This window comes from Bradyrhizobium tropiciagri (assembly GCF_018130545.1).
Classification (GTDB): domain Bacteria; phylum Pseudomonadota; class Alphaproteobacteria; order Rhizobiales; family Xanthobacteraceae; genus Bradyrhizobium; species Bradyrhizobium tropiciagri_A.
Genome location: NZ_JAFCKF010000003.1, coordinates 1 through 113,833, shown reverse-complemented (window position 1 = coordinate 113,833; position 113,833 = coordinate 1). Strand labels below are relative to the sequence as shown.

At 64.3% G+C, this 113,833-nt stretch carries 107 protein-coding genes and 1 tRNA gene (1 of these 108 cut by a window edge); 79 read left to right on the top strand and 29 right to left on the bottom strand.

The window, feature by feature from the left end; all coding sequences use genetic code 11:
- Positions 1-444 carry the 5' portion of a phosphotransferase gene (locus tag JQ616_RS13095; protein ID WP_212014979.1) on the bottom strand. The gene continues 249 nt to the left of window position 1, outside the view, so only the first 444 of its 693 coding nucleotides appear in the window; its start codon is at positions 442-444; the stop codon falls past the left edge of the window.
- Positions 445-574: 130 nt separating this feature from the next.
- Here JQ616_RS13095 and JQ616_RS13090 point away from each other — a divergent pair, with 130 nt between their 5' ends.
- The 4 genes from JQ616_RS13090 to JQ616_RS13075 all read left to right on the top strand — a co-directional run bounded on the left by JQ616_RS13090 (position 575) and on the right by JQ616_RS13075 (position 4,233).
- Positions 575-1,060 carry a copper chaperone PCu(A)C gene (locus tag JQ616_RS13090; protein WP_249136746.1) on the top strand — a complete coding sequence of 162 codons (486 nt, stop codon included), beginning with the start codon at positions 575-577 and terminating at the stop codon, positions 1,058-1,060.
- Between the two features lie 160 nt (positions 1,061-1,220).
- Positions 1,221-2,993 carry a PQQ-dependent dehydrogenase, methanol/ethanol family gene (locus JQ616_RS13085; protein WP_249136745.1) on the top strand — a complete coding sequence of 591 codons (1,773 nt, stop codon included), beginning with the start codon at positions 1,221-1,223 and terminating at the stop codon, positions 2,991-2,993.
- 71 nt (positions 2,994-3,064) lie between these two features.
- On the top strand, positions 3,065-3,607 hold the full coding sequence (locus JQ616_RS13080) for a c-type cytochrome (protein WP_212014978.1): 543 nt from the start codon (positions 3,065-3,067) through the stop codon (positions 3,605-3,607).
- The gene (locus tag JQ616_RS13075) at positions 3,604-4,233 is read left to right on the top strand and encodes a hypothetical protein (RefSeq protein ID WP_249136744.1); all 630 of its coding nucleotides are present in this window, start codon (positions 3,604-3,606) and stop codon (positions 4,231-4,233) included. Before JQ616_RS13080 ends, JQ616_RS13075 begins: the two co-directional genes overlap by 4 nt.
- A gap of 25 nt (positions 4,234-4,258) precedes the next feature.
- On the opposite strand, the gene JQ616_RS13070 is transcribed toward JQ616_RS13075, so the two are convergent.
- On the bottom strand, positions 4,259-5,197 hold the full coding sequence (locus JQ616_RS13070; protein WP_212014977.1) for an IclR family transcriptional regulator: 939 nt from the start codon (positions 5,195-5,197) through the stop codon (positions 4,259-4,261).
- A gap of 316 nt (positions 5,198-5,513) precedes the next feature.
- On the opposite strand from JQ616_RS13070, the gene JQ616_RS13065 reads away from it, so the two are divergent.
- Positions 5,514-7,283, top strand: a complete 1,770-nt coding sequence (locus JQ616_RS13065) for an acyl-CoA dehydrogenase family protein (RefSeq protein WP_212016259.1) — start codon at positions 5,514-5,516, stop codon at positions 7,281-7,283.
- Between the two features lie 36 nt (positions 7,284-7,319).
- On the top strand, positions 7,320-8,543 hold the full coding sequence (locus JQ616_RS13060) for an ABC transporter substrate-binding protein (RefSeq protein ID WP_212014976.1): 1,224 nt from the start codon (positions 7,320-7,322) through the stop codon (positions 8,541-8,543).
- A 17-nt stretch (positions 8,544-8,560) separates the two neighbouring features.
- On the opposite strand, the gene JQ616_RS13055 is transcribed toward JQ616_RS13060, so the two are convergent.
- The 3 genes from JQ616_RS13055 to JQ616_RS13045 all read right to left on the bottom strand — a co-directional run bounded on the left by JQ616_RS13055 (position 8,561) and on the right by JQ616_RS13045 (position 12,080).
- Complete coding sequence (locus JQ616_RS13055; protein ID WP_212014975.1) at positions 8,561-10,264, bottom strand: protein kinase domain-containing protein; 1,704 nt, start codon at positions 10,262-10,264, stop codon at positions 8,561-8,563.
- A 33-nt stretch (positions 10,265-10,297) separates the two neighbouring features.
- Positions 10,298-11,557: an MFS transporter gene (locus JQ616_RS13050; protein WP_212014974.1), complete on the bottom strand. Its 1,260-nt coding sequence runs from the start codon at positions 11,555-11,557 to the stop codon at positions 10,298-10,300.
- Positions 11,558-11,888: 331 nt separating this feature from the next.
- On the bottom strand, positions 11,889-12,080 hold the full coding sequence (locus JQ616_RS13045) for a hypothetical protein (protein ID WP_212014973.1): 192 nt from the start codon (positions 12,078-12,080) through the stop codon (positions 11,889-11,891).
- Between the two features lie 114 nt (positions 12,081-12,194).
- Between JQ616_RS13045 and nirB the strand changes: the two genes are divergently transcribed.
- From nirB to JQ616_RS13030, 3 genes are read left to right on the top strand one after another with little or no spacing between them, the layout of a single operon-like run.
- On the top strand, positions 12,195-14,654 hold the full coding sequence (nirB, locus tag JQ616_RS13040; protein WP_212014971.1) for a nitrite reductase large subunit NirB: 2,460 nt from the start codon (positions 12,195-12,197) through the stop codon (positions 14,652-14,654).
- The gene (gene nirD / locus JQ616_RS13035) at positions 14,651-14,980 is read left to right on the top strand and encodes a nitrite reductase small subunit NirD (RefSeq protein ID WP_212014969.1); all 330 of its coding nucleotides are present in this window, start codon (positions 14,651-14,653) and stop codon (positions 14,978-14,980) included. The genes nirB and nirD overlap by 4 nt, the downstream gene beginning before the upstream one ends.
- A gap of 22 nt (positions 14,981-15,002) precedes the next feature.
- Positions 15,003-17,666, top strand: a complete 2,664-nt coding sequence (locus tag JQ616_RS13030; protein ID WP_212014967.1) for a nitrate reductase — start codon at positions 15,003-15,005, stop codon at positions 17,664-17,666.
- Here JQ616_RS13030 and JQ616_RS13025 read toward each other — a convergent pair.
- The gene (locus JQ616_RS13025; RefSeq protein WP_212014965.1) at positions 17,663-17,908 is read right to left on the bottom strand and encodes a hypothetical protein; all 246 of its coding nucleotides are present in this window, start codon (positions 17,906-17,908) and stop codon (positions 17,663-17,665) included. The genes JQ616_RS13030 and JQ616_RS13025 overlap by 4 nt on opposite strands.
- A gap of 268 nt (positions 17,909-18,176) precedes the next feature.
- Between JQ616_RS13025 and JQ616_RS13020 the strand changes: the two genes are divergently transcribed.
- Both JQ616_RS13020 and JQ616_RS13015 read left to right on the top strand, forming a co-directional pair.
- Complete coding sequence (locus JQ616_RS13020; protein ID WP_212014962.1) at positions 18,177-19,403, top strand: CaiB/BaiF CoA transferase family protein; 1,227 nt, start codon at positions 18,177-18,179, stop codon at positions 19,401-19,403.
- A 261-nt stretch (positions 19,404-19,664) separates the two neighbouring features.
- Entirely contained in the window at positions 19,665-20,060 is a 396-nt protein-coding gene (locus JQ616_RS13015; RefSeq protein WP_212014960.1) for a RidA family protein, read from the top strand.
- An 11-nt stretch (positions 20,061-20,071) separates the two neighbouring features.
- Here the strand turns inward: JQ616_RS13015 and JQ616_RS13010 are convergent, their stop codons facing one another.
- On the bottom strand, positions 20,072-20,761 hold the full coding sequence (locus JQ616_RS13010) for a TetR/AcrR family transcriptional regulator (protein ID WP_212014958.1): 690 nt from the start codon (positions 20,759-20,761) through the stop codon (positions 20,072-20,074).
- A 281-nt stretch (positions 20,762-21,042) separates the two neighbouring features.
- Here JQ616_RS13010 and JQ616_RS13005 point away from each other — a divergent pair, with 281 nt between their 5' ends.
- From JQ616_RS13005 to JQ616_RS12995, 3 genes are all read left to right on the top strand, one after another.
- A complete protein-coding gene (locus JQ616_RS13005; RefSeq protein ID WP_212014956.1) occupies positions 21,043-22,275 on the top strand; it encodes an acyl-CoA dehydrogenase family protein in 1,233 nt (410 codons plus the stop codon).
- A 133-nt stretch (positions 22,276-22,408) separates the two neighbouring features.
- Positions 22,409-23,467, top strand: coding sequence for a phosphotransferase family protein (locus tag JQ616_RS13000; protein ID WP_212014954.1), 1,059 nt, complete (start codon positions 22,409-22,411; stop codon positions 23,465-23,467).
- A gap of 156 nt (positions 23,468-23,623) precedes the next feature.
- Positions 23,624-24,538 carry a DMT family transporter gene (locus JQ616_RS12995; protein WP_212014952.1) on the top strand — a complete coding sequence of 305 codons (915 nt, stop codon included), beginning with the start codon at positions 23,624-23,626 and terminating at the stop codon, positions 24,536-24,538.
- Between the two features lie 100 nt (positions 24,539-24,638).
- On the opposite strand, the gene argE is transcribed toward JQ616_RS12995, so the two are convergent.
- Both argE and JQ616_RS12985 read right to left on the bottom strand, forming a co-directional pair.
- On the bottom strand, positions 24,639-25,808 hold the full coding sequence (argE, locus tag JQ616_RS12990) for an acetylornithine deacetylase (RefSeq protein ID WP_212014950.1): 1,170 nt from the start codon (positions 25,806-25,808) through the stop codon (positions 24,639-24,641).
- Between the two features lie 373 nt (positions 25,809-26,181).
- On the bottom strand, positions 26,182-26,967 hold the full coding sequence (locus tag JQ616_RS12985) for an SDR family NAD(P)-dependent oxidoreductase (RefSeq protein ID WP_212014949.1): 786 nt from the start codon (positions 26,965-26,967) through the stop codon (positions 26,182-26,184).
- A 139-nt stretch (positions 26,968-27,106) separates the two neighbouring features.
- On the opposite strand from JQ616_RS12985, the gene JQ616_RS12980 reads away from it, so the two are divergent.
- Positions 27,107-27,814, top strand: a complete 708-nt coding sequence (locus JQ616_RS12980; protein WP_212014947.1) for a histidine phosphatase family protein — start codon at positions 27,107-27,109, stop codon at positions 27,812-27,814.
- 74 nt (positions 27,815-27,888) lie between these two features.
- Positions 27,889-28,656 carry an SDR family NAD(P)-dependent oxidoreductase gene (locus JQ616_RS12975; RefSeq protein ID WP_212014945.1) on the top strand — a complete coding sequence of 256 codons (768 nt, stop codon included), beginning with the start codon at positions 27,889-27,891 and terminating at the stop codon, positions 28,654-28,656.
- A gap of 172 nt (positions 28,657-28,828) precedes the next feature.
- Here JQ616_RS12975 and JQ616_RS12970 read toward each other — a convergent pair whose 3' ends face one another.
- On the bottom strand, positions 28,829-30,052 hold the full coding sequence (locus tag JQ616_RS12970; RefSeq protein WP_212014943.1) for a serine hydrolase domain-containing protein: 1,224 nt from the start codon (positions 30,050-30,052) through the stop codon (positions 28,829-28,831).
- 181 nt (positions 30,053-30,233) lie between these two features.
- Between JQ616_RS12970 and JQ616_RS12965 the strand changes: the two genes are divergently transcribed.
- Positions 30,234-30,309, top strand: a tRNA-Trp gene (locus JQ616_RS12965).
- 64 nt (positions 30,310-30,373) lie between these two features.
- Here the strand turns inward: JQ616_RS12965 and JQ616_RS12960 are convergent.
- On the bottom strand, positions 30,374-31,579 hold the full coding sequence (locus JQ616_RS12960) for an ABC transporter substrate-binding protein (RefSeq protein WP_212014940.1): 1,206 nt from the start codon (positions 31,577-31,579) through the stop codon (positions 30,374-30,376).
- A gap of 174 nt (positions 31,580-31,753) precedes the next feature.
- Between JQ616_RS12960 and JQ616_RS12955 the strand changes: the two genes are divergently transcribed.
- The 7 genes from JQ616_RS12955 (at position 31,754) to JQ616_RS12925 (ending at position 37,590) form a co-directional block, all read left to right on the top strand.
- The gene (locus JQ616_RS12955) at positions 31,754-32,515 is read left to right on the top strand and encodes a FadR/GntR family transcriptional regulator (RefSeq protein WP_212014938.1); all 762 of its coding nucleotides are present in this window, start codon (positions 31,754-31,756) and stop codon (positions 32,513-32,515) included.
- Between the two features lie 63 nt (positions 32,516-32,578).
- Entirely contained in the window at positions 32,579-34,192 is a 1,614-nt protein-coding gene (locus JQ616_RS12950; protein WP_212014936.1) for an acyl-CoA synthetase, read from the top strand.
- Between the two features lie 330 nt (positions 34,193-34,522).
- Positions 34,523-34,714 carry a preprotein translocase subunit SecE gene (secE, locus tag JQ616_RS12945; protein ID WP_212014934.1) on the top strand — a complete coding sequence of 64 codons (192 nt, stop codon included), beginning with the start codon at positions 34,523-34,525 and terminating at the stop codon, positions 34,712-34,714.
- A gap of 20 nt (positions 34,715-34,734) precedes the next feature.
- On the top strand, positions 34,735-35,268 hold the full coding sequence (gene nusG / locus JQ616_RS12940; protein ID WP_021081670.1) for a transcription termination/antitermination protein NusG: 534 nt from the start codon (positions 34,735-34,737) through the stop codon (positions 35,266-35,268).
- A 129-nt stretch (positions 35,269-35,397) separates the two neighbouring features.
- Positions 35,398-35,826 carry a 50S ribosomal protein L11 gene (gene rplK / locus JQ616_RS12935; RefSeq protein ID WP_008136439.1) on the top strand — a complete coding sequence of 143 codons (429 nt, stop codon included), beginning with the start codon at positions 35,398-35,400 and terminating at the stop codon, positions 35,824-35,826.
- Between the two features lie 6 nt (positions 35,827-35,832).
- Entirely contained in the window at positions 35,833-36,525 is a 693-nt protein-coding gene (gene rplA / locus JQ616_RS12930; RefSeq protein WP_212014932.1) for a 50S ribosomal protein L1, read from the top strand.
- A gap of 111 nt (positions 36,526-36,636) precedes the next feature.
- Positions 36,637-37,590 carry a 2-hydroxyacid dehydrogenase gene (locus JQ616_RS12925; protein WP_212014930.1) on the top strand — a complete coding sequence of 318 codons (954 nt, stop codon included), beginning with the start codon at positions 36,637-36,639 and terminating at the stop codon, positions 37,588-37,590.
- On the opposite strand, the gene JQ616_RS12920 is transcribed toward JQ616_RS12925, so the two are convergent.
- Positions 37,587-39,242, bottom strand: a complete 1,656-nt coding sequence (locus tag JQ616_RS12920) for a hypothetical protein (protein WP_212014928.1) — start codon at positions 39,240-39,242, stop codon at positions 37,587-37,589. The genes JQ616_RS12925 and JQ616_RS12920 overlap by 4 nt on opposite strands.
- 708 nt (positions 39,243-39,950) lie before the next feature.
- Between JQ616_RS12920 and rplJ the strand changes: the two genes are divergently transcribed.
- From rplJ to JQ616_RS12890, 6 genes are all read left to right on the top strand, one after another.
- On the top strand, positions 39,951-40,469 hold the full coding sequence (rplJ, locus tag JQ616_RS12915; RefSeq protein WP_038383111.1) for a 50S ribosomal protein L10: 519 nt from the start codon (positions 39,951-39,953) through the stop codon (positions 40,467-40,469).
- Between the two features lie 54 nt (positions 40,470-40,523).
- On the top strand, positions 40,524-40,901 hold the full coding sequence (gene rplL, locus JQ616_RS12910) for a 50S ribosomal protein L7/L12 (RefSeq protein ID WP_212014926.1): 378 nt from the start codon (positions 40,524-40,526) through the stop codon (positions 40,899-40,901).
- 440 nt (positions 40,902-41,341) lie between these two features.
- Entirely contained in the window at positions 41,342-45,460 is a 4,119-nt protein-coding gene (gene rpoB, locus JQ616_RS12905; RefSeq protein ID WP_212014924.1) for a DNA-directed RNA polymerase subunit beta, read from the top strand.
- A gap of 124 nt (positions 45,461-45,584) precedes the next feature.
- Positions 45,585-49,787, top strand: a complete 4,203-nt coding sequence (gene rpoC / locus JQ616_RS12900) for a DNA-directed RNA polymerase subunit beta' (RefSeq protein WP_212014922.1) — start codon at positions 45,585-45,587, stop codon at positions 49,785-49,787.
- A gap of 180 nt (positions 49,788-49,967) precedes the next feature.
- Positions 49,968-52,028 (top strand): FAD-dependent oxidoreductase, encoded by a 2,061-nt coding sequence (locus tag JQ616_RS12895; protein ID WP_212014920.1) that lies wholly within the window; start codon positions 49,968-49,970, stop codon positions 52,026-52,028.
- A 220-nt stretch (positions 52,029-52,248) separates the two neighbouring features.
- Complete coding sequence (locus JQ616_RS12890) at positions 52,249-54,312, top strand: ABC transporter ATP-binding protein (protein WP_212014919.1); 2,064 nt, start codon at positions 52,249-52,251, stop codon at positions 54,310-54,312.
- 42 nt (positions 54,313-54,354) lie between these two features.
- Here JQ616_RS12890 and JQ616_RS12885 read toward each other — a convergent pair whose 3' ends face one another.
- Complete coding sequence (locus JQ616_RS12885) at positions 54,355-55,563, bottom strand: FAD-dependent oxidoreductase (RefSeq protein WP_212014918.1); 1,209 nt, start codon at positions 55,561-55,563, stop codon at positions 54,355-54,357.
- 697 nt (positions 55,564-56,260) lie between these two features.
- Between JQ616_RS12885 and rpsL the strand changes: the two genes are divergently transcribed.
- The 33 genes from rpsL to JQ616_RS12720 all read left to right on the top strand — a co-directional run bounded on the left by rpsL (position 56,261) and on the right by JQ616_RS12720 (position 76,696).
- The gene (gene rpsL, locus JQ616_RS12880; RefSeq protein ID WP_028168167.1) at positions 56,261-56,632 is read left to right on the top strand and encodes a 30S ribosomal protein S12; all 372 of its coding nucleotides are present in this window, start codon (positions 56,261-56,263) and stop codon (positions 56,630-56,632) included.
- Positions 56,633-56,647: 15 nt separating this feature from the next.
- Positions 56,648-57,118, top strand: a complete 471-nt coding sequence (gene rpsG / locus JQ616_RS12875) for a 30S ribosomal protein S7 (protein ID WP_021081660.1) — start codon at positions 56,648-56,650, stop codon at positions 57,116-57,118.
- A gap of 30 nt (positions 57,119-57,148) precedes the next feature.
- Positions 57,149-59,221: an elongation factor G gene (gene fusA / locus JQ616_RS12870; RefSeq protein WP_212014917.1), complete on the top strand. Its 2,073-nt coding sequence runs from the start codon at positions 57,149-57,151 to the stop codon at positions 59,219-59,221.
- Between the two features lie 40 nt (positions 59,222-59,261).
- Positions 59,262-60,452: an elongation factor Tu gene (gene tuf / locus JQ616_RS12865; RefSeq protein WP_212014916.1), complete on the top strand. Its 1,191-nt coding sequence runs from the start codon at positions 59,262-59,264 to the stop codon at positions 60,450-60,452.
- 83 nt (positions 60,453-60,535) lie between these two features.
- Entirely contained in the window at positions 60,536-60,844 is a 309-nt protein-coding gene (gene rpsJ, locus JQ616_RS12860) for a 30S ribosomal protein S10 (protein ID WP_002712302.1), read from the top strand.
- Between the two features lie 54 nt (positions 60,845-60,898).
- Positions 60,899-61,618, top strand: a complete 720-nt coding sequence (gene rplC, locus JQ616_RS12855; protein ID WP_212014914.1) for a 50S ribosomal protein L3 — start codon at positions 60,899-60,901, stop codon at positions 61,616-61,618.
- Between the two features lies 1 nt (position 61,619).
- Complete coding sequence (gene rplD, locus JQ616_RS12850) at positions 61,620-62,240, top strand: 50S ribosomal protein L4 (protein ID WP_163150593.1); 621 nt, start codon at positions 61,620-61,622, stop codon at positions 62,238-62,240.
- Entirely contained in the window at positions 62,237-62,536 is a 300-nt protein-coding gene (locus tag JQ616_RS12845; RefSeq protein ID WP_212014912.1) for a 50S ribosomal protein L23, read from the top strand. The genes rplD and JQ616_RS12845 overlap by 4 nt, the downstream gene beginning before the upstream one ends.
- A 12-nt stretch (positions 62,537-62,548) precedes the next feature.
- Positions 62,549-63,382 carry a 50S ribosomal protein L2 gene (rplB, locus tag JQ616_RS12840; protein ID WP_021081655.1) on the top strand — a complete coding sequence of 278 codons (834 nt, stop codon included), beginning with the start codon at positions 62,549-62,551 and terminating at the stop codon, positions 63,380-63,382.
- A gap of 12 nt (positions 63,383-63,394) precedes the next feature.
- Entirely contained in the window at positions 63,395-63,673 is a 279-nt protein-coding gene (gene rpsS, locus JQ616_RS12835; protein WP_018272137.1) for a 30S ribosomal protein S19, read from the top strand.
- Positions 63,674-63,683: 10 nt separating this feature from the next.
- The gene (gene rplV, locus JQ616_RS12830) at positions 63,684-64,070 is read left to right on the top strand and encodes a 50S ribosomal protein L22 (RefSeq protein ID WP_018272136.1); all 387 of its coding nucleotides are present in this window, start codon (positions 63,684-63,686) and stop codon (positions 64,068-64,070) included.
- Between the two features lie 20 nt (positions 64,071-64,090).
- Positions 64,091-64,792, top strand: a complete 702-nt coding sequence (gene rpsC / locus JQ616_RS12825) for a 30S ribosomal protein S3 (RefSeq protein ID WP_018272135.1) — start codon at positions 64,091-64,093, stop codon at positions 64,790-64,792.
- Positions 64,793-64,822: 30 nt separating this feature from the next.
- Positions 64,823-65,236 (top strand): 50S ribosomal protein L16, encoded by a 414-nt coding sequence (gene rplP, locus JQ616_RS12820; RefSeq protein WP_016843752.1) that lies wholly within the window; start codon positions 64,823-64,825, stop codon positions 65,234-65,236.
- 5 nt (positions 65,237-65,241) lie between these two features.
- Positions 65,242-65,448 carry a 50S ribosomal protein L29 gene (rpmC, locus tag JQ616_RS12815; RefSeq protein ID WP_024578576.1) on the top strand — a complete coding sequence of 69 codons (207 nt, stop codon included), beginning with the start codon at positions 65,242-65,244 and terminating at the stop codon, positions 65,446-65,448.
- Between the two features lie 10 nt (positions 65,449-65,458).
- Positions 65,459-65,707 carry a 30S ribosomal protein S17 gene (rpsQ, locus tag JQ616_RS12810; protein ID WP_016843754.1) on the top strand — a complete coding sequence of 83 codons (249 nt, stop codon included), beginning with the start codon at positions 65,459-65,461 and terminating at the stop codon, positions 65,705-65,707.
- Positions 65,708-65,782: 75 nt separating this feature from the next.
- Positions 65,783-66,151, top strand: a complete 369-nt coding sequence (gene rplN, locus JQ616_RS12805; protein ID WP_011473865.1) for a 50S ribosomal protein L14 — start codon at positions 65,783-65,785, stop codon at positions 66,149-66,151.
- A complete protein-coding gene (rplX, locus tag JQ616_RS12800) occupies positions 66,151-66,465 on the top strand; it encodes a 50S ribosomal protein L24 (protein WP_212014910.1) in 315 nt (104 codons plus the stop codon). The genes rplN and rplX overlap by 1 nt, the downstream gene beginning before the upstream one ends.
- Positions 66,458-67,015 (top strand): 50S ribosomal protein L5, encoded by a 558-nt coding sequence (gene rplE, locus JQ616_RS12795; RefSeq protein WP_029878722.1) that lies wholly within the window; start codon positions 66,458-66,460, stop codon positions 67,013-67,015. The genes rplX and rplE overlap by 8 nt, the downstream gene beginning before the upstream one ends.
- Positions 67,016-67,061: 46 nt before the next feature.
- The gene (gene rpsN, locus JQ616_RS12790) at positions 67,062-67,367 is read left to right on the top strand and encodes a 30S ribosomal protein S14 (RefSeq protein ID WP_016843757.1); all 306 of its coding nucleotides are present in this window, start codon (positions 67,062-67,064) and stop codon (positions 67,365-67,367) included.
- 16 nt (positions 67,368-67,383) lie between these two features.
- Positions 67,384-67,782 (top strand): 30S ribosomal protein S8, encoded by a 399-nt coding sequence (gene rpsH / locus JQ616_RS12785; RefSeq protein ID WP_021081651.1) that lies wholly within the window; start codon positions 67,384-67,386, stop codon positions 67,780-67,782.
- 14 nt (positions 67,783-67,796) lie between these two features.
- Positions 67,797-68,330 carry a 50S ribosomal protein L6 gene (gene rplF / locus JQ616_RS12780; protein WP_212014909.1) on the top strand — a complete coding sequence of 178 codons (534 nt, stop codon included), beginning with the start codon at positions 67,797-67,799 and terminating at the stop codon, positions 68,328-68,330.
- Between the two features lie 11 nt (positions 68,331-68,341).
- Positions 68,342-68,701 carry a 50S ribosomal protein L18 gene (rplR, locus tag JQ616_RS12775; RefSeq protein ID WP_016843760.1) on the top strand — a complete coding sequence of 120 codons (360 nt, stop codon included), beginning with the start codon at positions 68,342-68,344 and terminating at the stop codon, positions 68,699-68,701.
- Positions 68,702-68,759: 58 nt separating this feature from the next.
- Positions 68,760-69,335, top strand: a complete 576-nt coding sequence (gene rpsE, locus JQ616_RS12770; protein WP_074126937.1) for a 30S ribosomal protein S5 — start codon at positions 68,760-68,762, stop codon at positions 69,333-69,335.
- 35 nt (positions 69,336-69,370) lie between these two features.
- Positions 69,371-69,562 carry a 50S ribosomal protein L30 gene (rpmD, locus tag JQ616_RS12765; protein WP_024578582.1) on the top strand — a complete coding sequence of 64 codons (192 nt, stop codon included), beginning with the start codon at positions 69,371-69,373 and terminating at the stop codon, positions 69,560-69,562.
- Positions 69,563-69,583: 21 nt separating this feature from the next.
- Entirely contained in the window at positions 69,584-70,069 is a 486-nt protein-coding gene (gene rplO, locus JQ616_RS12760) for a 50S ribosomal protein L15 (protein ID WP_212014908.1), read from the top strand.
- A 159-nt stretch (positions 70,070-70,228) separates the two neighbouring features.
- On the top strand, positions 70,229-71,563 hold the full coding sequence (secY, locus tag JQ616_RS12755) for a preprotein translocase subunit SecY (protein ID WP_212014907.1): 1,335 nt from the start codon (positions 70,229-70,231) through the stop codon (positions 71,561-71,563).
- Positions 71,564-71,635: 72 nt separating this feature from the next.
- A complete protein-coding gene (locus tag JQ616_RS12750) occupies positions 71,636-72,547 on the top strand; it encodes an adenylate kinase (protein WP_212014906.1) in 912 nt (303 codons plus the stop codon).
- Positions 72,548-72,737: 190 nt separating this feature from the next.
- Entirely contained in the window at positions 72,738-73,106 is a 369-nt protein-coding gene (rpsM, locus tag JQ616_RS12745) for a 30S ribosomal protein S13 (RefSeq protein ID WP_050420404.1), read from the top strand.
- A gap of 114 nt (positions 73,107-73,220) precedes the next feature.
- Positions 73,221-73,610, top strand: a complete 390-nt coding sequence (gene rpsK / locus JQ616_RS12740) for a 30S ribosomal protein S11 (protein WP_006021048.1) — start codon at positions 73,221-73,223, stop codon at positions 73,608-73,610.
- Between the two features lie 130 nt (positions 73,611-73,740).
- Complete coding sequence (locus JQ616_RS12735) at positions 73,741-74,760, top strand: DNA-directed RNA polymerase subunit alpha (protein WP_212014905.1); 1,020 nt, start codon at positions 73,741-73,743, stop codon at positions 74,758-74,760.
- Between the two features lie 124 nt (positions 74,761-74,884).
- The gene (rplQ, locus tag JQ616_RS12730) at positions 74,885-75,301 is read left to right on the top strand and encodes a 50S ribosomal protein L17 (RefSeq protein ID WP_212014904.1); all 417 of its coding nucleotides are present in this window, start codon (positions 74,885-74,887) and stop codon (positions 75,299-75,301) included.
- Positions 75,302-75,598: 297 nt separating this feature from the next.
- Positions 75,599-76,393 carry an SDR family NAD(P)-dependent oxidoreductase gene (locus JQ616_RS12725; protein ID WP_212014902.1) on the top strand — a complete coding sequence of 265 codons (795 nt, stop codon included), beginning with the start codon at positions 75,599-75,601 and terminating at the stop codon, positions 76,391-76,393.
- 6 nt (positions 76,394-76,399) lie between these two features.
- Positions 76,400-76,696, top strand: a complete 297-nt coding sequence (locus JQ616_RS12720; protein ID WP_212014901.1) for a DUF1330 domain-containing protein — start codon at positions 76,400-76,402, stop codon at positions 76,694-76,696.
- Here the strand turns inward: JQ616_RS12720 and JQ616_RS12715 are convergent, their stop codons facing one another.
- The 3 genes from JQ616_RS12715 to JQ616_RS12705 all read right to left on the bottom strand — a co-directional run bounded on the left by JQ616_RS12715 (position 76,697) and on the right by JQ616_RS12705 (position 80,223).
- Positions 76,697-77,824: a hypothetical protein gene (locus JQ616_RS12715; protein ID WP_212014900.1), complete on the bottom strand. Its 1,128-nt coding sequence runs from the start codon at positions 77,822-77,824 to the stop codon at positions 76,697-76,699.
- Positions 77,825-77,907: 83 nt separating this feature from the next.
- On the bottom strand, positions 77,908-78,987 hold the full coding sequence (locus tag JQ616_RS12710) for a phosphotransferase (protein WP_212014899.1): 1,080 nt from the start codon (positions 78,985-78,987) through the stop codon (positions 77,908-77,910).
- Positions 78,988-79,209: 222 nt separating this feature from the next.
- Positions 79,210-80,223, bottom strand: a complete 1,014-nt coding sequence (locus JQ616_RS12705) for a zinc-binding alcohol dehydrogenase family protein (RefSeq protein WP_212014898.1) — start codon at positions 80,221-80,223, stop codon at positions 79,210-79,212.
- A 118-nt stretch (positions 80,224-80,341) separates the two neighbouring features.
- On the opposite strand from JQ616_RS12705, the gene JQ616_RS12700 reads away from it, so the two are divergent.
- Positions 80,342-80,716 carry a winged helix-turn-helix transcriptional regulator gene (locus JQ616_RS12700; RefSeq protein WP_212014897.1) on the top strand — a complete coding sequence of 125 codons (375 nt, stop codon included), beginning with the start codon at positions 80,342-80,344 and terminating at the stop codon, positions 80,714-80,716.
- Positions 80,717-80,783: 67 nt separating this feature from the next.
- Here JQ616_RS12700 and JQ616_RS12695 read toward each other — a convergent pair whose 3' ends face one another.
- A complete protein-coding gene (locus JQ616_RS12695) occupies positions 80,784-82,382 on the bottom strand; it encodes an OprO/OprP family phosphate-selective porin (RefSeq protein ID WP_212014896.1) in 1,599 nt (532 codons plus the stop codon).
- A gap of 347 nt (positions 82,383-82,729) precedes the next feature.
- On the opposite strand from JQ616_RS12695, the gene JQ616_RS12690 reads away from it, so the two are divergent.
- The 5 genes from JQ616_RS12690 to JQ616_RS12670 all read left to right on the top strand — a co-directional run bounded on the left by JQ616_RS12690 (position 82,730) and on the right by JQ616_RS12670 (position 87,813).
- Positions 82,730-84,088: a DegQ family serine endoprotease gene (locus JQ616_RS12690; protein ID WP_212014893.1), complete on the top strand. Its 1,359-nt coding sequence runs from the start codon at positions 82,730-82,732 to the stop codon at positions 84,086-84,088.
- A gap of 58 nt (positions 84,089-84,146) precedes the next feature.
- Positions 84,147-85,430, top strand: coding sequence for a replication-associated recombination protein A (locus JQ616_RS12685; RefSeq protein WP_249136847.1), 1,284 nt, complete (start codon positions 84,147-84,149; stop codon positions 85,428-85,430).
- A 161-nt stretch (positions 85,431-85,591) separates the two neighbouring features.
- Positions 85,592-86,500, top strand: a complete 909-nt coding sequence (locus tag JQ616_RS12680) for a LysR family transcriptional regulator (protein ID WP_212014891.1) — start codon at positions 85,592-85,594, stop codon at positions 86,498-86,500.
- Positions 86,501-86,601: 101 nt separating this feature from the next.
- Positions 86,602-87,492 (top strand): NAD-dependent epimerase/dehydratase family protein, encoded by an 891-nt coding sequence (locus JQ616_RS12675; protein ID WP_212014890.1) that lies wholly within the window; start codon positions 86,602-86,604, stop codon positions 87,490-87,492.
- Between the two features lie 9 nt (positions 87,493-87,501).
- Complete coding sequence (locus JQ616_RS12670; protein WP_349629988.1) at positions 87,502-87,813, top strand: DoxX family protein; 312 nt, start codon at positions 87,502-87,504, stop codon at positions 87,811-87,813.
- Between the two features lie 260 nt (positions 87,814-88,073).
- Here the strand turns inward: JQ616_RS12670 and JQ616_RS12665 are convergent, their stop codons facing one another.
- Entirely contained in the window at positions 88,074-89,012 is a 939-nt protein-coding gene (locus JQ616_RS12665) for an alpha/beta hydrolase (RefSeq protein ID WP_212014888.1), read from the bottom strand.
- 144 nt (positions 89,013-89,156) lie between these two features.
- Between JQ616_RS12665 and JQ616_RS12660 the strand changes: the two genes are divergently transcribed.
- Positions 89,157-90,455: an RluA family pseudouridine synthase gene (locus JQ616_RS12660; RefSeq protein WP_212014887.1), complete on the top strand. Its 1,299-nt coding sequence runs from the start codon at positions 89,157-89,159 to the stop codon at positions 90,453-90,455.
- A gap of 123 nt (positions 90,456-90,578) precedes the next feature.
- Positions 90,579-91,793, top strand: coding sequence for an amidohydrolase family protein (locus JQ616_RS12655; RefSeq protein WP_212014885.1), 1,215 nt, complete (start codon positions 90,579-90,581; stop codon positions 91,791-91,793).
- A gap of 38 nt (positions 91,794-91,831) precedes the next feature.
- Here JQ616_RS12655 and JQ616_RS12650 read toward each other — a convergent pair whose 3' ends face one another.
- The 7 genes from JQ616_RS12650 to JQ616_RS12620 form a co-directional block, all read right to left on the bottom strand.
- Positions 91,832-92,290, bottom strand: a complete 459-nt coding sequence (locus JQ616_RS12650; RefSeq protein WP_212014883.1) for a GNAT family N-acetyltransferase — start codon at positions 92,288-92,290, stop codon at positions 91,832-91,834.
- A gap of 139 nt (positions 92,291-92,429) precedes the next feature.
- Positions 92,430-94,616 carry an alkaline phosphatase family protein gene (locus tag JQ616_RS12645; RefSeq protein ID WP_212014880.1) on the bottom strand — a complete coding sequence of 729 codons (2,187 nt, stop codon included), beginning with the start codon at positions 94,614-94,616 and terminating at the stop codon, positions 92,430-92,432.
- Positions 94,616-96,319 carry a multicopper oxidase family protein gene (locus JQ616_RS12640; RefSeq protein WP_212014878.1) on the bottom strand — a complete coding sequence of 568 codons (1,704 nt, stop codon included), beginning with the start codon at positions 96,317-96,319 and terminating at the stop codon, positions 94,616-94,618. Before JQ616_RS12640 ends, JQ616_RS12645 begins: the two co-directional genes overlap by 1 nt.
- A 493-nt stretch (positions 96,320-96,812) precedes the next feature.
- Entirely contained in the window at positions 96,813-98,111 is a 1,299-nt protein-coding gene (locus tag JQ616_RS12635) for a dicarboxylate/amino acid:cation symporter (RefSeq protein WP_212014876.1), read from the bottom strand.
- Between the two features lie 97 nt (positions 98,112-98,208).
- The gene (locus tag JQ616_RS12630) at positions 98,209-99,390 is read right to left on the bottom strand and encodes an aminotransferase class V-fold PLP-dependent enzyme (RefSeq protein ID WP_212016258.1); all 1,182 of its coding nucleotides are present in this window, start codon (positions 99,388-99,390) and stop codon (positions 98,209-98,211) included.
- Between the two features lie 183 nt (positions 99,391-99,573).
- Positions 99,574-100,383, bottom strand: coding sequence for an IclR family transcriptional regulator (locus JQ616_RS12625; RefSeq protein ID WP_212014873.1), 810 nt, complete (start codon positions 100,381-100,383; stop codon positions 99,574-99,576).
- A 108-nt stretch (positions 100,384-100,491) separates the two neighbouring features.
- Positions 100,492-100,947 (bottom strand): hypothetical protein, encoded by a 456-nt coding sequence (locus tag JQ616_RS12620; RefSeq protein WP_212014872.1) that lies wholly within the window; start codon positions 100,945-100,947, stop codon positions 100,492-100,494.
- A 70-nt stretch (positions 100,948-101,017) separates the two neighbouring features.
- Here JQ616_RS12620 and JQ616_RS12615 point away from each other — a divergent pair, with 70 nt between their 5' ends.
- From JQ616_RS12615 to JQ616_RS12605, 3 genes are all read left to right on the top strand, one after another.
- Positions 101,018-101,803, top strand: a complete 786-nt coding sequence (locus JQ616_RS12615) for an ATP12 family chaperone protein (RefSeq protein ID WP_212014870.1) — start codon at positions 101,018-101,020, stop codon at positions 101,801-101,803.
- Between the two features lie 64 nt (positions 101,804-101,867).
- Positions 101,868-103,454 (top strand): flagellar hook-length control protein FliK, encoded by a 1,587-nt coding sequence (locus JQ616_RS12610; protein ID WP_212014868.1) that lies wholly within the window; start codon positions 101,868-101,870, stop codon positions 103,452-103,454.
- Positions 103,451-103,714 (top strand): EscU/YscU/HrcU family type III secretion system export apparatus switch protein, encoded by a 264-nt coding sequence (locus JQ616_RS12605; RefSeq protein WP_021081624.1) that lies wholly within the window; start codon positions 103,451-103,453, stop codon positions 103,712-103,714. Before JQ616_RS12610 ends, JQ616_RS12605 begins: the two co-directional genes overlap by 4 nt.
- Positions 103,715-103,727: 13 nt before the next feature.
- Here JQ616_RS12605 and JQ616_RS12600 read toward each other — a convergent pair whose 3' ends face one another.
- Complete coding sequence (locus tag JQ616_RS12600; protein ID WP_212014866.1) at positions 103,728-104,936, bottom strand: hypothetical protein; 1,209 nt, start codon at positions 104,934-104,936, stop codon at positions 103,728-103,730.
- 53 nt (positions 104,937-104,989) lie between these two features.
- Here JQ616_RS12600 and blaOXA point away from each other — a divergent pair, with 53 nt between their 5' ends.
- A complete protein-coding gene (gene blaOXA / locus JQ616_RS12595) occupies positions 104,990-105,802 on the top strand; it encodes a class D beta-lactamase (RefSeq protein ID WP_212014863.1) in 813 nt (270 codons plus the stop codon).
- Between the two features lie 83 nt (positions 105,803-105,885).
- The gene (locus JQ616_RS12590) at positions 105,886-106,542 is read left to right on the top strand and encodes a carboxymuconolactone decarboxylase family protein (RefSeq protein ID WP_212014861.1); all 657 of its coding nucleotides are present in this window, start codon (positions 105,886-105,888) and stop codon (positions 106,540-106,542) included.
- A gap of 27 nt (positions 106,543-106,569) precedes the next feature.
- Here the strand turns inward: JQ616_RS12590 and JQ616_RS12585 are convergent, their stop codons facing one another.
- Positions 106,570-107,925, bottom strand: a complete 1,356-nt coding sequence (locus tag JQ616_RS12585; RefSeq protein ID WP_212016257.1) for a PLP-dependent aminotransferase family protein — start codon at positions 107,923-107,925, stop codon at positions 106,570-106,572.
- Positions 107,926-108,094: 169 nt separating this feature from the next.
- Here JQ616_RS12585 and JQ616_RS12580 point away from each other — a divergent pair, with 169 nt between their 5' ends.
- Positions 108,095-109,021 carry a DMT family transporter gene (locus tag JQ616_RS12580; RefSeq protein WP_249136740.1) on the top strand — a complete coding sequence of 309 codons (927 nt, stop codon included), beginning with the start codon at positions 108,095-108,097 and terminating at the stop codon, positions 109,019-109,021.
- Here the strand turns inward: JQ616_RS12580 and JQ616_RS12575 are convergent.
- Both JQ616_RS12575 and JQ616_RS12570 read right to left on the bottom strand, forming a co-directional pair.
- Positions 109,018-110,019: a dienelactone hydrolase family protein gene (locus JQ616_RS12575; protein WP_212014859.1), complete on the bottom strand. Its 1,002-nt coding sequence runs from the start codon at positions 110,017-110,019 to the stop codon at positions 109,018-109,020. The genes JQ616_RS12580 and JQ616_RS12575 overlap by 4 nt on opposite strands.
- Before the next feature lie 102 nt (positions 110,020-110,121).
- Positions 110,122-110,526: a DUF4260 domain-containing protein gene (locus JQ616_RS12570; protein ID WP_212014857.1), complete on the bottom strand. Its 405-nt coding sequence runs from the start codon at positions 110,524-110,526 to the stop codon at positions 110,122-110,124.
- Positions 110,527-110,688: 162 nt separating this feature from the next.
- On the opposite strand from JQ616_RS12570, the gene JQ616_RS12565 reads away from it, so the two are divergent.
- Together JQ616_RS12565 and JQ616_RS12560 are read left to right on the top strand one after the other, a co-directional pair.
- Complete coding sequence (locus tag JQ616_RS12565; RefSeq protein ID WP_212014856.1) at positions 110,689-112,221, top strand: acyl-CoA carboxylase subunit beta; 1,533 nt, start codon at positions 110,689-110,691, stop codon at positions 112,219-112,221.
- A gap of 2 nt (positions 112,222-112,223) precedes the next feature.
- Positions 112,224-113,833, top strand: a 1,610-nt coding sequence (locus JQ616_RS12560; RefSeq protein ID WP_212016255.1) for an acetyl-CoA carboxylase biotin carboxylase subunit, incomplete at its 3' end; no start/stop codon positions are given.

The window sequence follows — 113,833 nt, the reverse complement described above, 5'->3', positions numbered from 1 at the left end:
ATGCGCCCAGAGCCGGGCCACGATATCCGGGTAGCGTACGAAAGCCGGAAAGGTCGGCGTCGCCTGCAGCCGCGCCAGCAATTCGCCGAGCGCCCTTGCCAGCGCCGGCAGCCCGCCGGGGTAAAGGCTGAGCGGCTGCCGCTGCACGAAATCCATCACCGCGACGCGCGACGTCTCGTTGGCATAATAGAGTCGCGGCGCGATGCCGGCTCGCGCGGCAATCCTCAGCGAAACATATTGATGCGGATTGCGCAGCGGGCTCGGCACCCCTTCGATTCGTAGCAAATAATTCTCATGGCCTGCATCGATTCTGAACAGCCGCGCCGATGTCGCGCCGCCAGAGACAAGTGTGACGGCGTCGATCGTTGCCGCGCCGATCACCTCACGCAGTGCAGTATGTGCTGCATCGCGCTCTGCCTGCGTTAGCGTATCGAGAACGCTCATGCGCAAAAATGTAGCATGACCGCTATGCGTGACGAAATCGCAATGAAACGCGGTTCCCGATCTTCATTCGCTGGCAGCGCGCGACGAAGCATGAAACAATGCCGCAAAAATCATGTCGGGAGAAAACTTGATGTCGTTCGAGCGGGGGTTGCATTGCGCCTTTGCGTGCAAGATCGTTAAGTGCAGATCATGGATTGCGTTGCCATTATTCTGCCTGATCAGCACGTTCGGAGTGATACCTGACGCCGCCGCGAACGAATCCTTGGCGATTGCGGATGCGCGCGTACCGGCGGTCGACAAAGCGGGCGGGGACCTTCCCTTGACGATGACGATCAAGAACGAGGCCGACAGCGCTGACGCGCTGCTCCGCGTCCGCTGCCCGGTCGCGAATTTCTCCGAGCGACACATCGTCGATCGCGGCGAAGGTGCACCGGCCATGCGCTCGATATCCAATATACCAGTCCCGGCCAAGGCAACGCTCGAACTGAAGCGCGACGGCTATCACGTCATGCTGCTGCAGTTGCGCCAGGCGCTGACGCCCGGCGAAACGTTCAAATGCGCGATCGTTTTTCAGAAAGCTGGAACCATCGAGACGGAGGTAACGGTCCAGAAGTGACCCAAGACACGTGACTCAAGACAAGTGACCCAAGACAAGTGACTGGGAATGCGGCGGGCGGCACAGCCGATCGCCGGGACTCAAGGCTTCTCGCGAGACTGTCCGTATGTGACGGGCGGTTCGATCAATGAAGAATGCTAGATCCGGAGGAAATGAATCTATGACAAGGTTGAATTGGGTAAAGTCTCATATGCTCGCGGCGGCCGTAGCATCCGTCGCGACCCTGGCGGGCCCTTTCGCGCTCGCCGAGGACGTCAACCAGGATCGCCTGCTCAACGCTGACAAGGAAGCGGGCAACTGGCTGCACCATCACAAGAACTATTCGGCGACCCGCTTCTCGTCGCTGGCCGACATCAACAAGGACAATGTCAAGAATCTGAAGGTCGCCTGGACCATGGCGCTCGGCGGTGTCGAGGGCGGCGGAATCTGGGCGCATGGCGGCCTGGAGGGGACGCCGATCGTCGAGAACGGGTTCATGTACGTTACCGACGGCTGGGGCTCGGTCTACAAGATCGATGCGCATGGCGGCAAAGGCGTGCTGCTCTGGAAGATGGATCCCAAGACCGACCACGACTGGGCCGGCGCGGTCGCCTGCTGCGGCGTCGACAACCGCGGCGTCGCGTTGTGGAACAACCTCGTCATCTCGCACACGCTCGACGGCCGCCTGATCGCGACCAACAAGGAAACCGGGCAGGTCGCCTGGCAGCGGCAGGTCGCCGATCCCGACAAGGGTGAGGTGATCACCGGTGCTCCGCTGATCGTCAAGGACAAGGCGATATCAGGTGTGGCCGGTGCGGAATACGGCATTCGCGGCTGGATCGCCGCGACCGACCTGAACAGCCAGAAGGAAGTCTGGCGCACCCACACCATCCCGGGCAAGGACGAACCGGGTGCGGAGACCTGGAAGGACGACAAGAACGCCAAGGCGAGCGGCGGCGGTTCGACCTGGGTCACCGGCAGTTACGACCCCTCGACCAACACCATCGTGTGGGGCGTCGGCAATCCCGGACCGGATTGGGACAACGAATATCGTCCCGGCGACAACCTCTACACCGACTCGTCGCTTGGTCTCGATGCCGACACCGGCAAGATCAAGTGGCACTACCAGCACACGCCGAACGATCCCTATGACTATGACAGCGTGGCGGAGAACGTGCTGGTCGACGTCCCCGGTCCGAACAACACGACGCTGAAGCTCGCGCTTGAGGCCGACCGCAACGGCTTTGCCTATGCGATCGATCGCAACAGCGGCAAGTTCGTCTGGGGTCTGCCCTTCGTCAAGAAGGTGACCTGGACGAAGGGTCTCGATCCCGAGTCCGGCAAGCCGGTGGAGTATGATCCGAAGCAGGGCGTGCAGAAGTACAATGCGTCGGTCACGCCGAGCCGCACCAACAAGGAAACGGATATCTGCCCCGGCAACATGGGCGGTAAGAACTGGCCGCCGACCGCGTATAATCCGAACCTGAAGCTCTGGTACATTCCCGTCATCGAGAGCTGCAACCACATCAAGGTCGAGGAGATGACGCCGGACAAGGTCAAGGCCCGCGAGTTCTTCACCGGCGGCGGACCGAGCCAGAACGTCAAGATCACCGGTAGCGTGACCGCGATCGACGTCACCACCGGCAAGGTGGCGGGGAAGGCGGAAACGCAATTCCCGAACCTCGGCGGCATCCTGGCGACGCCTGACCTGGTGTTCTCCGGGCAACCGTCCGGCGAGATGATCGCCTATGACGCGAAGTCGTTGCAGAAGCTGTGGGAGTTCAACACCGGTGGCGGCCTCAACGCGCCCCCGATGACGTTCTCGGTTGACGGCAAGCAGTATGTCGCGGTCCTAGTCGGCCTCGGCGGTGCCTGGGACAAGTGGTTCATCGATGCCACGCCCGAGCTCAAGCGGATGCAGCCGGGCTCGATGCTCTACGTGTTCGCGCTCTGACATCGCAAGCGCGGGAGGCTTCGAAACGGAGCCTCCCGCGTTCGATTTGGCCGAGAGAAGAAACAAGACAAATGAAACAAACATGGCTGATTGGCGCGTGGCTCGGCTGCGCGCTGGTGATGGGATTTGTGAGTACGGCGCAGGCGCAGTCGGCGAGTGATCCGACCGACGCGGGCAAGGCGGTGTTCAAGCGCGGCAATTGCATGGGCTGCCACAAATGGCACGGCAATGGCGGCGGCGGCTATGGCGGCGATGCGCTGTCGTTGCGCAAGACCGAGCTGACGCGCGAGCAGATCATCGAGACCGTGACGTGCGGGCGGCCAGGCACCGGCATGCCGTTCTTCGTGCGCGGCTCCTATGACACCACGAAATGTTACGAGATGAGCCGGCAGGATGTCGCCGACCGCATGCCGCCCGAGGCGAATGTGTTCCTGCGACCGAACGAGATCGAGGCCGTCGCCGATTACGTGCTCGCCCACGTCAAGGGCAAGGGCGAGCCGAACTATGATGAATGCATCGCTTTCTTCGGCGACGGCTCGCGCGTCTGCAATATCTACAAGGAGGCCGGCCACGCCGCCGCGCCATCCGACTCGAGCGAAAAGGCAAAGCCATGAGCAAACAGAGATCGGCAATTCGTGGTTTGGTTTTTGCTGCGTCCGTCACGGCCGCGGTGCCGGCGATGGCAACCGCGGGCGACCTGCGCGACATCAATGTCGGTATGGCGATATCAAGCGTGCCCGACGCCGGATACATCAACCTCACCTGCGCCGAAGAGAAGACCACCCACCGATTGGCGGAATGGGCGCAGTGGCCGAATTGCCCGGAGGGGCCGGACCACCTGCGCAGCATTCGCTTCGAATACGATCGTGAGACCGCGCGCGACGGCACCATGGTCGGCGGCCATCCGGCGATCCTGACTGTGATGATCGACAAGGACGCCAAGATCGCGGCGCTGACGATCGAGACCGATCCGAAGGCGCGGCTCTATCTGCGCAAGAAGGCATTCCTGCTCGGTTTGCAGGCGAAGTCGCGCTACGGCGAGGACGGCTGGAGCTGCGCCGAGGCGAAGCCGGGCGCCGACAAGCAGGAGGTCGGCGGGGTCTTCGTCGACGAGAAATGCAGCAAGACCACCGACGGCCGGACCGTCGAGATCGAGCGGCATCTCTATCGCGAGCCGAACAAGGAGCTCAAGGACATGACCGACGAGACCCGGATCACGATCCGCCGCGCCGGGTCTTGAGGTCGACCTGACGCGTTGCCCGATCTCAAGTCTCGATCGGTGGCGCGTCGACGTCGATCTGCGGCAGCAGGCCGGGCGATTGCCGTTCGACCAGCTCGCGCATCTTTCCGATGATCGCCTTTCCTTCTGCCGAGACGATCGAGCTCGGGCCCGCGACAGTGATGACAAGCGGAGGCGTCTGGTCGGCCTCGGTCAGCCGCATCGCTATCGCGCTCAGGCCGGGCGTTCCCATGTCGCGCGTGTAGGCAAATCCTTGGCGGCGGATGGTCGCCAGCGCATGCTGGATATCGCCGAAGCGGACGGCGGATGACGGTGCTTCCTCGGCGTTGATCCGCTGCACGATCCGACGCGCATCCTCGTCGTTCATCAGGCTGAGAAACACCCGGCCGGGGGTCGAGTGGGTCAACAGCCGCCGTGCGCCGGGCTCGAGATAATAGCGCACCGGCGTGGTACCCTGTAGTACGCGGATGTACTGGCTGTAGAGCTGGTTGCGTGCGACGACGAAGGTCGTCAACCTCGTCGCCTCATGCAGCTCGCGCGTGATGGTATCGAGCGTCGCTCCCGGCAATGTCTGGCTCCTAAGCCAGCCGCCGAGCAGGGCGATGCGGACCGTCGGCGCGTAGCTGCGTGCCTGCCGATCGTGATCGAGATAGCCGAGCTCGACGAGGCTCTTCAGCAGTGCCGACGTGCTCGACGGCGGATAGTTCAGCCGGCGCGCGATCTCGGTCATGGTCGCGGGCCGCTCGATCTCGGCAAAATACTCGAAGATACGGAGCACGCGGTGCGCCGATTTGACGACGGACGGATCGGGGCTGCCGTCGGCAGCGCGAAACAATTCGTCATGCCGGTTGGCCTCGATCACCATGGCCGCGGGATCGTCGGATTGCGTACGCACGCGGTCGGCGACGATGCGCCGGCGGCCCCGCCGGGCCGGGGGCTGGGTATCGGACCGTACACCCTTCATCTCTTGCCGTTCGTTTCCTTTGAACACCGCGCAAGTCTGGTGCGTTGCAACATTCGTTGTCGCCCTTCTGCTCTGAATGTGCAGCGAAACCAACGGAGGTCAAGAGTCCGCGGTGCAGCATGACTTGGCGTGCGGTCCGGCGCGCGGACCGCATTTCCTCCACGTATCTGAAATTATTCTCGTGCGGGCGTCCGCCGATGGACATCGCCGCGATCGTTCTCGATGTTGCCGGCGCAGTTTGAACGCTGAGCGATGGCGTCCCGCACACCTGCGAGGCCGCTGCGACGTCATCCGAACAAGGAGAGCCCCGATGCAGATGAGCGCGCGCGACCTTCGCAGCTCCAACGATGCCGCTGATCCGGCCCGCCACATCTCGCATGATTGCGGAGGCCTCAACTTCTATGATCTCGATCGAGGGCTTCGCGGCCTGCTCGGGCTCTATCTGCCGCGCGAGGACCGCGAGCGGCTGGAGCCGCACTTCAAGCGTCTTGGCGAACTGGCGGGCGGCAGGCTCGACCGGCTGGCCCGGATCGCCGACAAGCATGCGCCGGTGCTCAATCCGAGGGACGCCTACGGCCGCGATGAGGACTGGATCGACTATCATCCGGCCTATCGCGAGATGGAGGCGATCGCCTTCGGCGATTTTCAGTTCCATGCCATGAGTCATCGCGCCGGCGTGCTCGGCATGGACCGGCCGCTGCCGGCCGTGGCCAAATATGTGTTTCAGTACCTGTTCGTGCAGTCCGAGTTCGGACTGATGTGCCCGATCAGTGTCACCGACACCTCGACGCATCTGATCCGCAAGTTCGGCTCCGACGAGCTCAAGGCCTATCTGCTGCCGAAGATGCTGTCGGACGACATGGCGAGCCTGTGGAAGGGTACGCAGTTCATGACCGAGCGGGCAGGCGGCTCCGACGTCGGCGCCGTCGAGACCGTGGCGCGCCGCGATGGCGACGTCTGGCGACTGACCGGCGACAAATGGTTCTGCTCGCACGCCGATGCCGACGTCGCGCTGATGCTGGCGCGGCCCGAGGGTGCGCCCGCAGGCACTAGGGGTCTCGCGCTGTTCGCACTGCCGCGCCGCCTCAAGGACGGCCGACGCAACAGCTACCGCATTGTGCGCCTCAAGGACAAGCTGGGCACCAAATCCATGGCATCTGGCGAGATCCAGCTCGACAACGCGGTTGCCTATCTCGTCGGCGATCCGGCGCAGGGCCTCAAGCAGATGATGGAGCAGGTCAACCTCTCGCGCCTGTCGCACGGCGTGCGTGCCGCCGCGATGATGCGGCGCTGCGTCAACGAGGCTGTCGTCAGCGCCTCATCGCGCACGGCGTTTGGCCAGCGCGTGATGGATTTCCCGCTGCTGCGCCGGCAGCTGATGAAGCTGGTCGTGCCGACCGAGCAGGCGCTGTCGATGATGCTGGTGACCGCGCGCGCGATGGACGATGCCAATGCCGGCTCGGCGCAGGCGAAGGACCTGCTGCGCATCCTGACGCCATTGTTGAAGTACCGCGCCTGCCGCGACAACATTCCGGTCGCCACCGGCGCGATGGAGGTGCGCGGCGGCAACGGCTACATCGAGGAATGGGTGCAGCCGCGGCTGGTGCGCGACGCCCATGTCGGCGTGCTCTGGGAAGGCACCAGCAACATCAACGCGCTCGACATCATCTCGCGCGCCGTCGGCAAGAGCGGCGCGCACCGGGCTCTGGCGAAGGCCTTGCAGGCGCGCCTCGACGAGGCGTCGAGCCTGCCCGATCCGTACCGCACGCGGCTTCGCACCGCGCTCGACCGCTCGATCGCCTTTGCCGAGCAGGTCGCGGCCGATCCCGGCTCGGAGCACACGGCGCGGCTTGCCGCCAGCGCGCTCTACCATGCGGCATCGGCGATCACGCTCGCGTGGGAAGGATGCCAGGCTGAAGTCGATCTGCGGCGGCTGCTGCTGTCGCGGTTCGTGCTCGAGCATCGCCTGACCGCCAAGGATCCGCTGGCCCCGGCCGACGATGCTTGGGAGCGCGATGCCATCGCGCTGTTGCTCGGTGATGCGCCCGTCACATTCGCTGCAGCGGCCGGGCTCCTGACGGCCTGACCGCAACAGACCTAGAACGTCGAGGGGGAGGTTTCCATGCGATCGATTGCGGCCGTGCTTGCGGCAGTCCTTTGTCTCGCTGCGGTCGGGTCCGCGCGCGCACAAGTGTCCGGTGACGTGGTGCGCATCGGCGTCATCAACGATATGTCGGGCCTCTACTCCGACCTTGGGGGCGAGGGCTCGGTGGAAGCGGCCCGTCTCGCGATTGAGGATTTTGGCCCGACCGTGCTTGGAAAGAAGATCGAGCTGGTGTCGGCCGACCATCAGAACAAGCCCGATGTCGCCTCCGGCATCGTGCGTCGCTGGATCGACGAGAACGGTGTCGACATGATTGCCGACGGCGGCAATTCGGCGACCGCGCTGGCCATTCAGGGTATCACCCGCGACAAGAAGCGCATCTTTGTGATTTCCGGGCCCGGCAGTTCCGATCTGACCGGAAAGCAGTGCTCGCCATATGGGTTTCATTTCACCTACAGCACCTACGCCGAAGCCTCCGCCGTCACCAAGGCGATGCTGAAGCAGGGCGCGGACACGTGGTTCTTCCTGACCGCGGACTACGCCTTCGGTCATGCACTGGAGCGTGACGCATCAAGCTTCATCACGGCCGCGGGCAGCAAGGTCGTAGGCTCGGTTCGCCATCCGCTCGGCGCCTCGGACCTGTCGTCATTCCTGCTTCAGGCCCAGAATTCGAAGGCGAAGGTCATTGCATTGGCGAATGCGGGCGGCGATACCGTCAACAGCCTGAAGCAGGCTGCGGAGTTCGGCATCGGGAAATCCGCCAACCAGAGCATTGTCGCTCTTCTGATGTTGATCACGGACGTGCATTCGCTTGGCCTTCAGGCAGCGCAGGGCATCATCTACGCGACGTCGTTCTCATGGACCCAGAATGAGGCGACCCGCGCCTTCGGTCATCGCTTCATGGCGCGGCGACACGGGCAGGCGCCGACCATGATCCAGGCCGGCGTCTACAGCGGAGTGATGCATTATCTGAAGGCGGTGCAGGCGGCCGGGACCGACGATGCCGACGCCGTTGCCGCGGCGATGCGCAAGCTTCCGGTCAACGATTTCATGACGCAGAACGCGGGCATCCGCGAAGATGGGCAGGTCATGCGCTCCATGTATCTCGTTCAGGCCAAATCGCCATCCGAATCGCGCGAGCCGTGGGACTATGAAAAGGTAATCGCGACGATTTCGCCGGACGAAGCCTGGCGGCCGCTCGCCGAAGGCGGCTGTCCGCAGGTTCAGCAGAAAGCCCGGTGAGGTTTGCGGTCGCCGCCTTAATGCCGCGCCAGCAGCACCACGATGACTAGGGCCAGGATCGCGCACAACACCTTCCAGAAGGTCACGGGATCGCGGTCGTGCAGTGATTTGCGGGTGGTCACGGCGGGGCCGGCCCAGGTCGCGCCGTTCTCCAGCTCATGCGCGAACTCGATCGCGTCGCCGAAGCGTTGCGCGGGTTCGACGCTGAGCGCCTTGCCGATCACGGCATCGAGCCAGGCCGGCAGGTCCGGCCGATAACGTGACAGCGGCGTCGGCTTGCCAAAGCGCGGTCGCGAGAACGGCTCGATCTCGCCGAACGGATAGTTCGCGGTGAACATGCGGTAGACCGTGACGCCGAGCGCGAACAGGTCGGAGGCCTCGTCGCCGGCCTTGCCGCCGAACAGTTCGGGCGCCATGTAGCTCGCGGTACCCGGAATGTCCTCGGCGGGAAAATCTTCCAGCAGCGGGACGCGCGCGACGCCGAGGTCGACCAGGCGCAACCCGCCGTCCTTCAGGAGGATCACGTTGTCCGGCTTGATGTCGCGATGGATGATGCCGGCGCGGTGCAGCGCCGTCACCGCGCGCACCAGCTTGGTTGCAATCGCGATACCCTCGGTGAGCGACAGCCGCGGCGCGCGATTGAGCCGTTGCTCCAGCGTCTCGCCCTCATAGAGCGGCATCGCCGAATAAAGCCTGGTCTGCCGCTCCGCCGGCACCTCGATGATCTCGCCGATCCACAGGCTGCGCACGCGTGCGGCAACCCAGGCCTCGCGCACGAAGGCGAGGCGGTAGGAGCCCTCGCTGGCGACCCGCGGATGCGGAAATTTCAGCACCACCTCGCGGCCGGCGCGCGTGTCGGTGGCCTTGAACAGGCGGCTGTAGCGTCCGTCCGACAGCACGTCGCCGAGCGCGAAATCGTCGATCGTGTCGCCGCTGTCAGGCAGATCGAGGATCGGCAACGTTGCAATCGCAAGGGTGAGGTCATCGCGATCCGCCGGCGGCAGGTCGACGACGTCGAGCACCAGCGCTGACGTGTTGTCGCTGCTGCCGGCTGCGAGCGCGGCATCGACGATGCTGCGCGCCGATTCGTCCGGCGGCGTGCGTTCCTCCAGCAGCTGCTGGAGGCGGGAATCTCCGAGCGCGCCGTGCACCCCGTCGCTGCAAATCAGGAGACGGTCATGTTGCCGGAGCCCGACGGAGGTGTAGTCGAAGCGGGCGAACTCCTCGAAGCCGATGGCGCGGTTGAGCATATGGGCGAGGTCGCCGCGGCCGGCGATGTGATCCTGCGTTAGGCGTTCCAGCCGTCCCTCGCTGAGGCGATAGGCACGGGTGTCGCCGATATGGATCACATGGCATTGCCGCCGCGACAGGATGATCGAGGAGAATGCGCAGGCCATGCCGCTGCGCGCGGCATCGACCCGACCCTGGCCGTAGATCCAGCTGTTGGCGGCCTCCAGAGCTCGCGCGGCGCGGCGGCGGACGCCGAGCGTCTCGGGCAGTGAGTAATAGGCGTCGATGAAGCTGCGGACCGCGACCTCCGCCGCCTCGCGTCCGCCCTTGTGGCCGCCGACGCCGTCGGCGACCGCGGCGACGACGTCGCGGTGCAGCGTGCCCGGCTGGCCGAGGCAGGCCGCGACGTAGTCTTCATTGGCGGCACGCTTGCCGGTCTCGCTGGCGAAACCAACGCGAACGCCCAAGTCCGGTTGCGCGCCATTCGCCACGTCCGAGCTATCCTCTCCCGGGGGAGCGGGTCGTCAGACGCGCGCTCCCGACACCGCGCCCCAGGTGGTGCGCCAGCGGACCTTGACCATCGCAAGTCCGATGAAGCCAAGCAACGCCAGCGCGCCGAAGAACAGGAAGCCGGCGCCGAATCCGCCGGTCATGCCCTTGGCGTAGCCCAGCGTCTGCGCCAGGAAGAAGCCGCCGACGCCGCCGGCGCAGCCGACCAGGCCGGTCATCAGGCCGATCTCGTGGCGGAAGCGCAGCGGGATCAGCTGGAACACCGCGCCATTGCCCATGCCGAGCGCCAGCACGCCGATCGAGAACAGCAGCACCGAGACCCAGGCGATCCGCGGCAGCTCGGTCAATGCCCAGCCGCCTGCCGCCGGCGCAATCGGGCCCTCCGGCATGAAGGCGATCACGAGGTAGGCCGCGACCACGACCCCGAACAGGATCGACAGCGAACGAATGCCGCCGATACGGTCGGCGATCATGCCGCCGACGGGGCGGAAGCCCGAGCCGAACGCGACGATCAACGCCACCAGCATGCCGGCCGCGACGCCGGAGACGTGATACTGCACCGTGAAATAGAGCGGCAGCGCGTTGGCGAGGCCGACGAAGCCGCCGAAGGTGATGAAGTAGAAGAACATGAACCAGCGGCTGTCGGAATCCTTCAGCAGCGCGCCGTAGGCCTTCAGCGAGATATTCTTGCGCTCGCCCGGCGCGTCCTTGGCCGCGACGGCGTAATAGGCGAGCACCATCAGCATCGGAATCAGGAGGCAACCGAACACGGCCTGCCAGCCCCAATGTTCGGCGATGGTCGGCGCCAGCAGCGTGTCGAGCACGACACCCATATTGCCGGCACCGGCGATCCCCATCACCACGCCCTGATATTGTGGCGGGTACCAGCGGCTGGCCTGGGGCAGGGCGACGGCAAACGAGGCGCCACCGACGCCGAGCGCGACGCCGAACAGCTCGATCGCGAGCTTGCTGGTCAGCCCGAAGTGCCAGACCGAGGCGGTCGCTGCGATCACGACCAGTTGGGCGATGATGCCGGTGCGCTTGGCGCCGATGATATCGGCGAGAATGCCCATCGGCACCCGCAACAGCGCGCCGGCGAGCACGGGAATCGCGACCAGGGTGAACTTCTCGTTCACCGCCAGATTCATGTCGTGCGCGATGTAGACGATCAGCGGTCCGAGCGCGACCCACGCCATGAAGCTGATGTCGAAATACAGGAACGCAGCGAGCAGGGTCGGCCAGTGACCTGCCTTCTTGAATTCGGCTAGCTTCATCGCACACGTCTCGCGCTGATGCGGCGGAGGCAACCGCAAATCGCGGCTATCCCGGGCGCAGATAAAATCGAATGTGGGTGAATGCATGAGCGCGCTCGTCGTTGAGACGCACTCCGTCAGGAAGTGAGGTCAGCAATTACCGTGCCATCGAATCGATCGCGTCGCTTTGCCTTGCAGTCGCAAGACGTTGCCGCGAGATCGCGGAACGTGTTCGGCGCGTGCATTTGGCGTGGCTCGCAGCAAGCGCCGCCGCGTAAACGCGCACGTTGATGCTTTCTTGTGCGATGCGCCATGAGCGTGCGATGACGCATCAACAGCGCGTTCGCGATCATTATCGCCGCCGCTGATGCTGTGCTGCACAAGAGATCATCGGCGTGGCTAAAAAATCGGCCGGCTGTCGTCGCGTCGCGCTGCCCGGCTGATTCGGGGTCGTCGAAAACCCATTGATTTTGCTGTCAGATTCGTCCTGGCCAAATTGGCACGCGTTTTGAATATCAATCAATAACGGAACATCGATCGTCATTGAGGACGGTCTGCGCCCGCGGATGGGCTTCCTAACAACTCCAAACCTTATCGGTGTCGATCGACGACGCGCGCCGCGTCGCTGAGCACCGTCGTCGGAATTGAAAGGCAGACCATGCTCGACAAAGTGACCAAGCAGAAGCTGGTGGTGATCGGCAACGGGATGGCCGGCATCCGCACCGTGGAGGCGCTGCTCGAACGCGCGCCCGATCTCTACGACATCACCGTGTTCGGCTCCGAGCCCTACGGCAATTACAACCGCATCCTGCTGTCGCCGGTGCTCGCCGGCGAGAAGACCGTCGACGACATCATGCTCAACACCGTCGACTGGTACGAGGACAACAACATCACGCTGCGCAAGGGCGAGACGATCTCGATGATCGATCGTCGGACCTGCGAAGTCGTCACCGATGCCGGCGATCGCGTGCCTTATGATCGCCTGCTGATCGCGACCGGCTCGAATCCGATCATGCTGCCGCTGCCGGGCAAGGACCTCCAGGGCGTGATCGGCTTCCGCGACATCTATGACGTCGATCGCATGATCAAGGCCTCGACCGACTATCGCAATGCCGTCGTGATCGGCGGCGGCCTGCTCGGCCTCGAAGCCGCCAACGGGCTGATGAAGCGCGGCATGAACGTCACGGTCGTGCATCTGCTCGACACCCTGATGGAGCGCCAGCTCGATCCGGTGGCCGGCGGTCTCCTGCGCAAGTCGCTGGAAGAGCGCGGCATGGTGTTCAAGATGCCGGCACAGACCCAGGCGATCCTGGGCGAGGAGCGTGTCACCGGCGTGCGCTTCGGCGACGGCACCGAGCTGGCGGCCGATCTCGTGGTGATGGCGGTCGGTATCCGCCCGAACTTCGAGCTCGCCAAGAAGGCCGGGCTCTACTGCGAGCGCGGCATCGTCGTCTCCGACACCATGCAGACCTATGACGGCCGCATCTATGCGGTCGGCGAATGCGTGCAGCACCGCCGCCAGACCTATGGTCTCGTGGCGCCGTTGTTCGACCAGGCCAAGGTTTGCGCCAACCACCTCGCGATGAAGGGCTTTGCCACCTATGACGGCTCGGTCACCTCGACCAAGCTGAAGGTCACCGGCATCGACCTGTTTTCGGCCGGCGACTTCTCGCCGGGCCCGGACAAGGAGGAGATCGTGCTGCAGGACGCCAATCGCGGCGTCTACAAGCGCATCATCCTGAAGGACAAGAAGATCGTCGGTGCCGTGCTCTATGGCGACACCATCGACGGCCCCTGGTACTTCCAACATCTGCGCGACGGCACCGACGTCTCGCATATGCGCGAGCGCCTGGTGTTCGGCGCCGCCAATCTCGGCGAGGGCGGCGTCAGCGGCCAGAACTCGGTCGCCGCGATGAGCGACGAGACCGAGATCTGCGGCTGCAACGGCGTCTGCAAGGGCGCGATCGTCAAGGCGATCTCGGAGAAGAAGCTGTTCACCCTCGACGACGTCCGCGCCCATACCAAGGCGTCGTCGTCCTGCGGCTCCTGTACCGGCCTGGTCGAGCAGGTGCTGGCGTTCACGCTCGGTGGCGACTATTCGGCGGCGCCGAAGGTCAAGCCGCTGTGCAAATGCACCGATCACAGCCACGACGACGTCCGCCGCGTCATCGTCGAGCAGCAGCTCAAGACCATCCCGGCCGTGATGCGCTTCATGGAGTGGAAGACGCTCAACGGTTGCCATTCCTGCCGTCCGGCGCTGAACTACTATCTGCTCGCGACCTGGCCCGGTGAATATCGCGACGATCAGCAGTCGCGCTTCATCAATGAGCGCGTCCACGCCAACATCCAGAAGGACGGCACCTATTCGGTGGTGCCGCGGATGTGGGGTGGCGTCACCACGCCGAGCGAACTGCGCGCCATCGCCGACGTTGCCGAGAAGTTCAACATCCCGACGGTGAAGGTCACCGGCGGTCAGCGCATCGACCTGCTCGGCGTCAAGAAGGAGGACCTGCCGGCGGTGTGGGCCGACCTCAACGACGCCGGCATGGTGTCGGGCCATGCCTACGCCAAGGGCCTGCGCACGGTGAAGACCTGCGTCGGCTCGGAGTGGTGCCGCTTCGGCACCCAGGATTCCACCGGCCTCGGCGTCAGGCTCGAGAAGTTCATGTGGGGCTCCTGGACACCGGCCAAGGTCAAGCTCGGCGTCTCCGGCTGCCCGCGCAACTGCGCGGAAGCGACCTGCAAGGACGTCGGCGTGGTCTGTGTCGATTCCGGTTACGAGATCCACTTCGCCGGCGCCGCCGGCCTGCACATCAAGGGCACCGAGTTCCTGACCAAGGTCGAGACCGAGGACGAGACGCTCGAGGTGATCGTGGCGCTGACCCAGCTCTACCGCGAGGAGGGCTGGTATCTCGAGCGCATGTACAAATGGTGCGACCGTGTCGGTCTCGAGCAGATCAGGAAGCGGGTGGTCGACGACGTTGCGAACCGCAAGGCGCTGTTCGCCCGTTTCGCCTATTCGCAGCAGTTCGCGCAGACCGATCCGTGGGCCGAGCGCGCCAGCCACGGCGTCGACCGCAACGAGTTCGCGCCTCTCGCCGAATTGGAGCTCGCATGACCAACTGGATCGAAATCGGCGCGCTCGACGACATTCCGCGGCTCGGCTCGCGCGTGGTGCGCACGCCGGGCGGCAACATCGCGGTGTTCCGGACCGAGAGCGACGAGGTGTTCGCGCTCGACGACCGCTGTCCGCACAAGGGCGGGCCGCTGTCGCAGGGCATCGTGCACAACAAGCGCGTGACCTGTCCGCTGCATAATTTCGTCATCGAGCTGGCCAGTGGCCAGGCAGTCGCACCCGATGAAGGCTGCACGCATACCCATCCGGCCAAGGTCGAGAACGGCGTTGTCTGGCTGTCGGTGCGGCAGGCGGCTGCGGTGAGCTGAGCGGTCAGGGAACGATCCGGCAATGCCCGTCAAGACCACGTGTCCTTATTGCGGTGTCGGCTGTGGCGTCATCGCGTCCAAGGACGCGGCGGGCAACGTCCGGGTCGAGGGCGACAAGGAGCATCCGGCCAATTTCGGCCGGCTCTGCAGCAAGGGCTCGGCGCTCGCCGAAACCATCGATCTCGACGGGCGTCTGCTGGAGCCTCTTATCGATGGCGCGGTCGCCACGTGGGACGACGCGCTCGATCGCGTCGCCGACGGCTTTAGTCGCGTTGTTCGAGAGCACGGGCCCGACGCGGTGGCGTTCTACGTCTCGGGCCAGCTGCTGACCGAGGACTATTACGTCATCAACAAGCTCGCCAAGGGCTTCGTCGGCACCGCCAATATCGACACCAATTCGCGGCTCTGCATGGCCTCCAGCGTCGCCGGGCACAAGCGCGCCTTCGGCAGCGACACCGTGCCCGGTTGTTACGAGGATCTCGAGCAGGCGGATTTGCTGGTGCTGGTCGGCTCCAACGCCGCCTGGTGCCATCCGATCCTGCACCAGCGCATGCTGGCGGCCAAGGAGAAGAACCCGGCCTGCAAGATCGTGGTAATCGATCCGCGCCGCACCGCGACCTGCGAGGGCGCTGATCTGCATCTGCCGCTGCGCTCGGGCAGCGACTCCGTGCTGTTCAACGGGCTGTTCGCGTTCCTGGCCGGCAGCAATGCGGTCGATCGCGCTTTTGTCGGCGGTTGCACGACGGGGATCGTCGACGCGCTCAAGCAGGTCGGCGGCCAAACGCTGGCGCAGACCGCTGCGACTTGCGGCCTCACCGAAGGCGCAGTCGGATTGTTCTTCGACTGGTTTACGAAGACCGAGCGCGTCGTCACGCTGTATTCGCAGGGCATCAACCAGTCATCGAGCGGCGTCGACAAGGTCAACGCCATCATCAACTGCCATCTGCTGACCGGGCGCATCGGCCGTCCCGGAATGGGGCCGTTCTCGCTGACCGGACAGCCCAACGCGATGGGCGGCCGCGAGGTCGGCGGGCTTGCCAACCAGCTTGCCGCGCATATGGAGCTCGAGAATCCAGCGCATCGCGAACTGGTGCAGCGGTTCTGGCGCGCTCCCGTGATTGCGGAGAAGGGCGGACTGAAGGCGGTCGACATGTTCGACGCCATCGCTGATGGTCGCATCAAGGCGGTGTGGATCATCTCGACCAATCCGGTGGTGAGCCTGCCGGATGCCGATCGCGCCCGTGCCGCGCTCGAGGCCTGCGAGCTCGTCGTGGTGACGGATTGCATGCGCGACACCGACACGACGCGGCATGCCGACGTGCTGTTGCCGGCGCTGGCGTGGGGCGAGAAGGACGGCACCGTGACCAATTCCGAGCGCCGGATCTCGCGGCAGCGGCCGTTCCTGGCAGCACCGGGCGAAGCGCGCGCCGACTGGCGCATCATCTGCGACGTCGCGCAACGCATGGGATATTCCGGCTTCGACTACGCGTCAGCCGCCGAGGTATTCCGCGAGCACGCCGAACTGTCGGGCTTCGAGAACGACGGCAAGCGCGATTTCGACATCTCGGCGCTGGCTGGGCTCGACGACGGCAGCTATGACGCGTTGGCGCCGGTGCAGTGGCCGGTGACATCAGAGCATCCGGCCGGCACGCCGCGGATGTTCGAGAGCCAGCAATTCTTCACGCCTGACCGCAAGGCGCGTTTTGTGCCGATCGCACCGCGCGCGGCGCGCAACGCCACCAGCCGCGACTTTCCGCTGGTGCTCAACACCGGCCGCGTGCGCGATCAGTGGCACACCATGACCCGGACCGGGAAGACCGGACGGCTGCTGTCACATATCTTCGAGCCTTATGCTGAATTCCATCCTGAGGATGCGCGGCAGGCCGGCCTGCAAAACGAAGGGCTGGTGCGGCTGACCAGCAATTGGGGCGAGATGATCGCGCGCGTCGTGGTCAGCGCCGACCAGCGCCGCGGCTGCGTGTTCGTGCCGATGCACTGGAACGAGGAGTTCGCCGGCGAGGGCCGCGTCAACGCGCTGGTCAATCCGGAGGTCGATCCGCTGTCGGGCCAGCCGGAATCCAAGCACACGCCGGTCAAGGCCGATCCCTACGCGCCGAAATGGCACGCCTTCATCCTGAGCCGCGACGCGATCAAGCGTCCGGCTTCAGGCTATTGGGTCTACGGCAAGGCCGGCGATTGCACGCGGCTGGAGCTCGCGCTCGATGCTCGCCCGGAGAGCTGGCGCGACTGGGCAAGGACACAGCTCGGCCTCGACGGCGTCGAGATCGAATGGATCGCCTATCGCGATCCGGCCGCGGGCCGCTTCCGTTACGCGGCGGTGCGCGACGGCCGGCTCGAGGGCTGCGTGTTCATCGCGCCCGATCACGCGCTGCCGTCGCGGGCCTGGCTGACCGGGCTGTTTGCCGAACAGCAATTGTCGGCCAATGCGCGGATGGCGCTGCTGGCCGGACGGCCGTTCGGCGCGGGCGATGATATCGGCCCGATCGTCTGCTCCTGCTTCAGCGTCGGACGGCACCAGATCACCGCCGAGATCAAAAAGGGCGCCCATAGTGTTGAGGCGATCGGCCGCTGCCTGAAGGCCGGCACCAATTGCGGCGGCTGCAAGCCCGAGATCGGCAAGCTGATCGGCGCCACCGCGCAGCCGCGGCAGGCGATCGCGTCCTAGCAGCCGCGGCAGATGCTCTTCAGCTTGCTGTTGAGCAGGCGGTCCTCTTCGTCAGAGGCCGCCTTGGTGTAGGCGTCGTTGCCGTGGCGCGTGTCGCCGGCAGATCCGCCGCCGCGAATGGCGCCGCCGGCATGCATGCCGTGGCTGTGCCCGCCGCCATGGCCGTGGCCACTGCGCGCGTCGGCCGTCGGCATCGCGGCCGCAAGCAGCGTTAGCAGCCCAACCGTCATGATCGTCCGCATGGTGTCCTCCTCGTCGCGGCAGGATACCGCCGGCCTTGAGACAAATCGGTGTCGGCGATCTTCACAATTTCGCGTGGCGGCAGGACGAGGTAGGGCCGGTTCCGGCCGGTGCGCCGCACATAGGCCGTCCGGGGATGGCTTCATGCCGACAATGCAGTGCTCGCGACACCAAAATGGTGTATCGGCAAGCTCTGGCGGCCGCGAACACGGGCAGGGCCCAGTCCGGCGCCGGATAATCAAGATTAGCAAGATATCGGAGGAATGCTTCATGTCGGCTCTGCCACTCTCGGGCATCAAGATTCTCGACCTGACGCGGGTGCTCGCGGGCCCGCTGTCGGCCCAGATGCTGGCGGATCTCGGCGCCGAGGTGATCAAGATCGAGCGGCCCGGCGGCGGCGACGATGCTCGCGCCTTTGGCCCGCCCTATCTCAAAGATCCCGAAGGCAAGGCGAACAACAACAATTCGTTCTACCTCTGCGCCAACCGCAACAAGAAGTCCGTCACCGTCAACATCGCCAAGCCCGAAGGGCAGGCGATCATCCGCGAGCTCGCCAAGTCGGTCGACGTGATGATGGAGAACTACAAGGTCGGCGACCTCAAGCGCTACGGCCTCGATTACGAGACCATCAAGCAGATCAATCCCGGCATCATCTATTGCTCGGTCACCGGCTTCGGCCAGACCGGCCCCTACGCCACGCGCGCCGGCTACGACGCGATCCTGCAGGCGATGGGCGGGCTGATGAGCGTGACCGGCCATATCGACGGTGAACCCGGCGCGGGCCCGATGAAGGTCGGCCCCTCGATCGTCGACTACATGACCGGCATGAACACCTCGATCGGGATTCTGTCGGCGCTCTATCACCGCGACGCCAACAACGGCGAAGGGCAGCATGTCGACGTCTGCCTGTTCGATACGGTGATCGCCTCGCTGTCGCACTGGCTGCAGATCTACCTCGTCAACGGCAACATGCCGCCGCGCCGCGGCACCTGGGGCAATGGCGGCATGCCGGCCGGCGTGTTCCGCTGCACCGACGGCGAGCTGATGCTGGTGGTCGGCAATGACGGCCAGTTCCAGCGCACCTGCGCGGTGCTCGGCGAACCCGAGCTCGCGAATGACAAGCGCTTCGTCAAGAACAACGACCGCGTCGTGCACGGCAAGGAGATCATGGCGATCTTCGCCGGCCTGTTCCTGAAGCAGCCGGTGGCTTACTGGCTGGACAAGCTCGAGGAGGCCGGCGTGCCGTCGGGCCCGATCAACAATTTCGAGCAGGTGTTCAGCGATCCGCACGTGCAGTCGCGCGGCATGCGGGTGAAAGTCGACCATCCCTTCGAGCCGGATCTGTCGCTGATCCGCAACGCGCTGACCTTCTCTGGCACCCCGATCACCGAATATCGCGCCCCGCCGCTGCTCGGTGCCGACACCAAGGACGTGCTGGCGACCATCGGCTATGACGACGCCAAGGTCGAAGGCCTGAAGGCGCAGGGGATTCTGTAGGCGGGATTGAAGCCGGCCGGGCATCTATCTCCGTCATCCTGAGGTGCGAGCCTCTTCGGCGAGCCTCGAAGGATGAATCGGCCAGAGTGGGGCCGTCGATCCTTCGAGGTTCGCCCAGCGGCGCAATTGCGCCGCAAGGCTCGCACCTCAGGATGACGGTGATAGAGCAGTCGGCTTCATCAATACTTCGACTCGCATCGAAGCATCATTGACACCAGCCTGCTAGATTGGCGCCATCGATCCCCATCGAAGGTGCCAATCATGAAACGGGAAGTGATCCGCGTCGAACCGATCTCGAGCTGGCTGGAGCGTTGGAAGGCGCCGGCGTCGGCGGTCACCCGCGCCGGCAACATGGTGTTCGTCTCCGGTCTGCCGCCATTCGATCCGGCAACCGGCGAGATCGCCACCGGGGCCTCGATCGAGCGGCAGAGCGAGCTGGTGATGGAGCAGCTCAAGCAGTGTCTTGCGGCCGCCGGCGCCTCGTTCGACAACGTGATGAAGTGCAACATCTTCTGTACGTCGGCGAAACACTTCGCGACCTTCAACGCGGTCTACCGGACATACTTCGCGGATGATCTGCCGGCGCGGATCTTCGTCTGCATCCCGGAATGGACCGGGCCGTTCGACATCGAGATCGACTGCATCGCGATGGTGTAGGGCAGGGGCTTTCAGAGATCCTGCCGCGTCAGACGGCCGTGCACCAGCACCGGCCGTGCGGCCGGCTTGCTCGGCACGTCGCCGATCGTCAGCGCCATCACCGAGACGGTGACCACGCGGTCGATGATGGCGCGGACATCGTCGAGGTCGCATTTGCCTTCCGACAGCCGCAGCAGGCGTTCCTTCTCGCGAATGGTGTGGTGCGCCATCGCGAGCGCGAAGTGCAGGCCCCAATAGAGTTCGGTGTCGTTGCGGCCAGGCATCGCGCGGCGCATCGCGGCGGCGAATTTGCGCAAATGATCTACTTCGCGATTCTTGATGCGGCGGATCGGCGGCACCGATTCGATCGAGGCGCGGATCATGAAGCGCGCCGCGGTCGAGCCCTCGCGATCCGGGCCGAGGCAGCCGCGCAAAGTGGGGCCGACGAGGGCGCGCATGATGTCCTCGATCGAGGCGCGGCCGCCGCCGGCTTCTTCCGCCGCCTTCAGTTCATTGAGGCGTTCGCGGTTGGTCTGGATGCTGCGGGTGACGAACAGCTCCGCGATCAATTCATCTTTGGAGCCGAAATGGTAATTCACCGCCGCGAGGTTGACGTTCGCCTCCGCGACGATGTCGCGCAGCGTGACGTCGCCGAAGCCGCGGTCGGCATAGAGCCGTTCGGCGGCGGCGAGAATGGCGGATCGGGTGTGATCGCTGGCCATGGCTGAGAGCCTTTCCGTTATTCCGCGGCGCGATGCGCCGGAATGACGAAGACGATGGGGAGTTGCATTTCAAACATTTGTATGAAACTATCGTTTGAAGAGCCGGAAATGTCAATCCGCTGCGCGGGGACGTCATTCTGGCACACCACCGCCGTCCTTCCGCGAACGCCCTTGCGAGCCGCGGAGGCGGGGTGAACAATGTTGTTCAAAAGGCCAGGGTCCAAACGGCAGGGCCCAAAGCCGAAAGTCAAAGCCCAAGTCTAGGAAACGAGGAGCGTCCCATGGATTTCACGCTGTCGCCCAAGCAGAAGGAGTGGCTGGAGCGCGTTCAAGCTTTCATGAAAACGCATGTCCGCCCGGCGGTGCCGATCTATGAGAAGCAGGATGCCGAAGGTCCGCGCTGGAAGGTGATCCCGGTCCTCGAGGATCTGAAGAAGAAGGCGAAGGCCGAAGGCCTCTGGAACATGTTCATGCCGCCGTCCTCGCATGAGGACGATGAATTCCACGGCGCGGGACTGACCAATCTCGAATACGCGCTGCTGTCGGAAGAAATGGGCCACATCTCCTGGGCCTCGGAAGTGTTCAACTGCTCCGCTCCCGATACCGGCAACATGGAAGTGTTCATCCGCTACGGCACCAAGGAGCAGAAGCGCAAATGGCTGCGGCCGCTGATGGACGGCGAGATCCGCTCCGCCTTCCTGATGACCGAGCCGGCGGTGGCTTCCTCTGACGCCACCAACATCGAGACCCGCATCGAGAAGGACGGCGATCACTACGTCATCAACGGCCGCAAATGGTGGTCGTCGGGCGTCGGCGATCCCCGCTGCAAGATCGCGATCCTGATGGGCAAGACCGACTTCAACGCCGCCAAGCATCAGCAGCAGTCGCAGATCCTGGTGCCGCTCGACACCCCCGGCATCAAGGTCGAGAAGATGCTGCCGGTGTTCGGCTTCGACGATGCGCCGCACGGCCACGCCCAGGTGCTGCTCGAGAACGTTCGCGTGCCGAAGGAAAACATCCTGCTCGGCGAAGGCCGCGGCTTCGAAATCGCGCAGGGCCGTCTCGGCCCGGGCCGCATCCATCACTGCATGCGCACCATCGGCCAGGCCGAGGAAGCGCTGGAGAAGATGGTGAAGCGGCTCGCCTCGCGCACCGCGTTCGGCAAGAAGATCATCGAGCACTCGGTCTGGGAGCAGCGCATCGGCGAGGCCCGCACCGACATCGAGATGAACCGCCTGCTGTGCCTCAAGGCCGCCGACATGATGGACAAGGTCGGCAACAAGACCGCGCAGGCCGAGATCGCGATGATCAAGGTCGCTGCGCCCAACATGGCGCTGAAGATCATCGATCAGGCGATCCAGGCGTTTGGTGGCGGCGGTGTCTCCGACGATGCCGGGCTCGCGCGCGCCTATGCCCACATCCGCACGCTCCGTCTCGCCGACGGCCCGGACGAGGTGCATAATCGCGCCATTGCCAGGCTCGAAGTTCGGAAGTATGCAAACACGTCGCATTGAGCATGATGCGGAACGCATGGCGTTCGCGCGCACATCGTGCTCAGAATGAAAAGCGAGATCAGGCTGGCGTGCCAGCCTGATTGAGGGAGCGCCGCACGGCGCTCCATAAAAACTGAGTTGAGGGAGCGTCATCGTGGCGGACGGCGTCAGGAAAGACGAAGAATTTTCCGGAACACGGGAAGTCGAGGAGCGCCATCGCGTCAACGAGGCGAACCTCGATGCTTGGATGAAGGAACATGTCGAGGGCTTTCAGGGCCCGCTCAAGGTCCTGCAGTTCAAGGGTGGCCAGTCCAACCCGACCTACAAGCTCGAAACCCCCGGCCGCAACTATGTGATGCGCCGCCGGCCGTTCGGTAAATTGTTGCCGTCGGCGCATGCGGTGGATCGCGAGTTCCGCGTCATCGCGGCGCTCGGCAAGCAGAACTTTCCGGTCGCAAAAGCCTATGCGCTGTGCACCGACGATGCGGTGATCGGCTCGGCCTTCTACATCATGTCGATGGAGGAGGGGCGGGTGTTCTGGGACCCGACGCTGCCGAGCCAGGAGCCGGATGCGCGGCGGAAAATCTTCACCAGCAAGATCGAGACGCTGGCGAAGCTGCACATCCTCGATCCCGAGAAGATCGGCCTCGGCGATTTCGGCAAGCCTGGCAATTATTTCGCGCGCCAGGTCGACCGCTGGACCAAGCAGTATCGCGCCTCCGAGACGCAGCACATTCCCGAGTTCGAGAAGCTCGCCGAGTGGCTGCCGAAGACGGTGCCCGAGCAGACGCGCGTCTCGGTCGTGCACGGTGACTATCGCCTCGACAACATGATCTTCCACGCCACCGAGCCGCGGGTGCAGGCGGTGCTGGACTGGGAATTGTCGACGCTCGGCGATCCCATGGCCGACTTCACCTATCTGTTGATGCAGTGGACCATGCCGGGCCTCGCCAATGCCGACCTCAAGGCGTTGAACATTCCGAGCCAGGACGAGGCCGCGCAGATCTACTGCAACGTCACCGGCATGGCCGTGCCGGATCTCAACTGGTACTTCTCCTACAATCTGTTTCGCCTCGCCGGCATCACGCAGGGTATTGCGGGCCGCGTCCGCGACGGCACCGCCGCCAACGCCAAGGCCCTCGAATCGGCCAAGCGCACCGTGCCGCTGTCGCAGGCGTCATGGGAATACGCGCAGAAGGCCGGTGCGGTCTGATCCGAAAAGCGGCGCGATCCCCCAGGGTTCGCGCCGCTTCTGCGTCGTGCGGCATGTTTCCACACTGTAGTCATCTGTGACTTGAGTTCGCTGCGTCGCTTTGGCAATTCAGTCCGGTCGATATTGCCCGCCTGGTCCTGATCGGACATTTTCATTTTGCCCCTCTCTTCGAATCTTCGCGGTAGCCTGTTCATGGCTGCGGCCATGGCCAGCTTCACGGCCAACGACACCATCACCAAGGCGGTGGCGGCGGAGCTCAACATCGGGGAGATCCTGCTGGTCCGCGGCCTGGTCGCGATGGTGCTGGTCGCCGCACTGGCGTGGTATCGCGATGCACTTCGTAGCTTCAGCGCGCTGTTGATCTGGCCGGTCGGATTGCGCGTGCTTGGCGAGATCGGCGGCACGTTGACCTATCTCTCGGCGATCGCGCAGATCCCGCTCGCCAACGCGTCGGCGATCTTCCAGGCGCTGCCGCTCGTCATCACGCTCGGCGCGGCGCTGGTGTTCGGCGAGCCGGTCGGCTGGCGGCGCTGGCTTGCGATCGCCGCCGGCTTCATCGGCGTGCTGGTGATCGTCCGTCCCGGCGCTGAAGGCTTCAGCCAGGCGTCGCTCTTGGCGCTGGCCTCGGTCGGCTTCTGCGCCGTGCGCGATCTCGCCACCCGCCGCATCCCGAAACAGCTGCCGACCGTGTTCATCACGCTGCTCACCACCGTGACTGTCACGACGGCCGGGGCCGTCGTGCTGGTGCCGCTCGGTGGCTGGAAGGCGCCGTCCGGCCACGCCCTCGGCCTGCTCACACTCGCCGCAGTGCTGATCCTGATCGGCTACCAATGCATCATCGTGTCGCTGCGAACCGGCGACATCTCGGCGGTGGCGCCGTTCCGCTACACCGCGCTGCCGTGGGCGATGCTAACCGGCTATCTCGCCTTCGGCCACAAGCCGGACATGCAGATGCTCGCCGGCGCCGCGATCATCGTGGCCTCCGGCCTCTACGCCTTCTACCGCGAGCGCAAGCGCGACAAGCTCCGCCCGGCCGCAACGGGGCCGGGCCTGCCGCCGGATGGGTTGTAAGGAATTCGTAGCGCGGATTAGCGAAGCGTAATCCGCCGCCTGCCCGTATGTGACGATGGCGGATTACGCCTTCGGCTAATCCGCCCTACAATTGGCCGCCTCACTTCGCGCAATGCGCGATCAGCCGCGCGACGAAATCGCCGCAAGCCTCGAGCTGCGACATCTCGACGAACTCATCCGGCGTGTGCGCCTGCGCGATCGAGCCGGGGCCGACCACGACCGACGGCACGTCGGCCATGCTGACGAACAGGCTGGCCTCGGTGCCGAAGGCGACCTTGGCGTGGTCGTTGCGGCCGGCGAATTGCTTGGCGAGGGTGACGATGGGCGCGTCGGCCGCGGTGTCGAGCGCGGGGTAGTCGAGGATTTCCTCGAAGTCGATGCCGCAGTCCGGATGCCGCGCGCGCATCTTCGGTTCGATCTCGGCCTTGGCCCAAGCGACGATCGCATCGGTGACCTCGCGCGACTCGGTAATGCCGATGCCGCGGCATTCGAAGTCCACCGCGCAATGATCGGGCACGATGTTCAGCGCGGCGCCGCCATGCACGACGCTGGTCAGCAGCGTGGAGTGGGGCACGTCGTAGAGACTGTCGCGCTCGCGCCTCGCCGCGAGCTGCTCGGCGCGGCGGCGGATCTCGGTGATCAGATCGGCGGCGTATTCGATCGCATTGACGCCGTCGGGCGCGATCGAGGAGTGGCGGGCGAGCCCGCGGAACGTGGCGCGCACGCCGTGCTTGCCCTTGTGCCCGATGATCACCTGCATCTGGGTCGGTTCGCCGACGAAGCAGCCGAGCGGCCTGATCGGCTTGCGCGCGACCTCGCGCAGCATCGGGCGAACGCCGACGCAACCGATCTCCTCGTCATACGAGATTGCAAGATTGATAGGCGTCTTCAGGTCGGCCGCGAGCATTTCCGGAACCATCGCGAGACAGACCGCGACAAAGCCCTTCATGTCGGTGGTGCCGCGGCCGTACAGCCGCCCGTCGCGTTCGACGAGCTCGAACGGGTCGTGGCTCCAGTCCTGTCCCACGACCGGCACGACGTCGGTATGCCCCGATAGAGCGAGCCCGGCCTTGTCCTCGGGGCCGACCGTGACCCACAGCGAGGACTTCTGTCCGGTGTCATCGACGATGCGCTGACTGCCGACGCCGAGCGCGGCGAGATAGCGCTCGATGTAGTCGATCAGCGGCAGATTGCTGCGGTCGCTGATCGTGTCGAACGCGACGAGGTCGGCCAATAGCTTGCGGATACGGTCGGGACGTTGATTTTGCATTGCCTGTTCGTTTTGCAGGGATTGTGGATCTGCGGGCGATCTTGCCAGCGAAGTATAACAGCTGGTGTGACCGTCGGGGCAAAGCAATATTCGGGCCGGAGGTGCACGTAAGACGGGTAGAGCGCAGCGAAACCCATCGACTTTGATCCGAGGCAAGCACGATGGTCTTCGCTTTCGCGCTACACACTCGGCGTCGTCCCTGCGAAAGCAGGGACCCATAACCACGAATGGTCATTGTTGAACGACGCTGGAATGACGATTCCCGTTCACAACATCCGCCGCGGCGTATGGGTCCCTGCTTTCGCAGGGACGACAGTTGTGAATGTGGAATGATCGCGAATTCCACCCGCTCTGCGAACAGAGAACGTCTTCGCTAGATCGGCTTGCCCGTATACGGCATCGATGCGGTGAGGCCGCCGTCGACCGGGATCGCCTGGCCGTTGACGTAGGACGCCTCGTCGCTGGCCAGGAACAATCCCATCGCGGCGAGCTCGTGCGGCTGGCCGGGGCGCTTCAACGGGTTGAGCTGGCCGATCTTGTCCTGGGTGCCGCGCTCCTTGGCGCGATCGAACACCGGCTTGGTCATGCCGGTCTCGATCAGGCCCGGGCAGACCGCGTTGATGCGCACGCCGGTGCCGGAGAGCGAGTAGGCGGTGGTCTGCACCAGGCTGATGACGCCGGCCTTGCTCGCGCCGTAGGGATGTCCGCTGGCGCCGGACTTCAAGCCCGCGACCGAGGCGGTGCAGACGATCGAGCCGTGGCCCTGTTTGGTCATGTGAGGGATCGAATGCTTGATCGCGAGGAACGGGCCGATCAGGTTGACGCGCAGCACTTCCTGCCAATGTTCCGGAGTCTGGTCGGCGAGCGGCACGAGGCCGCCGCTGACGCCGGCATTGGCCCAGATCGCATCGAGCTTGCCGTACTTCGAAACAGCCTTCTCGATGAAGGCCTTCACGTCGCTCTCCGATCCGGCATCGGCGGTGACCGCTTCGACGGTGCCGCCGGCATCGCGCACCAGCTTCGCGGTCTCGTTGACACCGTCAGTGCGATCGACCGCGATCAGCTTGGCACCTTCCTTGGTGAACAGCAGCGACGCCGCGCGGCCGATGCCGCTGCCCGCGCCGGTGATGATGACGGATTTGCCTTCGAGGCGGCCCATGGTTTTCTCCCTGTTCACATGATCCGTGGCGCGCCTGCCGCGCGACGGAATTCAAACAAAATTTCAAACGTCAGAAGCACTTGAGACGATGTGCGGCGTGACGTACAGCGTGACGGGACACTATTGAAGGGCTCATCCGATGTCCAATCCAGAGAAGCCTAACGTGACGGTGACGCGGTGGTGGTGGGTTCGTCACGCGCCGGTGCGCAGCGATGGCGGCAACATCTACGGGCAGGAGGATATCGACTGCGACACCGGCGATGTCGAAGTGTTCGAGGCGGTCGCCAAGATGCTGCCGCGCAACGCCGTCTGGTATTCGAGCAATCTGAAGCGCACGCACAAGACCGCGGACGCGATCTGGGCCGCCGGCTATCCGAAGCCCGAAAGCATGACGCACGAGCGCGACTTCGCCGAGCTGCATCTCGGCCGGTGGCAGGGCATGAACCGCGCTGCGTTTCTCGCCAGCCGTCCGCCGGGCAACCTCTGGTTCGCCGACGTCAACGAGCCGGCGCCGGGCGGTGAGAGTTTCATGGATCTCTACACCCGCGTCTGTCGCACCATCGTGCGGATCACGGCTGCGGAGGCCGGCAAGGACATCATCGCGGTCGGCCATGGCGGTGTGATCCGGGCTGCGGTCGGTCTTGCACTTGGCGGCCAGCCGGACCGCGGTCTGTCGTTCGACATCGACAATGTCTCGGTGACGCGGCTCGATCACATCGCGGCGCCCAATGTGTCGATGTGGCGATTGCCGATGGTGAACCAGCAGCCGTGGATCGCCGATCCCCGCCACGCCGCGATGCATCAGCCATCCGGGCCCGAGGTGCGGCCGCCGAGCAAGCTCGCGTGATGCTGCTATCGCAATATGACAACGCTGCTTAAGTTCAGCGCCGAATTCAAACACCTTACATCAGGGAGAGAAGCATGACCTTGTTCGACATGAAGGGAAAAGTCGCCGTCATCACCGGTTCGACGCGCGGCATCGGGCGCGCGATCGCCGAGCGGATGGCCGAGCACGGCGCGAAGGTCGTGATCTCCTCGCGTAAGGCCGACGTCTGCGAGCAGGTCGCGACCGAGATCAACGACAGCTATGGCAAGGGCACTGCGGTTGCGATCGCGGCCAACATCTCGTCGAAAGAAAATCTGCAGAACCTGGTCGACGAGAGCAACCGCGCCTTCGGCAAGATCGACGTGCTGGTCTGCAACGCGGCATCCAATCCTTACTATGGTCCGCTCGCCGGGATCTCCGACGATCAGTTCCGGAAAATCCTCGACAACAACATCGTCGCCAACAACTGGCTGATCTCGATGGTGGTGCCGCAGATGATCGAGCGCAAGGACGGCTCCGTCATCATCGTGTCCTCGATCGGCGGCCTGAAGGGCTCGACCATCCTCGGCGCCTACGCGATCTCGAAGGCTGCCGACATGCAGCTCGCGCGCAACCTCGCCTGCGAATACGGCAAGCACAACATCCGCGTGAACTGCATCGCGCCCGGCCTGATCAAGACCGACTTCGCCAAGGCGCTGTGGGACAATCCGGACAATCTGAAGGCCTCGACCGCGCGCTCGCCGCTGCTGCGGATCGGCGTGCCCGACGAAATCGCGGGCGCGGCCGTGATGATGGGCTCGCGTGCCGGCGACTTCATGACCGGTCAGACCATCGTGATCGACGGCGGCGCGACGATCAGCTGACGCCGGCGGTGGTGCGCAAAAGCGCACCACACTCAATCTGTCATCACCCGCGCAAGCGGGTGATCCAGTATTCCAGAGGCCGTCATTGTTGCGCCGATAGGCCGCGGCGTACTGGATCGCCCGGTCAAGCCGGGCGATGAGTGTCTTGGATGCGGGACGGGGAGTGTCCCAATCACTCCACCGCCGCGTACACGCCGTTCCTCACCAGCGAGCGGGTGTATTCGCGCTGGCCCGGGCCCTGCATCATGAAGACCGCGATCAGGTCTTCGCTCGGATCGATCCAGAAGAACGTGCCGGCCATGCCGCTCCAGAAATACTGGCCGACCGAGCCGGAGAACGGCGCGACGCCCTGTTGGGTACGCACGGCGAAGCCGAGGCCGAAGCTATGGCCGGGCGACACCAGCGTGCCCTGGACCTTGACGCCGGCGCCGAGGTGATCGGACGCCATGAAGGCAAGCGTCTTGCGGCCGATGATCCTGGTGCCGTCGAGCGTGCCGCCATTGAGCAGCATCTGCGCGAAGCGGGCATAGTCCATCGTGGTCGACACCAGTCCGCCGCCGCCGGATTCCATCGCCGGCTTTTCCAGCATGTTGAACAGCTGCACCTTCTCGTTGGTCCAGGGATCGTTGGCAAACGCCTCGGCGAGCCGGCCGGCATTGGCCTCTGGAGTGTGGAAGGCGGTCTCGTGCATCTGCAGCGGCGAGAGGATGCGCTCAGTGAGGAACGCGCCGAGCGTCTGGCCGCTGACGACTTCGATGATGCGGCCGAGGATGTCGGTGGAGCGGCTGTAGTTCCACTCGGCGCCGGGCTGGCAGACCAGCGGCATGCCGGCGAGCATGGTGGCGTGCTCGGCATTGGTGATCTTGCGGCTGCGCAGCCGCGACTGCTTGTAGAGTTCCTGCACCGGACCGTTGCCGGTGTGGTCATACGTCAAACCCGACGTGTGGCGCAGCAGGTCCTGGATCGTCATCTGCCGTTGGACCGGGACGAGCTCGAGCTTGCCATTGCGTTCGACGCCAACCTTGGTCTCGGCGAATTCGGGGATGAATTTCGCCACGGGATCGTCGAGCAGGAAGTGGCCGTCCTCGAGGAGCTGCATGATGCCGATCGAGACGATCGGCTTGGTCATCGAGAAGATGCGGAAGATCGAGTCATGGGTCATCGGCGCAGCAGTGGTCGGGCTCTGCCGGCCGATCGCGTCGAACCAGCCGATCTGGCCGCGCCGCGCCACCAGCACCGTGAAGCCGGGCGCGGTTCCCTTGTCGACCTCGCGCTTGAAGGTGTCGGACATCGCCTGCAGCCGCGTGCTCGATAGCCCGATCGATTCGGGCTTGGCGAGGGGGAGGGACGGGGTGGTCTGGCTGGCGGCATGTTTGGTGGCGGTTTGAGCGTTCATGGTCTCTCCCTGTGCTCTTGATTCTTGCGGCGAGGCGCCGACATGAGGTGATCTTCGGGTGATCGCCGAAGTCTGGCGCAGAAGTTTTGCAATGAACAGAAGCTTCACCGCTTCGCCCTTGCAAACCGGCCATGCCCTGTGCTTGAAACGGCGCGAACCGGCGGCGACGCTGGTTCCCTGCAGGAGTGTAGCTCAATTGGTAGAGCACCGGTCTCCAAAACCGGGGGTCGCAGGTTCGAGCCCTGCCACTCCTGCCAGCTTTTAGCCAACAATTTGAATGCCTTGGCCGAGGTCTTGGACCCCGGCCATGACTGTATTCACTCACTTGATCAGCGGGCAACCGCCGTCCTTCATCGGCCGGAACGCCTGGTCGCCGGGCACCTCGGCCAGCACCTTGTAGTAATCCCACGGCGCCTTTGATTCCTCGGGCTTCTTGACCTCGAACAGGAACATCGAGTGCACCATGCGGCCGTCCTCGCGGACCACGCCGTTGTCGGTGAAGGCGTCGCGGACCGGGGTCGCGCGCATCTTCGCCAGCACCGGCTTGGTGTCCTTGGTGCCGGCGGCCTTCACCGCGTTGAGGTAGTGCAGGGTGGCGCTGTAGGTCGCGGCCTGGTTCATGGTCGGCATCCGCTTCATGCGGTCGAAGAAGCGCTTGCCGAAGGCGCGGGTGCGGTCGTTGAGATCCCAATAGTAGGCCTCGGTGATGATCAGGCCCTGCGCGAGCTTCAGCCCGAGGCTGTGGATGTCGGAGATGAACATCACGATCCCGGCGAGGTTCTGCCCGCCCGCGACGATGCCGAATTCGGAGGCCTGCTTGATCGCGTTGATGGTGTCGCCGCCACCATTGGCGAGGCCGATGATCTTGGCCTTCGAGGCCTGCGCCTGCAGCAGGAAGGATGAGAAATCCGGCGTGTTGAGCGGATGGCGGGCGCTGCCGAGCACCTTGCCGCCGGCGGCGCGAACGACGTCGCCGGTGTCGCGCTCGATCGAGTGGCCGAACACGTAGTCGGCGGTGATGAAGAACCAGCTGTCGCCGCCGTTCTTCACGATCGCGCTGCCGACGGTGTGGGCGTTGGCGTAGGTGTCGTAGGTCCAGTGCAGCGTGTAGGGCGAGCAGGACTTGCCCGTGATGTCGGAGCTCGCCGCGTCCGTCACGATCATGATCTTCTCGAACTGCTTCGACATCTCCATGCCGGCGAGCGCGGTCGCCGAGGTCGGCATGTCGATGATCATGTCGACGCCTTCGGCCTCGTACCATTTGCGGGTGATGGTGGCGGCGGCGTCGGCCTTGTTGAGGGGATCGGCGGTAACGAGCTCGATCGGCTTGCCGAACATCGAGCCGCCGAACTCCTCGATGGCCATCTTGGCGCCCTCGACATTCCCGGCGCCGCCGATGTCGGAATAGACCGACTGGAAATCGGTCAGCACGCCGATCTTGAGCGGCGTCTGCTGCGCGAGCGCGGGCCCCGCCAGCACTGCGGCAAGCAGGCCGGCCGCGGACAGACTCGTGGCGATGGATTTCATGGTGATGTGCCTCCCCGGACGTTCTTATCTGTTTGTCCGACAAAGCTAGATATGCCTGGTTCCGGTGTCAATTCTGCCCGGCTTGGTGCGACAACGCGGCCGAGAGCAGCTGATTTGACGCTCCATGGGCCTTCGCCTACACTTTGTCCGACAAACGACAATCGGGAGCCCAGGGTGGCCACGCCGCTGTTCCGGCGCATCGACGTTGCGCCGGCCTACCAGAAGGTCGCCGACGCGATCGAACGCGAGATCATCAACGGCCGGATCAAGCCGGGCGAGCCGATCGGCACCGAGCAGCAGCTGGTCGAACAGTTCGGCGTCAACCGCTCGACGGTGCGCGAAGGCATTCGCGTGCTCGAGGAGGGCGGGCTGATCCGCCGTGATTCCAGCCGACGCCTGCAGGCCTGCCTGCCGCGCTACAACAAGCTCGCCACGCGGCTATCGCGCGCGCTGATCCTGCACGAGGTGACGTTCCGCGAATTGTTCGAGACCTCGATGACGCTCGAGGTCGCGAGCGTCGAGGGCGCGGTGGAGCGCGCGACCGACGAGAACCTCGCCGAGCTCGCCGGCAATCTCGCGCGCAGCGCCGCTGTGGTCGGCAATCCCGCCGGGCTCGCCGAACTCGATGCAGAATTCCACGTGCTGATGGCCAAGGCCTCGCAGAACCGCGTGCTGCAGCTCGCCCGCGAGCCGGCCGCGCAGCTGTTCTTTCCGACCACCGAGATGATCGTCGGCGGCGTGCCCGAGGGCGGTGCGCGCCTCGTCGAAGCGCATCGCCACATCCTCGATGCGATCGGGCGGCGCGACAAGGAGGCCGGCGTGTTGTGGACGCAGCGGCATCTACAGGACTGGCGGCGCGGCTTCGAGAAGATCGCCTCGCTCGATCGCTCCGTCGAACACACCTACATGGAACACGCCCACGCCGCGCGGCAGTAGCGACGGCGCGGCCAAAAGCGACAAAGACAAGACAACGACAAAAAGCACATTCGGGAGGGACAAATGAGCGACAACATCGCAGCAACCATCCAGCGCGCCCGCGAGCACAGCATCGGCGATCTGCTGCGCCGGTCGGCGAAACGCTACCCCAGCAAGACCGCGCTGATCTGCGGCGAGGTGAGCTGGACGTTTGCGGAGATGGACGCGATCTGCAATCGGCTCGGACGCGGTCTGCTCGGTCTTGGCGTTGCGAAGGGTGATCGCGTCGCGGTGCTGTCGCGCAATTCGCACGGCTTTGCCGCGTTGCGCTTCGCGGTGGCGCGGATCGGCGCGATCCTGGTGCCGATCAACTTCATGCTCAATCCCGACGAGATCAATTTCATCCTGGCGAATTCCGGCGCCAAGCTGCTCGCGGTCGGCCCCGATTTCGTCGAGACCGCGCACGCCGCCGCCGCCAAGGGCTCGGCGGTCGAAACCCTGATCTGGCTGCCGGGCGAGGATCCGGCCACCGCGCCCGAAGGCATCACGACATTCGACAGCCTGCTGCACAGCGACGCGTCGGCGCCCGAAGCCTCGGTCGACAGCCGCGATCCCGCGCAGATCATCTACACCAGCGGCACGGAGTCGCTGCCGAAGGGTGCGATCCTCACCCATGAAGCCGTGATGTGGCAGTATGTCAGCTGCATCATCGACGGAGGCATGGCGACCGACGACACCGTGCTGCACGCGCTGCCGCTCTATCACTGCGCGCAGCTCGACGTCTTCCTGGGGCCCGCGATCTATCTCGGCGCCACCAGCCTCATCACCGGTAAGCCGGTGCCCGACAATTTGCTGGCGCTGATCGCGGCCCACAAGATCAATTCGTTCTTCGCGCCGCCGACGATCTGGATCGCGATGCTGCGCTCGCCGGCTTTCGATCGCACTGATCTGTCGACCCTGCGCAAGGGCTATTACGGCGCCTCGATCATGCCGGTCGAGGTGCTGCTCGAATTGCAGCGCCGGCTGCCTGACGTGAAGTTCTGGAATTTCTACGGCCAGACCGAGATCGCGCCGCTCGCCACCGTGCTGTCGCCGGAGGACCAGCTGCCGAAGGCAGGCTCCGCCGGCAAGCCCGCGATCAATGTCGAGACGCGGGTGGTCAGGCCCGACATGACCGACGTCGGGGTCGAGGAGGTCGGCGAGATCGTGCACCGCTCGCCGCATCTGTTGTCCGGCTACTACAACGATCCGGTGAAGACCGCGGCGGCGTTTGCCGGCGGCTGGTTTCATTCCGGCGATCTCGCGACCGTCGATGCCAGTGGCTACATCACCGTCGTCGATCGCGTGAAGGACATGATCAAGAGCGGCGGCGAGAATGTCGCGAGCCGCGAGGTCGAGGAGATGATCTACCGGTTGCCTGGGGTTTCGGAGGTCGCGGTGGTCGGGCTGCCCGATCCGCGCTGGATCGAGGCGGTGACGGCGATCGTCGTGGTCAAGACGGGCCAAAACCTCGATGCTGAGGCTGTCATCAAGCACTGCGCGGCGTCGATGGCCCATTTCAAGGTCCCGAAGCGGGTCATCTTCGTCGACGCCTTGCCGAAGAATCCGAGCGGCAAGCTGCTCAAGCGCGAGCTGCGGCAGCGCTATGTCGGCGGAGCCACGCTGGATCAGGCGGTCCAGAAGAGCTTTGCCGGGTGATCGACCCGGCCGCGACCGTGGACGGCCGGGCGGCGGACCTCCCGTCATCAGGCTAAGTGCTTGATATGAGAGGCCCCGTTCCGCTCTGATACCGGCGCTGCCGGGGTGGGGCGCGACGGCGCCGACCTTGACGTTTGGCCGGTCTCGCAGTAGATACCGCCCACTCGCAGCCGGCCCGCTTTGATGGCGGATATCCGGCGCGGCCTAATTCCCCGAACATTCGAGCTCGTTTATCGGCTCAACCTTCCAAACGAGGGCTGGGTCCGCAAGGTCGGCTGTTCGGATTCCTTGAAACGTTGCAATCGTCCGGAGACGGACGCGGATCTCACGATGGCTTTCAGCCCGTTTAAATTCCTGCAGGAAGTGCGCTCGGAGACCGCCAAGGTCACCTGGCCGACGCGCCGCGAGACGACCATCACCACGATCATGGTGTTCGTGATGGTGGCGGTGGCCTCGGTCTTCTTCTTCGCCGCAGATCAGATCATCCGCTATCTGATTACCCTGATACTGGGCATCCACTGATGAGCATGGGAACTCAATTGATGGACAAGCGCTGGTACATCGTTCACGCCTATTCGAACTTCGAGAAGAAGGTTCAGGAATCGATCCGCGAGCAGGCCAAGCAGCGCGGGCTGGAAGAGCTGTTCGAGCAGATTTTGGTGCCGACCGAGAAGGTCACCGAGGTGCGCCGCGGCCGCAAGATCGACGCCGAGCGCAAGTTCTTCCCGGGCTACGTGCTGGTGAAGATGAAGCTGACCGACGAGGCGTTTCATCTGATCAAGAACACCCCGAAGGTGACCGGCTTCCTCGGCGCGGAAAACAAGCCGATGCCGATCTCGGAAGCGGAAGCGATGCGGATCCTGCACCAGGTGCAGGAGGGCGTCGAGCGTCCGAAGGCGTCGGTTTCGTTCGAAATCGGCGAGAACGTGCGCGTGGCCGACGGCCCGTTCGCCTCGTTCTCCGGCGTGGTGGAAGAAATCGACGAGGCGCGCTCGCGCGTGAAGGTCGCGGTGTCGATCTTCGGCCGCGCGACCCCCGTGGAACTGGAATTCGGTCAGGTCGAAAAGGTGGTCTGACCGGACGGCGTGGGGTATATGCCCCCGTCAAGTGAGAGGCCGTGGGAGGGAGGAGGCGGTCGCCAGCCCCTTCAACCGAACCACGGAACCTGAAACCGCCGGCACCGTCCGGCACAACAGGAGTGATAAATGGCAAAGAAAGTGACCGGATACCTGAAGCTTCAGGTCCCGGCCGGTGCGGCGAATCCTTCGCCCCCGATCGGCCCCGCGCTTGGTCAGCGCGGCCTGAACATCATGGAGTTCTGCAAGGCGTTCAACGCGCAGACCCAGAAGGAAGAGAAGAACACCCCGATTCCGGTGGTGATCACGATCTACGCCGATCGTTCGTTCACCTTCGAAATGAAGACCCCTCCGATGTCCTTCTTCCTCAAGCAGGCTGCCAAGATCCAGTCCGGCTCGAAGGCGCCGGGCCGCGACAAGGCCGGCAAGGTGACCAAGGCGCAGGTGCGCGAGATCGCCGAGAAGAAGATGAAGGACTTGAATTGCGACACCATCGAATCGGCCATGAAGATGGTCGAGGGCTCTGCCCGTTCGATGGGTCTGGAAGTTGCGGGGTAACGGGCCATGTCAATCGGAAAGCGTTTGAAGAAGGCCCGCGAGGGCGTCGATCGCGAGCACCTCTATCCGCTCGCGGAGGCCATCAAGATGGTCAAGGAGCGCGCCAAGTCGAAGTTCGACGAGACGATCGAGATCGCGATCAATCTCGGCGTCGACCCGCGCCACGCCGACCAGATGGTCCGCGGCGTCGTCAACCTGCCGAACGGCACCGGCCGCACGCTGCGCGTCGGCGTGTTCGCGCGCGGCGCCAAGGCTGAGGAAGCCAAGGCCGCCGGTGCCGACGTCGTCGGTGCCGAAGACCTGGTTGAGAAGGTGCAGGGCGGTGCGATCGATTTCGATCGTTGTATCGCCACCCCCGACATGATGCCGCTGGTCGGCCGCCTCGGTAAGGTGCTCGGTCCGCGCGGCATGATGCCGAACCCGAAGATCGGCACCGTGACCATGGACGTCACGTCGGCCGTGAAGGGCGCCAAGGGCGGCTCGGTCGAGTTCCGCGTCGAGAAGGCCGGCATTGTGCAGGCCGGCATCGGCAAGGCCTCGTTCTCCGAGGACAAGCTGGTCGAGAACGTCAAGGCACTGGCCGACGCGGTCTCCAAGGCGAAGCCGGCGGGTTCCAAGGGCACCTACATCCAGCGCGTGGCGGTGTCCTCCACCATGGGCCCGGGCGTGAAGGTCGAGCCGGGCACCATCCTCGGCTGAGGCCTTTGAGCGTGACGAGATAAAGAGGGGCGGGATCGGGCAACCGGTTCCGCCTTTTGTTTTTCCACCCTCTGTCTTGGCGGGTGAAGGCTCTCGCAGGAAACAAGAACAATGCCCGATAAGGTCCTGGTCTATTCGCGCTTTCCCAAGGCTCAGCTGATCCGCTTCGGCGAGCGCTATGAGCTCCTCAATGCGGCGGGCAAACGGCTGGACGAAGCATTCCCGGCGGGCGAACTCGCCGACATCAGAGCCATGATTACCGCGGGCGGCACCTCGCTCCGAGGCGAGGCCATGGACATGCTGCCGAAGCTCGGCGCGATCGTCTGCTACGGCACCGGCTATGACGGCGTCGATCTCGCTGCCGCCGCCGGGCGCGGGATCGCGGTCGGCCACAGCCCGGGTGCGAATGCAGCGTCGGTCGCCGACACCGCGGTCACTTTGATGCTGGCGTCGGTGCGGCGTCTGCTGGTGGCCGACGATTACGTGCGGAGCGGCGACTGGGCCGGCGCAAAGCCGTCGCCGATGATGCGGCCCCAGGCCGGCATGCGTGGCCGCAAGGTCGGCGTCTACGGTATGGGCGAGATCGGCCGCAAAATAGCGGCGCGGGTCGCCGCGTTCGAGACTGAGGTCGGCTATTTCAGCCGCTCGAGGCACGACGTGCCCTATCAATACTTTCCGACGCTGGAGGCGCTGGCTGACTGGTGCAGCGTGCTGATGGTTGCCGTGCGCGCCGGCGCCGAGACCGAGCATGCGGTCAATACCGACATCCTGCGCCGGCTCGGCAGCGACGGCTTTGTCGTCAACATCTCGCGCGGCTCGGTCATCGATGAGACCGCGCTGGTCGCAGCGCTGACCGACGGGGTGATCGCCGGCGCCGGCCTCGACGTGTTCGCCAGGGAGCCGCATCCGCCCGGCGCGCTGACCGCGCTGCCGAATGTGGTGCTGTCACCGCATCTCGGCGGCCACACGCTGGAATCGCACGTCGCGATGCAGGACTGCGTGCTCGCCAATCTCGACGCGTTCTTTGCCGGCAAGCTGCTGCCGTATGCGGTAAGTGCCGCCTAGTTGCGGGTCGGTCGAAACCACTCCTGCAGGTCGCGTCGCAACCTCACGTCTTGCACCCCCGCGATGCGGGTGGCGGCCTGCTCACGCAGCAGGCGGGTTGCCGCGGTGACGGACGCCTCGTCGGGACTGCGGTTCCAGCCGGCGGCAGTGAGATAATCATGCAGCAGCTTGTCGGGCACCCGGTCGAGCTGGTGCGCCAGGAATTCGCGTTCCTCGTCCGTCTTGTTGAAGTAGACGCTGCTGAACGCGATGACGCGTCGCGTGAATGCGTCGCTCATATCGTCCTCTATAGAGCGGAAGCGTTGGCGCTGCTCGGCAGAATACTGCTCTGACCTGTGCAACAGCCGGTCGTCTTTCGCGAGACGCAGTGCCATTTCGTATTGCCAGATATTGAGATCGTGCCGGTTGCTAAAGATCGCTTCCGCCTGTGGCATGTAAGCCGAAAGCTCTTCGCGGTGCATCTGAACCTGAAATGCCGCGCGAACGTAGTCGCTGCCGCCGGCGGTCGGATCGCTGATCTGTGCGATGACTGCTTCGATGAACGTGCCCTTGTTCTTGCGATCGAGCCGATGCCAGAATTTGTAGAGTCTCTGATCATCATAACTGCGGATGAGCCGGGATACGGCTCTGATCAGGTCGTCGTCGACGTATCCGTTGCCTTGAAGCTGAAGGGCGATATCGAGCGCAGCGTTTGGACTGTTCGTTTGCGCCAGTTGCTGCGCGCGTCGTGAAAGTTCGACATTGCTCGCTTCGGCGAATTTCGGTGGTGCCTTCCAATCAATTCCGTAGACGGCGGCGGCGAGGTCCCCGTCTGAAAAGGCGGGGCCGCCAATTTCGACCGCCTGGCGCGGCCCGGCTTCGGTGTATTTCCACAGCGGTGTCGGGTGAGAATTCCGTCGAAGCAGCGGAAGGTAGCTGACGACGGTTTGCTGGCCGTAATGCCAAGTCGCGGCGACGCGCTCCTCACCAGCCTGACGAACGTTGATCGTACCGACGTTGCAGCAACCATAGCTCGCCGCAAACGGTTGCATGGGCTGAATGCGGATCACGAGTCCGTCGGGGATGGCATCCAGAGTTGTCGTTTTCAGGCACACATCGGTGCGTCCGGAGCGTTGCAACACTGCCGATCTGCGCAACTCGTCCTCGCTGCAGTCCTTGGCCGCGGCAAGCTCGGTTGAACGGATCGGTCCGGCGTGGCCCTGCTGGTCGATCTCGGCATGCACAAATCGATCGATGACGTGGTCGGCGAGCAGCGCCGTGCTCCCGCAGCACGGCTCACCCTGTTCCACCAGCGTCAAAGTTCGGATTGAGCGCAGTTCCGCAGGAATGGTGCGGCCGGATAGCGTGGGATCGGTTCGTTGCGCAAGCTGGTATCTGTCCCAGACCGATGCGGAGAACCAGATTGCACAGAACACAAACGGGGCCGCGATCAGTCCCGGATGCTTCCGATGCGCGCCCAGGATCACCATTGCGACCATGGTCCCGACCCATAAGAGGCTCAGCAGGCCCGGGGTGGCGGCAAGCATGAGGACGATGAGCAGCGTCAGCCCCGAATTGGGTAGCGGAAGCGTCGCGAGGAAAGCGTAGACGCCGGCAAGCACGGCGAGGCCGATGAGAAGGAAGGCGACGTGCTTGGCGATGCGTTCGATCATGGATAAGCTACGAGGGAGGCGGGATACGTTGCATTGAGGTTTCGCCGCCCAGCGGTTGCGTCGTCGTTAACTTGCTCTCGCGGAGCGAAGTCATCGCCGCGACGTGGTTAGCCGGGAGTAAGGTCCATCGTTCGAATTGCCGCTGTCCGGCCCGGGGCAGTCCACGGCGGATTCGGAACTGGTCCAATATTTGCTCTTGGCAAGCCGGGCAGGACCGGCTACATAGCGCCTTCCGGGCGTGCTGGCACTTGCTGGCATGTCCGTGCTCGCATTCCGAAAACCTGAGATGATAGGAGATCATTCCTTTCCGCATTCCCGCAAGGATGCTCGAAAGGAAGGAGACCCGTCGCCTCCGAGGGAGTGAGAGCAGGGGCCTTCAGCGTGCTGAAGTGCCTCGATCCTGTCCAAGACTGCAGGCGCCCGCGAGAACTTCGTGTTTTCAACGGCTTAATCGCATAGCCTGCATAGACGGGTGAAGACCGGATTTTGCGCTCCAAGTCGCGACCATTCGCGGCTGGGAAGCTGGTTTGGTTCGAACCTCGACAGCCCATGGTCGCAAGGCTCTGGGAGGGCAGGCTTCTAGATGTCGTCTTGCCCGGCATGTCCGAAGGGTCCTGTACCCTGCGGATCAGGTTTAGGGCGGGACGATGGGTGCAACCCGGCGGTCCCGACCTTCGCGGAAAGGCCGCCAACCGGAAAGAGCTTGCTGTGGAACGAGCGGCAAAAAAAGAGTCGGTCGAACAACTCAACGAGGTCTTCAAGACCACGTCGGTTGCGATCGTTGCTCATTATTCCGGCCTCACCGTGGCCCAGATGCAGAAGCTGCGCATGCAGATGAAGCAGGCGGGTGCGTCGGTGAAGGTCTCGAAGAACCGTCTCGCCAAAATTGCTCTTGATGGCACTGACGTCGCTGCCATCGGCTCCCTGCTGAAGGGGCCGACCGTGATCGCTACTTCGAACGATCCGGTTGCGGCGCCAAAGGTTGCCGTCGAATTCGCCAAGGCGAACGAGAAGTTCGTCATCCTCGGCGGTTCGATGGGTAAAACCGTCCTGAATGTCGACAGCGTGAAGGCGCTTGCCTCACTGCCGTCGCTCGACGAACTGCGCGGCAAGATCGTTGGCCTCCTCGTGGCGCCTGCGACCAAGCTCGCTCAGCTCTCCAACGCGCCCGCGGCCAAGCTCGCGCGCGTCATTCAGGCTCATGCCTCAAAGAGCGAAGCGGCCTGACCCCTTCGCTAATCTCAAACCTGGTTCGAACCAAACGTTTAAGGAAATAGATCAATGGCTGACTTGCAGAAAATCGTCGACGACCTCTCGAGCCTCACCGTGCTCGAAGCGGCCGAACTCGCCAAGCTCCTCGAAGAAAAGTGGGGCGTGTCCGCCGCTGCCGCCGTTGCGGTGGCTGGCCCGGCTGCTGGTGGCGGTGCCGCTGCTCCGGCTGAAGAGAAGACCGAGTTCACCGTCGTGCTGGCTTCGGCCGGCGACAAGAAGATCGAAGTCATCAAGGAAGTCCGCGCCATCACCGGCCTGGGCCTGAAGGAAGCCAAGGACCTCGTCGAAGGCGCTCCGAAGCCCGTCAAGGAAGGCGTCAACAAGGAAGAAGCCGACAAGATCAAGGCCCAGCTCGAGAAGGCTGGCGCCAAGGTCGAGCTCAAGTAATGCGCGATCCGGGAGCGCCTCTGGCGCTCCCGGGCCATGCAAACGGCGTGCGACAGGGTGTCACGTGGCGCGCTGGACACAAAAAAGTGTGGGGATCCGTGGACTTAACCCTCGAATCTCCTTTATTGCCATCCCATATCGGGTTGGCAGCGGAAAAACACGGTAGGCGGTGGGGACGGCAGGGTCCCTGGCGGAAGCCGTTGGGAGACAGTCAGATTTCGGGCTTTTTCAGTCCGTAAAGCGGAGCGTTTGGACGAGCGGGTGCAGTGATGCGCCCCGCGCGTCGTTTTGCGTTTTGGAGGTAATGGGGGCCAGGACGGGGATTTAATTCCTGACTTTGCGCTTCGTTCCTTCGGGACGATTCGAAATTCAACCCGGGGCCGATGGCAGTCGCTCCCGGAAGGTTCGCCCCACAAAGGCGACGAAAATGAGAGGCCACGATGGCGCAGCAGACATTCACCGGTCGCAAACGCGTACGCAAGTTTTTCGGTCACATCAAGGAAGTCGCCGAGATGCCGAACCTCATCGAGGTTCAGAAGGCGTCCTATGACCAGTTCCTGATGGTTGACGAGCCAGTCGGCGGGCGCCTCGACGAGGGCCTGCAGGCGGTGTTCCGCTCGGTGTTCCCGATCTCGGACTTCTCCGGCACCTCGATGCTCGAATTCGTCCGCTACGAGTTCGAACAGCCGAAATATGACGTCGACGAGTGCCGCCAGCGCGGCATGACCTTCGCTGCGCCGCTCAAGGTGACGCTGCGCCTGATCGTGTTCGATATCGACGAGGAAACCGGCGCCAAGTCGGTGAAGGACATCAAGGAGCAGGACGTCTACATGGGCGATATCCCGCTCATGACGATGAACGGCACCTTCGTCGTCAACGGCACCGAGCGCGTCATCGTCTCGCAGATGCACCGTTCGCCCGGCGTGTTCTTCGACCACGACAAGGGCAAGACCCATTCGTCCGGCAAGCTGTTGTTTGCCGCGCGCGTGATTCCGTATCGCGGTTCCTGGCTCGACATCGAGTTTGACGCCAAGGACATCGTGTTCGCGCGCATCGACCGCCGCCGCAAGCTGCCCGTGACCTCGCTGATGTATGCGCTCGGTCTCGACGGCGAGCAGATCCTGTCGACCTTCTACAAGAAGATCACCTACAAGCGGACCAAGGAAGGCTGGCGCGTGCCGTTCGACGCCAACCGTTTCCGCGGCTACTCGACCATCAACGACCTGATCGACGCCGACACCGGCAAGGTGGTGCTCGAGGCCGGCAAGAAGCTGACCGTGCGCAGCGCGCGTCAGATGCAGGAAAAGGGTCTCAAGGCGCTCCGCATGTCGGACGAGGAGCTCGTCGGCAACTATCTCGCCGAGGATCTCGTCAACCCGAAGACCGGTGAAATCTACGCCGAAGCCGGCGAGGAGATCACCGAGAAGTCGCTCAAGGTGCTCAACGAGCAGGGCTACAAGGACCTGCCGCTGCTCGACATCGACCACGTCAATGTCGGCGCCTACATCCGCAACACGCTCTCGGCCGACAAGAACATGACGCGTGAAGACGCGCTGTTCGACATCTACCGCGTGATGCGTCCGGGCGAGCCGCCGACGCTGGATTCGGCGCAGGCGATGTTCCAGTCGCTGTTCTTCGACGCCGAGCGCTACGACCTCTCCGCGGTCGGTCGCGTCAAGATGAACATGCGCCTCGAGCTCGATGCGCCCGACACCCATCGCACGCTGCGCAAGGAAGACATCCTGGCGGTCATCAAGACGCTGGTCGACCTGCGCGACGGCAAGGGCGAGATCGACGACATCGACCACCTCGGCAACCGCCGGGTGCGCTCGGTCGGCGAGCTGATGGAGAACCAGTACCGGATCGGCCTGCTCCGCATGGAGCGCGCCATCAAGGAGCGCATGTCGAGCGTCGATATCGACACCGTGATGCCGCAGGACCTGATCAACGCCAAGCCCGCGGCCGCCGCGGTGCGCGAGTTCTTCGGTTCCTCGCAGCTCTCGCAGTTCATGGACCAGACCAACCCGCTGTCGGAGATCACCCACAAGCGGCGCCTGTCGGCGCTTGGCCCGGGCGGTCTGACCCGCGAGCGTGCCGGCTTCGAAGTCCGCGACGTGCATCCGACGCATTACGGCCGTATCTGCCCGATCGAGACGCCGGAAGGTCCGAACATCGGCCTGATCAACTCGCTGGCGACGTTCGCGCGCGTCAACAAGTACGGCTTCGTCGAGACGCCCTATCGCAAGATCAAGGACGGCCGGGTCACCGACGAGGTGGTCTATCTGTCGGCGATGGAAGAGGGCCGTTACCGCGTCGCGCAGGCCAACGTGCCGCTCGATGCCAAGGGCCGCTTCACCGACGATCTGGTGGTCTGCCGCCACGCCGGCGAAGTGCTGCCGGTGACGCCGGACAAGGTCGACTACATGGACGTGTCGCCGAAGCAGCTGGTTTCGGTCGCCGCGGCGCTGATCCCGTTCCTCGAGAACGACGACGCCAACCGCGCGCTGATGGGCTCGAACATGCAGCGCCAGGCGGTGCCGCTGGTTCGCGCCGAGGCGCCGTTCGTCGGCACCGGCATGGAAGGCGTGGTCGCCCGTGACTCGGGTGCGGCAATTGCCGCGCGCCGCTCGGGCGTGATCGACCAGATCGACGCCACCCGCGTCGTGATCCGCGCCACCGAAGATCTCGATCCGACCAAATCGGGCGTCGATATCTACCGGCTGATGAAGTACCAGCGCTCCAACCAGTCGACCTGCATCAACCAGCGTCCGCTGGTGAAGGTCGGCGACATCGTCAAGAAGGGCGACATCATCGCTGACGGTCCGTCGACCGATCTCGGCGAGCTCGCGCTCGGCCGTAACGTGCTGGTCGCGTTCATGCCGTGGAACGGCTACAACTTCGAAGACTCGATCCTGCTTTCCGAGCGGATCGTGAAGGACGACGTCTTCACCTCGATCCACATCGAGGAGTTCGAAGTGATGGCCCGCGACACCAAGCTTGGTCCGGAGGAAATCACCCGCGACATTCCGAACGTCTCGGAAGAAGCGCTGAAGAACCTCGACGAAGCCGGTATCGTCTACATCGGTGCGGAAGTCCGCGCCGGCGACATCCTGGTCGGCAAGATCACGCCGAAGGGCGAGAGCCCGATGACGCCGGAAGAGAAGCTGCTCCGCGCCATCTTCGGCGAGAAGGCCTCCGACGTCCGCGATACATCGCTGCGCGTGCCTCCGGGCGTGCAGGGCACCATCGTGGAAGTCCGCGTGTTCAACCGCCACGGCGTCGACAAGGACGAGCGTGCGCTGGCGATCGAGCGGGAAGAGATCGAGCGTCTGGCCAAGGACCGCGACGACGAGCAGGCGATTCTGGACCGCAACGTCTACAACCGCCTCGCCGAGCTCCTGGAGAACCGCCAGGGCATCGCCGGCCCGAAGGGCTTCAAGAAGGACACCAAGATCACCCGCGCGGTGCTCGACGAGTATCCGAAGTCGCAGTGGTGGCTGTTCGCCTCGCCGAACGACAAGCTGATGGCCGAGATCGAGGCCATGCGGAAGCAGTACGACGAGTCGAAGAAGGGCCTCGAGCAGCGCTTCCTCGACAAGGTCGAGAAGCTGCAGCGTGGCGACGAGCTGCCGCCCGGCGTGATGAAGATGGTCAAGGTCTTCGTCGCGGTGAAGCGCAAGATCCAGCCCGGCGACAAGATGGCCGGCCGTCACGGCAACAAGGGCGTGGTGTCGAAGATCGTGCCGATCGAAGACATGCCGTTCCTCGAGGACGGTACGCATGCCGACATCGTGCTCAATCCGCTCGGCGTGCCTTCGCGCATGAACGTCGGTCAGATTCTTGAGACCCATCTCGGTTGGGCCTGCGCCGGCCTCGGCAAGCGCATCGGCCAGACCATCGACGCCTACTATCAGAAGCAGGATCTCAAGCCGCTGCGCGAGACCCTGAAGAAGATCTACGGCGAGGATGAAACCATTAAGTCGCTGAACGACAACGAGCTGGTCGAACTCGGCCGCAATCTGAGCCACGGCGTGCCGATCGCAACGCCGGTGTTCGACGGCGCCAAGGAAGCCGACATCGAGGAGATGCTGAAGCTCGCGGGCTTCGACGCCTCCGGCCAGTCGACCGTCTATGACGGCCGTACCGGCGATGCGTTCGATCGCAAGGTGACCATGGGCTACATCTACATGCTCAAGCTGCACCATCTCGTGGACGACAAGATCCACGCGCGTTCGATCGGTCCGTACTCGCTCGTCACCCAGCAGCCGCTGGGCGGCAAGGCGCAGTTCGGCGGCCAGCGCTTCGGCGAAATGGAGGTCTGGGCGCTGGAAGCCTACGGCGCCGCCTACACGCTGCAGGAAATGCTGACCGTGAAGTCGGACGACGTCGCCGGCCGTACCAAGGTGTACGAGGCGATCGTGCGCGGCGACGACACCTTCGAGGCCGGCATTCCGGAATCGTTCAACGTGCTGGTCAAGGAAATGCGCTCGCTCGGCCTCAACGTCGACCTGCACAATTCCAAGGTGGGACCGGCGCCGACGTCGGAAGCCGCCGAGTAACGCTGAGATTGACGCCCGGCGCGAGAGCGCCGGGCCTTCGCGCCCCGCCCGGACGTTGAGTGGGGCGCGCGCTGAAAACTTTCGAATTTGCTGCCGGTGACGATCGGCACGCGAGGAGAAGACCATGAACCAAGAGATTATGAATCTTTTCAATCCGACGACGCCGGCCCAGGTCTTCGACCAGATCCGGATTTCGATCGCGTCTCCGGAGAAGATTCTGTCGTGGTCCTACGGCGAGATCAAGAAGCCGGAGACCATCAACTACCGTACCTTCAAGCCGGAGCGTGACGGCCTGTTCTGCGCCCGCATCTTCGGGCCGATCAAGGACTACGAGTGCTTGTGCGGCAAGTACAAGCGGATGAAGTACAAGGGCATCATCTGCGAGAAGTGCTCGGTCGAAGTGACGTTGTCGCGCGTTCGGCGCGAGCGCATGGGCCATATCGAGCTGGCTGCTCCCGTTGCCCACATCTGGTTCCTGAAGTCGCTGCCGTCGCGCATCGGCCTCCTGCTCGACATGACGCTGAAGGATCTCGAGCGGATCCTGTACTTCGAATACTACGTCGTGCTCGAGCCGGGTCTGACCGCGCTGAAGGACCGTCAGCTGCTGTCGGAAGACGAGTATCTGAAGGCGCAGGACGAGTACGGCCAGGACAGCTTCACCGCCATGATCGGCGCCGAGGCGATCCGCGAGCTGCTGAAGGGTCTCGAGCTCGAGAAGCTCGAGGCGACCTTGCGCGCCGACATGGCGGAGACCGACTCCGACATCAAGCACAAGAAGCTCGCTAAGCGTCTGAAGATCGTCGAGGCCTTCCGCGTCTCCGGCAACAAGCCGGAATGGATGATCATGACGGTCGTGCCGGTGATTCCGCCGGACCTGCGTCCGCTGGTGCCGCTCGACGGCGGCCGGTTCGCGACCTCGGACCTCAACGACCTCTATCGCCGCGTCATCAACCGCAACAACCGCTTGAAGCGGCTGATGGAGCTGCGTGCGCCCGACATCATCATCCGTAACGAAAAGCGCATGCTGCAGGAGGCCGTCGATGCGCTGTTCGACAACGGCCGCCGTGGCCGCGTCATCACGGGCGCCAACAAGCGCCCGCTGAAATCGCTCGCCGACATGCTGAAGGGCAAGCAGGGCCGGTTCCGTCAGAACCTGCTCGGCAAGCGCGTCGACTATTCGGGCCGTTCGGTGATCGTGGTCGGTCCCGAGCTGCGCCTGCATCAGTGCGGCCTGCCGAAGAAGATGGCGCTCGAACTGTTCAAGCCGTTCATCTACTCGCGGCTCGACGCCAAGGGTCTGTCCACCACGGTGAAGCAGGCCAAGAAGCTGGTCGAGAAGGAGCGTCCGGAGGTCTGGGATATCCTCGATGAGGTGATCCGCGAGCATCCGGTGCTGCTCAACCGCGCGCCGACGCTGCATCGTCTGGGCATCCAGGCGTTCGAGCCGGTGCTGATCGAAGGCAAGGCGATCCAGCTGCATCCGCTGGTCTGCGCCGCCTTCAACGCCGACTTCGACGGCGACCAGATGGCCGTGCACGTTCCGCTGTCGCTCGAAGCGCAGCTGGAAGCGCGCGTCCTGATGATGTCGACCAACAACATCCTGCATCCGGCGAACGGCCAGCCGATCATCGTGCCGTCGCAGGACATCGTGCTCGGCCTCTACTACGTCTCGATCATGCGCGAAGGCCTGCCCGGCGAGGGCAAGATCTTCGGCGACATGGCCGAGCTCGAGCACGCCCTGCATTCGAAGGTCATCCACCTCCACACCAAGATCAAGTACCGGTGGGAAGGCATGGATGAGGAAGGCAAGATGTCGAAGCGGTGGATCGAAACCACCGCGGGCCGCGTCATGCTCGGCAATCTGCTGCCGAAGAGCACCAAGATCTCGTACGACATCATCAACAAGCTGATGACCAAGCGCGAGATCTCCGGCGTGATCGACCAGGTCTACCGTCACTGCGGTCAGAAGGAGACGGTGATCTTCTGCGACCGCATCATGGCGCTCGGCTTCTACAACGCCTTCAAGGCGGGCATCTCGTTCGGCAAGGACGACATGGTCGTGCCGGCGTCGAAGTGGAAGATCGTGGACCAGACCCGTACGCTGGCGAAGGATTTCGAGCAGCAGTACAATGACGGCCTGATCACCCATGGCGAGAAGTACAACAAGGTCGTCGACGCCTGGTCGAAGGCCGGTGAAGAAGTCGCCAAGGCGATGATGAAGGAAATCTCGTCCACCAAGAAGACGGCGGCGGGCGCCGATGCCGACATCAACTCGATCTACATGATGGCGCACTCCGGTGCGCGTGGTTCGCCGGCCCAGATGCGCCAGCTCGCCGGCATGCGCGGCCTGATGGCCAAGCCGTCGGGCGAGATCATCGAGACGCCGATCATTTCCAACTTCAAGGAAGGTCTGTCGGTGCTCGAGTACTTCAACTCGACCCACGGCGCCCGTAAGGGCCTCGCGGATACGGCGTTGAAGACCGCGAACTCGGGCTACCTGACCCGCCGTCTGGTCGACGTCGCGCAGGACTGCATCATCACGCAGACCGATTGCGGCACCACGCTCGGCATCAAGATGCGCGCCATCGTCGACGCCGGCACCGTGGTCGCCTCGCTCGGCTCGCGCATCCTGGGCCGCACGGCCTGCGATGACGTGCGTGATCCCGCCACCAACGAGGTCGTGATCAAGCGCGACACGTTGATGGAGGAAACCCATGTCGACGCGATCCAGCAGGCCGGCATCCAGGAAGTGAAGATCCGCTCGGCACTGACCTGCGAGCTGATCAACGGCATCTGCGCCAAGTGCTACGGCCGCGATCTGGCCCGCGGCACCCCGGTCAACCACGGTGAGGCCGTCGGCGTCATCGCGGCGCAGTCGATCGGTGAGCCCGGCACGCAGCTGACGATGCGCACGTTCCACATCGGCGGCGCGGCGCAGCTCAACGAGCAGTCGTTCGTCGAATCGAACTTCGACGGCAAGATCGTGATCAGGAACAAGGCGATTGCCCGCAACAGCGAAGGCAATCTGGTCGCGATGGTGCGCAACATGGTCGTTGCGATCGTCGATGCCGACGGTACCGAGCGTGCGACCCACCGTATCCAGTACGGTTCGAAGATGCATGTCGACGAAGGCGACATGGTCAAGCGTGGCCAGCGCATCGCCGAGTGGGATCCCTATACCCGCCCGGTGCTGAGCGAAGTCGAGGGCACGATCGGTTTCGAGGATCTGGTCGAAGGCCAGTCGATCTCGGAAACGCTCGACGAATCGACCGGTATCGCCAAGCGCGTGGTCATCGACTGGCGCACGACGCGCGGCGGTTCGGACCTGCGCCCGGCCATCGTGGTCAAGGGCAAGGACGGCAAGGTGCTCAAGCTCGCGCGTGGCGGCGATGCCCGCTACATGCTGTCGGTCGACGCCATTCTGTCGGTCGACATCGGCGCGAAGATCATGCCCGGCGACATCCTGGCGCGTATCTCGACCGAGAGCGCCAAGACGCGTGACATCACCGGCGGTCTGCCGCGGGTGGCGGAACTGTTCGAGGCTCGCAAGCCGAAGGATGCGGCGATCATCGCGGAGACCGCGGGAACGATCCGCTTCGGCCGCGACTACAAGAACAAGCGCCGGATCTCGATCGAGCCGATGGACAAGACCGAGGAGCCGCGCGAGTACCTGATCCCGAAGGGCAAGCACATCCACCTTCAGGACGGCGACATCGTCGAAAAGGGCGATTTCATCGTCGAAGGCAATCCGGCGCCGCACGACATCCTGGCGATCAAGGGCATCGAAGAGCTCGCTGCCTATCTGGTCAACGAAATCCAGGAGGTCTACCGGCTGCAGGGCGTGCTCATCAACGACAAGCACATCGAGGTGATTGTCCGTCAGATGCTGCAGAAGGTCGAGGTCACCGACCAGGGCGACACCGACATGATCTCGGGCGAGCAGGTCGACAAGATCGAGTTCGACGCGCTCAACACCAAGGCCAAGGAGGAGGGCAAGAAGCCCGCCACGGGTACGCCGGTTCTGCTCGGCATCACCAAGGCGAGCTTGCAGACCCGCTCGTTCTTCTCGGCGGCGTCGTTCCAGGAGACCACGCGCGTGCTCACCGAAGCTGCCGTCAACGGCAAGGTGGACCCGCTCGAAGGCCTCAAGGAGAACGTCATTGTCGGCCGCCTGATCCCGGCCGGCACCGGCGCCTCGATGGCGCGGATCCGCGAAGTCGCGGTCAAGCGCGACAAGCTGATCCTCGACGAGCGCGAGAAGCAGCAGGCGGCGATCGTGCCGACGGCTCCGGAAGCCGAGCCGCTGGCGCTGCCGCCCGCGGAATAGGCATCCGCAAGACTACGGATATGGCGAGAAGGCCGGCGTTGAGCCGGCCTTTTTGCTGCTTTCTTTCCCTGCTGCGGTGCAGGGACGCAGTTTGTTCATCTTTCCTTCAGGCAAAAAAGTGCCTTTGCTAGGGTGACTTAGACCGGCTGTTTGGCTCGCGCCGGAGACGACGGAATCGATATGCTCGACTTGGCTATTGTAGGCGGCGGCCCCGGGGGGCTGATGAGCGCCTGGTATTTGAAGCGCAAACTCGGCGACCTCTGTCGCATCACCATCTTCGAGGCGTCGAACCGCCTCGGCGGCAAGGTCGTCACGCGCAAATTCGACAGCGCGCCTGCGATGTATGAGGCCGGCGTTGCCGAGATCTATGATTACTCGATGACGGGTCCGGACCCGCTGCGCGAGCTGATCCAGCATTTCGGGCTGCAGACGATCCCGATGGACGCCGAGCAGGTGCAGCTCGATGGCGAGCTGCTCGCCGACGTTCCCGGCATGCGTCGCAAATACGGAGCGAAGACCGCGGCCGCGATCGAGACGTTCCGCAAGCGCTGCAGCGAGCTGGTGTCGCCGATCGAATATTACGAGGGTGTCGGATCCTACGACAACGAGCATCCCTGGGCCTACAAGACCGCCGAGCAGATCCTCGACGAGGAGGTCGAGGACGCGACGGCCAAGCGGTTCTTCAAGGTGATGGCGCGCTCCGATCTCGCGACCGAGAGCCACAACACCAACGGCCTCAACGCGCTGAAGAACTACGTGATGGATGTCGACGGCTATATCGGCCTGTATTCGATCCAGAACGGCAACGAGCAGCTGATCGATTGCCTGCGCTCGGAAGTCAATGCCGACATCCAGCTCAATCATCGCGTGCTCAAGGTCGGCAAGACCGAACAGGGCCGCTACCAGCTCAACATGATGAACGGCAAGGGGCCGGAGACCCGCGACTTCGACCTCGTGCTGGTCTGCCTGCCGCACTCCTGGCTCGCGACCATGCGCTGGGACGGCGAAGAGTTGCGCAAGTCGATGGTCAAGCACGTCGCCTATTTCGACCGGCCGGCGCATTATCTGCGCGTCTCGATCCTGTTCGACGAGCCGTTCTGGGGTGAGAAGATCCCGGGCGCCTGGTTCATGTCGGAGGCGTTCGGCGGCTGCTGCGTCTACAATGAGGGCGCGCGCCACGATGTCGGCAAGCACGGCGTGCTGAACTGGCTGATCGCGGGCTCCGATGCGCTCGCTTACGCCAATCTCTCCGACCAGGAGTTGATCGACGCCGCGCTGAAGTCGCTGCCGGCCTCGCTCGGCGATGCCCGCGAACACTTCCTCGAGGGCAAGATCCATCGCTGGCTGTCGTCGGTCAACGCGCTGCCGGGCGGCCTGCCGGTGCGCGACGTCATGACCAACCATCGCCCCGAGCCGAAGCAGCATCCCGGCATCGTGGTGGTCGGCGACTATCTGTTCGATTCGACGCTGAACGGCCTGCTGGATTCCTCCGATGCCGCAACCGACATCGTCGTCACCGAGATGATGCGGCTGCGCCGCGCCCGCGCGCAGGACGAGGGCGCGCTGTCCGACAAGATCGACCGCAGCTATTTCGAGAACTATCGCGGCGCCGGCCCCTACAGCGAGGTCTGGCGCAACTTCACCGACCCGACCTATCTGACCGACCTGATCAAGACCGTGTGGGGCAGGGCGAAGGGCTACAAGCTCCTGATCGCCGGCTCCGCCAGCGGCGAGTTGGTTGGCGCGCTGCGCGAGCGCGGGATCGATGCCTGGGGCATCGAGAACAACCGCTACATCCACGGCAAGACGCCGAAGGCGCTGAAGAAGTACAACAAGCTCGGCTCGATTGCCGACATGCCGTTCAAGGACAACGAGTTCGACTTCGTGTTCGAGACCTCGCTGTGCCATCTCGGCGAGAAGCAGGTCGTGCGCGGCGTGCGCGAGCTGAACCGCGTGGTCAAGACCGGCGTCGTGTTCGCGTCGGTGACCTCGGACATGGCGCCGGCGGTGATCGATCGCTACGACCTGTTGCGCGGGGTGAAGAAGCTCGGCACCTGGTGGGAGTGGTCGGAATTGTTCTTCGGCAACGGTTTCGACCTGTCGATGCACCGCCGCGACTGCACCGACGCGCTGTGGACGCTGACGCTGGCCGCCAACAAGGGGCCGGGGCAGTGGTACGCCGACTCCGACAGCTTGCGCTATTCGTTCTTCGACAAGGTCGAGTCCGACCTCGATGACTAGCGGCAACGACTGACGGGTCTGACGCAAGGCGATTGGTCCTGCGTCAACCAAACGTCAAACGGCGGCAACGCGTGGTCGCGAATCGTCGCGATCGCATGGCGATGCAGCCGTTCCAAACGCTTTGCCGAATTCATCCTGATCGCATAGGATCGCCGCCGCAGCGCTCGCCGCTGCGGTTTCGATTTGCGGTCATGCCGGCCGTGGAGCATCGGTTGGTTTCATGGCGCCAAGACCTCCTGCATCAAGACCTCCTGCATCAGACGATCCGACGAGACCGGCGGCTGACGATCCCGAGCTGAAGAAGAAGCCCGCGGCCGTGACCGGTCCGCCCGCGGCGACGGCCTCCGCGAAGCCGGCCGCGTCTCCGGCTGACGACGAAGATGATGAGGACGAGGACGACGAGTTCGAGCTCGATGACGACGATGATGACGAGGATCTCGTCGTCTACACCGCCAAGGAAGCCGCCGGCGCGCTCTCCACGATCTTTGGCTTCGTCAGGCCGATCCTGGCGAGCTACCGGAAGCCGTTCGCCTTCGTTGCCTTCGGCGTGGTGGTCGAGACGTTGTTCAACGTCATCATGCCGCTCAGCCTGAAATTCCTGATCGACGATGCGCTCGGCGAGGAGGATTTCGGCGCTCTCTACAAGATCCTGGGCGTGCTTGCGGTCGCCGGCATCGTCACCTCGATCATCGCGGTCTGGTACGAGCGCTGGGATGCGCGGCTTGCCGCCGGCATCATCGCCGACGTTCGGACCCGGATCTTCGAGCACGTCCAGAACCTGCCGTCCGCCTATTTCGCGCGCACCAAGCGCGGCGAGATCCTGTCGCGCTTCTCGATCGACCTCTCGGCCTTCGAGGGCTCGGTCAAGACCTTCGCCAACAGCGCAGCGCTGCCGGGCCTCGAACTGATCGCCGGCATCATCCTGATGCTGTTCCTGAACTGGCAGCTCGCCGCGGTCGCGCTGCTGGTGTTTCCGATCACGCTGATCGGTCCGCGCATCCTGACGCCGAAGGCGGTGCAGGCCAATTACGAGCAGAAGCAGAACGAAGCCGCGCTGCTCGGCACCGTGCAGGAGAACGTCGCCGCGCAAGCGGTGGTGAAGGCGTTCAACCTGCAGCGGCGGGCGCTCGGCTGGTTCACGCTGCGCAACCGCGACGTCCGCGCCAAGGCCGCCTCGGCGATGTTCCTGTCGACCATGGTGGAGCGCACCGTCACCATCGCGGTGCTGCTGCTGCACCTCGTGGTGCTGGCGATCGGCGCCTATCTCGCCACCAAGGGCCAGATCACGGTCGGGACCTTCGTGACCTTCGAGAGTGCATTCTGGGAGGTGTCGTACAACATCGCCCATCTCATGCATTTCATCCCGGTGTCGATCTCGTCGGCGGCGGCGGTGCGGCACATCCAGGAGCTGCTCGACGAGCCGACCCGCGGCGCCGACCGGCCCGGCGCGCCGGACCTGCCGCGCATCACCAACGACATCTCGTTCGACCGCGTCACCTTCCAGTATGAGGGGGCGCAGACGCCGGTGCTCGACAATCTCAGCCTCAAGCTCAATGCCGGCAAGAGCATTGCGATCGTCGGCCCCAGCGGCTCCGGCAAGAGCACGCTGATCAACCTGATCCTGCGGCTCTACGTGCCGGACGAGGGTCGCGTCGCCATCGACGGCGTCGACATCCGCCGGGTGACGCGCGAATCGCTGCGGGCCAACATGGCGGTCGTGTTCCAGGAGAACATGCTGTTCAACATGTCGATCCGCGAGAACATCCGGCTCGGCAAGGAAGGGGCCACCGACGCGGAGGTCGAGGACGCCGCGAAGAAGGCCGAGATCCATCGCTACATCATGAGCCTGCCGCAGCGCTACGACACGCCGGTCGGCGAGCGCGGCGATACGCTGTCGGGCGGCCAGCGCCAGCGCATCGCGATCGCGCGCGCGATCATCCGCAACCCATCGGTGCTGCTGCTCGACGAGGCGACCTCGGCGCTCGACCAAACCACGGAAGCTGCGATCAACCGCACGCTGCTGAAGGTCGCCGAGGGCCGCACCATGATCTGGTCGACGCACCGCCTGACCTCGGTGGTCGAGATGGACGAGATCATCGTGATATCGGGCGGCAGGGCGATCGAACGCGGCTCGCACCAGGAGCTGCTGGCCCGCAATGGCGTCTACCGCAAGCTGTGGGACGACCAGGGCCTCTCGCATCATGACGCGGACGACGAGGATGACGACGACGCGGATGATGACGATGATGATGAAGAAGACGAGGACGAAGACGAGGAGGCGTGACGCCCGCCGCGTCGCGGATGCGTAGCGCCTTATGATCTCGTCTTACGCCCTGTCCGCGGCGTGCGGACGCTGCCGGAATTGATTGGCCGGTCGCGTCGCTGACGGCGCCGGCGAGCTGTGCAGCCGGCGCAACCAGCCCCGGCCGAGATAGCCGAGGAAACGCGCCCAACGCTGTGCCTGCCAGTAGGGCGTGGTGCCGATCGACACCTGCCGGAAATCGAACGCCTTGGCATTCGACCAGGCGTCGCACTCGGTCTTGACCGGATCGTCGTAGAACGCGGTGATCTTCTGCTCGCCCATGCCGTCGGTGGCGAGCCAGGCCGGGATGTGGACGTTGCAGAGCTGGGCCACGTCGGTGAACACCTTGTCGGTCCCGGTGCCGGTGACCGGGCAGGTGCTGGCGAAGGCGTCCCCGACCAGCACGGCGCCGGCCTGCCGATAGCCGGTGCTGACATAGACGTCGGCGGGCCTGACCTTAATGTCGCCGGCGATGCCGAACTCGCCGGTCAGCCGGCGCAGCCGCGGCAGCGCGGCGTTCAGCGTCTCGACCGGATTGCGCCGCATCGCCCGCAGCCAGGGATCGTCGGCCGGGCGGTAGGTGAAGAGGTTAGCGCGCATCCGGTTCCCGACCGGAAACAGCGTGATGTAGGGGATGAGGTCGCTCGGCCGCTCCGAGAAATAGGTCATGGCCGCGAACGGGAAAGCGGGGCGGCCGACGGGGACGAAATCGAAGCCGAGCGAGATCGAGTGGCAGTGGCTGGTGACCAGCCGCTCGATGCCGAGCATTCGGCGCAGCCCGACATTCAGGCCGTTGGCGAGCACGACGAGGCGCGCCGAAATCTCCTCGCCACCAGCGAGCACGATCTTCTGCCGCTCGGAGCTGGTCGCGACATCGACGACCTTGTCGCGGATGAATGCCGCCGACCCGGTGATCTCATTCCGGATCGCCGCGATCAGCTCGTCGTACATGATGCCGTATTGCCGGCTCGGCTGCCGGTCCAGCAGACGGCCGAATCGCGCGATCCAGTTCTCGCCGTCCAGCGTTGCCGAACGAAGCACGGATTCGGCCAGTCCGGTCCTGGCGAATCGCTCGAGCTGGAGGTCGCCGCCGATCTTCTCGACGCGGAAATCGAATGGATAGACCTGGTGAGGGTCGATCAGCAGGCTCGGTATCCCGGCACGGCCGAGCATGGCGGCTGCGGTCGAGCCCGCAAGACCTCCGCCGATGATCGCGATGTCGGTGTACCGCATGAGAGCTTTCCGTGGCCGTGACCCGGATTTTTGCGCCGCGAATGGCAAATAAAGGCTTAGTTTCGAAGTTTGCCTTCAGGTCTAAGTTGGGGAGAGTTGTTTCTAATCTTATTTTATCCGGGTATAATATGATTCCGCAGGTCAGCCGGAGATTCGGATCGAGGCGAGGGGAGGCGCGGAGGCTGTCACATTTCGCCTTGCCCCGAGCGTCGGAGAAATGCGAAATCCGCAAGTGCCAGAGGCGTTTCTTTGCTTGTCGTTTTGCTTGACTTCACTATCTCTCGATTATACAAGGCCCCCACTTAACGACAGGCGGTGAGCTAGCCAGCGTCGGAACGGAACACCCCGAAGGTCCTTTTTCAGGCGCCGGACGGGCACCAACCTCGACGAATGCCGCTCAAACGCTGTCGATGATAGCTAGGCAATGCCAGGACGATATTGGTTCTCTTGAGCTCGTCCTCTTGAGATTGATTTCGGATGCATGACCTCGGTGGCGGACTGAACAGCGAACGCTGATCGGTTCGGGATCGCGGTCCTCTGTGGCGTCGAAGCGCTTTCCGCTCAGCGATGAGTGGTTGGCGCGATTTCGCTTTGCGCGGGTATTTGATTCGCGTCGAGCGGGCCGTACGGGACGGCTTTTCCCGAGAAGAATTGGCGGAGCCATTCAAGGCTTCGCGAACTAAAGGGTGAAGGCTACATGCCGACGATCAACCAGCTGATCGCAAAACCGCGTGAAGTGCAGAAGTCACGTAAGAAGGTGCCGGCGCTGCAGCAGTCGCCGCAGAAGCGCGGCGTGTGCACGCGCGTCTACACCACGACCCCGAAGAAGCCGAACTCGGCGCTTCGTAAGGTCGCCAAGGTGCGCCTGACCAATGGCTTCGAGGTGATCGGCTACATCCCGGGTGAAGGCCATAACCTGCAGGAGCACTCGGTGGTCATGATCCGCGGCGGCCGCGTCAAGGACTTGCCCGGCGTGCGCTACCACATCCTCCGCGGCGTGCTGGATACCCAGGGCGTCAAGAACCGTAAGCAGCGTCGTTCGAAGTACGGCGCGAAGCGTCCGAAGTAAGCAGGAAACGATCAGATGTCGCGTCGCCACTCTGCTGAGAAGCGTGAAGTTCTTCCGGACCCGAAGTTCGGGAACATCATCATTACGAAGTTCATGAACTCGGTGATGTACGCCGGGAAGAAGTCGGTTGCCGAAAACATCGTCTACGGTGCGCTCGGCATGATCGAGGCCAAGACCAAGCAGCCGCCGCTCGGCGTGTTCGAGCAGGCGCTCGAGAACGTCATGCCGACCATCGAGGTTCGTTCCCGCCGCGTCGGCGGCGCGACCTACCAGGTTCCGGTCGAAGTGCGTTCGGTGCGTCGTCAGGCGCTCGGCATTCGCTGGCTGATCTCGGCCGCCCGTGAGCGCAACGAGAAGACCATGACGGAGCGTCTCTCTGCGGAGCTGCTCGACGCTTCGAACAATCGCGGCAACGCGGTCAAGAAGCGCGAAGACGTGCACCGGATGGCGGAAGCCAACCGCGCGTTCTCGCACTATCGCTGGTAAGGCGAATAACGGAATCTAAGGAACAGTCTCATGCCCCGCCAACATGCCATCGAGGACTACCGCAACTTCGGTATCATGGCGCATATCGACGCCGGCAAGACCACGACCACCGAGCGCATCCTGTATTATACCGGCAAGAGCCACAAGATCGGCGAAGTGCACGAAGGTGCCGCGACGATGGACTGGATGGAGCAGGAGCAGGAGCGTGGCATCACGATCACCTCGGCTGCGACCACTGCGTTCTGGGCTGGCAAGCGCCTGAACATCATCGACACCCCCGGCCACGTCGACTTCACCATTGAAGTCGAGCGTTCGCTGCGCGTGCTCGACGGCGCCGTTTGCGTTCTCGACTCCAACCAGGGCGTCGAGCCGCAGACCGAGACCGTCTGGCGCCAGGGCGACAAGTACAAGGTTCCGCGCATCGTCTTCGCCAACAAGATGGACAAGACCGGTGCCGACTTCTTCAAGTGCCTGTCCGACATCGTCGACCGCCTCGGCGCCAAGCCGATCGCGATCCAGCTTCCGATCGGTGCCGAGAACAACTTCAAGGGTCTCGTCGACCTCGTGAAGATGAAGGGCGTCATCTGGAACGATGAATCGCTCGGCGCCAAGTTCGACTATGTCGACATTCCGGAAGATCTGGTCGAGCAGGCCAAGGAATACCGCGAGAAGATGGTGGAAGCCGCCGTCGAGCTCGACGACGACGCCATGGCCGCCTATCTCGACGGCAAGGAGCCGGACGAGGCGACCCTGAAGCGCCTGATCCGCAAGGCCGTGCTGACCGGCGCGTTCTATCCGGTGCTGTGCGGCTCCGCGTTCAAGAACAAGGGCGTGCAGCCGCTGCTCGACGCCGTCGTCGACTACCTGCCGTCGCCGATCGACGTGCCCGCGATCAAGGGCACCGATGAGGATGGCAACGAAGTCGTGCGCAAGGCGGACGACAAGGAGCCGCTCGCGCTGCTCGCGTTCAAGATCATGGACGACCCGTTCGTCGGCACTATCACCTTCTGCCGCATCTACTCGGGCATCCTGGCCTCGGGCACCGGCGTCGTGAACTCGACCCGCGAGAAGAAGGAACGTATCGGCCGCATGCTGCTGATGCATGCGAACAACCGCGAAGACATCAAGGAAGCCTATGCCGGCGACATCGTCGCGCTGGCAGGCCTGAAGGAAGCGCGCACCGGTGACACGCTGTGCGATCCCGACAAGCCGGTCATCCTCGAGAAGATGGAATTCCCGGAGCCGGTGATCGAGATCGCGATCGAGCCGAAGTCGAAGGCCGACCAGGAGAAGCTGGGCGTGGCGCTCGCCAAGCTCGCTGCGGAGGATCCGTCGTTCCGCGTGTCGACCGACCAAGAGTCCGGCCAGACCATTCTCAAGGGCATGGGCGAACTCCATCTCGACATCAAGGTCGACATCCTCAAGCGCACCTACAAGGTCGATGCCAACATCGGCGCGCCGCAGGTGGCGTTCCGTGAGCGCGTGACCAAGAAGGCCGAAGTCAAGTACACGCACAAGAAGCAGACCGGCGGTACCGGTCAGTTCGCCGAAGTGTCGATCGTCGTCGAGCCGAACGAGCCCGGCAAGGGCTATGAGTTCGAATCGAAGATCGTCGGCGGTGCGGTGCCGAAGGAGTACATCCCCGGCGTCGAAAAGGGCCTCAACAGCGTGATGGGCTCCGGCGTCGTTGCCGGCTTCCCGGTGGTGGACGTCAAGGTGCAGCTGGTCGACGGCAAGTACCACGACGTCGACTCGTCGGCGCTGGCGTTCGAAATCGCGTCGCGGGCTGCATTCCGCGAGGCGCTGACGAAGGGCAAGTCCGTTCTGCTCGAGCCGATCATGAAGGTCGAGGTCGTGACCCCGGAAGACTACACCGGTTCGGTCATCGGCGACCTGAATTCCCGGCGCGGCCAGATCCAGGGCCAAGACATGCGTGGCAACGCCAACGTGATCAACGCGATGGTGCCGCTCATGAACATGTTCGGTTACGTGAACAATCTGCGCTCGATGAGCCAGGGTCGCGCGACCTTCACGATGCAGTTCGATCACTACGCCGAAGCACCGGCGAACGTGTCGGCTGAAGTCCAGAAAAAGTTTGCTTGATTGTCGTTGGTTAGCAGCTAACGACTGAACGGAGAGTCAAATGGCCAAAGCAAAATTCGAGCGTAACAAGCCCCACTGCAACATCGGAACCATCGGTCACGTCGACCATGGCAAGACCTCGCTGACCGCAGCGATCACCAAGGTGCTTGCAGAAACCGGTGGCGCGACGTTCACCGCCTACGACCAGATCGACAAGGCGCCGGAAGAGAAGGCGCGCGGCATCACGATCTCGACCGCTCACGTCGAGTACGAGACGCAGAACCGCCACTACGCCCACGTCGACTGCCCCGGCCACGCCGACTACGTCAAGAACATGATCACCGGTGCCGCCCAGATGGACGGCGCGATCCTGGTCGTGTCGGCCGCTGACGGCCCGATGCCGCAGACCCGCGAGCACATCCTGCTCGCCCGCCAGGTCGGCGTGCCCGCGCTGGTCGTGTTCCTCAACAAGTGCGACATGGTCGACGATCCGGAGCTGCTCGAGCTCGTCGAGATGGAAGTCCGCGAACTGCTCTCGAAGTACGAATTCCCGGGCGACGACATTCCGATCATCAAGGGCTCGGCGCTCGCCGCCCTCGAAGACAAGGACAAGAAGCTCGGCCACGACGCCATCCTCGAGCTGATGCGCAATGTCGACGAGTACATCCCGCAGCCGGAGCGTCCGATCGACCAGCCGTTCCTGATGCCGGTTGAAGACGTGTTCTCGATCTCGGGCCGCGGCACCGTCGTCACCGGCCGTGTCGAGCGCGGCATCATCAAGGTCGGCGAGGAAATCGAAATCGTCGGTATCCGCGACACCCAGAAGACCATCGTCACCGGCGTCGAAATGTTCCGCAAGCTGCTCGATCAGGGCCAGGCCGGCGACAACATCGGTGCGCTGCTCCGCGGCACCAAGCGCGAGGAAGTCGAGCGTGGCCAGGTGCTGTGCAAGCCCGGTTCGGTCAAGCCGCACACCAAGTTCAAGGCTGAGGCTTACATCCTCACCAAGGAAGAGGGCGGTCGCCACACCCCGTTCTTCACCAACTACCGTCCGCAGTTCTACTTCCGCACCACCGACGTGACCGGTGTCGTGCACCTGCCGGAAGGCACCGAGATGGTGATGCCGGGCGACAACATCGCGATGGAAGTGCACCTGATCGTGCCGATCGCGATGGAAGAAAAGCTGCGCTTCGCGATCCGCGAAGGCGGCCGCACCGTCGGCGCCGGCGTCGTCGCCGCGATCATCGAGTAAGTATGCGATAGGGAATGGCGAGTAGCGGGTGGGTCACCATTCGCTATTCGCTACTCGCCACTCACTAAAGAAAGAATACGGCAATGAACGGCCAAAATATTCGCATCCGTCTCAAGGCGTTCGACCATCGAATCCTCGATACGTCGACCCGTGAGATCGTGAACACGGCGAAGCGCACCGGTGCGCAGGTTCGCGGACCGATTCCGCTGCCGACCCGCATCGAGAAGTTCACCGTCAACCGTTCGCCGCACGTTGACAAGAAGAGCCGCGAGCAATTCGAGATGCGCACCCACAAGCGCCTCCTCGACATTGTCGACCCGACCCCGCAGACCGTCGATGCGCTGATGAAGCTCGACCTGGCCGCCGGTGTCGACGTCGAGATCAAGCTCTAAGGTTTTGGATTTTTACGTCCGCCGCTTGCGGACAGAAAGACAGGAAGCACGCCGATGCGCTCCGGAGTGATCGCACAGAAGGTCGGGATGACGCGGGTCTTTACGGAGACCGGCGAACATATCCCTGTGACCGTGCTGAAGTTGGGCAACTGCCAGGTGCTGGGCCACCGCACGACCGAGAAGAACGGCTATGTCGCGCTTCAGCTCGGCTCGGGCGCCCGTAAGACCGTGTACATGCCCAAGGCCGAACGCGGCCAGTTCGCAGTCGCCAAGGTCGAGCCGAAGCGCAAGGTCGCCGAGTTCCGCGTGTCCGAGGACGCGCTGATCCCGGTCGGCGCGGAGATCCAGGCGGACCATTTCGTGGTCGGCCAGTTCGTCGACGTGACCGGCACCTCGATCGGTAAGGGCTTCGCCGGCGGCATGAAGCGCTGGAATTTCGGCGGTCTGCGCGCCACCCACGGTGTGTCGGTCTCGCACCGTTCGATCGGTTCGACCGGTGGTCGTCAGGATCCCGGCAAGACGTTCAAGAACAAGAAGATGCCCGGTCACATGGGCGTCGACCGCATCACCACGCTCAATCTGCGCGTGGTGCAGACCGACGTCGAACGCGGCCTGATCCTCGTCGAAGGCGCCGTTCCCGGCTCCAAGGGCGGCTGGATCTCGGTGCGCGACGCCGTCAAGAAGCCGCTGCCGAAGGAAGCCCCGAAGCCCGGCAAGTTCAAGGTTGCCGGCGGCGACGCTGTTGAAGCTGTAGCCGAGAAGGAGGGCGTGTGAGATGGAACTGAAAGTCACGACCCTTGAAGGCAAGGACGCCGGATCCGTTCAGCTCTCTGACGCGATCTTCGGTCTCGAGCCCCGCGCCGACATCATTCAGCGCTGCGTGCAGTGGCAGCTGAACAAGCGTCAGGCCGGCACTCACAAGGCCCAGGGCCGCGCCGATGTCTGGCGCACCGGCAAGAAGATGTACAAGCAGAAGGGCACCGGCGGCGCCCGTCACGGCTCGGCTCGCGTGCCGCAGTTCCGCGGCGGTGGCCGTGCGTTCGGTCCGGTTGTTCGCTCCCATGCGACCGACCTGCCGAAGAAGGTGCGTGCGCTCGCTCTGAAGCATGCGCTGTCGGCCAAGGCCAAGGACGGCGGTCTGATCGTGATCGACAACGCCGCGCTCGAGGCCGCCAAGACCAAGGCGCTGCTCGGTCACTTCTCTGGCCTCGGGCTCACCAACGCGCTGATCATCGACGGCGCCGAGCTCAACGCCGGTTTCGCGACCGCGGCCCGCAACATTCCGAACATCGACGTGCTGCCGATCCAGGGCATCAACGTCTACGACATTCTCCGCCGCCACAAGCTGGTGCTGACCAAGGCTGCGGTTGATGCGCTGGAGGCGCGCTTCAAATGAAGAACATCGATCCGCGCCACTACGACGTCATCATTTCGCCGGTCGTGACGGAAAAGGCGACGCTCGCCTCCGAGCACAACAAGGTGCTGTTCAAGGTCGCCGCCAAGGCCACCAAGCCGCAAATCAAGGAAGCGGTCGAGAAGCTGTTCGACGTCAAGGTGAAGAGCGTCAACACGCTCGTTCGCAAGGGCAAGACCAAGGTGTTCCGCGGCAATCTCGGCTCGCAGTCGGACATCAAGCGCGCGATCGTGACCCTGGAAGAGGGCCACCGCATCGACGTGACTACCGGACTATAAGGCGCAACGACGATGGCATTGAAAACCTACAATCCCACGACGCCGGGCCAGCGCCAGCTGGTCATGGTCGATCGTTCGGCGCTCTACAAGGGCAAGCCGGTGAAGACCCTGACCGAGGGCAAGCTCGGCAATGGCGGTCGCAACAACACCGGTCGCATCACCGTGCGTTTCCGCGGCGGCGGCCACAAGAAGGCCTACCGCACCGTCGACTTCCGCCGCGACAAGGTGGACATGCCGGCGGTCGTGGAGCGGCTCGAGTACGATCCGAACCGCACCGCGTTCATCGCGCTGATCAAGTATCAGGACGGTGAGCTGGCCTACATCCTGGCGCCGCAGCGTCTGGCGGCGGGCGACACCGTCGTCGCCGGCAACTATGTCGACGTCAAGCCGGGCAACGTCATGCCGCTCGGCAACATGCCGGTCGGCACCATCGTGCACAACATCGAGCTGAAGATCGGCAAGGGCGGTCAGCTGGCGCGCTCCGCCGGCACCTACGCCCAGATCGTCGGTCGCGACCAGGACTACGTGATCGTCCGCCTGAACTCGGGCGAGCAGCGTCTCGTGCACGGCCGTTGCCGCGGCACGATCGGCGCGGTGTCGAACCCGGACCACATGAACATCTCGATCGGCAAGGCCGGTCGTACCCGCTGGCTCGGCTGGCGTCCGCACAACCGCGGCGTCGTCATGAACCCGATCGATCACCCGCACGGCGGTGGTGAAGGTCGTACCTCGGGCGGTCGCCACCCGGTTACTCCGTGGGGCAAGCCGACCAAGGGCAAGAAGACCCGCACCAACAAGTCGACCAACAAATTCATTCTCCTCAGCCGCCACAAGCGGAAGAAGTAAGGAACGCCGGACATGGTTCGTTCAGTCTGGAAAGGCCCGTTCGTCGAGGGTTCTCTGCTCAAGAAGGCAGATGCCGCCCGCGCGTCCGGCCGTCACGACGTCATCAAGATCTGGAGCCGCCGCTCCACCATCCTGCCGCAGTTCGTCGGCCTGACCTTCGGTGTCTACAACGGCCAGAAGCACGTGCCGGTGGCGATCAACGAGGAAATGGTGGGTCACAAGTTCGGCGAGTTCTCGCCGACCCGGACCTTCCACGGCCACTCGGGCGACAAGAAAGCCAAGAAGGCTTGAGGAATAGACGATGAGCAAACCAAAGCGCGAACGTAGCCTCGCGGACAATGAGGCCAAGGCCGTCGCCCGCATGCTGCGCGTCAGCCCGCAGAAGCTGAACCTGGTGGCGCAGCTGATCCGCGGCCGCAAGGCGTCCGCTGCGCTCGCCGACCTGCAGTTCTCGCGCAAGCGGATCGCGGTCGACGTCAAGAAGTGCCTGGAATCGGCGATCGCCAACGCCGAGAACAACCATGACCTCGATGTCGACGATCTCGTCGTTGCCGAGGCGCATGTCGGCAACGGCATCGTGATGAAGCGTTTTGCTCCGCGCGGCCGTGGCCGTTCGGGCCGTGTGTTCAAACCGTTCTCGCACCTGACCATCGTGGTTCGTCAGGTCGAGGCCGAGGCAAGCGCCTAAGAAGGGCGCAGGAGAAGACGATGGGTCAAAAGATCAATCCAATCGGGCTGCGTCTCGGCATCAACCGGACCTGGGACTCCCGTTGGTTCGCCGGCAAGCAGGAATACGGCAAGCTCCTGCACGAGGACGTCAAGATCCGCGAGATCCTGCACAAGGAGCTCAAGCAGGCGGCTGTCGCCCGCATCGTGATCGAGCGTCCGCACAAGAAGTGCCGCGTGACGATCCACTCGGCCCGTCCGGGCGTCGTGATCGGCAAGAAGGGCGCCGACATCGACAAGCTGCGCAAGAAGGTTGCCGACATCACCTCGTCGGACGTCGTGATCAACATCGTCGAAATCCGCAAGCCGGAGCTCGACGCGACCCTGGTCGCTGAATCGATCGCCCAGCAGCTCGAGCGCCGCGTCGCGTTCCGCCGCGCCATGAAGCGCGCCGTGCAGTCGGCGATGCGTCTCGGCGCCGAGGGCATCCGCATCAATTGCTCGGGCCGTCTCGGCGGCGCCGAAATCGCGCGCATGGAGTGGTATCGCGAAGGTCGCGTGCCGCTGCACACGCTGCGCGCCGACGTCGACTACGGCGTCGCTACCGCGTTCACGACCTTCGGCACCTGCGGCGTCAAGGTCTGGATCTTCAAGGGCGAGATCCTCGAGCACGATCCGATGGCCCAGGACAAGAAGATGGCGGAAGGCGACAACACGCCGCGTTCGCGCCGCGACGCCGCTTGAGGCAAAGCAGGAATTTGAGGGCTTAAAGCCATGATGCAACCTAAGAAAACGAAGTTCCGGAAGGCGCATAAGGGCCGTATCCACGGCGTTGCGACCTCTGGCGCGACGTTGGCGTTCGGCCAGTTCGGCCTGAAGGCGATGGAGCCTGAGCGCGTCACCGCCCGTCAGATCGAAGCCGCCCGCCGCGCGCTGACCCGTCACATGAAGCGCGCCGGCCGCGTCTGGATCCGCGTGTTCCCGGACGTGCCGGTGTCGAAGAAGCCTGCCGAAGTCCGCATGGGCTCCGGCAAGGGTGCCCCGGAATTGTGGGTGGTCCGGATCAAGCCGGGCCGCGTGATGTTCGAGATCGACGGCGTGCCGGTGCAGACCGCCAAGGAAGCATTGTCGCTCGCCGCCGCCAAGCTGCCGATCAAGACGCGCTTCGTCGCGCGCATTGCGGAGTAATCGCCATGGCCGAGATGAAAGTTGAAGACATTCGCGCGATGAGCGACGACCAGCGGGAAGACGCGGTCCTGAACCTGAAGAAGGAACGCTTCAACCTGCGTTTCCAGCGCGCCACCGGGCAGCTGGAGAACACGTCGCGGATGCGGGAAGCCCGCCGCGATATCGCTCGTATCAAGACCATCGCCGCGCAGCAGCGCGCGAAGAAGAAGTAAGGGGCCAGCTATGCCGAAACGTACTCTGCAGGGCGTGGTCGTCAGCGACAAGCAAGCCAAGACCATCGTGGTGCGCGTCGATCGCCGCTTCACCCACCCGATCTACAAGAAGACGATCCGCCGTTCCAAGAACTACCACGCGCACGACGAGAACAACCAGTTCAAGCCTGGCGACATGGTCTGGATCGAGGAATCGAAGCCGATCTCGAAGCTGAAGCGCTGGACCGTGGTCCGGGGCGAACACAAGAAAACGGCCTGATTTCTTCGGCCTGGCCGAAGTACTTCAGGGAAATTTTGAGCGCGCTAAAGCGCAGAAAGAGGACGAGGTGCATCAATGATTCAGATGCAGACCAACCTCGACGTGGCCGATAATTCAGGCGCACGCCGTGTCATGTGCATCAAGGTTCTTGGAGGTTCCAAGCGCCGCTATGCCACCGTGGGCGACGTTATCGTTGTGTCGATCAAGGAAGCCATTCCGCGTGGCAAGGTGAAGAAGGGCGACGTGATGAAGGCCGTCGTGGTCCGGGTCCGCAAGGACATCCGCCGCGCCGACGGTTCGGTCATCCGTTTCGACCGCAACGCCGCCGTGCTGATCAACAATCAGTCCGAGCCGGTCGGCACCCGTATCTTCGGGCCGGTGCCGCGCGAGCTGCGCGCCAAGAACCACATGAAGATCATTTCGCTCGCGCCGGAGGTGCTGTGATGGCTGCCAAGATCCGCAAGGGCGACAAGGTCATGGTGCTCACCGGCCGCGACAAGGGTCGCACCGGCGAGGTGTTCGAGGTGCGTCCGGACGAGAACAAGGCTCTCGTTCGCGGCATCAACCTGGTGAAGCGTCACCAGAAGCAGAGCCAAACCCAGGAAGGCGGCATCATCTCCAAGGAGGCGCCGATCCACCTGTCCAACATTGCGTATGTCGGCAAGGACGGAAAGCCGACCCGCATTGGGTTCAAGATTCAGGCCGATGGCAAGAAGGTTCGTGTTGCCAAGAACTCGGGAGCAGAGATCGATGGCTGATACCGCTTACATTCCGCGCCTGCGCACGGAGTACGACAAGAAGATCCGCGGCATGATGACCGAGAAGTTCGGTTATGCCAACGTGATGCAGGTGCCGCGTCTCGACAAGGTCGTGCTGAACATGGGCGTTGGCGATTCCGTCAACGACCGCAAGAAGGCCGAGACCGCCGCTGCCGAGCTGACCCAGATCGCCGGCCAGAAGGCGATCGTGACCTATTCGCGGATCGCGATCGCGACCTTCAAGCTGCGTGAAAACCAGCCGATCGGCTGCAAGGTCACGCTGCGCAAGACCCATATGTACGAGTTCATCGACCGCCTGGTGAACGTGGCGCTGCCCCGCGTCCGCGACTTCCGCGGCCTGAACCCGAAGAGCTTCGACGGCCGCGGCAACTACTCGCTCGGCATCAAGGAGCACATCATTTTCCCCGAGATCGACTTCGACAAGGTCTCGGAAGCGCGTGGCATGGACATCACGGTCTGCACCACCGCCAAGACCGACGACGAGGCGCGCGCCTTGTTGACCGCTTTCAATTTCCCGTTCCGGCAGTGAGTAGCTGAGCCAAAGCCACTCAAACGCGGATACCCAGGAGCCAAGCATGGCAAAGAAGAGTTCAGTCGAGAAGAACAACCGGCGCAAGCGGATGGCGAAGAACGCCGGCCCGCGCCGCGAGAAGCTGAAGGCGATCATCGCCGACAAGACCAAGCCGATGGAAGAGCGCTTCGCGGCGACGCTGAAGCTCGCCGAGATGCCGCGCAACTCGTCACCGACGCGCATCCGCAACCGCTGCGAACTGACCGGGCGTCCGCGCTCGAACTATCGCAAGAACAAGCTCTCGCGCATCGCGCTGCGTGAACTCGGCTCCAAGGGCCTGGTTCCCGGCCTCGTGAAGTCGAGCTGGTAAGGGGAGGGTCGGAACCATGTCTACGCACGATCCGATCAGCGATCTCATCACCCGCATCCGCAACGCGCAGATGCGTTCGAAGTCCAAGGTCTCGAGCCCGGGCTCGAAGATGCGCGCCAACGTGCTCGAAGTGCTGAAGTCCGAGGGCTACATCCGCGGCTACGCCAGCGTCGAGCATGCCTCGGGCCGCAGCGAGCTCGAGATCGAGCTGAAGTATTTCGACGGCGAGCCCGTCATCCGCGAGATCGAGCGGGTATCGAAGCCGGGCCGCCGCGTTTACGCCTCGGTGAAGAACCTGCCGCGCGTGAACAACGGTCTCGGCATTTCGGTGTTGTCGACGCCGAAGGGAATCATGGCTGACCACGAGGCGCGCGACGCCAACGTGGGCGGCGAAGTTCTCTTCACGGTGTTCTGAGGAAGGATTTTACGATGTCACGTATCGGCAAAAGGCCGGTGGCGATCCCGTCGGGTGTGACGGCAAGCGTCGAGGGCCAGACGGTGAAGGTGAAGGGGCCGAAGGGCGCGCTTCAGTTCGTCGTGCATGACGACGTCGAGGTGAAGTTCGAGAACGGCCAGGTCAAGGTCGCTCCGCGCGTCAAGACCAACCGTGCGCAGGCGATGTACGGCACCGCGCGCGCGCAGGTCGCCAACCTCGTCGAGGGCGTCACCAAGGGCTTCGAGAAGAAGCTCGAGATCACCGGCGTCGGCTACCGCGCCGCGATGCAGGGCAAGAACCTGCAGCTCGCGCTCGGCTACAGCCACGACGTGGTCTACGCGATCCCGGAAGGCATCACCATCGCGGTGCCGAAGCCGACCGAGATCACGATCACCGGCAACGATCCGCAGCGCGTCGGCCAGGTCGCCGCCGAGATCCGCGCCTACCGTCCGCCGGAGCCCTACAAGGGCAAGGGCGTGAAGTACGCCAACGAATTCATCTTCCGCAAGGAAGGCAAGAAGAAGTAACGGAGCCGGTCATGTCACTCAAGGTTACGAATGCCCGGCGCAAGCAGCGCGTGCGCCTTGCGCTTCGCCGCTCGGCTGGCGGCCGTCCGCGGCTGTCGGTGTTCCGCTCGTCCAAGCACATCTACGCCCAGGTCATCGACGACCAGAAGGGCGAGACGCTCGCGTCCGCCTCGTCGCTCGAGAAGACCATGCGTGACGCCGGCAAGACCGGCGCCGACATCGATGCGGCGAAGGCGGTCGGCAAGCTGCTCGCGGAGCGTGCTGCGCAGAAGGGTGTCAAGGAAGTCGTGTTCGATCGCGGCGCCTACATCTATCACGGGCGCGTCAAGGCGCTCGCGGATGCGGCGCGTGAAGGCGGATTGAGCTTCTAAACGAATCGAACGATTACAAGGAAAGAGGCTTCGGGCCTCCTAGAGATTGGAAAACACCATGGCAGGTGAACGCGAACGCGGCGGACGCGAACGGAGCAGGGAGCGCGAGGAGCGCGACAGCGAGTTCGTCGACAAGCTCGTCCACATCAATCGCGTGGCAAAGGTCGTCAAGGGCGGCAAGCGCTTCGGCTTCGCGGCGCTGGTCGTGATCGGCGATCAGAAGGGCCGGGTCGGTTTCGGCCACGGCAAGGCGCGCGAAGTGCCCGAGGCGATCCGCAAGGCGACCGAATCGGCGAAGCGCAATCTGACCCGCGTCGCGCTGCGCGAAGGCCGCACGTTGCATCATGACGTCGCCGGCCGTCACGGCGCCGGTCGCGTCTATCTGCGTACCGCTCCGGCGGGTACCGGCATCATCGCCGGCGGCCCGATGCGCGCGGTGTTCGAGACGCTCGGCATCCAGGACGTGGTGGCGAAGTCGATCGGCTCGTCGAATCCCTACAACATGGTTCGCGCGACCTTCGACGCGCTGAAGCATCAGGATTCGCCGCGCTCGGTGGCTGCCCGCCGCAACATCAAGGTCTCCACCCTGCAGTCGCGCCGCGTCGGCGGCGACGCCGAAGCGGTGGCGGAATAATCCCGCGCGACCAGCGCTTTCTGGAGTTCAAGACGATGGCCAAGGCCAGCAAGACGATCAAGGTCGAGCAGACCGGCAGCGCAATCCGCCGCCATCACTCGCAGCGTTCGACGCTGATCGGCCTCAAGCTCAACAAGATCGGCCGGGTTGCCGAGCTGCAGGACACCCCTGAAGTTCGCGGCATGATCAGCAAGGTTCAGCATCTCGTCCGCGTCGTCGGCGAGTAAGCAGAGATAAGGAGAAGGGCGATGAAGCTCAGCGATATCGCCGACAACGCCGGCTCGCGCAAGAAGCGCATGCGTGTCGGCCGTGGCATCGGTTCCGGCAAGGGCAAGACCTCGGGCCGCGGCGGCAAGGGCCAGACCGCGCGTTCGGGCGTCCGCATCAAGGGTTTCGAAGGCGGCCAGATGCCGGTGCATCGCCGTCTGCCGAAGCGCGGCTTCAACAACATCTTCCGGCTCGACTTCGCCGAGATCAATCTCGACCGTCTGCAGGAAGCGATCGACAACAAGCTGGTCGATGCGAGCGCGACGGTGAACGTCGAGACCCTGGTCAAGGCCGGCGTGCTGCGCCGCGCCAAGGACGGCCTGCGGCTGCTCGGCCGCGGCGAGATCAAGGCCAAGCTGACCATCGAAGTGCACGGCGCTTCCAAGTCGGCCATTGCTGCGGTCGAGAAGGCCGGCGGCTCGGTCAAGATCCTGGCCCCCGCCAAGGAAGAAGGCGAAGCCGCGTAACATCTGCGTCATTGCCCGCGGCCTGCGCGGGCAATCCGCAGATCGAATGATGGACTTATCGAGGCCGAGCACCAGATAATGTCCGGTGTCTGCCGACTGGCCCACGGGAGTTGATCTCTTGGGGCGGTCGGCAAAAGGGGCTCCGGGAGAAAGCCGAACATGGTCTCAGCAGCCGAACAACTTGCCGCCAACCTCAATTTCGGACAGCTGGCGAAAGCCGACGAGCTGAAGAAGCGCATCTGGTTCACCCTGGGTGCGCTGCTTGTTTATCGGCTGGGCACCTACATCCCGCTGCCGGGCATCGATCCCAACATCTGGGAGCAGGTGTTCCGCAGCCAGTCCGGCGGCATCCTCGGCATGTTCAACATGTTCGCCGGCGGCGGCATCCACCGCATGGCGATCTTCGCGCTTAACATCATGCCGTACATCTCGGCATCGATCATCGTGCAGCTGCTGACGACCGTGTCGCCGCAGCTCGAGGCGCTCAAGAAGGAAGGCGAGGCAGGCCGCAAGACGCTGAACCAGTACACCCGCTACCTGACGGTGATCCTGGCGCTGTTCCAGTCCTACGGCATCGCGATCGGCCTCGAAGGCGCCGGCAATGTCGTCAGCGACCCCGGCATGTTCTTCCGGATCTCGACCGCGATCACGCTGACCGGCGGCACCATGTTCCTGATGTGGCTCGGCGAGCAGATCACCTCGCGCGGCATCGGCAACGGTATCTCGCTGATCATCCTGTCCGGCATCGTCGCCGAGCTGCCGTCGGCGCTCGCCAACATGCTGGAACTCGGCCGCCAGGGCGCGATGTCGACCGGCCTGATCCTGATCGTCATCGTGATGGCGGTCGCCGTGATCGCCTTCATCGTGTTCATGGAGCGCGCCCAGCGCCGGCTGCTGATCCAGTATCCGAAGCGCCAGGTCGGCAACAAGATGTTCGAGGGCCAGTCCTCGCATCTGCCGCTCAAGCTCAATACCTCGGGCGTGATTCCGCCGATCTTCGCCTCGTCGCTGCTGCTGCTGCCGACCACGGTTGCGAACTTCAACGCCGGCAAGGGGCCGGACTGGTTCCAGTGGCTCACCACCCAGCTCAGCCACGGCCGTCCGCTGTTCCTGCTGATGTACCTCGCGTTGATCGTGTTCTTCGCGTTCTTCTACACCGCGATCGTGTTCAACCCGACCGAGACCGCGGACAATCTGAAGAAGCATGGCGGCTTCATCCCCGGCATCCGGCCCGGTGAGCGCACGGCGGAATATATCGACTACGTGCTGTCGCGCATCACGGTGCTCGGCGCGATCTATCTCGCGATCGTCTGCCTGATTCCTGAAATTCTGATTTCCTACGCTTCGGTCCCGTTCTACTTTGGTGGCACCTCGCTCCTGATCGTCGTCAGCGTGACGATGGATACGGTGTCGCAGGTGCAGGGCTATCTGCTCGCTCATCAGTATGAAGGGCTGATCAGGAAGTCGAAGCTCAGGGGAAGCCGCCGCCGCTGATCACGGCGCGGCGCCAAACTCAAAACACAGGTGTGCGGGACGTCGCCCACCTAGCCGGGGGGCGAAACAGATATGAGATTGATCCTTTTGGGGCCGCCGGGCTCGGGCAAGGGAACCCAGGCGCAGCGGCTGGTGCACCGGCACGGCATCGTTCAGCTCTCGACCGGCGAGATGTTGCGCGCAGCGGTTGCCGCGGGCACGCCGATCGGCTTGCAGGCCAAGGAGATCATGGCCAATGGCGGCCTGGTTCCCGATGAGGTGGTGGTGGGAATCATCGCCGACCGGATCGAGGAGCCCGATGCCAAGAAGGGTTTCATCCTGGACGGTTTCCCGCGCACCGTGCCGCAGGCCGAGGCCTTGGACGAGCTGCTGCGGAAGAGGCACCTCAAGCTCGATGCCGTCGTTGAGCTCCGCGTCAACGAGAGCGCGCTGCTCGCCCGCGTCGAGAAGCGTGCCGAGGAAACCCGCGCCCGCGGCGAGGAAGTCCGCCTCGACGACACGCCGGAAGTGCTGACCAAGCGGCTGGCGCAGTATCGTTCGCTGACGGAGCCGCTGATTCACTATTATTCGGAGCGGCGGAAGCTCTTGACGGTCGACGGCATGATGACCATCGAGCACGTCACCCGCGAGATTAACCGGATCCTGTCCGCACTCGGCGCGCTGGAACCGAAAGATCACGAAGATCACGCCCCCAAGGCGGCCAAAAAGGCCGTCAAGACGGCCAAGAGCAGGACGGCTAAGAAAACGTCCCAGAAGACCGCCAAGAAAACGGCCAAGAAGGCAGCCAAAGCGGCCAAAAAGGCCGCCAAACCGGCTAAGAAGGCCGCCAAGGCGGCTTCCAAGGCCAAAGGCGTCAAGAAGGCCGCAAAGCGGCCAGCCAAAAAGGCCGCAAAGAAGGCCGCTCGCGCGGCGAATGCCCGGAAGGGGGCAAAGACCGCCAAAAAGGCCGCAAAAAAGCTCACGAAAAAGGGAGCTAAACGCTAGGAGCGGTTGACGAAACCGACATGAATCCTTTAATAAGCCCCGCATCCACGTTGGATAGTTTTATGACGATGCCGGGCCCCGAAGGACATGAGGGGAAGGGCGTCGTGTTCGCGTTTGTGGACACAAGCCCGAGAGAGCAAGCACTTGAGAAGCCCGCATCCGTGATGGAGCGGCGACAGGAGAGAAGTCCGTGGCCCGTATTGCCGGCGTGAACATTCCGACCAACAAGCGCGTCCTGATCGCGCTTCAGTACATCCATGGTATCGGCCAGAAGAACGCGGCCGACATCATCGAGAAGGTCAAGATCCCCGTGGACCGTCGCGTCAACCAGTTGACCGACCAGGAGGTCCTGCAGATCCGCGAAGTGATCGACCGCGACTATCTGGTCGAGGGCGATCTCCGTCGCGAGGTCGGCATCAACATCAAGCGGCTGATGGATCTCGGCTGCTATCGCGGCCTGCGTCATCGCCGCGGCCTGCCGGTGCGCGGCCAGCGCACCCACACCAATGCGCGCACGCGCAAGGGGCCGGCCAAGGCGATCGCCGGCAAGAAGAAGTAAGTTTTGCGAACTGCAGGTGGGGAGTAGCGAATCGAAATTCGCTACTCGCCATTTGCGTTTTGAGGTGTAGCCGCTGGCACTACGGCGGCGTTGAGATCACAGGAAAGGTTTGAAATGGGCAAGGAAGCCACCCGCGTACGCCGCCGCGAACGCAAGAACATCGCCTCCGGCATCGCGCACGTGAATTCGTCGTTCAACAACACGACCATCACCATCACCGACGCGCAGGGCAACACCATCGCCTGGTCGTCGGCCGGCACCATGGGCTTCAAGGGCTCGCGCAAGTCGACCCCCTATGCCGCGCAGGTCGCGGCGGAAGACGTCTCCAAGAAGGCGCAGGAACACGGCATGCGCACGCTGGAGGTTGAAGTGGCCGGCCCGGGTTCGGGCCGTGAGTCGGCGCTGCGCGCGCTGCAGGCTGCGGGCTTCACCGTCACCTCGATCCGCGACGTGACCACGATCCCGCACAATGGCTGCCGTCCGCGCAAGCGTCGGCGCGTTTGATCTGTAAGTCGCGGGCGGCCTCTGGCCGCCCTGCGATGGTTTTTGGAATTGACCGCGCGGACTGATCCGCGATCTCCAACGCCAGGTTGGGCCATTCGACTGGCCTGAACGACCGGCAAAGGGTGAAAAAGTGACGATCCAGAAAAATTGGCAAGAACTCATTCGACCGAACAAGCTCCAGGTCACGCCGGGCTCGGACGCGAGCCGGTTCGCCACCGTCGTCGCAGAGCCGCTCGAGCGTGGCTTCGGCCAGACGCTCGGCAACGCGCTGCGCCGCATCCTGCTGTCCTCGCTGCAAGGCGCGGCGGTGCAGTCGGTGCATATCGACGGCGTGCTGCACGAGTTCTCCTCGATCGCCGGTGTCCGTGAAGACGTCACCGACATCGTGCTCAACATCAAGGACATCTCGATCAAGATGCAGGGCGAAGGCCCGAAGCGCATGGTCGTGAAGAAGCAGGGCCCGGGCGCTGTCACCGCCGGCGACATCCAGACCGTCGGCGACGTCACCGTGCTCAACCCCGACCTCCAGCTCTGCACGCTGGACGACGGCGCCGAGATCCGCATGGAGTTCACGGTCGCGACCGGCAAGGGCTATGTCGCCGCCGAGCGCAATCGTCCCGAGGACGCGCCGATCGGCCTGATCCCGGTCGACAGCCTGTTCTCGCCGGTCCGCAAGGTCTCCTACAAGGTCGAGAACACCCGTGAGGGCCAGATCCTCGACTACGACAAGCTGACCATGACGATCGAGACCAACGGCGCGATCACGCCGGAGGACGCGGTGGCCTATGCCGCGCGCATCCTGCAGGATCAACTCAACGTGTTCGTCAACTTCGAAGAGCCGCGCAAGGAAGTCACGCAGGAGATCATCCCCGATCTCGCGTTCAACCCGGCCTTCCTCAAGAAGGTCGACGAGCTCGAGCTGTCGGTGCGTTCGGCAAACTGCCTGAAGAACGACAACATCGTCTACATCGGCGACCTGGTGCAGAAGTCGGAAGCGGAAATGCTCCGTACTCCGAACTTCGGCCGCAAGTCGCTGAACGAGATCAAGGAAGTGCTGGCCCAGATGGGTCTGCACCTCGGCATGGAAGTGCCGGGCTGGCCGCCGGAGAACATCGACGAGCTCGCCAAGCGCTTCGAGGATCACTACTGATCCATTTTCACCGTCGTGGCCGGAGAATCTCCGGCCACGATTTTGTAATGGGCGAACGCAGGTAGCCCACCTGAGCAACATGTCCGACGAACCGTCGCGGCAGATACCAAGTAAGGAATAGACAATGCGTCACGGCAAGGTTCATCGGAAGCTCAACCGCACCGCCGAGCACCGGCGTGCGATGTTCGCCAACATGGCGGCCGCGCTGATCAAGCACGAGCAGATCGTCACCACGCTGCCGAAGGCCAAGGAGCTGCGGCCGATCGTCGAGAAGCTCGTCACCCTCGGCAAGAAGGGCGGGCTGTCGCTGCGCCGCCAGGCGATCTCGGAGCTGCGCGACCTCGACCAGGTCAAGAAGCTGTTCGACACGCTGGCGACCCGCTACAAGGACCGCCAGGGCGGCTACACCCGCATCATCAAGGCCGGCTTCCGCTACGGCGACAACGCGGCGATGGCCGTGATCGAGTTCGTCGACCGCGACGTCGATGCCAAGGGCCAGGACTCCGGTCCGGCGCAGGGCGGTGAAGCCGAGGCGGCGTAAGCCACTCTCGAGCCAAGGTTTTGAAAACGGCGCCTTCGGGCGCCGTTTTTGTTTGTTGGTGGCGTCGCTCTATCTCCATCGTCGTCCTGGCGAAAGCCAGGACCCATAACCCCAACTGGATGTTGTCGCGATGGCTGGTGGCCACGCCGTCGCGCAACAATGTAGGCTTGTGGTAATGGGTCCTGGCTTTCGCCAGGACGACGAGATGTCTTCAAGTTCCTCACGCGTCGGTGAGGTGCAATTGCGATGCATCGTGCCGCGCCCGATATCTCCGTCACCCATCAATGGAGATGACAGATGAAAATCGACCTTTCCGGAAAGACTGCGCTGGTGACCGGCTCGACCGCGGGCATCGGCAACGCCATCGCAAAGGGGCTGGCCGGGACCGGCGCGGAGGTCGTGGTCAACGGCCGCGGTCAGGCCAAGGTCGATGCGGCGGTAGCCGCGATTGCGAAGGCCGTGCCCGGCGCCAAAGTCCGCGGCATCGCCGCTGACGTCTCGACCGCAGCGGGATGCAAGGCGCTGCTCGCGGCGCTGCCGGAGGTCGACATCCTCGTCAACAATGCCGGCATCTTCGAGCCGAAGGGCTTCTTCGACATTCCCGACGAGGACTGGAGCCGCTTCTTCGAGGTCAATGTGATGTCGGGCGTGCGGCTGTCGCGCGGCTACATGCAGGGCATGCTGAAGCGCAACTGGGGCCGCATCGTCTTCATCTCCTCGGAGTCGGGCCTCAACATCCCGACCGAGATGATCCATTACGGCACGACCAAGACTGCGCAGCTTGCGATCGCGCGCGGGCTTGCGGAGCTGACCAAGGGCACCGCGGTGACCGTCAACTCCGTGCTGCCCGGACCGACCATGTCGGAGGGCGTCGAGACCTTCGTCAAGGATCTCGCCAAGCAGAACGGCCAGTCGGTCGAGGAGGCGGCCTCTAACTTCGTCAAGCAGCACCGGCCGACCTCGCTGCTGCAGCGCTTTGCCAGCACCGAGGAGATCGCCAACCTCGTGGTCTATGTCTGCTCCAGGCAGGCGTCCGCGACCAACGGTGCCGCGCTGCGTGCCGAGGGCGGCATCGTCAATACGATCGCGTGAGGTCGCATGCCGGCCTATGTGATCTCGGAGGTCGAGATGCGGGATGCTGCCGCGTTCGAGGCCTATCGCATGCTGGCGGCGAAGACCATCGAACAGTACGGCGGGCGCTACATCGTGCGCGGCGGCGCCGCCGAACTGGTGGAGGGCAGTCCGCCGCCGAACGCGATCGTCATCGTCGAATTTCCGACGATGACGCGTCTGCGCGAATGGTACGCGTCCGTGGAGTACGCCGAAGCGCTGAAGCATCGGCGCACGGCGCTGGAGCGGCGGCTGCTGTTCGTCGAGGGCGTGCCGCCGGTTTAGCTATGCCTTGGCGCCGTCGAGGAACCCGCTGAACCCTGCGGGACGGTAGGGGCCGAAGCAGATCTGCTCCAGCACGCCGATCCCCGTCTGGCTGCCCTGGCGGGCGCGCACCACCTGTTGCACGTGAACATTCTCGCGGGCCAACGGGTCGAGTGTCGAAGGATCGAACGACTCGCCACCGATCTCGAGCTCGCCCTTCCACATGCCCTGGCCCCATTGCGGATGGCCGTAGCCGAGGCCCTTCATCTGGAATTTGAGGATCGGATCGAGGGCTATGGTCGTGGTGTGGCCGTCGATATCGACCAGGTCGATTTCGGCCGAGCGCGCCAGTCGCGTATTCGGAACATAGCTCACGCGGTGCCGCGCGGTCGCCATGCGGCGGTCGAGGCCGTCGACGACGCCGGGGATCTCGGCCTCGCTGCGGTAGAGCGGCGCGGTGATGCCCTCGCGCACCAGCGCCTCGCCTTGCGTGCCGTCGAAGAAGATCGCGTGCGAGATGTGGTCGTCCCAGACCAGTGGCGCCCAGAGGAAGAACACGCTCGGCAGCGGCATCGGCGCGCCGCCGACATCGCGCTCGCCGACATTGCGCACGCCCCAGGAGCGATCCTTGGTGCCGTAGCAGGTGCGATCGTCGACCTTGATCTCGCCATCGGGGTGGCGAACGAGCCCGCTCCAGCGGCCGAACTGGTCGAACCGGGTCGCATCCATGGCGCGGCGGTCGCCCGACCACAGCGTCTGGCGCGCCTCCTGGATCGCGGCGGTGCGCGCCGAGAAGGTCAGGTCGCAGGATAGCCCCGTCGCATTGTCGTCGAGCACGACACGGGTCCGCAGCATCGGTTCGATGACCTCGAGCCGGAACGGGCCGACCTGCATCTCGGTGCGCTCCAGCGGCGCGCGCCGCGAGCCGTAGAAGCAGTGCTGCCGTCCGCCGCGCTCGACGACGCTGAAGGCGCAGTCGAGAATCCTGCGGTGCGGGTAGATCGCGATGCCGATGCCGAAATAATACGCGCCGTCGGCGGTGTAGCCGTTGAACCAGGTGCGGTCATAGACATTGCGGTCGCTGGTCGAGGGAACCGCGATCGGCTCCGGCGTCTGGTGGATGGGGAAGTCGTCCAGTTTGTTGAGCACGCCGATCCCTTTCGATAGTCCTCTGACTTCTTCTTGACGCGTTTTCTTCACGCGAACCGGTACTCACTTCGCTCGAAAACGCTTTATTCCAGCCAGTATGAGAAACTGTCGTGGTCGAGGGCTTGCGCGCAGGCGCCGCGGGTCATCTTCAGGAACAGCGCGTCGCCGCGTTCGGAGCGCTGCACGCTGAGCGCCGAGACCACGCCGATCATGATGCCATGCAGCGTGTAGCGCCGGTAATCCCGCCAGCATTGATCCCAGCCATAGTCGCGCACGCCGCGGCGGATCAGCTCGGAATGATAGAACCGCACCAATTCGGCTTCATGAAGCCGCCGTTCGGATGGGTCGATGCCGGCCGACAGGAAATAGGCGACGTCGACGATCCCGGGCCCGACCGTCAGCGTCTGCCAATCCAGCGTCGCCATCGGACGGGTGTTGCCGCGCACATCGAACAGCATGTTGTCGAGCCGGAAGTCCGCGTGCTGCAGCGTTCGCGGCACCGATCGGTCGGCCTGGTAGCGCGGGATCGCGTCCGGCAGCCGGTCGATCAGATCAAGGAATTCCGGCTCGATCACGCCGCGATAGCGCTCCTTGTAGTGACCGATGATGCCGGGCAGCACCGCGCGAAGGTCCCGGCGCCGGCTGGCGGCGACCACGAAGCATTGCACCGCGTCGAGGCTCGGATCGTTCCATCGCGGTGCATGCAACGCGGCGGCCTCACGCATCGCCGTCTGACAGTCCGCGATTGCGCATCCGGCCAGCTGGTCGCCCGGGCGCGCGGGCGCCAGGTCCTCCAGGATCAGCGTAAAATCGTCGGTGGCCGGATCGATTTCGGCGAGGATCGGCCGCGGGGTGTGAATGGCGACGGTTGCCGCCAGCTCGCGATAGAACGCAACCTCGCGGACATAAAGCGTGTGCGCGGAACCGGAATGGCGGCTGTCGGGATCTGCGGCCGGGAATTTGCCGACCACGCTTGCGGGCGCGTTCGGCTCATCGCCGTCATAGCTCAGCTGAAATCGATAGCTGTCGCCGACGAGGCCATTGCCGACCGGCTTGCAAGCGAGATCGATGACGCTGACCTGGTCGATCGCACCGGCTGCGCGCAGCGCCCGCGTCATCCACTCCGGATCGATCCGCGACGGATCGGCCGTGAGCAAACTCATCGGTTTCCTCCCATCCCCGTGGGCGTCACCACCGTTCCAGCCGCGCCTTGCGCGGCCGGATTGAGGGCGGGGTGATCGTTGCGCAAATCATACAGGCGCCGGCGGCTTTGGCAAAAGCCACAAGCTGGCCTGTGGGGAAGTCATGTAGGGCGGGTTAGCGTAGCGTAACCCGCCGTTCTCGGTCCGTTACGGCTTCCGCCTATCCCGCCCAATGTACGGGGCCTACCAGCCTTCCAGCACGATCTTGCCGCGCGACTTGCCGCTCTCGAGCAGCGCGTGGGCACGCTTGAGATTGGCAGCGTTGATGGTACCAAACGTCTGGTCGAGCGTGGTGCGCAGCACGCCCTTGGCGATCAGGTCGGCAACGTCGTTGAGCAGATGATGCTGTGCGATCATGTCCGGCGTCTGGAACGAGGAGCGCGTGAACATCGATTCCCAGTGCACCGAAACCGCCTTGCCCTTGAACGCGGCAACGTTGAATTCCGCGGGATCGTCGATCAGGCCGAACTTGCCCTGCGGTGCGATGAAGTCGGCGATCGACTTGTAGTGCTGGTCGGTGAAGGTGAGGCTGGCGACCAGGCCGACCGGCGGCAGCTTCAGCTTTTCGAGCTGCTCCTTCATCGGCTGCGAGTGGTCGATCACCGCATGCGCGCCGAGATCGCGGCACCACTTCTGCGATTCCGGTCGGGTCGCGGTCGCAACCACGGTCAACCCGGTGAGGCGGCGTGCCAGCTGGATCAGGATCGAGCCGACGCCGCCGGCGCCGCCGGTGATCAAGAGCGTGCGCGGATCGAGGCTCTTGCCCGGCACGGCGCCGAGCCGGTCGAACAGCAGCTCCCACGCGGTGATCGAAGTCAGGGGCAGGGCGGCGGCCTGTGCGAATGACAGCGAGGCCGGCTTGTTGCCGACGATGCGCTCGTCGACCAGATGAAATTCCGAATTGGTGCCCTGGCGCAGGATCGAGCCCGCGTAAAACACTTCATCGCCCGGCTTGAACAGCGAGACGTCAGGCCCGACCGCGTCAACCACGCCGGCGGCATCGAAGCCGAGGATCTTGTAGCTGCCATCCGTCGGCGCAGCGCGCTTGCGCACCTTGTAGTCGACCGGGTTGGCCGAGATGGCCTTCACCGCGACGCGGATATCGCGCCCCTTCGGCTCGGGCTTGGCGATCTCGAAATCGACGAGCGAGTCCGCCGCCTCGATCGGCAGCGACTTTTGGTATCCGACGGCCTTCATGCCTGGTCTCCATGGTGGGCGATTGCCTGCCGTGATACCTGTCGCGCTGGCGTCCGTTTGGCAAGTACTGTAAAATCAGGGAACTAGTCCCTGTTTGTATACTATTGGGGAAATACCGATGAAACGGAAGAATTTTGCGCGCCGGCCGGGCTGCGCGGTCGAGGCGGCGCTCGACCTGATCGACGGCAAATGGAAGGGCGTGATCCTGTATCATCTGCAGGCCGGCACCCAGCGCTTCGGCGAGCTGCGGCGGCGGATGCCCGGCATCACCCAGCGCATGCTGACCAAGCAGTTGCGTGCGCTCGAGGACGACGGCCTCGTGATCCGCAAGGTCTATGCCGAGGTGCCGCCGCGGGTCGAATACACGCTGTCCGAACTCGGTGAGAGCCTGCGCCCGGTGATCGATATCCTGAAGGCCTGGGGCGAGGGTCATCAGGAGCGGCTGTCCTGCGCGCCGGCGCCGGAGGTCGTGGTGAAGAAGAACGCGGCCTAGCGCATCAGAATGAAACGGCCGGAGCGTTGCCCCGGCCGTTTCTTTGTTGACGACAGGTCACGCTGTCTCAGAACGCAACCTGCGTGCGCAGCGCGACCGCGTCGAACTTCGAGCCGACATCCGCGCTCGAAGTCGCCGAGGCCTGCTTGGCGACGTCGCCATGCAGATAGTTCAGCATGAAGCGGACATTGTTGTTGACGTACCAGTTCAGCGCGGCGGTGTAGACGGTCTGCCGTCCACCCGCGACGCCGACTGCCTGGCCGACCTGGTCGTTGAGGTTCATCGTGCTGACGCGACCGGCGACTTCCCAGGCGCCGATGCCGCCGCCGGCGAGCGAGAACGGATCGTGCGGCTTGATTCCGCCGTAGGAGGCCGTCGCCGCGTTGTAGGCGTGGTTCTCGCCAGTCAGCACATAGCCGACCTGCGCGTAGCCGCCGTCGAATTTCAGGCTCGGTGCGCCGAACGGCGGCAGCCCGGTATTCGCGGAACGATCCACGTTGAACCAATAGTACTCGCCCTGCGCAATGAACGAGCCGTAGGTCGCGGCCGCCTCGACGCCGTAGACCTGTGCGCCCGACACGTTGGCGATCGCACCGGTCGAAATCAGCGTCGTCGGATCGATGCGCAGCTCGGGCCGGTCGCTCAGCGTCAGCGTCTGTGCCTGCGTCAGCTGGTTGCGCGGCGGCTGCACCAGCCATTCCGCGTCGGCACCGATATGTACCGAGTAGTTCTTGCCGCTGATCGGATTGCCGGCGACGCGCACGACACCGCCATACTGCTCGGACGAGCCGGCCGGCGAGGCCGAGGACGCGGAGTGGATTGCGCCGGTCGTCGGTCCGGTGACATAGCCGCCGATCCAGAGCTGGTCGTTCCACCAGCGGGTGCCGGCGCCGGAGCGGAAGTCGCCGGCCGCGATGTTCTGCGCGATGATGCCGACCGAGGCGCGCTCCATGAACAGGATGTCGTTGGAGCTGGTGGCTTCGTCTAGCGTCCACGGGATGTCCATGATGCCGCCTTCGATCGCCATCTTGCCGCCGAACGGCTTGAAGCCAGTGTAGCTCAGATAGGCATTCTCGACACCGGAGGTGCCGCCGCCGGGCAGCGATCCCGCCGCGGCGCCGCCAAAGCCGTCGGACGTGCCGCCGAAGTCGTAGATCAGCGCGTAATTCCAGTCGCCGAAGAATTTGCCGACGATGCCGATGCGGGCGCGGCGCAGATTCTCGCCGCTGTCGAGCTTCTGCGGCGAGGTGCCTGCGGTGTTGGGACGATAGTCGTAACCTCCGACATCCCAGTGCACGCGGCTGGTGATCGCAACGCAGTTCTGTTCGTCCGCGGTGCAGATCGTCGGCCGGTTGTTCGGCATCGTCACCACGACGCCGGACGGCGCGACCGGGCCCTTCACCGGGATCGCGGCGTTGGCGCTTGCGACGCGGGCAGCCTTCGCATCGGCCGCCTTTGCGTTGGCGTTTGCGCTGGCTGCGGACGCGGTATTGGCGTTGGTCTGCTTCTGCAGTTTGTCGAGCTTCTGCTCGAGCATCTTCAGCTGCTGCTTGAGCAGCGCGATCTCGGCATCACTGCCGCCTCCGGCTGATTGCGAATGGGCCGGCGAGGCGGCGAGCGCCCCCGCAAGCCCGATCGCGATTGCACCGACTTTTATCGCACCCATGTTGCACCCCTGTTGTGTTTTGAAGTCCCCACTCACTCACTGAACGGTCCTAGGAGTCGAACGTGACTGACGCGCGACAGTGCTTCCAGGCTTCGCAGTTCCGCTTGTTGTCCGCAGGCAACAAGCGGAGCAGCGCAGTGAGATGACAGGCATCATAGAAGCTTGGCGGCGCGCTTCAACGCGACGGCCAGGGGTTTTGCACCGGTCTGGCGGGGGGCGGTTTATCCGGCCCGGCGCCCTTCAATTGCCCGGCGAACACGCCTATATTCCGGCGTTTTCCACGAGAGGTGAGAATGCTCCGACCTGTCCGCTTTGCTGCCATATCCGCCCTGTGCACGTTGGCTTTCATGGGGAATCTGTCCCCGGCCGCAGCCCAGGACCGCCGCGTGCCGTCCTCGCAGGCCGAGCTCCAGCTGTCCTACGCGCCGATCGTGCAGCGGGTGCAGCCGGCGGTGGTCAATGTCTACGCCGCCAAGACGGTGCAGAACCGCAATCCGTTCCTGGACGATCCGATCTTCCGTCGCTTCTTCGGCGTGCCCGGGCAGCAGCCCGAGCAGATGCAGCGCTCGCTCGGCTCCGGCGTGATGGTCGATGCGTCCGGCCTCGTGGTCACAAACAATCACGTGATCGAGGGCGCCGACCAGGTCAAGGTCTCGCTCGCCGACAAGCGCGAATATGAGGCCGAGATCGTGCTGAAGGACAGCCGCACCGACCTTGCGGTGCTCAGGCTGAAGGAGACCAACAAGGAAAAATTCGCAACGCTCGACTTCGCCAATTCCGACCAGCTGCAGGTCGGTGACGTCGTGCTCGCGATCGGCAATCCGTTCGGCGTCGGCCAGACCGTGACGCACGGCATCATCTCGGCGCTCGCGCGTACTCAAGTCGGGATCACGGATTATCAATTCTTCATTCAGACCGACGCCGCGATCAATCCCGGCAATTCCGGCGGTGCGCTGGTCGACATGACCGGACGCTTGGCCGGTATCAACACCGCGATCTTCTCGCGCTCCGGCGGCTCGCAGGGCATCGGCTTTGCGATCCCGGCCAACATGGTGCGCGTGGTGGTGGCCTCCGCCAAGAGTGGCGGCAAGAATGTGAAGCGGCCATGGCTCGGTGCGCGGTTGCAGGCGGTCACGCCGGAGATCGCGGAGACGCTGGGGCTGAAGCTGCCGACCGGTGCGCTGGTCGCCAACGTCGCGCCGAACAGCCCGGCGGCGAAGGCCGGGCTCAAGCTCTCCGACCTGATCGTCGGGATCGACGGCACGGCGGTCGACGATCCCAACGCGTTCGACTACCGCTTCGCGACCCGGCCGCTCGGCGGCAGCGCGGAGATCGAGGTGCAGCGCGCCGGCAAGCCGGTGAAGCTGACCGTGCCGCTGGAGACCGCGCCCGACACCAACCGCGACGAGATCGTGCTGACCGGGCGCTCGCCGTTCCAGGGCGCCAGGGTCGCCAATATCTCGCCGGCGCTGGCCGATGAGCTGCATCTCGACGCCGGCGCCGAGGGCGTCGTCGTCACCGAGCTCGCGGACGACGGCACCGCCGCCAATGTCGGCTTCCAGAAAGGCGACATCATCCTCGCGGTCAACAATGAGAAGATCGTGCGCACCAGCGACCTCGACAAGGTATCGAAGGCGGGCTCGCGGATCTGGCGCATCACCTTGGTGCGCGGCGGTCAGCAGATCAATGTGACGCTCGGCGGATGAGCCGCAAGTGAGCCCGAAGCAACCGCGGGACGCGACGAACCTGTTCGCCGCGGCGGGGATGGAGCAGGACGCGCCACACCCGCTGCCGGACCGGCTGCGCCCGCGCACGCTGGCTGACGTGGTCGGCCAGGACCACATCCTCGGGCCCGACGGCGCGCTGACCCGCATGCTGGAGACGCGCACCTTGGGCTCGCTGGTGTTCTGGGGACCGCCCGGCACCGGCAAGACCACCGTGGCGCGGCTGCTCGCCGACGCCACCGAGCTGCATTTCGAGCAGATCTCCGCGGTGTTCTCAGGCGTCGCCGATCTGAAGAAGGCGTTCGATGCCGCGCGTGCCCGCCGCGAGACCGGCAAGGGCACGCTGCTGTTCGTCGACGAGGTGCATCGGTTCAACCGCGCGCAGCAGGATTCCTTTCTGCCTGTCATGGAGGACGGCACGGTGGTGCTGGTCGGCGCCACCACGGAGAACCCGTCGTTCGAGCTCAACGCGGCGCTTCTGTCGCGCGCCCGGGTGCTGGTGTTTCACTCGCTCGATACGGCCGCGATCGAAAAGCTGTTCGCCAATGCCGAGAAGATCGAGGGCAAGAGCCTGCCGCTCGATGCGGAGGCGCGCACCGTGCTGGTGCGGATGGCCGATGGCGATGGCCGTGCCTCGCTGACATTGGCCGAAGAGGTCTGGCGCGCCGCGCGCAAGGGCGAGGTGTTCGACGCCGAGCAGTTGCAGTCGATCCTGCAACGCCGCGCGCCGATCTACGACAAATCGGCCGACGGGCATTACAATCTGATCTCGGCGCTGCATAAGTCGGTGCGCGGCTCCGATCCGGACGCGGCGCTGTATTATCTCGCGCGCATGCTCGATGCCGGCGAGGACCCGCTGTTCCTGGCGCGGCGCGTGGTGCGGATGGCGGTCGAGGATATCGGCCTTGCCGATCCGCAGGCGCTGGCGGTCTGCAACGCCGCCAAGGATGCCTATGACTTCCTGGGTTCGCCGGAAGGCGAGCTCGCGATCGCGCAGGCCGTGGTCTATCTCGCCACCGCGCCGAAATCGAACGCGGTCTATACCGCGTTCGGCGCCGCGATGCAGACCGCGAAGCAGGGCGGCTCGCTGCTGCCGCCGAAGCACATCCTGAATTCGCCCACCAAGCTGATGAAGTCGGAGGGCTATGGCTCCGGCTATCAGTACGACCACGACGCGCCGGACGCGTTCTCCGGCCAGGACTATTTCCCGGAAGCGCTGGGCCGCCAGACCTTCTACGATCCACCCGATCGCGGCTTCGAGCGCGAGATCAGGAAACGGCTGGATTACTGGAACAGGCTGCGCAAGGAGCGCGGCGGGAGCTAGAGCAAGACGAGATCAGGCCGTGGACTCATTCGCGCGCAGCCATGGCCTGATTGACGCAAGCAGATCGGATCGCTGCGATTGCTTTTCGGCAGGATGTTGGCCCACGGCGCTCGACGTATGGCGGCTATCCCCGTTGAGCGCATCCCCCTATGATCGGCCACATGGATATAGCTGGCTTCGACCTCAACTTGATGAAGGCCTTTGACGCGCTGTACGCGGAGCGTCACGTGACGCGCGCCGGATCGAGGATCGGCCTCAGCCAGTCGGCGATGAGCGGAGCACTCACGCGCTTGCGAGAGCTTCTTGGAGACGAGCTCTTCGTGCGAACGCCATCAGGCATGCAGCCGACGCCCCGCGCCCATGACCTTGCTGGTCCAGTCTCGGATGCGCTCCGGCTTCTTCGGAGCGCGCTACAGGCCGATAGCTTCGACCCCGCGACGGCCGACAATACCGTCACGCTCGCGATGACCGACTATGCGGCGTTCGTCTTGTTGCCGCCGCTCATGGCCCGCCTCAGCGTCGATGCCCCGCACATCAACGTGCGCGTTTGCGGGATGTTCGGGCGAGACGAAGCTATCACGCTGCTCGACAGCGGCGAGGCGAACCTCGCGATCGGCTTCCCCGTCGAGACGTCGGCGCGTATTATCAGCAGCCCGCTGTTTTTTGAGAGTTTCGCCTGCGTCGTGCGGGAGGGGCACCCGGCGTTCGCAGGTGGTCCAAACCTCAAGACTTTCGCAGCGGCGCCGCACCTTCTGGTTTCTCCCGAAGGTGACCGCTCCGGGATCGTCGATCTAAGGCTTGCCGAACTCGGCCTCGAACGGCGCGTCGTGCTGAGCCTGCCGCAATTTCTGGCGGCACCCTTCGTGATCGCCGGAACCGACCTCGTCGCGACGCTGGCCTCCCGGGTCGCACGAAGGTTCGCTGATACCAGAGCTGGAATAGCGATATATGATCCGCCGCTCGAACTGCCCACCTGGCCACTCAACTTGATGTGGCACCGGCGGGCGGATACGCATGGGGCTATCGCCTGGCTGCGCGACATCATCACCAAAATCGCCGCCGCTGCTTGACGCCATCGGCGCGATCGATAGCGCCACATCAGGACTTGCGATTTCCATCCGCATTGCCGTTCCGCTTTGTTGGATTCACCTGACTTGAAGAGGTGATCGACATGCGAGTTTTAGTAACAGGCGCGACCGGCTTGATCGGCGGTGCGGTAGCGGATCGATTGAAGGAGCGAGGTCACGAAATCGTGGGGCTCGCCCGGTCCGAAGCGAGCGCGGCCAAGCTGCTGGACCGAGGCTTCGTGGTGGAGATGGGTGAGCTTGCCGACCCGGCGAGCTTGACCTCGGCGGTGCGGGGCGTGGACGCCGTCGTCCATGCCGCTTCGCCCAACGACCAGAACGCCGCGTCTCTCGATGAGATTGCGACGCGTGCAATTCTCCAAGCCCTGCGCGGAACTGGTAAGCGCTTCATCTATACCAGCGGCAGCTTGGTCTACGGCTCCACGGGCGACACGCCGGCGACCGAGGACACGCCACTCAACCCGGTCGAGATGGTCCGCTGGCGCAAGGCGCTGGAACGCGAGATCCTCGCTGCCGGAGCTGAGGGCGTCCGTCCGGTCGTTATCCGGCCTGCCTGGGTATACGGCAATCGGGGCGGCGCCGCGATGATGATGGTCGCAGCGGCCAAGGAACATGGCGCGGCGCTTCATGTCGGTGACGGTCATAATCGTTGGTCGACCGTGCATGCCGACGACCTGGCCGATCTCTATGCGCTTGCGCTCGAACGGGCCCCGGCGGGATCCGTCTTCAATGGCGCGCACGGTTCGGCGCCGCGGCTCGTCGAGATCGCACGCGCAGCGAGCGAGTTAGGCGGCGCGAGGGGCCGGGTAGCCGTATGGCCGCTCGACGAGGCGCGCAAGGTGCTCTGGGGCTTCGCCGATGCGATCGCCACCGATCAGATCATCTCGGGCGAGAAGGCGAAGCGCGAACTCGGCTGGAATCCCTCGCGGGCATCGATCATCGACGAATTGCGCGCATATGCGTTGGCGGTCGCCTAGGCCATGCACATGATATTCATCAGGCTGCTTGCCGCGGCCTTCGCCAGTGCAGGTCTGTTCAATGCGATCGCGACATCGACGACGCAGAGCAACTTTGTTCGATGGGGGTATCCCGCGTGGTGGTGCCGCGTCACTGGGGGATTGGAAATATCGGCCGCAATCCTGGTCGCTATACCGGCAACCCGTGCAGCAGGTTTGATTCTCTGCGCCGCCATTCTCGCAGCGGCAGCTTTGACCATCCTGCGGCATCGGGAGTTTTCCCATCTCGCACCGATCGGTTGCTTTGCTGCGTTGCTCTTGATGGCGGTTCGGATTTCTTGAAAGATCGGTGGCTTCCGGGCACTTCCGGAAGCTGCTGATCGACCTGGAATGCCGAAGGGGAACGAGTCCCTGCAGGCGACTTGGAGCGTGATTTCGGAATATTAGAAGCGTATCCCTGAGTTGCCCGACGTGTCAAGTTGTTTGGTCGAACGTCGGTCGCCGGCTACTTTGCATGGGGTTGTTTTTCGATATTTTTGGCGACGCCCGCTGCGACGGCCCGTGACTTCAGGATTCAACCCAATCTCATCGTGCTTTAGCGCTCACTTCACGCTCTTCACGAACTCCAGGATCTCGTCGGTCAACCGCGTATCGGGCGTGTTGATCGCATAGACCTCCGACATGTGGCTGTGCTGCGGCAGCATGAAGCTGCGCGCGCAGCCGGCGGGCCGTTTGCAGGTGGCCTGCTTCACGAGCTCGAACTGCTCGACGAAGCGCGGCGGATCGAGCTCGGCCGCGGTGATCAGGAACGGGATCGGGCTTCCGACCAGGCCTTGCAGCGAGGAGCGCTCGGCGTAGCGCGAGGGGTCGGAGCCGTAATAGGCGAGCTCGGCATCGCCGGCCGGCGAGGCGGTCAGATCATAGATGCCCGACACCATGATCGCGCCGGCAAGGCCGCCGCCCTTCACTCTGTGGAATTCGTCGTGCGAGACATAGCTCGCGACATGGATCGCACCGGCGGATTGGCCCATCAGGAAGATGCGCTTGGGGTCGCCGCCGCGGGAGGCGATGTTTTCCGAGACCCACTGCACGATCGCGCCCATGTCTTCGGCGCCTGCCGGCCACGGGAAGGCCGGCGCCAGGCGGTAGGTCGCGTTGACGCCGACAAAGCCGCTCTTGGTGGCCCACAGCATGATGTTGTCGTAGAACGGGCTGCCGGGGGCGCGCTTGTTGCCGGCGATGAAGCCGCCGCCATGGATGTAGATCAGCACCGGCCGGGACGGCGATGCCGTCTCCGGTGTGAAGACGTCGAGCAGATGGCGGTCGGCGGGGCCGTATTTGACGTCGCGCTCGACCTTGACGCCCTGATAGGGCTCCTTCTGTTGCAGTGGTGCGTAGAGCGCGGCCGTCTTGGGCGGGTCGATGACGCGGCCGAGTTCCAGCAGCTTCCAGGCCACTTCTTCCGGCATCGGGCTTTGCTGGGCCAGGGCCGGGCTGGAGAGCATCAGGGCCGCCGCCAAAGCCGATATCGCCAGTCTCATTGCAAGGCCCTTTCCACGGCTCCCCGCCGATTGCCGGATGCGGCCGACCATGGCCGATGTTGTGCCGGATTTGTACCGATTTCGCCGTGACGATTCGCGGCAATTGCGCTAGGCACAATGCAGGTCTGGAGCCAAAAAACCACTATGAGCCGCCGCATCAAGAGAACCACATCGCCGGGCGATCGCGCCAAGGGGCGCGACAAGGGCCGTGATAGCGACCGCGGCAAGGAGCGTAGCAAGGGCGGACCGGGGCAACGCAGCCGCAAGCCGGACGAGCGCAAGTTCGGTGACCGCAAGTCTGGCGAGCGCAAGTCTGGCGAACGCAAGTCCGGCGACCGTCCGTTCGCGCACCGTGCGCCCGGAAAGCCGCCGCGCTTTGCCGAGCCGCGCCGCGACCGGCAAGAGCGGCCGGAGCCCGCCGCCGCGAAGCCTGCGGCCGAGCAACCATTGCCGACCAAGGTGCAGACCGTCGTCGTCACCGCCGACGAGAACGGCATGCGCGTCGACCGCTTCCTCGAGGCGCGGTTTCCCGGCCTGTCGTTCTCCCACATCCAGCGCATCGTCCGGAAGGGCGAGCTCAGGGTCAACGGCAAGCGTGCCGATTCCAAGGACCGGCTCGAGGAGGGCCAGAGCGTGCGGATCCCGCCGCTGCGGCTCGACACGCCGAAGACAGCAAGCACGCTCTCGGAGGCCGAGGCGAAGACGCTGCAGGCGCTGAAGGACATGACGCTGTACGAGGACGACGACGTGCTGGTGCTGAACAAGCCGGCCGGTCTCGCGGTGCAGGGCGGCTCCGGCATGACGCGCCATGTCGATCAGATGCTGGAGGTGATGCGCGACGCCAAGGGGCAGAAGCCGCGGCTGGTGCACCGGCTCGACCGCGAGACCTCGGGCTGCCTCTTGATCGCCAAGACGCGCTTTGCCGCCAGCGCACTGACCGGCTCGTTCCGCCATCGCTCCGCGCGCAAGATCTACTGGGCGCTGGTCGCCGGCGTGCCGAAGCCGAAGCAGGGCCGCATCTCGACCTATCTCGCCAAGGAGGAGAGCGAGGAGGACAGCATCATGCGGATCGCCGAGCATGGTGACGAGGGCGCAAGCCACGCTGTGACCTATTACGCCGTGGTCGAGGCGTCCGCGACCAAGCTTGCCTGGGTCTCGCTCAAGCCGGTGACCGGCCGCACCCATCAATTGCGCGCCCACATGGCGCATATCGATCACGCCATCGTCGGCGATCCCAAGTATTTCAACAAGGAGAACTGGCAGCTGCCCGGTGGCCTGCAAAACCGGCTGCATCTGCTCGCCCGCCGCATCGTGATTCCGCACCCGCGCGGCGGTGTCATCGACGCCACCGCGCCGCTGCCGCCGCACATGCTGCAGTCCTGGAATCTGCTCGGGCTCGAGGCCGATCGCTTCGACCCGATCGAGAACGCGCCCGAGGAGTGAAGCCCGGGCACCGTCTCGCATATCGATCACGGACAGCAAGAACGATCAAACCGCGCCGTGCATAGCCTCTATGGTGCCGCGCGCCGGACCGCTTCCGGCGTGCAATTCTGAGAGAGGCTGTCCATGACCAGGATCTGGCTACGCGTCGCGCTTGTTCTCTTTGCCTTGGGCGCTACCTCGACGGCATCAAACGCTGAGACAGTAGCGCTGAAAGGCGGCACGCTTTACGCATCGGCCGATGCGGCGGCGTTGCCGGATGCCGTGATCGTGATGACCGACGGCGTCATCAGCGCGGTCGGCAAATCAGGCGAGGTCACGGTGCCGGCGGATGCGCGGGTGATCGATTGCAGCGGCAAGACCGTGGTCGCCGGGTTCTGGAACAGCCACGTGCATTTCACGCAACAATCCTGGCACAATGCCGGCGAGGCGCCGGCCGCGGCGTTGACGCAGCACATGCAGGAGATGCTGACGCGCTGGGGTTTCACCACGGTGTGGGATCTCGGCTCCGATCCGCGCGATACGCTGCCGCTGCGCAAGCGCATCGCGGCCGGCGACGTCGCCGGTCCCAACATCCGGCTGGCCGGCAGCATCTTTCCAAAGGGCGGGCATCCCGTGTACCTGCCGCGCGATCTGCAGCTTCCCGAAGCCGCGACGCCGGAAGAGGCGGCGAAATGGGCGCGCGACTGGCTCGCGATGGGCGATGACGGCATCAAGCTGTTCACCGGCGCCTTCATGGGCGACAAGCCCGTCGTGAACATGGACCCGGCGATTGCCAAGGCGGCCGTCGATGTGGCGCATGCGCAGGGCAAGCCGGTGTTCGCACACCCGCAGAACAAGATCGGCGTCGAGACGGTGATCGCATCCGATGTCGATGTGCTCGCGCACACCACGCCGAGCGAGCGCGCCTACACCGACGACCAGCTGGCGCGCTTCAAGGCGCAGGGCACCGCGCTGATCCCGACGCTGGGGCTGTTCACCACCGTCGTGCTCGATCCGAACGTCACCAACCGTCTGGTCGCGGTCACCGTCAATCAGCTCAAGCAATTCTCCGACAATGGCGGCACGGTGCTGTTCGGTACCGATGTCGGCTTCACCACGCAATACGACACCACGCAGGAAGTCCAGCTGATGCACCGCGCGCTGTCGGAGCGCCAGGTGCTGGCCGCGCTGACCACCAATCCGGCGCGGTTCTTCAAAGCCGCGAAGAAGGGCAAGGTCGAGCAGGGCTTTGACGCCGATCTCGTGGTGCTCGACGGCGATCCGCTCGCCGACGTCGCCAATCTTGCCAAAGTGAGCACCACCATCCGCGCCGGTCATGTGATCTATCAGAAGCCCTGAGCGCTGGCGGGGGGGGGGAGGCTCCGGCGTTGCAGACGTCAGAGCATCATCTTGTAGCCGATATGGCTGGCGACGAAGCCCAGCCGCTCGTAGAAGCGGTGCGCATCGGGGCGCGTCTTGTCGGTGGTGAGCTGCACGAGATGGCAGCCCCTCGCTTTGCATTGCGCGATCGCCCATTCGAACATCTGCTGGCCGACGCCAGAGCTGCGGTGCGCCTCGGCGATCCGGACCGCCTCGATCTGTCCGCGCCAGGCACCAAGCCGCGCCAGTCCGGGGATGAAGGTGAGCTGCAGCGTGCCGATCACCTTGTCATCAAACGTTGCCACCACCTGCAGCTGGTTGGGATCGGCAAGGATGGAATCGAAAGCGTCGACATATCTGCGGTTCGGTGGAGAGCTTGCATCCTCGCGCTGCTGCCCCAGCACATCGTCAGCGAGCAGTGCGATGATTGCGGGAAGGTCGGCGGCTTGAGCCGGGCGGAAAGCGATTGAGGTCATTGGACAGGATCCCACGGCGACGAGGTCGATGTCGCCGGGCACGTTACAGGCTCGCGCAGGCTTTGGACAACTAGCCCGGCAAAAACGAAATCCGCCGGCCTTCCGGGCCGGCGGATCGTTAGGTCGCGAGGTGCGGTCGTCAGTTGTTCCAGTTGCCGCCTTGATCGTTGCCGTCGCCATCGCCGTGATGGTGATGGCCACCGCCGTCGAAGTCGAAGAAGTCGAAGAGATCGCTGAGTGCCGGGCTGTTGACCGGAACATAGGGATTGCCGGGCGCCGTGACCGGGTTCGGGTAGTTGTCGCGGCTGCGGTTGGTGATCGGCTCCAGGCGCCAGTTGCGCTCGATGAATTTGATGATCGAGACGTGATCGGCATACTCATGCGAGATGTGGCCCTGCCGCGCGAACGGCGACACCACGATCAGCGGAATACGGGTGCCGTCGCCGAAATAATCCAGCGGCTGCACATAGCCGGAGTCGAAGTACCCGCCGCCTTCGTCGAAGGTGATGAAGATCGCGGTGTCCTTGGCGTAGTCCGAGGCCTGGACCTGGTCGACGATCTTCTTGGCGAAGCCTTCGAACAGGTTGAGCTTGGACGACGACGGGTGACCGTCGGTGAAGCCGCTCGGCTTGACGATGGAGACCGCCGGCAGCGAGTGCTTGCTGAGGTCGGAGTACAGATCAACCGAGTCCTTGATATGGGCTGCGACCTGTTCCGGATGCGACATGATCGAGCTGTCGTACTGGAACGGATTGCAGATATTGCAGTACTCGTCGGCGGTCGGGCCGGCGACGCCCCAGTTGAGCTGGTAGGGATCGTTGACGTAGTTGCTCCACTGGTCGCCGTAATACTTCCAGGAGATGTTGCGCTCGTTCAGGCTGTCGCCGATGCTCTTGCGGGTCGACGGCGGGATCGTGAACGGCGTGTTCGACGGATTGGTGTCGGTGTAGGCGTTCTTGCCGTTGCCGAAATAACCGGGATTGTAGTTGTTCAACAGATAATAGTGGCCCGGTTCGCAATTCGCGTTGATCCGGATGTTCTTCAGATAGTCCAGGATCGGCTTGACGCCGGGTTGGCTCGGATCCGAGCAGTCGCTGTAGGAACCGCCGCCGGACACCGGGCTGGTCTGGTACGGCGCGGGATAGCCGCCATTGCCGCCGGCGCCGTAGCCGTCTTCGGTGTACCAGTTGTTGGTGCCGACAGCCGGATTCGGATTCTCGATTTCATGCACGATGCCGGCGTCGGGCGTGCCGCCGAAAACCTGCGTGCCGTTCGGCGGCACTGCGGCGTTGCCGTAGGTGTCGCTGAAATAGATCATGTCGGCATGACCCAGCATGATGTGATTGGCACCGGTGCCGCCGTTGACGGACTGGTGGAAGTTGTCGCTCATCGCATATTTCTGCGCCAGCGATGTGAAGTAGGGCACGTCACCCTTCTGCACGTTGTAGAAGCCGAGCGCCGTCGAACCTTCACCGGTGGTCTTCGCGGTCGGCGAATACTCGGTGGAGAAGTTGGAGGGCGGCGTCGCGCCGTTGGCGCCGGCGCCGACGGTCACTTCGACCCAGGCGAACAGATTGGCGCCGCAGCCCGACGGATTGTCGCGGCTGGCCGCCGAGTGGTTGCAGTTCAGCTGCTGCCACATCTGGTAGAAGCGATGCACCGGGCTTGCCGAATAGGAGTCGTACGGCATGCCATCGGCGTTGGTGAGCTGGAACGGACCGGCCGGCAGCGCGCTGACATTGGTGATGCGCTGGTCGGGGGTCTGCGAGGTCTGACCGGTGCCGCCGGAGAGCAGGTACTGGTAGTATTCGGACGGCAGGCCGGATTCCGACTGCTGCGCCAGCGCAAGTGACGCTTCGCAGGTGGTGATCGGCGAGCTGCCGCATTGGTTCGGAATGTAGGAGACCTTGGGGCCGCCGACCAGCGGAGACGGCAGCTGATCCTTCGGGAAGTTCTGCTTCGGCGGGCTCAGCAGGAACGCATCGTTCGGGCCGTTATCCATGGCCGCCTGCTGGTGCGCCTTTTCGAAGTCCGGTCCGGGGATCGCGTTCTTGCTGGCGTCGAGCTTGACGATGCCCTGCGAGAGCAGGTTGAACACGTTTTCGCCGGAACGCTGCGGCACGTAGGTCGCGAACACGTGGTCGAAGCTGCGGTTCTCGCCGACAATGACGATCACGTGCTTGATCGGCGTCCGGGTCTCGTGGCCACCACCATGATGATTCCAGTCCTCCGCAAGCACCGGGCCGGCGGTGAACTGACCCAGCGCAAGTGCGCTGAGGGTGAGGCGGCATCCCTGCAGCCAACGTGACTTGTGCCTGTCGCGCATTAAAGCTCTCCTTTTTGCTCGTTGAGCGGCTTGATGGAACTTGCGGTGTCTCGCGGCACGACCTTGATCCGCCCCATCATGCCGCCGTCTTCATGCTCGAGGACGTGGCAGTGGTAGACGAAGGTGCCGACGATGTTGGGATCGCGGAAATCCATGCGCAGGCGCACGCTCGGATATTTCAGCATCCGGCCGTTGTAATAGGGAACGTTGACGGTATCGCGCAGGAACGGCTCGTTGACGGCGACACCGGACCAGTCAAGCAGCTGGAAGTGCAGCTGGTGGATATGGAAATCATGCAGCTCCATCGAGCGGTTCTCGATGATCCAGTCCTCGACGTCGCCCTGTCTCACGGTGATGTCGGGACTATCGGATTGCGGATCGAACGGCTTCGGGGTCTCGCCGTCGATCGTCATGAAGAATTTGGTCGGACTGTTCGGATCGTTGGGGTTCTCCGGCTGTTCGGAGAAGAACAGTTTTCGCACGCGCACCGGCGCGACGTTGCCGACCCAGGGCCGCTCTGGTTTCGGAAGCGGCTCGGCGTGCGCGGGCAGTGCGGCCTGCGGCGCGGCGGCATCGGCCGAGGCGGTGATGGCAACCAGCGCGCGGTTGGGATCGTTCTCGCCGGCGGGACCGGTGTCGACCGCGCGCGTCACTAGCAACGCCTGTGCGCCGGCCGGGGGTCCCTCGACGATGAACTCGGCGCGCGAGCCCGGCGGCAGGCCGATATGATTGACCCACTGCACCGGCGGCGACGGGCTGCCGTGGAATTGCAACGGCACGCCATCGAGAGCGACGATGCCGATTTGCTGCGGCGCGCGGCCGACCAGCAAAGCGAGGTTGAGATAGGTGATCGCGGAGGCGTTCAGCACGCGCCAGAGCTGTCGCTCGCCCGGCTTCATCTTGAGCTGGGCCGGCGGATAGTTCGGATAGGGCACCGGCACGAAATTGACCGAGAGATCCTTCGACGGCTTGCCGAAGCCGGTGCCGGAGTTGGCGACGTCGCCATCATTGTCGATCTGGCTCTTGGTCATGACCGGCTCGAATTTCGACGGCGACGCGCCGGGATTGACGAGATCCTGGTCGCGGATCACCAGCACGCGCTCGGGCAGGCCAGCAAGCTGCGGATCGGCGCGCTCGATGCCTTCGATGATGATGGCGCCGGAGGCGCCGCCAAGCACCTGGGTCTTGCTGAAGCCGTGGAGATGCGGGTGGTACCAATAGAGCCCGGGCGGCGCGTCGTCCGGAATCCGCAGGCGGTATTCGAACGGCGCATCGTCGGGCTGGGTCGAGGTTTTCAGCACATCATCCTGATGGCAGACCGGCGGCACGGTCAGCCCGTGGAAGTGCAGATTGGTCGAGATCGGCGTCATCGCGCCGCTCGCGCAGGCGTCGACTTTCGGCCTGGTCGTGCAGATCGGCGCGCCGGCGAGCGGCTTGTCGATCGCGGGCGTTGCGGTGTCGAGGTCGACGAGGTCGTTCTTGAAATGGATGACGAGCTGATCGCCCGGCTTCAGCCGCAGGGTCGGCGACGGCTTGCCGTCCGGCGTCAAATAGCAATAGCGGCTGGTGCCGTCGGGCAGCTTCTCGTCATGAATGCTGAGGTCGGTTTCGAGCACGCCGTCGCGGCTGCGCAATTCGCCGGGCTCTTTGATCGCGCTGCCGGGTTCGGGCCGGGCACAAACGTCCGGTCGTGCTCGTGCCATATCCTGCAAGCCAGTTGCGCCGAGCAAGGCCGTCATGCCGCTCGCAGCAAGCCCCAGGCATGCCGCAGCGATGACACAACAAACGGTCGAAAGTCGTCGCGCCACGCCGCCCCGCTTATACGCCGGCGCGCGCGCGCAAGCGCGCGACCGACGTCACGGGTGGCGTCAGTTCACGTCTTGCGACCGCAAGGGTCGGCAAATGCTTCTGTTTGGTGTCGGAAAGCTAGCGGCGCGTTGTTGCCGAAATCTGGCAGGTTTTTAACACGTAGATGACAGAAACTTGCGGCACTTCGACGCAGAAGCGCGCGCAACGTTCAAACCTGCTGAGCGATCAATCGGATGACCCATTCACCGACTGAATTGCGGAGATACGGAGACGCGCAGGCAATCCGCAGAAATTTTTTCGATGTCGCCGATCTTGTTACGTGCAGTCGCGCCGACGACGAACAAATTCCAGCGAGCGGCCTCGTGATTCCAAGGCCGCGAGCTCTCGCTATCCCGCGACGGCGGTTGGCAGGAACTTTGCGTCTTGCTCGACAGGCTCGCTCAGTTCGTTCTCCCATTTTGCAACTACGGCCGTTGCGACGCCATTGCCGATGACATTGGTCATTGTCCGACCCATGTCGAGAAAGGCGTCGATTCCGATCAACAACACGAGGCCGCCCGCCGGCAGGCCGAAGGTGGGGAGGGTGGCGGCAGCAACAACCAGCGAGGCGCGCGGCACGCCGGCGATTCCCTTGCTGGTGATCATCAGCAACAGCAACATCGCGATCTGGGTCGTGATCGGCATCTCGATGTTGAAGGCCTGGGCGACGAACAGCGCGGCGAAGGTCTGATACATCATCGAGCCGTCGAGATTGAACGAATAGCCGAGCGGCAGCACGAAGCCGGTGATCCGCTCCGATACGCCGAACTTCATCAGCTGCTCGATCATTTTCGGGAAGGCCGCCTCGCTGCTCGAGGTCGAGAACGCGATCATCATCGGCTGCCGCAGCAGACGAAGCAGGTTCCTGATCGATCCGCCGAGCACCACGCTGCCCGCGCCGATGATGATCACCCAGAGCACGAGCAGGCCGAAGTAGAAGGCGCTGACGAACTTGCCATAGGTGATGAGCACCCCAAGTCCCTGCGTGGTGATCACCGCGGCCATGGCGGCGAACACGCCGACCGGCGCAAAGCGCATGACGTAGTCGGTGAATTTCAGCATCACAGGAACGATCTGATCGATCGACCGCGCGATGTCGGGCGCCAGCGTGCCTTTGACCGCACTCAGCGCAAAGCCGAAGAACATCGAAAATACGAGGATCTGCAGCACCTCATTGCCGGCCATCGCCTGCACGACGCTGATCGGGAAGACGTGGGCGGCGAAATCCTTGACGTTCAGGGCGCTGGTCTGGACGTTGGCGGTGGCATTGACGTCAGGCAGCGCGAGACCGAGGCCGTGCCCCGGCTGCAGCAGGTTCGCGAGCACGAGCCCGACCGTCAGCGACGCTAATGAGGCCGTGATGAACCAGGCCAGCGATTTGACGGCGATGCGTCCCACGGCACCCCCGCTGGCGCCGAGGCTGGAAATGCCGGAGACGATGGTGGCGAACACCAGCGGCGCGATGATCATCTTGATCATGCGCAGGAAGATGTCGGAGATGATGGCGAAGTAGCCGGCGATCGCCTTGGCTTGTTCCGGGCTCGCGAGAGTGTTGCACGCGTAACCCACGGCAATGCCGAGGAACAGGCTGACCATGATGTATGTGGTCAGCTTGCTCGAAGTCTGGACTCTGCTGCCTGCCTGCATGACGTGATCCTGCGCCACCGGAGAGTTGCAGCATCCGAGCTGTGGCGCGCCTCACGGCGTCTCGGAGTGCCGCTGAATTAAATGGACAGCCTATAGGCTAGCCTAGCTTGGACAGGACGGCCGTACGGGCCTGGGTCGATGGCGCGTTGCGGGCGCGGATCGCCTCGATCAGACGGTCGATATCTTCGGTAGTGTTGAACATGCCGAGCGACACGCGGATGCCGTCGCGCTCCGGCGAGACACGGATGCCGTTCTGGGTGAAGTAGTCCAGCCAGTCGGCAGCCGGCAGGGCGATGACATAGATGTGCGGCGCGCGGTGCTGCCGCGCGCGCGGGCCGACCAGGCCGATCCCGAGCCGATCGAGGCGCTCGATCAGGTAATCGCCGAGCTCGAAGCAATGCTGCTGGATCTGCTCGATCCCGATCTGGTTGATGAGGTCGATCGCCGCGCCCAGGGCCTGGACTGCCGGCAGGTTGAAATTGCCGAGCTCGAAGCGGCCCGCAGTCGCGGGCAGGGCCATGTTGTCTGCGCTTGCGATGAAGTCGAGCGGCGGCTCGGCAAGACTGGCTGCCGCAAGGTAGGCAGGCTCCAGCTCGGTCCGCGTCGCATCCCAATAGAGCAGGCCGAGCCCTTGCGGTACCAACAGGCCCTTGTGGGTGCCGGAGCCGATGAAGGTTGCCTTCATCGCCTTGGCGTCGATCGGCACCACGCCGATGCCCTGCATCACGTCGACCACAAAGTAGAGCGAATGCTGCGCGCAGAGTTCGCCGACGCTCTCGACGTCGAAGCGATGACCTGCATGAAAGGTGACCTGCGACATCGAGATCGCGCGCGTCCGCTCGTCGATATGCGGCCGGAAGCTTTCCGCATCCACCACTTCGGTCATCGGGATGAAGACGATCTCGACGCCCTTCTTGCGCAGATTGAGGAAGGCGTAGGCGTTGTTGGGATGATCGCCATGGATCATCAGAACCTTGTCTCCGGCACGAAGCGGCAGCGCATTGGCGGCGATGTTCATGCTCTCGGACGTGTTCTTGGTGAATGCGATTTCGTGCGGCTTGACCCCGAGGAAACTGGCGACCTTGGTGCGGGTCTCTTCGAGGCGATTGAGCCAGACCTGCTTCGGGCCGGCGTTTTCGAAGCTCTCCCACAGGAAGCGCTCGTACGCCTCCTTCACCGGACGCGAGAGCGGCGTCTGAAAGCCGCTGTCGAGGTAGACCACGTGCTCGGCGGCCGGGAAGGCCTTGCGAACGGCCGATATGTCGTAGTGCTGGCGCATGATCACTCCGGTGGCTTTGGGCACGGCAAGACGTCCCGCCGGACGGTCCGGCGGCGCGATCAGGCCTGAAGTCGCAAAGTGGACTTGGAGTGCGCTGCCTCAATCGTGGTCAGCGCAATCAACTGCCTCAAGGATACACAGGATTGGCATGAGATCGAGATTTACTTCGAAAAATGAGAGTATTTATTCCGAAAATTGAGAATAAACGAAATCTTCTTCATGGTCCTGTAGAATGGTCTCGGACAGCAGCGCTGCGGCCTCCTGCAACGGGGCGATGAAAGCATCGAGACCCGCGAAGCCGACGCGCGCCGCGGGCACTGAAACACCGAGGCATGCGATCAGGTCGCCGTCAGGCGACACGATCGGCACGGCGCAGCCGACGACGCCCCGCACGAATTCCTCGTTGGTCTTTGCCCAGCCCCTGCGCCGCGTCTCCTCGAGCAAGGCCAAGAGCGCGTCGGGATCGGCGATGGTGGTCGGCGTGTAGCGCACGAGGGGGAGCGATTTGACCAGCCGCTGGCGAACCTTCGCGGGCAGCCGGCTCATGTAGATCTTGCCGGTCGACGTGCAATGCAGCGGCGCTGCTTCGCCCGGATTGAACTGCAACGCCTGCTGTTGCTTGGAGCGAACGCTGTCGACATAGACCACGACGTTGTCGCGGACGACGCCGATCTCGCATTGCTCGCCGATGCGGTCGGCCACCGCGCTCAGCACCGCGTGCCGGCGCACGGTGCGAAACGCCGCGCCGATCGTCTTGGCGGCGAGCGTCACCAGTCTGCTTCCGACCACGTAGCGCTTGGTGCCGAGCGCCTTCTGGATCAGGCCTCGCGCTTCGAGATTGCCGATCAGCCGATGCGCAGTCGGAAGCGGAAGCGAAAGCGCGGCCGCGATCTCGGCAGCCGACAAAGCCTTCTTCTGCTCGGCAACGAAGCTCAGGATCGCGATCGCCCGATCCAGTGGCCCGTCGTTGGAGCTGTCAGGTTCGTTGGCCACGATCCATTCCTCTGCGTCGATGTCGCCCCCACAGCTTTACAGCAACGCAAACCGAAAGGCTCGCGCCGAAATCGTGCGATGCAGGCGTCGATCGCGGCTCATTGCCGTCTACCGTCCGAACTGCGCCAGAAACATCCGCAGTGAATCGTGCGGGCTCTCGACATCCGAGATCACCCAGCCCTCGGGGCCGTTGACGACGATGAAGTTGAGCGTGACCGTGCGGCCCTGGTTGTCGAACGTGACCGTCAGGTAGGTCTTGTCGAACTGCCGACGCAGGATCGCGATCGAGACGGCGCCGAGCTGCCAGGCCGGGCTCTGCACCAGGAAATCATAGGGCGCGTCGTGCGGTGCGGACCACGCCGCGCGCAGGCTGGACTCGAAGAATTGCCGCGCCGTCGCCTCGTCGCGCGGCAGCCCGGCCGAAAACTCCGCGCTGCCCTTGCCGTAATGGGCGTAGACATTGCGGATCAGGGATTCCGGCGAGCGGAACCCGGCACCGGCGGTGGCGGCCCCGAAAGCCGCCGCAACCAGCGAAAAACCCGCAAGGAATTTGCCGCGTCCCATCAGCTTTATTTGCCGTTGCCGCTGACATATCTTGCAGGGAAATCCCTCCGAACGAAAGCCTGCCGGCGTAATGCGCGAACTCTTCGAAGACGTCCCCAACCAAGCCCCGCTCGATCCGCAGGAGGCGGTGCGGCGCCATATCCGCACGCCGCAGCGCAAGCGCTTCTACACCAGTGCGGGGGTCACCGAGGCCGATGGCGGATTTTTGATCACGCTCGACGGCAAGCAGGTCCGCTCGCCCTCCGGCAAGCCGATCGTGGTGCCGACCCGCGCCATCGCGGATGCGGTCGCGGCGGAATGGAATGCGCAAGGAGAGACCATCGATCCCACCACCATGCCGCTGACGCGGCTCGCCAACAGCGTGATCGAGGGCGTGATCGATCGCGCCGACGAGGTCGCCGACGATGCGGCCAAGTTCTTGGGCAGCGATCTGCTGTTCTATCGCGCCGGCCACCCCGACGCGCTGGTGGCGCGCGAGGCCCAGCATTGGGATCCGATCCTGTTCTGGGCTGCGGACGCGCTCGGCGCCCATTTCGTGATGGCCGAGGGGGTCATGCATGTCGGCCAGCCCGAGCCCGCGATCAAGGCAGCGCGCGCCGCGTTCCCGACCGATCCATGGTCGGTCGCAGCCCTCCATGTGGTGACGACGCTGACCGGCTCGGCGCTGCTGGCGCTGGCGCTGGTGCACGGCGTTCGCGACGAGGACCAGATCTGGGCGGCCGCCCATGTCGACGAGGACTGGAACATCGAGAAATGGGGCGTCGACGAGGAGGTGGCCGCGCGCCGGGCTGCCCGCCTGGTCGATTTCAAGGCCGCCGCCGGCGTCCTCAGGGAGCTCAAGCCGGCTACCGGTTAACGAGGGGTTTACGGCGCCGGGCTAGCCTGCGGCACGTCCCTCGCGCCTCGCCGAGACCTCCGACATGGCAATTGCCGTCAATCCCGTGCTTCCGGTGCTCGCCTCGAAGGAGGCGGACAGCGCTGCGCCGGATCTCACGCTCGAGACCGGCAGCGTCGTCAATGCGCAGGTGCTGAAGGTCTTGTCCGCCGATCTGGTGCGGATCGCGATTGCGAGCCTGTCGATCGACGTCCAGACCGAGGTGCCGCTGCAGCAGGGCCAGACCCTGCAACTCGCAGTATCGCAGAGCAATGACGGCGGCGTTCGCCTGCAACTGGTTGGACCGGGCGCGGGCAATGGCGATGCGGTGCAGCTGTCGCCACAGGCGGCCAACGTCACGTCAGCTGCTCAGCCGGTCGCCACGGTGCCGAAGGTTGTGCTGACGCCGCTCGAGCGCGTCACCATTACCGCGACGGCGCAGCACGCGGCCACGGTGCAGGGCAGCCAGGCGCCGCTGTTCGCCAATCTCACGGCGGTTGCCACAGCCAATTTGCCGCCCAAACTACAGGCTGCGATCGCGCAGGTGTTGGCGCAGCAGACCGGCCTCGATCAGAATTTGAGCGGCGATGCCGTCAAGGCCGGCTTCCAGAAATCCGGCCTGTTGCTCGAGGCCACGCTCGCCGCGGGTGTTACGCCGCCGGCCGGCAACGTGCCTGACCTGAAAGCCGCGCTGATCGTGCTGCGTCAGGCGCTGACCTCGCTCGGCGCGGGCGAGGCGGCCAGGCCCGCGACCGCGCCACCGCCGCAGCAACCGGCGCTGGCTGGCGCCAGCACGGCGCCGAGCATTGTGCCGCCGACCGCAGATGGCCTCGAGGTTCAGGAGATCCTGCTGCCGCAGGCCCGCGTGCCAGTCGCCGAGGATGTGACGCGCACCGCCACAGGACTTGCCGGCGCACTTGCGGATGCGCTCGATGCCGGCCCGTCATCGGGCGGCACGCTCAATCTCATTCAGGAAGCGCTGCACGAACTCGGCAATCCAACACGGCAGGGCACCGCGCCGCGGGAGATGCTGCCGGGTGATGTCGTGGTACGCGGCAACACGCCGCCACCGCCGTTCCACGGCGCGCTGCCGTCGGCACAGGCCGTTGCCGAGCCGTCGATCGCGCCAGGCACGCCGCTCGCGACCACGGCACATCGTCTCTTGGAAAACACCGACGCGGCGCTGGCGCGGCAGACGCTGCTGCAGGTTGCCTCGCTGCCGGGCCACAGCGATGCCGCGCGCGCGCAACTCGACGCCATGGTGCCGCGCTGGAATTTCGAGATCCCGTTCCTGACCCAGCAGGGCACGGCAATGGCGCAGTTCGAGATTTCCCGCGACGGCGGCGGCAATGAGATCGAAGCGGCCAAGCGGGTGTGGCGGGCGCGCTTCACGCTGGACGTCGAACCGGCGGGGCCGGTGCACGCGCTGGTCTCGCTGAACGGCGAGCGCACCTCGGTGCGGATGTGGGCCGAGCGTCCGTCGACCGCCGCGCAATTGCGCGCCGGCGCTTTCGAATTGAGCCAGGCGCTGACCAGGGCCGAGCTTGTGCCCGGCGACATCGAGATCCGCGACGGCAGCCCGCCGCAACCCGCGCCCGCACGTGCCGGCCATTTCCTGGACCGCGCATCATGAGCGAGACGCAGAACCAGCTCGCGGTCGCGCTGCATTACGACCATGCCGGCGCGCCGCGCGTGGTCGCTAAAGGCAAGGGCGCGATCGGCGCAAAGATCATCGAGGTCGCCAAGGCCAACGACATCCCGATCGAGGAGAACGAGGTCCTGGCCGGCGCGCTCTCCAATGTCGAGCTCGGCGACGAGATTCCGGCCGAGCTCTACAAGGCCGTCGCCGAAGTGCTGGTGTTCGTGCTGCGGATGTCGGGCCGGGCTCGGTAGCGCTAGACGCGCGTCAGTCGAGGCCCCAGGTGTGCGGCTGCAACAGTTCGGCGGGAGGCTTGACCTCGTCGATCGAGACCGGGCGCCGCGTCAGGCGTGTGGCGGTCCATGTCCGATCGTCTATTCTTGAATGAGACTCCTCCTTGAGCACGATCCCGTCTTCGGTCTTGCAGGCCGATGTGAAGCCGTGTGTCCACCCAGGGTTCATGTGGTACCAGCGACACGACTCGCCAAGGATCGTGTCGCTTCGACCTAAATCCTTTGGTGCATATCGTGGGTCGGGTAGCGCTGCGCTCGTCGATACCGGAAGTCCTGATTTCAACGGCCAGATCGAGAGTCGATTGGGAATCCCGGCGCTGTCGCTCTCGTAGCTAAGTCGCGTCCCCGAATCGTAAGTGATTGCGATATTGCGACGTGGGCCATCGATCTCCTCGGTGAACCGCCACAGGCCGCTTTGGCGAACCGTACGGATCACGGGCGTTGGCCGGTCGGCGCCGACCGAGAGCTCCATGACAACCTCATAATCCGGCTTTGTCGAACGTTCTGGCGCGTCCTGCTCCGGCCAGTCTAACGCCAGCAGGGAGCGCGGCGGATGGACCTCGTTGTCCGAAACCGGCCGGCGTTCGATCTTCGTCGCCTCGATTGATCTTCCGACTTTGTCTCCGTAAATAGATCTGTGCCAGAGCTCGATGCCATCATCGGTCACGCAGCTGGATTCAGAGGATTTCAGGCGACCATAGACTTCGGGCTTGTTCCGTTGGGTTTCCCACACTGTGCAGCTTTCACCGAGATGGTTCTGTCGTTCACCGGTATTGCGCGCTTCGTAGTCGACCCCGTTCAAGCGTAAGCGATCGCGGCTGATCCCAACGCTCCAATCATAGAAGCCGATAGTAATTCCGCTACTCCGGTAGTATTGGCCGGTTGACGAATCTATACTCGTGGTTACGTGGGTCCAATTGCCGTGATGCATCACAATCTGGCTGCTTTCCTTCGGATCGTAGGATTTCGTTGCCGTTGTGGTGACTTCGTAGTCCGGTGGAGATAGTCCGGGTGGCACGAATGGCGCCTCGGCGGCGGCTTGGCCGGCAGCAAGGCAAAACATTGTGACGAGCAGCCCGCGCAAGACGCGCCCCTGTTTTGACATTCCGATAACCTCAACCTTAGCGCGAACTGGGTCGGCAAGTTGGCGATCACACGCCTGATCTGGCGTTTTGGTTGTCATTGCTCTACCACGATAGCAACCATCGTCGCCAACCCAACTCGCCCAGGTCTCCCGTGATCCATCGTCGCCATGCGCTCGGTCTGTTTGCCGCCGCTGCTATCCTGCCGTCGCGCAGTTTTGCGAATGTGTCCTACCAGCGCAGCGAGTTTCGCGAGGATCTGCAGAAGCGGTTCTTCGATCTCGGCACCGAGGGCACCTTCGTCGGCTACAAGATCGACGACTATCTGATTATCGCCAGCGACAAGACCCGCTCGGGCGAGGGCAAATTGCCGGCCTCGACCTTCAAGATCCCGAATGCGCTGATCGCGCTCGAGACCGGCGTGGTGCAGGACCCCGACAAGGACGTCTTCAAGTGGGACGGCGTCACCCGCAGCATCGAGGCCTGGAACAAGGACCACACGCTGCGCTCGGCGATCGCGGTGTCGGCCGTTCCGGTGTTCCAGGAGATCGCCCGCCGGATCGGCGAGGAGCGGATGAAGAAGTATGTCGACATCATCGACTACGGCAACCGCGACATCGGCGGCGGCATCGATCAGTTCTGGGTCACCGGCAATTTGCGGATCGATCCGGTGCAGCAGATCGATTTCCTCGACCGCTTGCGCCGCGGTGTGCTGCCGGTCGGCAAGCGCAGCCAGCAGCTGGTGTGCGACATCCTTCCGGTGACGAAAGTCGGCGACGCTGTCATTCGCGCCAAGACCGGCCTGACCGACAAGGAGCACGGCTCGCTTGGCTGGCTGGTCGGCTGGTCCGAGAAGGGCAGCGACATCACCGTGTTCGCGATGAACATGGACTGCAAGACCCAGGCGCAGATCGACGCGCGGATGAGCGTGACGCAGCAATGCCTCACCGATATCGTCGCGCTGTGAGGGGCTGATCTACGCGCAGCGCGGCTGGTCGATGCTGTGCGGCTCGACTAGCATCCTCCGATAAGAGCAAAATCGGAGGAATCATGCATTCAACAACTGTCTGGCTTTCGTCGCTCACGCTGGCCGCAGCCGGCGGCTGGCTCGCGGCCACGGTGTTCCCGGCACCGGCCACCAGCAAGGAGCCGCGTTTCCCGCAGCTCACGATGGATCAGCTCAGCGATCTGCAGAAGCCGCTCGGCGAGCAGATCATGAAGGTGTCGAGCGTCGGCATCGGCGGTCCCTACAATCCGATCATCCGCAGCCCGGTGCTCGGCCAGCGCCTGTACGATCTCTTCTATTATCTGCGCTGGCAGACCTCCGTGCCGACCAGGCTGAACGAATTCGCGATCCTGATCATCGGCCGGCAGTGGCGCTCGCAGGTCGAATGGTTCGCGCATGCGCCGCTGGCGGCAAAGGCAGGGCTGTCGCCGGACGTGATCGCAGAGTTGAAGGTCGGCGACCGGCCGTCGAAAATGGCCGACGACGAGGCCGTCGTGTACGACTTCGTCACCGAGCTCACCACGACCAAGAAGGTCTCCGACGAGACCTATGCGCGGGCCAAGAAGATCTTCAACGATCAGCAGATCGTCGATCTCACCGCGCTCGCCGGCAATTACGTGATGGTCGCGATGATCCTGGCAATGGCCGAAGAAACCGTGCCGCCCGGCAAGGAGGAGCCGTTCAAGGTCGGGGAGAAGTAGCGTGCTGCTACATCGATCGAGCGCGCCTTAGCGCCCGATCGCCCGCTGCAACGCCGGCATCAGCTTCGGGTCGCGGCATTGCGCGACGTTGAAGCGCATGAAGCCGGTGGCCGATTGCGTGGTGCTGAACACGTTGCCCGGCGCCAGCACGATGTTGTCGGCGAGCGCCGCGCGCGCCACGTCGGCGGAGTCGCAGCCGTCGGGCAGGCGGCACCAGAGCTGGAAGCCGCCGCGCGGCATCAGCCACGGCTCGATGCCGATGCGCTGCAGCTTCTCGCCGACGTCGCGACGGGCGCGCGCGAGCCGCCGGCGCAGCTCCTCGACATGCTTGCGGTAGAAGCCGGTCGCGAGCACGCTGGCGATGATTTCGGTCGCGACCGCGCAGGGGCCGCCGAATCCGGTCGCGACTTGCAGATCGACCAGCTGCTCGATCCAGTCGGCGCGCGCCGCGATGAAACCGCAGCGCAACGACGCCGACAGCGTCTTGGAGAAGCTGCCGATCCGGATCACGCGGTTCAGCCCGTCGAGCGCCGCGAGCCGCGCCGACGGCTCCGGCTCGAAATCGGCGAAGATGTCGTCCTCGACGATGGTGAGATCGCAGGCGGTGGCGGCATTCAGCACGCGGTGCGCGGTCTGCGGCGACATCGTCGCCCCTGTCGGATTGTGCAGCCCGGACACGGTGATGTAGAGCCGCGGTCGCTCGGCCTCGAGCACCGCCTCGAAGCTTGCGACATCGGGGCCCGCCGGCGTGTAGGGCACGCTGACAAGCTTGACCTGATGGGCGCGCAGCAGCGCGCGGAAATTGAAGTAGCAGGGATCGTCGACCAGCACCGTGTCGCCCGGCCGCAGCAAGAAGCGGCAGATCAGGTCGATCGCCTGGGTGCCGGACATCGTGAGCAGCACCTGCTCGGGCGATACTTCGAGGCCCTCGTCGGCGAACCGCGCCATCAGCGTGCGGCGCAGGGCGAGCGAGCCGCGCGTCGCGCCGTAATCGGCGAGCACGGCGTCCTCGGCTCGCGCCAGGCCGCGGAACGCGCGCCGCAGTGCTTCGGTCGGCATCCAGTCGGCAGGCAGCCAGCCGCAGCCCGGCTTCAGCGCGCCACTCGCGGCGTCGAGCGATTGCCGCGACACCCAGAACGGATCGACGGCGCGGTCGTGCTGCGGCTGGTCCTTGGCCAGCGACAGCGGCGGCAGCGCCGCGGACGAGACGTAGAAGCCGGACCCCGGCCGCGCCCGGATCAGGCCCTCGGCCGCGAGCCGGTCATAGGCCTCGACCACGGTCGAGGGCGAGACGCCCATGGTCGCGGCGAAGCTGCGGATCGAGGGCAGGCGGTCGTTGGCGGCGAGCGCGCGGCTCGCGATCCTGGCGCGGATCGCGTTCATCACATCGGTGGTCCGGGTCGCCTTCGGCGCCGAAATAGCGCGATCGTTGGATGGTTGCCGCAAGTGTATGCCTACCTCTACCCATACAGTTTGGCGATATTGTACTGATCCGTTACTGCCTTGGCCAGACCGTCGCCACTATCGTCGCCCGCGAAAGCCGAGGTGTGCGATGAGCGATTCGAAGACATTGTCGGGGAAGTCATTGTCGGGGAAGTCCTGGGCGGGCGCGGGGAGCGGCGGCGCGTCGCTGGACGGCTGGGGCAGCGGCCTGCTCGGCGTGATCATCTTCAGCGGCTCACTGCCGGCGACGCGCGTCGCGGTGGCTGGATTCTCGCCGCTGTTCCTGACCTCGGCGCGGGCTGCGATCGCGGCGCTGCTCGGCGCTGTGCTGCTCGCAGTGCTGCGGCAACCTTGGCCGGAACGGCGCGACCTGGTGTCGTTGACCATCGTGGCGCTCGGCGTCGTGATCGGCTTTCCGCTGCTGACCGCGCTCGCGCTCCAGCACATCACCTCGGCGCATTCGATCGTGTTCATCGGGCTATTGCCGCTGTCGACCGCGATCTTCGGCGTGCTGCGCGGCGGCGAGCGGCCGAAGCCAAGGTTCTGGCTGTTTTCCTGCATCGGCAGCGCAACGGTCGCAGCCTTCGCCTTGTCGGGCGACGGGTCGGCGTCGCTGACCGGCGATCTGCTGATGGTCGCGGCGATCATCGTCTGTGGCCTCGGCTATGCCGAGGGGGCGACGCTGTCGCGCCGGCTCGGCGGCTGGCAGGTGATTTCCTGGGCGCTGGTGCTCTCGGCGCCGGTGGTGCTCTTGATGACGATCATGACGCTGCCGCCGAGCTGGCAGGGCATCGGTGCGCCGGCCTGGCTCGGGCTCGCTTACGTCTCCATCTTCAGCATGCTGATCGGCTTCGTGTTCTGGTATCGCGGGCTTGCGCTCGGCGGCATCGCCAGCGTCGGCCAGTTGCAGCTGCTGCAACCGTTCTTCGGCCTCGCGCTGGCCGGGCTGCTGCTGCATGAACCGGTGCCGTGGTCGATGATCGCCGCGACCATGCTCGTGGTCGTCTGCGTGGTGTTCGCGCGGCGATTCGCCTAGCCCAGCTTGAAGAGCGCCTGCAGGAAATCGCTCACCGCCTTGCGGGCCTCGAGTGCGGTGGTCGGGTTGCCGCCGACATGCGGGCCGAGTTCGACGCAGGAATCCTTGTAGCTGAACGGCGCCTCTGTCGACGCGTTCATCAGCACGCCGCCTTCGCCTTCCCTGATGGTGCAATGGCGCACGGTCTGCGATCCCGTCGCCTCGACCACCGTGTTGTTGCCGATCAGGCCGGCATCGAAGCCGTGCGCGGAATCAGGATATTCGGTCAGCACCACGTCGCGCTTGGCCTCCTTGAGGCGCGCGACATAGGCCTTGCAGCTAGCGACCGGATTATAGTCGTCGGGCGTGCCATGGAAGATCCGGATCGGCCGCGCCGCGACCTCGGTGTCGGTTAGATAGCTGGTCGAGCAGTCCGGATAGAACGGGATATAGGCCGCGAACTGCACGCCGGACTTGTTCCACAGCTTGTTGAAGCGGTCGAGGCTGGCATAGAGCGTGGCCTGGCCGCCACGCGAAAATCCCATCAGCACGATGCGTTCCGGATCGACCCGCGGATGCTTGGCGAGGATCTCCAGCGAATGATAGATGTCGATGATCAGATTGAGCCGGCCGAGCAGCGCCTGGTTCGGCCCGGTGGCGGTCAGGCCGCGGCCGGAGAAGCCGTCGATCACGAAGGTCGAGATGCCCATGGCGTTGAAGTGGCGAACCCAGCCGTCCATTCCGGCGCCGACGCCGCTCGAGCCGTGCATCAGCACCACGACCGGCAGCCGGCCGGTGCCTTGCGCGATGCGGAATTCGCCGCCGACGGTGACCGGCTTGCCGTTGGGATCGCCGGTCAGGAACTGCTGGTCGGAGATCGTCACCGATGGGATGGCGTAGATCTCGGTGCGCGCCGCGATTTCCTTCGGCATCTGCTGGGCGCTGGTCTCGATGCAGGTGAACAGCACGGCGCAGCAGAACAGGATCGCGGTCGCGGCCAGGCGCCAGTCTGTCAGCATCTCATCCCCCGGATGTCGTCGTGATGATCCTCGACTACAGCAACCGGGGCGAACGCTGTCAATTTGCTCGGCCGTGCCTGGCGCGAGGAAGAGCGGGCGAGCCTAAGCCTGCTCCTTCCCGATTCGCCCGAGATGGGTGAAGCCAAAACCTCTGGAATATTTCAGCCCGTAGCCGAGCGCACGGTCGATCCCGATATGGGCGAGCCAGATCATCGCGATCGAGAGCACCAGCGGTCCTTCGCCGGCAAAACCCAGCGTCATCAGCGCCACCGGCGTCAGATAGGTGTGAGCGGCGTTGTAGGCGATGGCGCCGGCCCGCGGGCTGATCAGGTAGGCGGCAAAGCTGATGTCCGGCACCAGGAACAGCAGCACATAGACCAGCCAGGACCCCTCCCACTTGTAGTAGAGCACGGTCATCCCGATGAACAGCACCAGCCCCTCCAGTCGGAGCAGGGTGCGGACCCCGCCGGTCGCTGCGCCGGTCTCGGCCGTGGTCGTGTCAGTCATCGCAATCTCCCCAGATGTCGGAAAATCCTACCGTTTTTGCGGCTTGCCCTGCCCACAAGCCGCTTTCCGGTTCCGAAATGGCCGTGCTAAAGCCTTTTCCGAACCAAACGGACCCTCGGCTGGCGCCGGGACGCGGACTGTAGCTAACACGGGCGGAAACAAATGAAAGACATCCTCGATACCCTCGAAGAGCGGCGCGCCGGCGCCAAATTGGGCGGCGGCGAAAAGCGCATCGAGGCGCAGCACGCCCGCGGCAAGCTCACCGCCCGCGAGCGGATCGAGCTGTTGCTCGACAAGGGCTCGTTCGAGGAATTCGACATGTTCGTCGAGCACCGCTCGACCGAGTTCGGCATGGAGAAGAACAAGATCCCCGGCGACGGCGTCGTCACCGGCTGGGGCACGGTCAACGGTCGCAAGACCTTCGTGTTCGCCAAGGACTTCACCGTGTTCGGCGGCTCGCTGTCGGAAACCCATGCACTGAAGATCACAAAACTTCAGGACATGGCGATGAAGGCGAGGGCGCCGATCATCGGCCTGTATGATGCCGGCGGCGCGCGCATCCAGGAGGGCGTCGCGGCCCTCGCTGGCTATTCCTATGTGTTCCGCCGCAACGTGCAGGCCTCGGGCGTGATCCCGCAGATCTCCGTCATCATGGGCCCCTGCGCCGGCGGCGACGTCTATTCGCCTGCGATGACCGACTTCATCTTCATGGTGAAGAACACCAGCTACATGTTCGTCACCGGCCCCGACGTGGTGAAGACCGTCACCAACGAGGTAGTGACCGCCGAGGAACTCGGCGGCGCCTCGGTGCACGCGACGCGCTCCTCGATCGCCGACGGTGCGTTCGAGAATGACGTCGACGCGCTGCTGCAGATGCGCCGGCTGATCGACTTCCTGCCGTCGAACAACAGCGACGGCGTGCCGGAATGGCCGAGCTTCGACGATATCGGCCGGGTCGACATGTCCTTGGACACGCTGATCCCCGACAATCCGAACAAGCCCTACGACATGAAGGAATTGATCCTGAAGGTCGTCGACGAGGGCGATTTCTTCGAGATCTCGGAGACCTTCGCCAAGAACATCGTCACCGGCTTCGGCCGCATCGCCGGCCGCACCGTGGGCTTCGTCGCCAACCAGCCGATGGTGCTGGCGGGCGTCCTCGACTCGGATGCCTCGCGCAAGGCGGCGCGCTTTGTCCGTTTTTGCGATGCCTTCAACATCCCGATCGTCACTTTCGTCGACGTGCCGGGCTTCCTGCCGGGCACCGCGCAGGAATATGGCGGGCTGATCAAGCACGGCGCCAAGCTCTTGTTCGCCTATTCGCAGTGCACGGTGCCGCTCGTCACCATCATCACCCGCAAGGCCTATGGCGGCGCCTTCGACGTGATGGCGTCGAAGGAAATCGGCGCCGACCTCAACTACGCCTGGCCGACCGCCCAGATCGCCGTGATGGGCGCCAAGGGCGCGGTGGAGATCATCTTCCGCTCCGACATCGGCGACCCCGACAAGATCGCCGCGCGAACCAAGGAATACGAAGACCGCTTCCTGTCGCCCTTCATCGCCGCCGAACGCGGCTACATCGACGATGTCATCATGCCGCATTCGACACGCCGCCGAATCGCGCGGGCCCTGGCGATGTTGAAGGACAAGAAGGTCGAGATCCCCGTGAAGAAACACGACAACCTGCCTCTGTGACCATGTTCAAGAAAATCCTGATCGCCAACCGCGGCGAGATCGCCTGCCGGGTCATCAAGACTGCGCGCCGTATGGGGATTGAGACGGTCGCCGTCTACTCCGAGGCCGACCGCGACGCGCTGCATGTCGAGATGGCCGACGACGCCGTGCTGATCGGCCCGCCCGCAGCGGCCGAGAGCTATCTTTTGATCGACAAGATCGTCGAGGCCTGCCGCAAGACCGGCGCGCAAGCGGTGCATCCCGGCTACGGCTTCTTGTCCGAGCGCGAGGCGTTTCCGCGCGCGCTGGAGGCCGCCGGCATCGTCTTCATCGGCCCGAACCCCGGCGCCATCGCCGCGATGGGCGACAAGATCGAATCCAAGAAGGCGGCTGCGAAGGCGAAGGTCTCGACCGTGCCGGGCCACCTCGGCGTCATCGAGGACGACAAGCACGCCGTCCAGATCGCCGATGAGATCGGCTATCCCGTGATGATCAAGGCCTCCGCCGGCGGCGGCGGCAAGGGCATGCGCATCGCGCATTCGAAGGGAGAGGTCGCCGAAGGCTTCAACCTCGCCAAGGCCGAAGCGAAATCCTCGTTCGGCGACGACCGCGTCTTCATCGAGAAGTTCATCGTCGATCCCAGGCACATCGAGATCCAGATCCTCGGCGACAAGCATGGCAACGTGATCTATCTCGGCGAGCGCGAGTGCTCGATCCAGCGCCGCAACCAGAAGGTCATCGAGGAGGCGCCGTCGCCGCTGCTCGACGAGCAGACCCGCCGCAAGATGGGCGAGCAGGCGGTCGCGCTGGCCAAGGCCGTGAACTACGATTCGGCCGGCACGGTGGAATTCGTCGCCGGCCAAGACAAGAGCTTCTACTTCCTGGAGATGAACACCCGTCTGCAGGTCGAACATCCCGTCACCGAGCTGATCACCGGCATCGACCTCGTCGAACAGATGATCCGGGTCGCGGCCGGCGAGAAGCTCGCGCTCGCGCAAAAGGACGTCACGCTGACCGGCTGGGCGGTGGAATCCCGCGTCTATGCCGAGGATCCGTTCCGCAACTTCCTGCCGTCGATCGGACGCCTGGTGAAGTATCGTCCGCCGGCCGAAGCCAGCCATGACGGCATCACCATCCGCAACGATACTGGCGTACAGGAGGGCGGCGAGATCTCGATCCATTACGATCCGATGATCGCCAAGCTCGTCACCCACGCGCCGTCGCGCGCCGCGGCGATCGAGGCACAGGCGACTGCGCTCGACGCCTTCTATGTCGACGGCATCAGGCACAACATTCCGTTCCTGTCGGCGTTGATGAACCATCCGCGCTGGCGTGAGGGCAGGCTCTCGACCGGTTTCATCGCCGAGGAATTCCCGAAAGGATTTTCCGCGCGCGCGCCCGAGGGCGAGATCGCGCGGCGGCTCGCGGCTGTGGGGGCTGCGATCGATCACGTGCTGGGCGAACGCAAGCGGCAGATCTCCGGCCAAATGGGAGGCCGCGTGGTGCTGCGCGAGCGCCGCCGCGCGGTATGGCTCGATCGCACCGAGATCGCGCTTGACGTGGCGCGCGAGGCCGACGCCATCGCGGTGCGCTTCATCGGCGCCGACGGACTGCCTGGCAATCCGCACAATCT

Coding starts and splice junctions, on each gene's coding strand:
- JQ616_RS13090 (WP_249136746.1), top strand. CDS start 575: ATGTCGTTCGAGCGGGGGTTGCATTGCGCCTTTGCGTGCAAGATCGTT.
- JQ616_RS13085 (WP_249136745.1), top strand. CDS start 1,221: ATGACAAGGTTGAATTGGGTAAAGTCTCATATGCTCGCGGCGGCCGTA.
- JQ616_RS13080 (WP_212014978.1), top strand. CDS start 3,065: ATGAAACAAACATGGCTGATTGGCGCGTGGCTCGGCTGCGCGCTGGTG.
- JQ616_RS13075 (WP_249136744.1), top strand. CDS start 3,604: ATGAGCAAACAGAGATCGGCAATTCGTGGTTTGGTTTTTGCTGCGTCC.
- JQ616_RS13070 (WP_212014977.1), bottom strand. CDS start 5,197: ATGAAGGGTGTACGGTCCGATACCCAGCCCCCGGCCCGGCGGGGCCGC.
- JQ616_RS13065 (WP_212016259.1), top strand. CDS start 5,514: ATGAGCGCGCGCGACCTTCGCAGCTCCAACGATGCCGCTGATCCGGCC.
- JQ616_RS13060 (WP_212014976.1), top strand. CDS start 7,320: ATGCGATCGATTGCGGCCGTGCTTGCGGCAGTCCTTTGTCTCGCTGCG.
- JQ616_RS13050 (WP_212014974.1), bottom strand. CDS start 11,557: ATGAAGCTAGCCGAATTCAAGAAGGCAGGTCACTGGCCGACCCTGCTC.
- JQ616_RS13045 (WP_212014973.1), bottom strand. CDS start 12,080: ATGACGATCGATGTTCCGTTATTGATTGATATTCAAAACGCGTGCCAA.
- nirB (WP_212014971.1), top strand. CDS start 12,195: ATGCTCGACAAAGTGACCAAGCAGAAGCTGGTGGTGATCGGCAACGGG.
- nirD (WP_212014969.1), top strand. CDS start 14,651: ATGACCAACTGGATCGAAATCGGCGCGCTCGACGACATTCCGCGGCTC.
- JQ616_RS13030 (WP_212014967.1), top strand. CDS start 15,003: ATGCCCGTCAAGACCACGTGTCCTTATTGCGGTGTCGGCTGTGGCGTC.
- JQ616_RS13025 (WP_212014965.1), bottom strand. CDS start 17,908: ATGCGGACGATCATGACGGTTGGGCTGCTAACGCTGCTTGCGGCCGCG.
- JQ616_RS13020 (WP_212014962.1), top strand. CDS start 18,177: ATGTCGGCTCTGCCACTCTCGGGCATCAAGATTCTCGACCTGACGCGG.
- JQ616_RS13015 (WP_212014960.1), top strand. CDS start 19,665: ATGAAACGGGAAGTGATCCGCGTCGAACCGATCTCGAGCTGGCTGGAG.
- JQ616_RS13010 (WP_212014958.1), bottom strand. CDS start 20,761: ATGGCCAGCGATCACACCCGATCCGCCATTCTCGCCGCCGCCGAACGG.
- JQ616_RS13005 (WP_212014956.1), top strand. CDS start 21,043: ATGGATTTCACGCTGTCGCCCAAGCAGAAGGAGTGGCTGGAGCGCGTT.
- argE (WP_212014950.1), bottom strand. CDS start 25,808: ATGCAAAATCAACGTCCCGACCGTATCCGCAAGCTATTGGCCGACCTC.
- JQ616_RS12985 (WP_212014949.1), bottom strand. CDS start 26,967: ATGGGCCGCCTCGAAGGCAAATCCGTCATCATCACCGGCGCGGGCAGC.
- JQ616_RS12980 (WP_212014947.1), top strand. CDS start 27,107: ATGTCCAATCCAGAGAAGCCTAACGTGACGGTGACGCGGTGGTGGTGG.
- JQ616_RS12975 (WP_212014945.1), top strand. CDS start 27,889: ATGACCTTGTTCGACATGAAGGGAAAAGTCGCCGTCATCACCGGTTCG.
- JQ616_RS12970 (WP_212014943.1), bottom strand. CDS start 30,052: ATGAACGCTCAAACCGCCACCAAACATGCCGCCAGCCAGACCACCCCG.
- JQ616_RS12960 (WP_212014940.1), bottom strand. CDS start 31,579: ATGAAATCCATCGCCACGAGTCTGTCCGCGGCCGGCCTGCTTGCCGCA.
- JQ616_RS12950 (WP_212014936.1), top strand. CDS start 32,579: ATGAGCGACAACATCGCAGCAACCATCCAGCGCGCCCGCGAGCACAGC.
- secE (WP_212014934.1), top strand. CDS start 34,523: ATGGCTTTCAGCCCGTTTAAATTCCTGCAGGAAGTGCGCTCGGAGACC.
- nusG (WP_021081670.1), top strand. CDS start 34,735: ATGGACAAGCGCTGGTACATCGTTCACGCCTATTCGAACTTCGAGAAG.
- rplK (WP_008136439.1), top strand. CDS start 35,398: ATGGCAAAGAAAGTGACCGGATACCTGAAGCTTCAGGTCCCGGCCGGT.
- rplA (WP_212014932.1), top strand. CDS start 35,833: ATGTCAATCGGAAAGCGTTTGAAGAAGGCCCGCGAGGGCGTCGATCGC.
- JQ616_RS12925 (WP_212014930.1), top strand. CDS start 36,637: ATGCCCGATAAGGTCCTGGTCTATTCGCGCTTTCCCAAGGCTCAGCTG.
- JQ616_RS12920 (WP_212014928.1), bottom strand. CDS start 39,242: ATGATCGAACGCATCGCCAAGCACGTCGCCTTCCTTCTCATCGGCCTC.
- rplL (WP_212014926.1), top strand. CDS start 40,524: ATGGCTGACTTGCAGAAAATCGTCGACGACCTCTCGAGCCTCACCGTG.
- rpoB (WP_212014924.1), top strand. CDS start 41,342: ATGGCGCAGCAGACATTCACCGGTCGCAAACGCGTACGCAAGTTTTTC.
- rpoC (WP_212014922.1), top strand. CDS start 45,585: ATGAACCAAGAGATTATGAATCTTTTCAATCCGACGACGCCGGCCCAG.
- JQ616_RS12895 (WP_212014920.1), top strand. CDS start 49,968: ATGCTCGACTTGGCTATTGTAGGCGGCGGCCCCGGGGGGCTGATGAGC.
- JQ616_RS12890 (WP_212014919.1), top strand. CDS start 52,249: ATGGCGCCAAGACCTCCTGCATCAAGACCTCCTGCATCAGACGATCCG.
- JQ616_RS12885 (WP_212014918.1), bottom strand. CDS start 55,563: ATGCGGTACACCGACATCGCGATCATCGGCGGAGGTCTTGCGGGCTCG.
- rpsL (WP_028168167.1), top strand. CDS start 56,261: ATGCCGACGATCAACCAGCTGATCGCAAAACCGCGTGAAGTGCAGAAG.
- rpsG (WP_021081660.1), top strand. CDS start 56,648: ATGTCGCGTCGCCACTCTGCTGAGAAGCGTGAAGTTCTTCCGGACCCG.
- fusA (WP_212014917.1), top strand. CDS start 57,149: ATGCCCCGCCAACATGCCATCGAGGACTACCGCAACTTCGGTATCATG.
- tuf (WP_212014916.1), top strand. CDS start 59,262: ATGGCCAAAGCAAAATTCGAGCGTAACAAGCCCCACTGCAACATCGGA.
- rpsJ (WP_002712302.1), top strand. CDS start 60,536: ATGAACGGCCAAAATATTCGCATCCGTCTCAAGGCGTTCGACCATCGA.
- rplC (WP_212014914.1), top strand. CDS start 60,899: ATGCGCTCCGGAGTGATCGCACAGAAGGTCGGGATGACGCGGGTCTTT.
- rplD (WP_163150593.1), top strand. CDS start 61,620: ATGGAACTGAAAGTCACGACCCTTGAAGGCAAGGACGCCGGATCCGTT.
- JQ616_RS12845 (WP_212014912.1), top strand. CDS start 62,237: ATGAAGAACATCGATCCGCGCCACTACGACGTCATCATTTCGCCGGTC.
- rplB (WP_021081655.1), top strand. CDS start 62,549: ATGGCATTGAAAACCTACAATCCCACGACGCCGGGCCAGCGCCAGCTG.
- rpsS (WP_018272137.1), top strand. CDS start 63,395: ATGGTTCGTTCAGTCTGGAAAGGCCCGTTCGTCGAGGGTTCTCTGCTC.
- rplV (WP_018272136.1), top strand. CDS start 63,684: ATGAGCAAACCAAAGCGCGAACGTAGCCTCGCGGACAATGAGGCCAAG.
- rpsC (WP_018272135.1), top strand. CDS start 64,091: ATGGGTCAAAAGATCAATCCAATCGGGCTGCGTCTCGGCATCAACCGG.
- rplP (WP_016843752.1), top strand. CDS start 64,823: ATGATGCAACCTAAGAAAACGAAGTTCCGGAAGGCGCATAAGGGCCGT.
- rpmC (WP_024578576.1), top strand. CDS start 65,242: ATGGCCGAGATGAAAGTTGAAGACATTCGCGCGATGAGCGACGACCAG.
- rpsQ (WP_016843754.1), top strand. CDS start 65,459: ATGCCGAAACGTACTCTGCAGGGCGTGGTCGTCAGCGACAAGCAAGCC.
- rplN (WP_011473865.1), top strand. CDS start 65,783: ATGATTCAGATGCAGACCAACCTCGACGTGGCCGATAATTCAGGCGCA.
- rplX (WP_212014910.1), top strand. CDS start 66,151: ATGGCTGCCAAGATCCGCAAGGGCGACAAGGTCATGGTGCTCACCGGC.
- rplE (WP_029878722.1), top strand. CDS start 66,458: ATGGCTGATACCGCTTACATTCCGCGCCTGCGCACGGAGTACGACAAG.
- rpsN (WP_016843757.1), top strand. CDS start 67,062: ATGGCAAAGAAGAGTTCAGTCGAGAAGAACAACCGGCGCAAGCGGATG.
- rpsH (WP_021081651.1), top strand. CDS start 67,384: ATGTCTACGCACGATCCGATCAGCGATCTCATCACCCGCATCCGCAAC.
- rplF (WP_212014909.1), top strand. CDS start 67,797: ATGTCACGTATCGGCAAAAGGCCGGTGGCGATCCCGTCGGGTGTGACG.
- rplR (WP_016843760.1), top strand. CDS start 68,342: ATGTCACTCAAGGTTACGAATGCCCGGCGCAAGCAGCGCGTGCGCCTT.
- rpsE (WP_074126937.1), top strand. CDS start 68,760: ATGGCAGGTGAACGCGAACGCGGCGGACGCGAACGGAGCAGGGAGCGC.
- rpmD (WP_024578582.1), top strand. CDS start 69,371: ATGGCCAAGGCCAGCAAGACGATCAAGGTCGAGCAGACCGGCAGCGCA.
- rplO (WP_212014908.1), top strand. CDS start 69,584: ATGAAGCTCAGCGATATCGCCGACAACGCCGGCTCGCGCAAGAAGCGC.
- secY (WP_212014907.1), top strand. CDS start 70,229: ATGGTCTCAGCAGCCGAACAACTTGCCGCCAACCTCAATTTCGGACAG.
- JQ616_RS12750 (WP_212014906.1), top strand. CDS start 71,636: ATGAGATTGATCCTTTTGGGGCCGCCGGGCTCGGGCAAGGGAACCCAG.
- rpsK (WP_006021048.1), top strand. CDS start 73,221: ATGGGCAAGGAAGCCACCCGCGTACGCCGCCGCGAACGCAAGAACATC.
- rplQ (WP_212014904.1), top strand. CDS start 74,885: ATGCGTCACGGCAAGGTTCATCGGAAGCTCAACCGCACCGCCGAGCAC.
- JQ616_RS12725 (WP_212014902.1), top strand. CDS start 75,599: ATGAAAATCGACCTTTCCGGAAAGACTGCGCTGGTGACCGGCTCGACC.
- JQ616_RS12720 (WP_212014901.1), top strand. CDS start 76,400: ATGCCGGCCTATGTGATCTCGGAGGTCGAGATGCGGGATGCTGCCGCG.
- JQ616_RS12710 (WP_212014899.1), bottom strand. CDS start 78,987: ATGAGTTTGCTCACGGCCGATCCGTCGCGGATCGATCCGGAGTGGATG.
- JQ616_RS12705 (WP_212014898.1), bottom strand. CDS start 80,223: ATGAAGGCCGTCGGATACCAAAAGTCGCTGCCGATCGAGGCGGCGGAC.
- JQ616_RS12700 (WP_212014897.1), top strand. CDS start 80,342: ATGAAACGGAAGAATTTTGCGCGCCGGCCGGGCTGCGCGGTCGAGGCG.
- JQ616_RS12695 (WP_212014896.1), bottom strand. CDS start 82,382: ATGGGTGCGATAAAAGTCGGTGCAATCGCGATCGGGCTTGCGGGGGCG.
- JQ616_RS12690 (WP_212014893.1), top strand. CDS start 82,730: ATGGGGAATCTGTCCCCGGCCGCAGCCCAGGACCGCCGCGTGCCGTCC.
- JQ616_RS12685 (WP_249136847.1), top strand. CDS start 84,147: ATGGAGCAGGACGCGCCACACCCGCTGCCGGACCGGCTGCGCCCGCGC.
- JQ616_RS12680 (WP_212014891.1), top strand. CDS start 85,592: ATGGATATAGCTGGCTTCGACCTCAACTTGATGAAGGCCTTTGACGCG.
- JQ616_RS12675 (WP_212014890.1), top strand. CDS start 86,602: ATGCGAGTTTTAGTAACAGGCGCGACCGGCTTGATCGGCGGTGCGGTA.
- JQ616_RS12670 (WP_349629988.1), top strand. CDS start 87,502: ATGATATTCATCAGGCTGCTTGCCGCGGCCTTCGCCAGTGCAGGTCTG.
- JQ616_RS12665 (WP_212014888.1), bottom strand. CDS start 89,012: ATGAGACTGGCGATATCGGCTTTGGCGGCGGCCCTGATGCTCTCCAGC.
- JQ616_RS12660 (WP_212014887.1), top strand. CDS start 89,157: ATGAGCCGCCGCATCAAGAGAACCACATCGCCGGGCGATCGCGCCAAG.
- JQ616_RS12655 (WP_212014885.1), top strand. CDS start 90,579: ATGACCAGGATCTGGCTACGCGTCGCGCTTGTTCTCTTTGCCTTGGGC.
- JQ616_RS12650 (WP_212014883.1), bottom strand. CDS start 92,290: ATGACCTCAATCGCTTTCCGCCCGGCTCAAGCCGCCGACCTTCCCGCA.
- JQ616_RS12645 (WP_212014880.1), bottom strand. CDS start 94,616: ATGCGCGACAGGCACAAGTCACGTTGGCTGCAGGGATGCCGCCTCACC.
- JQ616_RS12640 (WP_212014878.1), bottom strand. CDS start 96,319: ATGGCACGAGCACGACCGGACGTTTGTGCCCGGCCCGAACCCGGCAGC.
- JQ616_RS12635 (WP_212014876.1), bottom strand. CDS start 98,111: ATGCAGGCAGGCAGCAGAGTCCAGACTTCGAGCAAGCTGACCACATAC.
- JQ616_RS12630 (WP_212016258.1), bottom strand. CDS start 99,390: ATGCGCCAGCACTACGACATATCGGCCGTTCGCAAGGCCTTCCCGGCC.
- JQ616_RS12620 (WP_212014872.1), bottom strand. CDS start 100,947: ATGGGACGCGGCAAATTCCTTGCGGGTTTTTCGCTGGTTGCGGCGGCT.
- JQ616_RS12615 (WP_212014870.1), top strand. CDS start 101,018: ATGCGCGAACTCTTCGAAGACGTCCCCAACCAAGCCCCGCTCGATCCG.
- JQ616_RS12610 (WP_212014868.1), top strand. CDS start 101,868: ATGGCAATTGCCGTCAATCCCGTGCTTCCGGTGCTCGCCTCGAAGGAG.
- JQ616_RS12605 (WP_021081624.1), top strand. CDS start 103,451: ATGAGCGAGACGCAGAACCAGCTCGCGGTCGCGCTGCATTACGACCAT.
- JQ616_RS12600 (WP_212014866.1), bottom strand. CDS start 104,936: ATGACAACCAAAACGCCAGATCAGGCGTGTGATCGCCAACTTGCCGAC.
- JQ616_RS12590 (WP_212014861.1), top strand. CDS start 105,886: ATGCATTCAACAACTGTCTGGCTTTCGTCGCTCACGCTGGCCGCAGCC.
- JQ616_RS12585 (WP_212016257.1), bottom strand. CDS start 107,925: ATGAACGCGATCCGCGCCAGGATCGCGAGCCGCGCGCTCGCCGCCAAC.
- JQ616_RS12580 (WP_249136740.1), top strand. CDS start 108,095: ATGAGCGATTCGAAGACATTGTCGGGGAAGTCATTGTCGGGGAAGTCC.
- JQ616_RS12575 (WP_212014859.1), bottom strand. CDS start 110,019: ATGCTGACAGACTGGCGCCTGGCCGCGACCGCGATCCTGTTCTGCTGC.
- JQ616_RS12570 (WP_212014857.1), bottom strand. CDS start 110,526: ATGACTGACACGACCACGGCCGAGACCGGCGCAGCGACCGGCGGGGTC.
- JQ616_RS12565 (WP_212014856.1), top strand. CDS start 110,689: ATGAAAGACATCCTCGATACCCTCGAAGAGCGGCGCGCCGGCGCCAAA.